A 115343-nucleotide genomic window follows, 5' to 3' on the forward strand; every position below is an offset into this window, starting at 1 on the left:
CGATCGCCTACATTTGTGATGACCCGTAGCCAAAAATGGATAAAGTCGAGCTTAGGGCGTGGCGGTTATTGCTTTTACATCTGATGTTTTATCTGTGTTAGATTTCAAGCGTGTCAATCTGCTTTTACGGATACGTTCGCTGTCTCTAACGCCGCCTGCAAGTTCATATTCATTGCTGTTTTTGCCGTACTTGCAACCAACCCACGTCAGCATTTTGTCTGAAACCTGACTTAAGGTTTTTTCCATCTCATCTAGCTTATTTCTAGAAGAGTCAATCATAGCTATAGCAGCGTTATACTCATCAAGCATATTGTGAAAATTGTCTATTAAGTGAGTCAGGTTTTGCAAGTTGTGAGTATCATCAAAATTGATTTTTGGATCGATAGCTTTCAGTCCGGCAACTCTAAACTCAGCTTTTTCTAAAATCCGGGAATTACGTTTTTTTCGAGTCATAAATTTACACTTTTAAAAGCTTTACAAAGCTATTTTGTCTCAATTAACCTGGATTTTGGTTCAGCAAAAAGCGCATTTTTCGTAGTAAAAGTTTTTATTTACGTCCGTGATTTCTCGGAATTTAATCATCAAAAGTTGATTTTCAGCAAAATAATATTATGTTAAAACCTCGTTTCTAGCCTCTGGCTGGAAATGCACTTCAATTGCGGCTCTGCCGCCAGCAAGAGAGGCGGAGCCTCAAGGATGAGCATTCCCAGTCTCCGACTGGGAACGAGGCAATCTAAAAGCTAGTTCTAGACTTGCTTTCACGTTAAGTTGACACAAATGAGCATTGCTGTGCCCCTACGAATGGTCTGTCTTCTATGTCAACTGCGATCGCTTTAACTTTAAGCCTTAATGTTGTAACCTTAAGCCTTTATGTTCTAGCTCTAAGGCTTAATATTGTAACCTTAAGGCTTAATGTTATAACCTGAAGCCTTAATGTTGTAACTTTAAGGCTTTATGTTCTAGCTCTAAGGCTTTATGCTGTAACTTTAAGAGTCAACATTGTAACATTGATGACCAAAGTTTGTTGGTGAGTGCAACCATCGCTATATAGTGTCTAATCTTATACTTTTTGCAACGGAACCACGAGAACTGGTATCAGCGCAGCAGTTTGCGGCCGCACCGATCGCATCGAACTGGTTGGTGATGAGGTCGGGCATTGGCTTAGTTGTTGTGGTGTCACTCACCGCAGTCTTGCGCGGCGCTCGCATCTCGATCCCCACTGGTGTAAACTCAAACCCAAGCCTCTTTGCCCACTCGATAAAATTCGGCGGCACACACAGATGTATCTCGTGCCCGCGATCGCGCACCTCCAACGCCAAGGCGATCGCTGGTTGCACATCTCCACGCGTACCGACCACTGAAAACAACACTCGCATATTCTCTCCAAGGCAATCTGAAAGATGTCAAATGGTTTTTATAAGGAAACGCGATCGCGCATATTTATAGTAAGCAAATTTAACTAATTTATTTATATATTGTATAGTAAATAATGTTACTAATTTATAACTTATTCAGAATTAGTTGCTATAATTGCTTCTCTTTTACCTAAAATTTTATAGTAACATCTGGATATTTTTAACTAATTCAGATAAACTAATAAATTTGTCCGTAGCATGACCTTCTTTTGTATATGCCCAAAACTTACACTGTAGAAATTGATCACCAAGGCAAAATTCATACCTTGCAAGTTCCTGAAAATGAAACGATCTTATCAGTTGCCGATGCTGCTGGTTTGGAACTGCCGAGTTCTTGCAATGCAGGTGTCTGCACAACTTGCGCCGGTCAAATAAGCGAAGGAACTGTGGATCAAACTGATGGTATGGGCGTTAGTCCAGATTTGCAAAAGCAAGGTTACGTATTGCTTTGTGTTGCCAAACCCCTTTCTGATTTGAAAATTCAGACGGAAAAGGAAGACATAGTTTATCAATTACAATTTGGCAAAGGCAAATAATCAGCGAACAGTTATCAGTATATCGGATGATTTTTCATAACTGAATAACTGTTTGCGGAGATTACCAAACCTGATAAATTACGCAAGTATTTAATTGCAGATAAAATCAGCTATTCTAGAAACTAGAAATTAACAGGAATTACCAAAATGACGACTCATTTTATTACCGCAGAAATTGATTTACAAGAAACTCCCGCAGAGTTACTAGAAGTAATTGAAACAGAGTTAAAGAGACAAGGCGAACCTCTGCGTTGGGCAGTTACTTCTGTGGACGTTGACGAACAAAAAGCTACAGTTGAAGCCGTTGTTACGACAGTTGAGAGTTAGGAGTTAGGAGTTGGGAGTTGAGACGCGATTAACCCAAGTCTTTCCAAGAGTTAGGAGTTCGGAGTTAGGATTTGATGGCTTTTGATTTATAAACTCATTACTCATCACTCATCACTCATCACTCATCACTCAATATGTACACCGCTATCTTAATTGTACCAACTGGCGTTGGGGCTGCCATTGGGGGTTATGCAGGAGATGCTTTGCCTGTTGCCAGAGTTATAGCACAGGTTTGCGATCGCCTAATTACTCACCCCAATGTCCTGAATGGCGCAAGTTTGTATTGGAATCTCCCCAATGCTTTTTATGTTGAAGGTTACGGACTTGACAAATTCGCCTCTGGATGCTGGGGGTTGCGTCCAGTCCGCAGCAACAAAGTAGGTTTGCTTTTAGACCAAGGCATTGAGCCAGAGTTACGACTACGACATATACAAGCCGCCGATGCAGTCAGAGCAACTCTGGGATTAACCTTAACAGATTATGTAATTACGGATGCGCCATTAAATGTAGAATTACGGACTACAGCATCGGGGGCTAGTTGGGGAACAATTGGCAACCCAGATAGCTTGTTACGAGCAGCCGAGATATTAATAAAAAAAGCGGGGGCAGAAGCGATCGCAGTTGTCGCCCGTTTCCCGGATGATATGGACTCAGAAGCAGTACAGAAATATCGTCAAGGTGAAGGGGTAGATTCTTTAGCGGGTGCAGAAGCCGTAATTAGCCATTTGCTAGTGCGAACCTTTCAAATTCCTTGCGCCCATTCACCCGCCCTTTTAAGCGAACCTCCGCAACCAGATTTATCTCCCCGTTCCGCCGCCGAAGAATTAGGTTATACCTTTTTGCCCTGCGTGCTTGTAGGATTAAGTCGTGCCCCACAATTTATAATAGAGAGAGCGATCGCATCACAGCAACGAGATATTTGGGCAGATGAAGTGGATGCTGCGATCGCACCTGCAACTGCCTGTGGTAGCAGTGCCTTACTGAGCTTAAGCCAAAAACGATGCCAAATAATTACAGTAGAAGAAAATAAAACTCTAATAAAAGTTCCTCCGCAACCGTTGGGGATCAAATCTATACAGGTAAACTCATATTTAGAAGCAGTAGGTGTATTGGTAGCACATAAAGCAGGCATCAATCCCTCCGCTCTCCGTCCCAAATTATTACCTTTGCAGTCAGTAATTAAAAGTTAGGAGTTAGGAGTTAGGAGTTAGGAGTTAGGAGTTTGGAGTTTGGAGTTATGCCCAATGCCCAATGCCCAATGCCCAATGCCCAATTCCCAATACCCAATACCCAATGCCCAATGCCCAATGCCCCCTCTCTCTTTAAAAACCTGTGATTGAACAACAAAAGCAAGAGCCAGAAATTCCATACCTAACGCGTATCCAAGTACTTGGGGCGATGGGAGCGACTGCAATCATTTTGTTGATAGTCGCTAAACTTTCGTTATACTTTGGCAACTTTTCGCTATTTTCTTGGGACTTGAATCCAAGAGAAGCGCTATTAGGTGTAGGGTTGGGGTTTGTACTCACCGCGTTAAGTGGCTTAACTTACCGTCTATGGACTGCCTATCGTAAGAGTGCAGATTATTACCTAGAAATCGTACTGAAGCCTTTAGCTTTACCAGATTTAATTTGGCTGGGGTTGCTACCCGGATTGAGTGAAGAATTGTTATTTAGAGGTGTGATACTACCAGCTTTAGGCTCCGATCTGACAGCTGTAATTGTATCCAGTCTTTGCTTTGGCATCTTGCATTTTAGCGGTTCCCAACAATGGCCTTATGTAATTTGGGCAACAATTGTCGGGATGATATTGGCATATAGCGCTCTGCTCACGGGCAACTTGTTAGTGCCGATTGTTGCTCATATTATTACCAATTTGATTTCTAGCTATTTCTGGAAAATACGGCAATTTTCGGCAATTAAAAAATAAATATTTGTTGATCCGCAGAATGTTATCACAATTCATGCTTGGTTTTTGGGCATTGGTTACATTGGATAACATCATAAGTTGACAACTGGTCTAATTTATTGTTGTAGCTGGGCAAAAGTTCCACTTTTTTTACTTTCTAGTTAGAGCAAACTTTGCGCTGCAACGCTTCGATACGTCCATGAGGGCGCAGTGCTGCACCGGACTATTAACCAGGAGACTACAACAATGATGAAAGCTGAAGATATCATGACCAAAGACGTAGTTACCATTCGCGGTTCGGCAACTGTTGCTGAAGCGGTGGGGCTGATGAAGGATAAAGGATTGCGGGCGCTGGTTGTGGATCGTCGCTATGACAATGATGCTTATGGTATTGTCACAGAAACAGATATTGTTTATAAAATAACAGCCTACGGGAAAGATCCAAAGCAAGTGCGGGTTTATGAAATTATGAGCAAGCCCTGCATCGTGGTCAATCCTGATTTGGGTGTGGAATATGTAGCGCGGTTATTTGCTAATACTGGTATTCATCGCGCACCTGTGATTCAAGGCAAGCTGTTGGGGATCATCTCGATTACCGACATTTTGACTAAAAGCGACTTTGTGGAAGCGCCAAAAGCGCTACTGCTGGAGGAGAGAATTCAAAAAGCAATTGAGCAAGCTCGTGCTATTTGCACCGAACAAAGTGCTTATTCTAAAGCCTGTGCAGCTGCCTGGGATGAGGTAGAAGAACTTCAGGCAGAAGCAGCTCATCAAAAAGCTGAGGGTATGATATCAGCGAAAGTTTCTTTTGAAGAATACTGCAAGGAAAACCCCAATGCACCAGAATGTCGAAATTATCACCCGTAATTGAAGTGTGGGGATGAAGGAGAATAATAGACATCTGGTGAAAAAGGAATATAGAAATGTAGCACTGCTATGTTTCTACAAGGGTTATGGATAACGCATATTTAATTTCACCAGATGTTTAATAATTGTTTGTCTACTTCCGCATCCTCCTCAATTCATACCAATTTAAAAAAAAATGCGACAGATACATACGAACATACCTTTGTTCTGTTTAGCTTTCCTAATTTTGAATTTTGAATTTTGAATTTTGAATTTTGAATTGGTATTACCTTCTCGCAACTCGCATCAATAAGAATAAACCTATTCCCAAAAAAAGAAAGTTGGGCAACCAAGCCCCCATAAACGGAGAAAGGACACCTGCTTGTGCCATCGCCCCACTAACAAAGAATATTAAGTAGTACGAAAATATAACTATGACACTAATCCCAAAGCTGGTACCTCTCCCCGTTCGCTGGGGTATGCTTCCCATCGCTGCACCTACCAAGCCAAAAACCACGCATACAAAGGGCAAAGAGATTTTTTGTTGAATCCGCACTTCAAGTTTACGAATTTTTTGGCGATCGCCACCAAGATTTTCCACTTCTAGTTGCTGTAGTGCTTCGGCAATATTCATTTCACCATAATCGCGGCTTTTTTCTGCCAGACTTAATGGCGTGCGCGGTAGTTGCAGTTGTTGCTGTTCAAATCTGACGATGTTACGATAAGAGCGATCGGCTGCGACAAAATAGATCGTGCCGTTGTAAAAATCCCAAACATTTTGAGAAGGATTCCACTGAGCCGATTCTGATACCACAATTTGATTCAGATTTTTGGTTGAGCGATCTATAATTGTCAACCCTTTCATTCGCTTACCATCAAATTGGTCGGCGTAAAATAAGCGTGTCAATATCCGATTTTTAGAGCCATCTGGCTGGACAACATCCTGGTATTCAGGATAGAAAATATTTTGTTGTTTAAAAGTGGGCTTGTCTGATTTAAGCGCTTTATCCAGAGTCATCGCCGCTTGATAATTTGCTGCTGGTGCAATTTCTTCGTTAAACACAAATGTCATTCCTGTGACTACAAGACTTAACATCACAGCAGTTAGCACCATGCGATAGACACTGACACCACAACCACGCAAGGCAATTAGTTCGCTCTCGCTAGAAAGACGACTGTAAGTCATCAAAGTAGCCAGCAGCGTAGACATGGGGAAGGCTAAAACGATAAAGTTGGGAAATTTTAACAAAAAAACTTGAATAGCAATGTCTATAGGTAGCCCAGATTCTACAATTTTTCTGACGAGATCGAATACAGCATCAATAGTGACGCCAATTGATGAAAAAGCTCCGACACCAAAGAAAAACGGCGCTAACAATTCGCTGGCAAGATAGCGATCCATGATCGTAAAAGGCAGCAGCGAATAGAGACTATTAAAATACGTGAGCTTCTTTGATATCATAAGCAATTTTAAAATTTAGATATTGGCAACCCTGGCAAAGCAAAACATCTCTAGTGTATTTAAGATCAAAATTAAATACTTAATGGCTAAAAATAAACTAATAAATTCATGCTGAAAAATCAAAAATCAAAATATCCTGGGAGATTATTAACTAAATAATTGTTAATTTAGACTTGAAAATTATCCCCCAAATAATATTGCCGCACGAGGGGATTGCTGTAGAGTTCGTCAGCAGCGCCAAAAGCAAGAATTTGTCCCTCACGCATGATATAGGCGCGATCGGTGATCGCGAGGGTTTCACGGACATTATGATCTGTAATTAAGATACCCATGCCGCGATCGCGCAGTTGTGCTACGATTTGCTGAATTTCTGAGACTGCGATCGGATCGACTCCGGCAAATGGTTCATCCAAAAGTAAAAATTTTGGCCCTTCTTGTCCAGCAGCTAAAGACCTTGCTAATTCCGTCCGCCGTCGCTCACCACCAGAAAGTTGAATTCCTTTACTCCTAGCTAATTTTTCCAACCGAAACTCCCGCAGTAAAGTTCTGAGTCGCCTTGCCCATTCCCATCGTGGCACATGAGTTTGTTCTAGCACTAACAGAATATTATCCTCTACCGAGAGTTGGCGAAAAACACTGGCTTCTTGTGCTAGATAACCAATACCCAGTCGTGCCCTTTGATGCATTGGCATTCCCGTCACGTCTACATTACCCAGCCAAACTTTTCCTTGATTGGGTTTTTCTAAACCTGTGGCAATGTAAAAAGTCGTCGTTTTACCAGCCCCATTGGGGCCTAGTAAACCAACGATTTCACCCTGAGCAACAGAAAGATTGACACGATTGACAATTACTCGCTTGCCGTAAGATTTGTGAATATTCTCTAAAACAATTTTCACGCTGGAAGCACCCTTTCTTGGTGGTAAATGCTAATTAGAAGGCTTCAAAGGTGGTGTTTTTGGGGCAGGTGTCGCAGTTTGTCCATTATTATCTGATTCCTGCACCATGTAGATAGACTCTACCTGACGGTTGGATTGGGGTAAAGCAACAAATCGCCCTTCATCAATTAAATAGGTTACTTTCTCTGCTCGGATACTGTTACCGCCCTGTTGCAAAATATAGACATTGCCACTGAAATCAATTCGACGTTCTTTACTAAAATACTGTGCTTGGGCAGATGTTGCCTGAAGTTGGCGAGCCGGATACAACATTTGCACATTACCGCGAGCGGTGATTACTTGATTTTTCGCGTCATATTCTTGCACATCAGCGCGGATAGTCAGGGGGCGATTTGCCTGAGATGTTTGTGCAGTAGCGGTTTGCACTTGGATAGGGAAGGCAAAAGCGCCCAAAAGTGTAGCTGGCAGCATTAAAGCTAATCCAAAGCGACGTATCTGGGATAAGGGCAATTGATAGCAGGGCATCATAGCAATTGGGGATTTAGGATTTCAGCTTGCATTCTAATTATCTCAAGTACTTTATCCAGATTATGAAATATACAATCTGGAGTGATTTCTGATAACTACTGGCTGAAATAGTGACGCTACCCCCAACCTCAAGGTTTCAGGTAATTGACATCTGAATGAAAATGACGTAGACACAATACTCTTTTTTTAACAAAGACGCTATGCGTAGCTTGCTTCCACGTAGTAGTACGGGAAGCCCTCGGCTAGATGAATTTTGCCTACCAAGGATTTCGGGTAACACATAATTAATTTCACTCCTATGTCTAATCAGTCGTTAGCACGATTTTAGGCAAAGATAAGACTTGATTTTCGCCCAGATTGCCAGCAGCAATCAAGTCTGGCCCTATTTGCTGTAATGTCGTCAACAACACTGCGCTCTCGCTCAATAGCTCATCTACGTCAATGCCGCTGTAACTAGATGGGTAACGGCGTAGGCGATTGCTGCCTTCTCCCAATAGAATTACAGCACCTCGCCAGTTCCGATTTTCCAAATGATACAGTGCCACAGCAATTTGGAGAATTCCTTGATAAAAGCTTTTTTCCGGTTCGCCAGCTTCAATCCACAAAGCCTCTAAAGTGTCATGACAAGCGTAGAACTGTCCAGAATTGAACTGTTCTACGCCTTGCCAAAACTCTTGGGGGATGATTTCGCTCATCCCATGCTGTCTCGTACTTCTTTGATTGTTTCCAGAGAGATTTCTTGTTTATCTCCAGCAAACTCATTGTCAGAGGTGAGGAACAACATGCAATGGCACTCTTTGCGTTCTCTCATTGGCACACAAGGACAGTTCCAATATGTGGCGTGAATCTCAGCTTCTTTATCTTCGTAATGGCGACAAGGACATAAAGGCGCACCCAGGTCGTCTTTATGTTTGGCTAATCCTTCAATCACAACTGCGGTGACAGAAGGTTCAGAACAGAAGTATGTTCCAGTACGCTTGGCGTATTGTTCGGAAAAATGCCGCATTGCCTCTAGGCTTTTATCGCTGGATTTTGTGTTATGTTCTGATGCGATCATGTCGTTCATAATTTAAATATTTCTTTGCATTGTACCTCAGCCTCATGTGGGGATTACTGGGTGTATTTCCCCAACCTTTTCCCCTCAAATTGTTTTACATTTGCTCAAAGGCTGATATATCCGGTGTCCTGGGATCGGAGAAAATCTTAGAAATCGCAGAAGTTGAACTTGTCAGCGGTCTTTGAAATTATAAAATTTGAATTGATTTATGAATGTAATGTTTTTTGTAGCTGGGGTTGCAGTGGGCGATCGCTTTGCAAAACTATACCAGGGTGTTCCCAATTAATTACCTCTCGTTCTGCTGGTGAGGAAATATTTGGCCATAAAACCCAGCGACTACCTTGAGGAAGAGTAGCAAGGCTCAGGGGGTTTTGAGTCAGCCAAATCAAAGGATAGCTTTTAGGAATTATTGAACTGGTATCTTCTAAGGCTGCGGTTGCTGCTAAGGTTTCTAGAACAAAGCGATCGCCTTTGATTAAATTTGTTGATGCTGTCCACAGTTGCACCTGTAATTCTTGTTGCTGTGCATAAAAGTACAAAGATGCTGCGGCAATTACTGCTTGTTCAAAGTTTTCTTCTTCCCAATTGCTAGCACTGTCAAGGGCAATCACTATTTCTTGTCCACCTGTTACCATTTCTAACTCCCGCACCCTTAATTCGCCATAACGGGCACTAGTCCGCCAGTGAATCAAGCGAGTAGGATCTCCTAGACGGTAGGGACGGAGCGATCGCACCAGCCCCGTTGTCGCTGTTTGCAAGGGTTTACCACGAGGATCGCCCCTTTTGCTCTCTTCTTGTCCCATTTCATCTACTAGGGGGCAGCTAGCCAAGGGTAACACTGTGGGATAAACGATCGCTGTGGCAGCACAATCACGCTGACGGCGACACCAAAACAAACCCAAAGGCGCACCAGAACCAAGTTCGACTGTGTGCCAGCGATAAACACCCCGACGCACAGTCGGGTGGTAATATACCCAACGGTAACTACCTTGGCTAGGAATTGTTTCGATTGCTTTTTGTACTGGTTTCCCTAAGACGAAGGGGAGTATATCTTCAACTTGCAATAAACTTACAGGCTGCTGTGTCTGATTGCAGATTTCTAATTCCACCGTCAACTCGTCGCCTGCTGACACAGGTTGTATGGGACGGCGAGTGATGGATAGACCTGTGAGCGATCGCGGCGGTAAGATGGCTGCTACACCCAAAAGGGCAAAACTAATGCCGCTAATGGCGTAAAGCCAACCAGCCATCGTATTGATACCTGCGCCAAAAAAACAAATAGCGGTTAATCCTAGCACCCAACCGCCGTATGCAGGGGCACTGGCGCGGGTTTCTAACCAATTGGTGATGGGTTTGATGATTTTCATGTTTCTTTTTTAACCCAACACCACCCTAAATTCACAGGGTCTTAGGGTATGTCAAAAAAACCATAATAGTAATATTTATGAAGCCATCTAGAAAAATCTGGAAGACCGCTCTTATGGGTTCCTATCAATGATAATTTTAAGCATTGGGAACCCCTAAAAATCGAAGTTTATGAACGCAGCCGATGACAAAACGATTGTTCGCGAATATTTCAATTCCACAGGGTTTGACCGTTGGAAGCGAATCTACGGCGATGGCGAAGTCAACAAAGTCCAATTAGACATCCGCAATGGACACCAGCAAACTGTGGATACAGTTCTCGGTTGGCTGAAGGCTGATAACAATTTACCAGAGCTATCAATCTGTGATGCTGGGTGTGGTGTCGGTAGTCTCAGCATTCCCCTGGCAGTCGATGGTGCCAAAGTCTATGCCACCGATATTTCGGAAAAAATGGTAGAAGAAGGCAGAGATAGAGCAAAACAAACTTTGGGAAATACCGAAAATCCGACTTTTGCGGTGCAGGATTTAGAATCGTTGAGTGGTAGCTACCATACCGTTATTTGCCTAGATGTTCTCATCCATTACCCTCAAGAAAAAGCCGATGAGATGATATCTCACCTCTGTTCTTTGGCACAGTCGCGGATAATTCTCAGTTTTGCGCCGAAGACCTGCGCCCTGAGTATACTCAAGAAAATTGGCAGTTTCTTTCCTGGGCCAAGTAAAGCCACTCGTGCTTATTTACATCGTGAGGCTGATGTGGTGAAAATCTTAGAAAGCAATGGCTTTTCTTTGCAACGACGGGCAATGACAAAGACTCGCTTCTATTTTTCTCGCCTACTGGAAGCTACACGCAATTAAGGTTAAAATCGCAGCAAAGGTATAATAAACCTCTTGCTGCGATTTGACAATCTCAAACATGAGATATGGTAAATATTACCGTTGACATCAAGCTTTGTTTTTCTCAATATTGGTATTCTGGCAAATCGAAAGGGGAATAATAAAGTGATTAAATATGCTGAACGTTGTATTTTTTCCGAAGAAGAATATCTAGAGGCATTCCATTCAATTTATGAGGGATTAACTCCAGGGCATAAAGCTATCTTGGATAAGTTATATCAGCATTGTTACTTTATGAAAGATAATCGCAGATTACGTACTTGGGAGTTATCTGAAGCTGCTGAATATAATGGTGATTCTCCTGGACAAATTGGTCATTTAGGTGCAGTTTTTGCAAATTTTTTGGAGTAAAAGATGATGAATTTGGTCAACCAGCACTTGCAATAGTTAATTGGTTTGCAGATGAAACGAATGGGTATTGGTACATTGAGCTAATTCCTGAAGCAGCTAGAGCATTTAAGCATTTTCGCCTCGAAACTATCTAATTACAAAGGTTGATAATGTTAGTTAATTTATACAGGAAAAGGTTACAGCTTTATTTTCTAATATTGGGCATTTTTAGTTGCAGTCCGCTACGGCTATATTTTAAACACTAAGTAGACAAAGTAAAAATAAGTTTCTCGGCTCAAAAACTCCATCTGACTGCGAAAACTGCGATAGCGGGTAGTAGGTGTGGGAGACGAATGTGCATCCATTCCTAAGCCTCGTGCCATCAATACGGCTCGCTTCATATGCAATGGATCGCTGACAATAAGAAACTTGGTTAATTGGTGAGCATTCGCTACTTCCAAAGCATTTTTGAGGTTCTGGTGAGTTGTGCGAGATTGAGTCTCAATGAGAATATCAGCAGCTTTTACCTGGTGTGCGATCGCATAATTTTTCCCAACTATAGCTTCAGCTGGTTCATTACTCTCCCCAACTCCGCCAGTAAAAATGATTGTCTTAACAAATCCATTTTTATATAAGTTAATGGCGTGGTTAATTCGCTCTCTGAAAACAGGAGATGGTTCTTCTTTCCAAACTGCCGCTCCTAAAACAATTGCTGCATCTGCCTTGATATTATTATTACTCCTGCCATATAAATAAATACTTGAGGCAGAAGAAGCGATCGCCAGCGACAAGGCAGATATCAAAGCCACTGTCATCAAAATTAACCATTTTTTGGGAATTTTGTAATTGAGCATGGGGCGTTGTGCTATTTTTCATTCTTAGTTTCAATTTGCTCAAGGGCGATCGCAGTCTTTACGGTTTAACCTGGGATTGAATGCTTTAGTGTCGGCGCTTTTCGAGAGATGTTGCGATCGTCTCAAATACCGAGCGTTGTAAGGCTGAAGCTCAGGCTCTATCTAGTTAAACCAATTTTTGAATATCACCATAGGCACGGTAAAATCCGCCACTGGCTGATTCACGTATTTCTTGAACAAGGTAACGCGCACCTTCAATACGAATATCCTTGGGAAACTGAACTTTCCAGTTGTGGTTGTAACCATCAGAAACAACACGAACTCTCAATTTACTTCCTTCTCGAAAGCATTCAACAATAACCCCAGAGCTTGTATTTGTAGTAGTTTCTAGAACAGATGAGGGTGCAACTCCTTCACCTAATGGTGCTTTAATTACTACAGCTTCGGGAACTGTGCCTGTTTGAGCAGAGCCAATCGCAGTTTCACTAGCATCAATGCAAGCCAAATAACCATCTGTTGTCACAATATAAATATGGTTGTTGAAAAACTGCATAGATAAAGCCGAGCCACACCCTGTAGAAAGCTTCCAAAGACGCTTTCCTAGCTCATCAAAGCAGTAAATGGAAGAACTATTATCTCCAGCAAACACATACTTGCCGTTAAGTGCGGTAGCGCAAGAGTAAACTGAGGCATCACATTTGAAAACGGAGCCAACTTCCCCATTTTTATTAAAGCAATAAACTTTATGGTCGCTTGTTCCGGCATAGACTGTTGATGCCTCTTGCCAGCCAAATAATACGTTGCCTTGAGTTTTTTGATGCCATAACATCCGACCTTCAAGGCGATCGTACATAGTCACGCCTTTGCTGTGACCGTGATAAATCCCAGATTGGTCACAACGTACCATCCAGCCGGAATCGCCTTGACTCAGACGAGTCCACTGTGATTCATCATCATGATCGATTGTTGTTACGCCACCATTGGCATCAGAGACGGCTAACAATCCATCTTTGATATCTAACCAAAAAATATCAACATTTTCATCAATTTTATAGCTCAGACGCGGTAGCTTGCCGGTCAGGTCGTAAACATTACCATCATCGCAACCAGCATAAATCCAAATATCATCAGCAACTAAACATTTAACGCCATCAGGAAGCTTAAACCGATTGATTGCTTGACCTTGATGATTTAAAGCAAAAACTTGACCTGCTTGATTCCCAACCCAGCAACGTTTGGCATCAATGAAAATTCCAAAAGCAGCTGAAGATGAAGCAAACTTCCAAATAATCGGAGCTTGTTTTGCGGTGGAAATAGTGCTGCTGACTTGGCGGCGTGTCACAGGACGCTTCTGGCGAACACCCATAACAGCTACTTCATAACCTTTTTTGAGCTTTTCTTTAATTTTTTTACTAGCCTCTGCTTTCGCTTTCTCAGAAGTTGGATAAGCTTTTGTTTGAGTTTGCCCACAGTCGCCAATACGACCGTAACGTATAGTTAATTGGTTATCTTGAACTATCACTTCATAAAACTTGTGAGAGTTTCCACTAGCTTCGGAAAGCTCTAAATATGTCTTTTCTTCTGGGATAACTTCTCTCATAAAATCAATGCCAGTGTTTAAATATACAGATAAAATTGGGATATGCAAATTAGCTATAGAATTAGACTTTGCCCCAATCTATTGTGGGAAGTATCTTGAGTTTTTAGCACTGATCTAGATCACGAGCTAATAAACTTTTTTTAAGTTATTTATAATACTAAAAATTTAATATATTACATATACTACTTAGTTAACACTGACATAACGAGGTTTTGTCGAGCGACACCAAGTCCTATTTTTTGGACTAGAGCATAATATTTCTCAAGAAGCGAGTAAATAGATCGGGACTTATGCAACTGGTACAGAGCGATCGCTATTTTATAGTATTTAAGTACATCAGTGGTGTTACAAGGGTCAGCCAGATACAATTATTACAACCGTTTTTAACGATTATATTCTCTAGGCTATTATTTAGGTGAACAAAATACGTCATTGATGCTGATAGTCTTTGGTATCGTGATTGGTGTAACATTTTTTGAATAGAATTAAGAGATTAACTTGGTATTTTTCTAAGCCTTGGCAGTATAAATATGGAATTTTTTAACAGGATTCCTTTAATGCCTTTAATATTCCTTTTATTGGCTTACATTCTTCTGGGATGGTATCTTGCTGCTAATCATATTATTTGGTTAGTAGGAGCTTTTGTTGTTGCTATGGTTATAGCTGTAGCAAGAAAAAGTTTTTCTTGGTTAGAGCGTTTAATCGAGTTTGGCTCGAAAACTTTAGTTGTTATCTTGTTTTTAAGTATATCAATTGCTTTAGTAGCAACTTGGTCGATATTATTAAGGCTCTTTATGATACCCTTAGCCACTACGCTTTTAGCTGATTTAGAAATGCGCTTTTCTGGCTACAATAAACTAGATTCATTTTGGGTTATAACTGTCCTAGCTGTATTAGGTTTGGTAGTAGGTGAAATAATAGACATTTTACTTTTCCCCAGTAGCAGATACTAAAGAATTAGGGATTAAGAAGCCGATATATTATTTATTAATTAACAACGCACATATATGCATCCCTACTTAAGCGAAACTATGGAGCGATCGCTGTCTTGAGTACAGCAGGGCGTAAATAAAGTATCAATTTTCAATCAATGAAACGTGTACGGTATAAAAATCCGTATAGCAGTACCAGCTTTTTAATCAAACCAGCACGATTACCCCTTATGAGTCAATCATTCTTTAGATGAATATAAATCTCACTAGTGGAAGACGTTTTACCAATTCAGATTTTCTACTGTATTTGTAGAGTGCTGTTGTCTGGCAAAAGAATTTAGAGCGATGCTTACAGTGGTAAGCTACGCAGGGAAGTTAATCTAATGTTACCAGATGAATATAATTTGAAATCTGCTGTATCGCTGGTGACTGTCACATTCTCATCACATTTATTGTTAACCATAGAACTACAGGTAAAACAGTGATTTAAGGTCTTATTGAATCGTAAGTTCCCAAATCTGGAGTACATAAATGATTCCTCTGTTGAACAAAGACTGTAAAACAAAGCTAAAAGTCCCAACTCAACACTATAAGGAAATAATGTGAGTAGACGTAAAAACTACAATTTGCTCGATCAAACAATATCAACTGAACTAGCAACACCCAAACCATCCCTGACATTACCAGACGCAGTGGCTCTAATTGTCGGTATTGTCATCGGAGCGGGGATTTTTGAAACTCCGGCTCTAGTGGCCAGTCAAGCAGGTAGCGATATTGCTGTACTGCTTTTTTGGCTAATGGGTGGTGTGGTATCTCTAGTAGGAGCGTTGTGCTATGCAGAGTTGGCCACTGTCTATCCCGACGTTGGTGGTGCCTACTATTATTTGAAACGTGCATTTGGGCAAAGAGTCGCCTTTTTATTTGCTTGGGCGCGGATGACAGTGATTCAAACTGGTTCCATTGCTCTTTTGGCATTTGTTTTTGGTGATTATGTTTCTCAGATATGGCGGCTAGGCACGTTTTCGTCTTCTATATATGCAGCCATAGCGATCGCACTTTTAACTGCTTTGAACATCGTTGGTTTGCAACAGGGTAAGTGGACACAAAACTTACTGAGTGCTGCGAAAGTTCTAGGTTTGTTGCTGGTAGTCATTATTGGGCTTACCGCCATTCCTAATTCTGCCACTCCTGTAGAATCTGCATCATCGGGAACCTGGGGACTAGCGATGGTGTTTGTGTTGCTATCTTATGGCGGTTGGAATGAAGCGGCTTACATCTCCGCAGAAATTCAAGATGGACGACGTAATATTGTGCGATCGCTAATGTGGAGTATTGGGATCATCACTGTCATTTATCTGCTAATCAATCTGGCTTACCTGCGGGGACTGGGATTAGCAAATATGTCACAGTCAGAAGCAGTAGCCGCAGATTTAATGCGCTCTCTTTGGGGTGAACCGGGAGCTTTGTTTATCAGTGTGCTGATTGCGATCGCGACTTTGGGAGCAACCAACGCCACAATCTTTACTGGAGCGCGTACCAATTACGCACTGGGACAGGATTTTTCGCTATTTGGTTTTATGGGACGCTGGCAACAACGACCTAGCAGCCCTACCTATGCCTTATTCTTGCAAGCAGCGATCGCCTTAGCACTGGTTTTTTTAGGCACGCTCACCCGCAAAGGCTTTGAAACAATGGTGGATTACACTGCCCCGATATTTTGGTTTTTCTTTTTGCTTTCCGGCGTATCACTGCTGGTATTGCGCACACGCGAACCCCACATAGTTCGCCCTTTCCGTGTGCCATTTTATCCTTTCACTCCATTACTATTTTGCGCCGTCTGCACTTACTTGCTGTACTCCAGCTTGGTTTATACAGGTGTGGGAGCGATCGCAGGTGTTTTAGTCGTGGCAGCAGGTATTCCTCTGTTGTTCTGGAATAACTACCGTCAACGTAGGACGTGAGACGAGTGAGCAGAGGAGCAGAGGAGCAGAGGAGAATAATTAATACCAATGCCCAATGCCCAATGCCCAATGCCCAATAACTATTGACAAAGGAGAAAATTCATGGAGTTCAAAAAAATTCTGTTTTTACTGGTTACAAGCGTTAGTATTACCAGTTTAGGAATTGCTGGGTGTACACCGCAACAACAAGATTTGGAAGCCGGAACACAACAGCCTTCTACTTTAACAGGTCAGACCGAAACCGAAACACCAGCGGCGACAACTCCCACAACTCAAGTCCAAGAACGTCCTGGAGATGTTCCTTATGTACCTACACCACAGCCAGTGGTAGATGCAATGTTACAAGTGGCAAAAGTGGGTAAAAATGATGTGCTTTACGATCTTGGTAGTGGTGATGGAAGAATTGTCAATACTGCGGCACAAAAATTTGGTACGCGCGGCATTGGTATAGATATTGACCCCGATCGCATCAAAGAAGCTAATGCTAATGCCCAAAAGGCAGGAGTAAGCGATCGCGTCAAGTTTGTCCAACAAGATTTGTTCAACACTGATTTGAGTCAAGCAACAGTAGTTACACTTTATTTACTGCCAGAGATCAATGCCAAACTTCGTCCCAAGCTGTTGAAAGAACTTAAACCTGGGACTCGCATTGTTTCCCACGCCTTCGATATGGGCGATTGGAAACCACAGCAGACTCTCAATGTAGAGGGTAAAACTGTTTACTATTGGGTAGTCCCTGAACAAGTGCCAGCGAATTTGCGATAGAGATTAATAGCAATTTGTAATTAAAAGGTGTCAGATTCAAGTTAATACCAATTTGAAAAAAGAATACGACAAATAGACCATTTGTAGAGACGCGATTCATCGCGTCTTTACCCAAGATTGAATTGGTATAAGTTTCCATCTCTTGAATCTGTAGCCTCATTTTTGAGCTTTAGCAGCTTAAGCAAGAAATATGATAGGCTTAAAAGGAAAGAATGTTTTAATTACAGGTGGAACATCAGGTATAGTCCATTGCACGAAGTTACCACAGCATACTTTGACCGAGTAATTGCAGTCAATCTCCGGAGTGCTTATCTCTGCGCCCGTGAAACTATTAAACACTCCTTGCCCCCACTAATTGTCTTTAATTTTGAATTGATAATTTTGAATACTTCGACAAGCTCAGTACAAGTTTTGAATTGGAGCGAAGCGACTTGACTGTATATGCTTGACTTTCGGGAATCTTGGTCAGCTTGAGGTTAGGCTGGCGTACTTTCCACAATTAAGCCGATACATACCATTAGTGGAATTCAACGCCTATGATTAGCGCGATCAATAAGAACAGTCAGATGGAAGCAGAAGCCTGGGAATTATTGGAAAATTCTGTAATTTATTACCAAGGAAAACCCATTGGTACTGTAGCCGCCAAAGATGCAAAGGCAGATGCACTCAATTATGACCAGTGCTTCCTCCGCGATTTTGTCCCTTCTGCCTTGGTGTTTCTCATGCATGGCAAAGCAGAGATTGTGCGTAACTTCTTAGTAGAAACACTGAAATTACAAAGTCATGAAAAGCAGATAGATTGCTTTGAACCGGGAGCGGGATTAATGCCTGCCAGTTTCAAGGTTCATTCTAAGGGGAACGAGGAATTTTTGGTCGCTGATTTTGGAGAGCAAGCGATCGCTCGTGTTCCCCCAGTTGATTCTTGTATGTGGTGGATTCTCCTGCTACGAGCTTATGAAAAAGCTACAGGTGATTTTTCCCTGGCGCGTCAGCCAGATTTTCAAGCCGGAATCAAACTAATTTTGGATCTTTGCTTAGTACATCGGTTTTCCATGTACCCAACAATGTTAGTTCCCGATGGCGCGTTTATGATTGACCGTCGGATGGGAGTTTACGAACATCCTTTAGAAATTCAGGTGTTATTCTACGCGTCTTTGAGAGCTGCTAGTGAATTGCTTTTACCAGATGGGGATGGCGATAGCTACCTTAGCAAAGTCAATAGGCGATTGGGATCTTTGAAATATCATATCCGCAACTATTATTGGCTAGACCTAAAGCGATTGGGGGAAATCTATCGTTACAAAGATAACGAATTTGGTAAAGAAATTGTTAATAAATTCAACATCAATTCAGAATCAATTCCTAATTGGTTGACCGAGTGGTTGCCTGAAACTGGAGGATATTTAGCGGGAAATCTGGGGCCGGGACGGATAGATTTCCGCTTTTTTGCTCTAGGAAATCTGATGGCAATTTTAACTTCCTTAGCTAGCGTTAAAGAATCTCAAAGCATTATGAATTTATTCGCCCAACGTTGGCAAGACTTAATCGGCTATATGCCTGTTAAAATTTGCTTTCCCGCAATGGATGGTTTAGAGTGGAGAATTGTTACAGGATGTGACTCTAAAAACAGAGCTTGGTCTTATCACAACGGCGGTAACTGGCCGGTTTTACTCTGGTTATTTACCTCTGCGGCATTGAAAGCCGGTCGAACAGAACTTGCTCAAGCAGCGATCGCTATTGCCGAAAGGCGTTTATTTAGAGATAAATTCCCGGAATACTACGATGGCAACAATGGTCGTTTAATTGGCAAAGAAGCCCGAATTTATCAAACTTGGAGCATTGCCGGATTGCTAGCTGCTAAACAGCTTGTGGAAAATCCAGAGTACTTGGAATTAATCAGTTTTGCAGAGGGTCTTGAAGGCCCAGGCTGTAGCCTGTAGGTAGATTGTAGAGACGGCGATTCATCGCGTCTCTTGCCTGAACCGAAGAGTATTGGGTAGTCAATACCTGGCAAAGTTTGGCCCTAAGAATGATTTAGTGGTGTAATTATACAGGGTGTTTCTGCTAACTAGTACAACTTGGTGTCAATCCAGCTATCATCTCAATTCAGCAGACAATAGGCAGAAAAGTTGTTTTGAGCAGCTGGTTAAAGGCAGACAAACTTTCGGCTGTACTAGCTATACTGACATAACATTACAAGCGGCTAAACTTTTGGTAAGTATAAGTTAGTAAATAGTAGATTTGTACCATAAAAATCCTGAGTAAAAGGTGACAGCGATCGCACAGCCGACTTTTCCATCAGGGAGTACGCCAACGAATGACCCTGCCTCTGAATACTCTTCTCAAATACCCGATAACTGATACACTATAGTTGTAAGAGGTATCTGAAGTGTCATACTTAGTAATATCAACAGATAATCTTTGCATAATTATCACGTTTTAACGTGTATTAACCATGAAAACTACTTCAGATTTAATTCCAGAATTTGAAAAACTATTCAGACAAAAATTACAACTAAATAATTGTAAACTTAGAAAGAAAAGACAAGAGAATAATTATGAAATTATTACTCCAGCTAAAGACATTTTTTTGATGTATTGGTCTGAGTTTCCAGAAGTTAACTTAATATATCAGGCTGTAGGGGTACGCACTCAGCAGACTAGTGTTTATGAACGAGCTATCCGCTCCCACATTAGTTCTAGTTTGAGTAGTATTCAGGAGAATCCTCACTCTGAATCACCATTATTGGTGAAATAGCTGATGCTCAGATAACACAGATAATATTTACTAAGCTCTCGCCAGTTTTGTTATATAACTGACGAGAGTTAATCGCCGAAAATGTGTCGATCGAGAGATAAAAATGCAATCCGAAAAAAATCAAGATCGGCTAGATTATAAAACCTTGTTAGCCAATGCAAAGCAAGCCTTAAAAGTTGAATATCAAAAATCAGCCGCTTTAGCATCCCAATTGAAAGCCATCAAAACTCAGTTAGAACAAGTTATGGCTGAAAACAAAACTCTGAAAGAAAGTGCCTATGAAGATGTAGTTAAGCACTTTGAGGCGCGTACTCAAGCAGCAGAAGCACTGGCGCTAAAAACAGAAGTACGCCAAAAATTCCTGGAAGCCAATGGTTGTAAGGATGATGAGAGCTTCGATGCTCTATGGGATATTATTAAAAATAAGATTCAGATCCAAGACAATGAAGTAAGAATCGTTGCTCAAAATGGCACTCCTAAGTTCACCTTAACAGGCAGCATGATGACTTTGAGAGATTTTATTCAATCCCTCAAACAAGATCCAATTTCGAGAAAATTTTTCTTGAGCTAGAGAGGCAAATTCATGAAGGCCTCTGGCTAAAAATAAACTAAAGATTCTAGTCAAAAGTTATTTATCTTCGTCTCCGTCTCCTGACGACCGTTTGATTTGACTTTGTTAAGCATTCCACTCCAAAGCAATGCACTCTTAATACTTATCAGTTCAGGAAAAAAGGGGAAGGGAAAAGGGAAAGAAAAAACCTTTAACCCTTCCCCTTTTCCATTTTCTCAAAACCCGATTTAGAATCACAAATTCACAAAGCGAAAAGTATTGAATTCACTTCAACATTTCAGATTGCGTACAGTTGTTAACATTGGCGTATATTTTAATTAGCCAATTCAAATTCCAGAGAGATTTAATGATGATACAAAATGATTTTATTGAAAGTTTTTGGTTATCACCTAATGATTTAATAAAATGGTTGTATGACGGCGAGCCTGCAAAAAGTGATTTGCTCAAACTTGTGCAAATATTTTATCAAGATTAAGTAGAGTTCTTCGTTTAATATTTGTTCCGATTAATTATAAATATAACGAGCCAGATGACACCACAAGACGCACGAAAATACGCACCAGCAACCGAGCGTAACCGCGAACCAATTCTAGAAGTACTTTTACAAGTGTTGCCGGAGAGTGGCACTATTTTAGAAATAGCAAGTGGTACTGGTGAACACGCAGTCTTTTTTGCATCCAAGCTCAAAGATTATCTGTGGCTCCCAACCGATGTAAATCCACAATCAAGAGCCAGCATTATTTCATGGACTGAACACAATGTATGTGATAACGTTTATGCACCGCTTGAGCTAGATGCAAAAGAACCAGTTTGGGCTGTGGAAAATGGTGGATTGGATTGGCTGAATACGAAGCCAATTGTGGCCATTGTCAACATCAATATGATTCACATTTCACCTTGGTCAGCCTGTCTGGGGTTGATGGCAGGGGCAGGTCGTATCCTAAAAGCAGGAGGTATCCTCTATTTATATGGCCCCTTCAAACAAGGTGAAGAACATACAGCTGCGAGTAATGCAGCTTTTGACGAATATTTACGCACTGAAAACCCAGAGTGGGGTGTGCGTAACTTGGATGATGTCATAGCAGTAGCTAGGGCACAAAATCTGATATTGCAACAGATTTACCAAATGCCAGCTAATAATCTTTCAGTAGTGTTTCAACGTTCAGGGTAACTGAAAGTTTAGGGTTCAAAACCCTTCATTTGGATGAAGGGTTATTGGTGTAAATCATTGGTCTTTTAAGATGCGATAAATCGCTTCTCTACATCAGGGTTTTGGCCATTGTTTGCGTAAGTCCTGGGTTAATTGAACGCTATCTGAGTAAGCAAGTCTTTACTTTCTTCTTACCGCCGACTGCGAAAACCCTGTTTACCATTAACTTGGTCAAAGAGTACATCGTATTTATCAAACAAAGCGATTCCAGGATTTACAAATACAGTCAGTTCTGATTGTGGCGAGATACTCAAATTCCAGCGATTAAATCCGTCACGGGTTCCTGGTGTCAAGCTGTAATCAAAAATGCCATTAATTCCTACTTTTACAGCATTTGCTGACCCTAATAGTCCGGGTTTGAGTTTACCTGCTGTAGAAGCTGACTTGAATTCAGTTAAACCATTAATAGTTCCAGTATCAGCGATCGCTCTGCTATTACACAAATTTTTCGCAGAACTCCCAGCAAGAGTTAAACAAACTTTGTTCAGTCGAGAATCCCATCTTTTACCGGGTACACCATTAATTTCAGGTTGTTGACTCCAAGAAGCCATTTTGAAACCTGCTTGATTCTCGGCAGTTAAACCGAGAATCAGGCTGCCATTATTATTACTACCACCATTACCAACGACAATAAATCCGTTACTCAGATTGCCTGGTAATTTTCTCAACGGGTTATAGGGAAGTGATTTTTCAAAATAGTTAACACCGATAATTCCCGAAAATGGTACACCACTGTTTGCTGAACACTTAGGTTTGTTGGCGCTACATTGGCGATTAGTAACAACCTGTACGGGAACAGGTTCGGCGGTGGGAATCAAACCAAATCGGACATTAGTGTAAACTAATTCTCCTTCCAGGATAGTACCATCGCTTAATACTTCCTTGAGATTTTGACCTGTTCTTTGGATCGGAGAATTACCTAAAAACTCTTTGGGAACTCTTAACCCTGCTGACCCTGTATCTAATAAAATACGTTTTGGTTGACCATTTGCGATCGCAACTTCCAAAAAATAACCGCGAACACGTTGTCCAAGAGAAGGTTTTGGATATAAAGGTAAGCTTATGGTGTTAAAAGTTGGCTGGCGGGGTGTATTTTGCGAGATATCGCGCAACGCTGAATTTGGGAAAAGAGCCGCAAATGCCGACTGGCGTTGCGCTGCTGGTTCAGGGGCAATATCCCAAAGGCTTTCGTAATAGAAAAAGCCGATACCTAAACCGCGTTGTTGCACTGCTTCTACCTGGGATTTGATTTGTGGAATAGCAACTGGACGATTTCGTAAACCCGCCATAATCCCGATACCAGTTGGAATAATTTGTTGGGTTTCTAAAATTTCTGGGCGGGTAATTTGAGCGATAAAACTTTCCACATCATTACGGTACACCTGCATAACCAACTCATCGACAATACCCAACCGTACCCAGTTTAGCCAGTCTTGCAGTTGCATTTTATAGGCGAAATTATAGTAATTAGGAGCAACTGAAAAAATAGCATTCGGTTTTCTGGCTTTCACGGTTTGGTAAAGGTCTATCATAAAGGCAGTAATTTTATCTGCCCGCCATTTTATCCATGCTTGGGCTTGGGGATTGGGTGGAGGAGGATTGCCAGTTTCTTGAGTATATAGACTAATCGTGTACTTATCGTAACCAAAATCCACAGGTAAACTCGTATGGTCGTCAAATTGAACGCCATCAGCATCGTATTTAGCAATCACTTCCACGACAAGTTCCCTGATAAAATTTTGCACTTCCGGGTGAAAGGGATTTAACCACGCTACTTCACCCGCAGCACTAATTGAAGTTTGAGTCCCATCCCCTTTTTGTGTTAGCCAATCTGGATGCTGCGATGCAAGTTCCGAAGTTAGAGGAACCATAAAACCAAATTCAAACCAGGGTATTGCTAGTAACCCTTGTCTGCGGGCTTGAGTAATAATATCTGCAATTACATCTTGTCCATCTGCTCCCTTGAAGAAAAAGGGTATCCCCTCTTTCTGCATGATCGCACTGGGGTATTGTGTATAACCATCATTCCAAACTACGGGATAAACAGTATTAAAGTTTAACTGCCGCAGTTGGCTCATGGCTGCTTGCACCTGTGAACGATTTCTAAAAACACTAAAATCGTTACCACTTAGCCACACTCCCCGAATTTCCTGACGAGGTTGAGCAGGTAGTTGAGCAACGGCAGGGGCAAAACTGTTTAGTAGCAATACCAGAAAGAATGATATCAGACATAATAATGGCAACAGACGCTTTTTCAAAATCCACGGCGATGTCTGTTGACTCGTTACCTGTAGCTTGCTTAGACCTACTAGTACTCGTCTGTGTACAGGCTTAAATAGTAAGTTAGTTAGAGTTGCATTAATTTCTCTACTTTTTTCCCAAAACTGAGTTGTCATTACTTCTGCTTATTAAATGAGGTTAATTGGTTATATTTAATACCATACAAACGTTAAATTACTACATCAGAAAAACTGATGCAGTAATTTAGCTGCAAGATAGTTGACGCAGTTATAAGGTTAGTGGTGCCAAATAGAAATGTTTCAAATGTAAGCTGTAATTGAGATGTTGTGATGAAATTTATTGTTGTGCCATCCTCAAACCCATGAATTTCCAACCTCACCAAAACACTTTTGATGACAAACTAAGCGCAAGTATTGGGCTGGCCATTGGATTGCTGTTTATTGGGGGTGGTTTTTGGGTACGTAACATAATCGCCCACGAAGGTGCAACGCTAAACGAAACACGCGGTACGGTGGTAGACAGCATCAGTCGTCGCGATCGCAGCAGTACGAACAATAATGATAATGAGCAAAAAGAAACCTATGCGCCAGTTATCGAGTTTTTAGCCAACGGTAAACGCACTCGTTTTACAGGCAATTATGAGTCTTACCGCTCCAGCAACGGTCAAACAGTGGTGATACGTTACAATCCTCAACAACCCATAAGTACTGCGCGTGTGGTGAATCCGTTGGAAGGTTTAGTACCTTGGGGAATGTTTGGTATGGGTGGGTTAGCTGTGGTTTTTAGCGTGAGCGCACTGTTGCCTGTACGCTGGTCTTCAGGTAGATAACTATAAATTAGATATGTTTTGATTTTCGTGCTGACTTTGGCGGCGTTCGGTGTGCGCCAAAATATTTCTCACTGCGGTAACGCAACCACACCCGCAACACTTGCGGAATCTGCTCTTTTTGTTCTTTAGTCAGGGTATTGTAAAGGGCTAAAGCGCGATCGCGTTCGCCCCGACAAGCAGCATTGTTGTGAGCATCCCAATAGCTACGGGCTACTCGAATCCGCCGACAGACTTCTTTAATCAGCGCCTCTCCCGTAAGTGGAATGTCTTGCTTGGTCATACTCAAATGTGATGAATTTCTAATGCCATCCTAGCAAGTCAGATTTATCTGGACACTTCAAATATGTCATTTGGTATATGTGCGCGAACCGCAGTAATGATTAACTTTAAGCATTAGGAAAATGACTGTACTGGTTGAGTTTAAGCTAAAGGGAATCAATAAAAGCCCTTTGACTGACTTTTTGATGGTATTTATCTACAGTCTCACTGCCTGCATTTTTCAGCCTTGAGAGTTTTTAACAAGCTCACTAAGCTGTTATGCTGCCATATTCAGGCAAAATCTCTGGTAGAAATCAACCTGTATTAGGAAGCGGGCAATGCACATTGGATTTCTCAACCCTCAAGGCAATTTTGATTCAAGCAATAGTCACATAACGAAACACCCAGATTTTGGGGGTCAGCTAATTTACGTTAGGCAAGTCGCTATAGCCATAGCTCAAATGGGTCATAAAGTTGATATTATCACCCGTCAAATTATTGACCCGGAGTGGCCAGAGTTTGCCGAAACGATTGACACTTATCCAGGGATCGATAATGTCCGCATTATCCGCTTACCAGCTGGGCCAAAAGAATTTCTTTGTAAAGAGTTGTTATGGCCTCATCTTGTCGCTGATTGGGTACCCAACATCTTGAAATTTTATCAACGAGAAGGTAGCTTACCCGATGCTATGACTGCTCACTACGCTGATGGAGGACTGTGCGGCGTTCTAATTGAAGAGGAGACAGGCATACCTTTTACCTTTACTGCTCATTCTCTCGGCGCTCAAAAGATCGACAAATTGGAAGTCACCCCAGAAAATCTCACAGGGATAGACGAGCAATTTAATTTTAGATATCGCATTTTAGCCGAACGCCTGAGCATGAATCGCTCGGCGGTTAATATCACCAGTACACGACAAGAACGTTTTGAACAGTATTCTCATCAAGTCTATAGTAGTGCAGTGAATGTAGACAACGACAACCGCTTTGCAGTGATTCCACCGGGAGCAGATTTCTCGATTTTTGGTGCAAAAGCGCGTTACGAAAACGAGGAGGCTACTTACGAGTTCATTCAGGAACGATTGGCGCGGGATATTGCAGAAGACCGTCGAGATTTGCCCGTCATCCTAGCATCTAGTCGATTAGAGCTGAAAAAAAACATATTGGGGCTAGTGCAAGCTTTCGCAATCAGTCCAACACTTCAGGAACGAGCTAACTTGGTGCTAATTACAGGGGCGCTGGACAATCCTTTACAAGAAGAGGCTAGCGACGAAATCACTGAAGAAGTATTAGCCCCTATTCGGGAAGCGGTCAAAGAAAACGACTTGTGGGGCAAAATCAGTGCATTTAGCTTGTTACATCAGTCTCAAGAGTCACTAGCAGCAACCTATAGGTTTATGGTTAAACGCCGCTCAGTATTTGCGCTGACCGCACTTTACGAACCCTTTGGGCTTGCTCCCTTAGAAGCAGCAGTAGCAGGTTTACCAGTGGTAGCAACCAAGAACGGTGGCCCTAGCGAGAGCTTGCAACAGGGAGATCGGGAATATGGGGTACTGGTCGATCCAGAAGATCCTGCTGATATTGCACGGGGCTTGGAGCGGTTGCTATGTGATGCTCAGGAGTGGGAGTATTTTGCCCAAGCTGGTCAGGAACGGGTGCTGAAGAAGTACACTTGGGAATCTACTGGTGAAAACTACCTGTCTTTGCTTGAGCAAATTCTGTCTTCACCGGAAACTCGCCCTCGCCCTGAACTCCTTCCTATCCATCCCTACTTCCATAATCCAGAATCGCAGACCGATGTTTCTTTGGAAGAATTGAGCGAACTCTACTTTGGATCTAATCAAAAGGTACTAAAAAATGCGGATTAAATAAAGTGCAAAACTAGGGTTAAAGCAGAAGTTGCTACAGACTGCGCGAAACACCGAAACGTCAAAGCAGAAGTTCTTGCAGGGAAGGCGGAAGTTGCTACAGACTGCGCGAAACACCGAAACGTCAAAGCAGAAGTTCTTGCAGGGAAGGCGGAAGTTCTTACAGGGAAGACGGAAGTTTCTACAGACTGCGCGAAACACCGAAACGTCAAAGCAGAAGTTCTTGCAGGGAAAGCGGAAGCTCCTACAGACTGCGCGAAACACCGAAACGTCAACCCTGGAGCAATATTTTTTGATGGATGCTAAATGTGGAATTTAGGCAGCTATGAGCAGCTAGCAGAAAATCTGCTGACTGCTTCAGAAAACTGCTGGTTTTGTTCCATCAATGCCATGTGTCCACCTGGTTTGAGGGTGACTCTTTCAGAGTAAGGTAATTCTGCTTTCATGCGATCGCTCGCCACAGGTTTTGTCGCTATATCTGAACCGCCGCAAACAACCAACACAGGAACGTTAATAGTTGCAAGTGTGTCTGTTTCGTCGAACTTCAACATTCCCAGTGTGCCACGAGCCAGAACACCAGGCGAACCCAATGCTGATAAGAATGCTGCAAAATTTAGTTGACCGCGTGTTTCAGTACCCGTAAATCCAGATAGTTCGACGGTGATGTACAGCGAACCATTTAAATACGAGAGCCAAGTCATCAACCAAAAAATCGGCCACAGCACGATAGTCAGGTACAACACAGGTTCGAGTAGAGGTTTCTGTAATTTCCGTACCAGATTGCTGAAGATACAAGTTTTTACCGGATTAGTGTAAGTAGTATCTACAAGAATTAAGCCAGCCACGCGACTCCCTAATTGCTCTGGAAACAGGCGACAGAATGTCAGGTTAATCATGCCGCCCATGCTGTGTCCCAACAAGATAACAGGTTTGTCCCCTGCTATGGCGACAACAGCTTCCAAGTCACGGGCATATTTTTCTATAGAGTGATCGTTGTTTTTCGGTTTAGCAGATTTTCCTAACCCTGGTAGATCCCAAACAATTACTCGGAAGCGATCGCTTAGTTGTCGTTTGGCATAATACCATACAGTACTGTTTGGCCCCCAACCGTGTGACAAGATAATTGGTTGACCATCTTCAGGGCCAAAAAACTCTACCTGCAACACACTCCCATCTGGGCGTGACAAGCGCTGCACGCTTTTGCTCCGCATAAACTTCGGTTCCTGTTTTCCAGGACGGCGCAGCAGTGGCAAACTGATAAAACGACCGCCAAAAGACCACAGAAACATTACTAGTCCAGCCACCAAGTAGGGCGTTCCTACAAGTTCTCGTTCATACCACTCATAGAGAATGTAGATTCCCCCGCCAAGCACCCCAACGGACAGCAGTTGAAACAGCCATACAAGTAGAAAATTATGAGGCATGAATATCATGAGCCTAAACCTTGCAATGCTTTGTTAACTGCTTTTAGGTTCATACCATAGTTAGAATCATTCAACTTTCACTCCCAAGAGTGATTTATACAGGGTTATAGGGGGTGATAAAAATGCTGGGTTAGTCGATCAACAGTGTAGATTGGCAAAAATAACTATTAATAAAAAATATTTCCTCTGCCTCCTGCTTTTGATTAATTAACAACTCTTCAGTAAGGGCGTGTTAGTGACAGGTGTATGGGCCTATAGCAGAATGGCACTAAGAAAACGCGAAAGGCTTATTTAACCTCGTTCCCAGTCTGAAGACTGGGAATGTATTCCAAGAGGCTCCGCCTCTCGTCAAGAAAGAAGAGGCAGAGCCTCCCAGAATGCGTTTCCAGTCTTCAAACTGGGAACGAGGCAACACAAGACTTTGGACTTATCTTAGTGCCATTCGCCTATAGCACGCTAGCGCATTCGGATTAGGGATGACGAATTAATATCAAATGCTTACTACTCAGGCAAAATATTAACTGAATCGTTACCAAAATTTTGTTCAAGATAGTGTGGATTGCTTACTCCTACGTGCAAAAGCAGTGCTGTAGCTAATGCACCGATAGCTGCTACTAAGAAGGTAGTTCTATAGTCAATATTCTCTACTATCCATCCACCTAGTAAGGGAGCAAGCATGGTGGCAGGAGCAATAAGGGTATTACCAAGACCAATATAGGCTGGTCGTTGATGTTGGTTGCCAAACTCTAAGGTCATTACCGCAGCAATATTTTGCAGAGCCATCATACCTATTCCTTCTCCTATAAATACCAAGTAAAACCAGTTTGCATTGGGTGCTAAACAAGCAAAAATCGAACTGAATGCACAAGCCACACAACCAATTTGTAAAATTAACTTGCAACCTGTGCGATCGCCTAACCAACCCAAAACCAATCCAGCAATAGTTTGTGTAACCATCAATAGAGTCGTAATTAACCCAACAGAAACTTCTCCCATCCCATATTGATGTATGGCATAGAGTGTATAGAAGGGAAGTGGCATCAGTGCTAACTGTGAGATCATACGTGCGATCGCAAAGCAACGGAAATTCTCATCGCACCGGAGAATTACACCCAGAGTGTCCCAAAATTCACGTCTAGTTTCAAAGGCTGATGATGTGGTGTTTACTGGCTCTCGCGTCCTAGACATAAAAAACCAAGATAAAGCCATTGCCAAACTGGCACACAAAAAACACAGAGCAAAGTTAAATGGTTGAGCAACTTCTTTAAGGACTAAACCAGCGATCGCAGCACCACAAATACTCATCAAATTACCAGATGCTGCTAAAGTACCGTAAAAAATCCCAAGCTTTCTGGAGGGAACAATTTTAGCAATCATGCTTTGCCAAGCAGTGGCGCTAAACCCACCGCCTAGCCCTTGCCAAATGAGTATGGCAAATGTCAAAAGTAAGATAGTTTGGTGATTGAGTTTTAGTTGTAATAAAGCCACCAGTGCTAATCCCAAAAAAGGAAGCTTATGATGAATTGTCAACGACATTACAGTTGGTTTGTAACACTGTAGGCGAGCTACTTTACTAACTGTTAATAGCTGAGGTAATTGCCAGCCTAAGCGTGGAATAGCTGGAATCAGGCCGATAAGCAATGCAGAATCGGTAAGAGTGCTAACAAATAGTGGAATAATCGTGAAAAATGAAGCAAAACCACTCCCAAAACCAAAAAATCCACTTTCAATAACATTGACAGTAAAGTTATGGCGAAGGTCTTTTTGAAGTTCAGAATTAAACATTTTTATAGATATTGCCAGTTTAGTGATTTATTCCCTTTTGGGGAAACTCAGACTGCATTTTGAACAGGTTTATCTTCTTTTTGTAGATACTTAGAAATTACCTAAGTACCTACAAAAATCTGAGTTCCATAAATTGTTCCCAAATGTTGTACTTAAATCACCGTTGAAAAATATTTTTGTAAAATATCCCAATTTTTGATGGTGAGCCTGACTGCAACAGAGTCATGGGTCAGTGACAGGTCTAGGTTAACCTTGAAGTGGTGCGTGATTGGCAAGTGGTGTAGATTATGCCTTCACAAAGCTCACATTTATTAATCAGAGAGATGACTTGACAATAAAATAGCTAAAGCATAGGCGTAGATCGTTGTAGACATCGCCTAAAGTTATTGATATTTGATTTGAAGCTGGACTCTTTGAGTCGAGTTGAAAAAAAACTGGAAGTGTGTCTATTGGTTTGTTGACTTACAGGATTGTCGTGAGTTAATTTTGGGGCAGTGGGTAAATCAGTTATAACTGGAGAGCCATAGCTTGAGACTTTGTGTTGGCTGTAAAGTTTTCAGTGTTCGCTGATTTGGTGTCAACCACCGATAATATATATGTATATACACCAGTCATTTACACAACTGGTAGCTTTGGAGGAGTGGGCGCAGCCATCCAGTTACACGCTTTTCTGTCAGAGATGGGAATACCTACTATTTCAAACATTTTTGCTATTTCTAAAATTGGAGACTCTCTGCATGAAGCAGGTGCTTCACAGGAAGCTGCTTTAACTAAAAGAATCGGTCAATTTTTGGATGAATTATTAAAGTGGTACGAAGAATGATTACAACGCGACAAAGAAAAGAAAAAGAAAACCCTTTCTAATCAAGTCAGCAATCAATTATTAGTTATAACGGACTGATTAATTAACTAAAGTTTTTTATATATGCTTTGGCGATAACTGCCATAGTTTCTTTCAATATTGGAAGCCAAACGCAACCCTTAGTCACCCTTTAAGAGAAACTTGTGTGAAGCTATAAGAGAGTGAAGAATTAAACTCTCTTCTACTAATCAGTTCTAACTTGCCCGAAGAAAAGCCCAAAGGCTTATGTAGCCTCGTTTCGCCTCGTTCCCAGTCTTCAGACTGGGAATGTATTGCCAGAGGCTCTGCCTCTGGTCAAGCCACTGGAGGCGGAGCCTCCCAGGATGGATTCCCAGCCTGGAGGCTCTTAACCAGTCAGGGCAAGGGCTATATTTTAACTTAGTGCCATTCCTAACTTGCCCTTTGTAAATATGCCTTCAATTAGCTACAACCGCACCAACAGCCAGCAGCCACAAAGCATTACCATTGAAGGTTATGTTGTCCGGCCAGGATTACACATTCTCAGTTACGAGCAACTCAAGTTGCTACGAGAGCAAACACAGCATCATTCTCAGCTTGAATCTTTAGTTAGCCAAGGTGTCATTAAGTTGACTGGTTAATAGTCGTCAATTCACTTGCAATTCATCTCATCACCTGCTTATTGAGTAGGTGATGAGATGAATTGCTGTATTAGCTAAGTTCTAAATAGATGAGTTTGAACGTTCTATTTGCTGACGAACGGTATCAATAGAAGCATTAATACCAGCCAGTTTAGACTCTAAATCATCTCGTAGCCAAATCAAGAATTTTAATTTCCGCTCTAAGCTAGCTTTGTGCGAAATGGGTTCGCTTCCATAACATGGATTACCCCAAAAAGGAAACATAGTTTACCTCTGAATTTAGCTTTTGTAACAGTGCAATATATTGCACCACTACATTCTGACGAATAACAATCAGACTGGTGTATGTAACAACCGACCATTATTGTGCGTGCTTAACGAACTTTTGCTAAAAGTGAACAAGTTGAAGTGACGATACCATATTCAAAGGTTCTGGCAATTTGGCATTACAACTCTGCATTTTGCAGTTTAAATGAGATATCAACAGAACAGAACAACCACAAATCGCCAGTTGTTGACCCAAAGCTGTAAAAGAACTCAGCAGACAATTTACAGCGTTTGGTCATCGCTTCTCTACAACTGGCTAGTAATTGACTAGAAAATACATAATAAATGTGCGTAAACTAGTAGTTCGCCAAGTAAACTTGGCGGGGTAAAGGGTAAGGGGGAAAGGGGAAAGGTTTTAAATCCCTTACCATGAGTCCCTTTCTCCAGACCTCACAAGCGCATTTTTGGGTTGGCAGACTACTAAAAAGCTCTCTTAACACGGCTGGTAAAATTGAATGTCAATTACCCGCAAATCAACGTACTTATATCAGTAAATACTTCTAATAATAGATGACTTGGTGAAAGGGAAAGGGATAATGCTGAAAAGGGTAATATTCTAAGACCAATTACTGAGTAGGAAATTCTTTTATGAGAACCAGAAAGCTAGGCAAACAAGGCTTAGAAGTTTCAACTATCGGACTTGGTTGCATGGGAATGTCTGAGTTCTATAGTGGTCGTGATGAAATTGAGGCGATCGCGACAATTCATCGGGCATTAGAACTCGGAGTGAATTTTCTTGATACTGCTGACATGTATGGGCCGTTTACCAACGAACAATTAGTAGGCAGAGCAATAAAAGATCGCCGAGATCGAGTAATTTTAGCAACAAAATTTGGCAATGTCCGTACTGAAGATGGTGGTTTTAAAGGGGTTGATGGCAGACCAGAATATGTCCATCAAGCTTGCGATGCCTCGCTAAAACGTTTGGGGGTGGAAGTAATTGACCTCTATTATCAACATCGAGTAGATCCAACTGTCCCCATTGAAGATACTGTCGGGGCAATGGCAGAGTTAGTCAAGCTAGGAAAAGTTCGTTATTTGGGGCTTTCGGAAGCTGCCCCGGCGACGATTCGCCGAGCTGTAGCAGTTCACCCGATTACTGCACTGCAAACAGAATACTCTCTTTGGAGTCGAGAGCCAGAGGATGAAATTTTACCTACCGTGCGAGAATTAGGAATTGGGTTTGTTCCCTATAGCCCATTAGGAAGAGGATTTTTATCAGGTGCGATCGCTAGCCCTGACGATCTTGCACCTGATGACTATCGAAGAAATTCTCCTCGCTTTCAAGGTGAGAATTTTTATAAAAACCTGCAATTAGTAGAGCAAGTTAAAGCGATCGCCAGCGAAAAAGGAGTAACTTCTAGTCAGCTTGCTTTAGCATGGCTATTAGCTCAAGGAGAAGATATTGTCCCAATCCCTGGTACAAAACGCCGTACTTACTTGGAGGAGAATGTTGCAGCTACCGAAATTATCCTGACTGAACAAGAGTTGAATCGACTGGAAACAGTTGCACCAAAAAATGTGGCAGCTGGCGATCGCTATCCTGATATGAGTACTGTTAACCGTTGATCCCGCTGAGTGCTGGAGTATTTTTCCAAATTCCGCTTTAGATGCACAAGCAGACATTACCGCAGCTTAACAAAGTAATTACCCAAAATTCTGAGAGGAAATGTCAAAAGTAGCGATCGCTATTTTATCGCCTGATTTGGATACTAATTCAATCATCTGGAAACTGCCAGCACGAGATATGTTCAATATCTTTGCTGCCGCATTTACTACAAACTGCATCCATCACAGAGTCTACCCATTCATCGCTACAACTACGACAATGACAGAAAATATTATTGCGGTTAGCCATTTCAATACCTTGATGCCACTGTTGTAGTTGAGAAGAGTCTGGAAAAGCTTCTGACATTTCATCAAACCTCGTTCAGGTCATTGTCATTATGAGCCTAACAAGCCCCGAAGTGAATAACTCAGTATTAATCGCTTTGACTCTTGCCGCATCTATAGTCCTGTCGCCCGTCAGCATTGCTGGTACTGTCCAAGGTTCAACCCATACTATCAAAATGTCTTCATTTAATCTCAATTCTCAAAAATGGCAAAACCGTGTGCTACTAATCTTTGCACCGTCTGTTGATAACCATAACTATCAACAACAAATGCAGGTATTTAACCAGCACCAAAACGATTTTAAAGATCGGGATTTAGTTATGGTTAAAGTTTTGGCAACAGATAAAAGCTATGCCAACGGACAGTTAATAGATGAGTCTTCTGCTGCCAATTTGCGAAATCGCTTTGGGGTTGATAAAGAAAATTTTCGCGTCATTTTGATCGGCAAAGATGGAGGTGTTAAGCGCCAAGAAACTACACCAGTGCAAGCAACAGCAATTTTTGAGCAAATTGACGCTATGCCCATGCGTCAGCGAGAAATGCAAGAACGATAAATTGGTAAAGCAGTTGGTTTTCTTGTTTAACACTAATGCAAGTACAGGTAATTGCTCTTTTGTTATCCCAATCCCTAAGCGCAAACTTCTTAAGCGCCAGAATCCTACAAGTTGAGTAAACTTAAGTGCGAACCTACAAAAGTAGCTGCTTTCAAACCTGAGCTTAATTTTTCAAGTAGATGAGAAGAATCATTAAAAATGCATATACTGCAATTATCAAGCAATGAATTTATTAGCTCCTGGTTTTATGCCTACTAGGAGCTTTTTTATGATCCATTGAATTAAGAGAGTTCATCACGAGAAGTAATAGCGTTCATCCTCAAGGCTATCGATCATTGCTTCTGTTGATAGATTGAATCTCAATATTTGGATTGCTATTGTGTATTTGTCACTAAAAAACGTTTATCAAATAAAAACAATGAATATTCTTGCTTGGATTGTTTTAGGTCTAATTGCTGGTGCGATCGCAAAGGCTATCTACCCTGGTCATCAAGGCGGCGGAATTTTAGCAACAATTTTATTAGGAATCGTTGGTGCTTTTATTGGTGGTAGTTTGGGTGTATTCTTCAGTACAGGAAGCTTTGCTCTAGCGGCTCCCTCTTTGAGTATTCCCGGTATTGCAGTAGCAGTTCTGGGTGCTATTGTTGCAGTCTTCTTGTGGAATGCCTTAACTAGCCGCAGTGCTTTGTAATAAATTAAATTGAATTAACTAATTTAGAACTTACGCATTTTTTGTTTTATCTGTCAATGCGTAAGTTCTGTTTATCAATAATTATTTACAGAATTTGCTGCTTGTTATCCTGATAGCCTCAACATTATCAACCTAAATAATGTTGAGGCTATGATTTTATTTTAGATGCCCTATCTGTCGCAAACATTTTTTGAATTGGTATTAGAAAAGTCGTAAATATCTGCTTTACAGGCTTATAAGGTCTGTGGCAACAACACCAACAGCGTGCTAAATCGCAAATTTTATACTTGCGATCTAACTCAACTTTGTTTGATGCATAGGCGTAGACCATCATAGACATCGCCTAGTAGTTCGCCAAGTGAACTTGGCGGGGTAAAGGGTAAGGGGGAAAGGGAAAAGGTTTTATAATCCCTTACCATGAGTCCCTTTCCCGAATGGCACGAAGACTCATGTGAAATATCGTCAGGGCAGGGTGTTGGGGGTAGGGTGTTGGGTGTAGTGTTAATAAAAATTGAATTTTAGTGCGCCAGACAAAACCAAGTTGTTCGTAATTCCCTACACCCCAAAACCAGTAATACCAAGGGTTAACGCTTATCTTAGTGACATTCGTCCCTTTCCCCTTTCTCCAAACCTCACAAGCGCATTTTTAGGTTGACAGACTACTAGTAGGGTAATTAAACAGTTGGGTTAGCGATCGCAATTTATTCTTTATACGTGTTTTACTTAGATAAAAGTTATATTTTATACTTAATAGTGTCGGGTTCCACACTGTTGTTATTTAATAATTTAATACTAGTAGTGTGTAATATAGATTAAGCTTGCCTCTCACCTATTTGCTATGAGATTTAATGAAGAGGTAGTTGCGATTCATAGTGTACAACTTTGACAACTGTCCACAATACTGTTGCATGTCTCAAGCTCATGGTAATATTATTTTACTGTCAGGGAGATATTATTTATACATCAATTTGTAACCATGCTGAAAGAGCTAGTTAGGTGCGCTACCTTCAAAAAACAAAAAATTATTCAACCTACCCAGGAAATCAACAAAAGCCCTAACGTGCAAAGCACAGAGCTTTTTAAACTCTGCTTATATAAGGTACTAAAGAGCTAACTAAAGCTCTTTTTTAGGAATCATCATAGCCAGCGAGAAAGGCATAAAACCTTCTTAAGATGGCAAAAAATTAGACAAGAGTAAATAGAAAAGTTTTGACGCAATGTCAATAGTTTTTTGTATATGTAAAAATATCAAAAAGCCTAATTTATCTTGCCAATAAGATATTAACATTGTGTGTTTTATTTAGATATTGATTCTCTTTGTGCTTAGTTACCTATATATAAAAGTCCTATTTGATTAGTGAAAACTTAAGCTACCTCGATCAAATCAGGCAAACACTTAAATTTAACAAATAATTTAGGACTGCTAGATCGATCTCGATCTAGTAAAAATTCGATTATTCACAAAGTCACTAAGAGTAACAGGAAAAACATGAATATCATAGTTCGTTTGTTTGGAGCGATCGTTCTCCAGTTATCTGCGTTGGCTGCAATGTCTAGCATGGCAATGTCTGATGACAAGCCCTTTCGCGTCAATACGCAACAGACACCTGCTGTTTATCCACGAAAAACAACACAGCCCTTTCGCGTCAATACCCAGCAGACACCTGCTGTTTATCCACTAAAAACAACACAGAGGATTTGCTCTTTAGATCCCATTGAAGATTTATTACCTCCACCACAAACTAAGACAAGTAATTCTTTGCTTTCTTACCTTGCTGAACAGGGTTTTACACAAAATAAAGAGGGTTCTTGGGTCTGTTATGCGAACGATCCTAAAAAAGAAGGACGTTACTTTACTTTATTTAAGGTCAAACAAGTTAATAGCAGGCTCATAGCAAGTTCTTTCCTAGATGAAGGCAGTCTAATTCAAGGTCAGGAAAATCGTAGCTTAGACTTCTTTATGATGCTGATTGAGCATCATACGAATACTACTCAAGACAACCGTCAAGGTATACGTAGATATCTACAAGCCTTCGTTTCCTTAGTCAAAGAAGGGAAGATTAAACCAACGCGTCGTGGGTATCTTTTCGACCAACCAAACCGGGCATTGGTCTTATATCACACACTCTCATCAGGAAATCTCAAAGGTACGGGAATCACAATCAACATTGATTTACCTAAGAGTTGAATTGGGGAGCAGGAAGTAGGAGAGGCAGGGGAGGCAGGGGAGAATAATAATTTTTGACCAATGACAAATGACAAATGACAAATGACAAATGACCAATCCCCAATTAAATTGATGTCGTCTAGTGGAGGTGCATCTTGCCTAAATCAATTGTTCAAAGAATTGCGATGCCGAAGGTAGTTCGCTTTGCAGCGATCGCATTTTCATCTGTTGCAGTAGTACTCACTACGTGTCAGTCTGCTTTTGCACAACTAAATGTTGGACGCTATGGCATCCAACAAGGATTGGAGTCTGAGTATCTCCAGTACCAAATCAATAACCAGAATTTGAGCCGGATGCGAGTCATTCCTGGATGTGATGTGGGATTTGGTCTGACCTGTAATAAGACTGGATCGGTAATCCAACGATTAGTAGAGTTAAACAATGGGACTAGTTATCAAAACCTTCTGATCCGAGCAGCCGGTGGGGAAAAAAACTTCCAGAATTTCGCTAGCTTCTATGGCAATAATCCTAATCTCTCTGCGGTGCCTTACGCCTCCTTTTGGAGAAACGCATCCCCCGCAATCATGGATGGATCTCAATACCTTCTTGGACAACCTTTTGGTCGCAATCCAGTAGAAGGACTCGGACTTGTAACCAAGCAGTTCTACTGGGCACCATACTCAGGAGTCAATGATTCTGTTAGCCTCCGTAATGGATTACTAGACCTGAAATTGTCATACGGACGACTGCTGTTTGAAGAGGCCTCAAAAATTTCCAATATTCAAGAGCAGATTCAGTCTCTAGGTCTGTCGCCAGAGATGACAAATTTTTATTTAGATAAAATCTCTACAGGCTTGGATGCGTTGAGTTCTGGTAATCAGAATCAACTCCAACAGAAGATTTTTGAAGTCCTATCCTTTCCATACTCCGAAGATGGTGGGGAACTCGGACGCCCTAATAATGCGATTCCAGCGGAATTTAATCAGCTCTTAGGAGAAGATATCGCAGGAGATACTTTGCTGAGTGAAAATCCACTACCGTTGGACGGAGAAACAATAGCTTTTGATGCTTTCCCTGGCTCTACGGGAGATGTCTTAGTACCAGAGAGTTCTGGTTCCTTTCCACTTTGGCCAATAATTGGCGTTGGGGGTCTTGGTTTAATTCTGCTTCTACTACTGAGTGGCGATAGTTCTTCAGCTCAACCATCTGTTTCTTCATCTCAACCACCTGTACCTGTTTCTCCAGAAAATACACCTTTGTCTCTCACCAACAAAGGCGAATGCGATCTGACTCCTAGTGGTAATAGTTCCGATCACACACAGATCGTTGAGATTCCGTGTAATGTTACTCCTCAAACCCCCACGGAAGTGAAGAAGGTAGTGGAGCCATCAACGATCAAAGCGCTTGTATTGATAATTGTTCTACTATGGATAGTCCGTAACAAACACCGAACTTTAAAAATCCGTCATTCGTAATTGTTACATAAAGGGATACATGGCACTAAGAAAAGCCCAAAGGCTTATGTAGCATCGTTTCGCCTCGTTCCCAGTCCTCAGACTGGGAATGTATTGCCAGAGGCTCTGCCTCTGGTCAAGCCACTGGAGGCGGAGCCTCTCAGAACTCGTTCCCAGCCTTCAGGCTGGGAACGAGGATACAATAAGTCTTTGGGCTTTTCTTAGTGCTATTCGTTTTAGAAGGCAGAAACCTAACTACGCTAACCGATGATGAATTGGCATATATCCGCAATCGCCGGATCGGTTTTGTGTTTCAGCAGTTTAATTTACTGGCTCGTTCTACGGCTTTAGAAAACGTGATGTTGCCAATGGTCTATGCAGGTGTTCCTAAATCGGAACGCAGAAAACGCGCAGAGTCAGCTTTAACCCGCGTTGGTTTGGCAGAGCGAATGTTAAACCGTCCTAACCAGATGTCTGGTGGACAGCAACAGCGAGTAGCCATAGCCCGCGCCCTCGTTAATCGCCCTGCACTTGTTCTAGCAGACGAACCCACTGGAGCGTTAGACAGTGAAACATCTCAGGAAGTGATGGATTTGTTGACTGAGTTAAATAGTCAAGGCATCACGATTGTTATCGTTACCCATGAACCAGATGTAGCCGATCAAACTAATCGGATTATTCATGTTAAAGATGGTTTAGCTGAAGGGGTAACAAAGAAGCTACAAACCAGACTGGATAATGTGCATAGCGTATAAAACCTGATGAAAATGGCGTAGTTTATCAGCCCTTTGCGTAGCGTTTAGTTCGGAGAGCGTCCCGTAGAGAAGGAAAGGTATCGCCTGTTAATCTGCGGCCAATTCACCACATTCCACCAATTATCCAAATACTCAGCCCGACGGTTGCGATATTTAAGGTAATAAGCATGTTCCCATAGATCGTTACCCATAATCGGATATGAACCCTCCATAATCGGGTTATCTTGATTTGCTGTGGTAACAATCTGGAGTTGTTTTTGAGGATTGCGTACTAACCAAACCCAACCACTACCGAAACGAGCTGCACCCGCTGCGTTAAACTGTTTTTTAAAGGCATCAAAACTGCCAAAAGTTTGGTTAATTTCTTGAGCGATCGCTCCTGATGGTTGTCCTCCACCTTGGGGACTCATCAGTTGCCAAAAAATCGTGTGGTTGAGATGACCACCAGCGTTATTACGTACCTTTGTCCGAATATCTTCAGGTACGCTGTTCAAATTCACTAGTAAACCTTCAACACTTCTTTTTTGCAAATCTGGATACTGCTTTAATGCATCATTTAAGTTCTTGACGTAGCTAGCATGATGTGCATCATGATGCAATTTCATCGTTTCAGCATCAATCGCTTTTCCGAGTGCCCCATAAGCATAAGGTAATGGTGCTAGTTGTGCGGGAGAAGTACTTAATGACCTATTAGGATAAGCTACAGTGGCAAACGGTCTAGTAGGTGTTGGTGTAGAAGTTTGGGCCTCAGCTATTGGTACTGGTTCGTGATAAATTAGCAGAATTGTCAACACAATTGTTGTGAAGAAAAAAACTATTTTTTTTCGCCAAAATCCGATCATAAATTGTAGCCTCAAAATCAATATTATTGGCTTATAACCCGATCTTAGAGTGTTATTTTGCAGTTATATTAAGCCAAATATTATATATATTACCTTAGTTATCAGTTAATTAAAGCAAAAATAAATCTAGCTAAAATTTTATTTTTTAAACTTATCATTCAAACCTTGTAAAGAATAAATCTCTTGGATTAAGAATAAGAATTATTCATACAACTCCTAACTTTATTATGTATGGGAGTCCCATTTGCCTGTACGAACATCTTGTTTACAGCATAATAGCTAGATTTTATCCACTATTTGAACTAGGCAACACCACTACAAATTTTCTATTATTTATTCAGCTGATTTTTTTTGTTTTTCATCTGTCTGTAAATAGCTGCAATGTTGCGGGCATCATCAATGCCACGATGATGTGTACCTTTTAATTCTATCCCCAACTCATTGAGAGCTTGTGCCATGCCAAATTTTTTAGATACGCCAAGATATTCCGAAAATTCCTCTTTGATATTTATGTGTTCTGAAGTAAAAGGATAAGGGAAATTATGAAACGTGCAATCTTGAATAAATTGCTTTTTGTCATAATTACCCCAAGAACAAAAAATATAGTCAGGAAATAAATTAATCCATTCTTTGAAGCGAGAAATTGCTTCTAAAAATTTTGGCGCTTCGTCAACATCTTGCTGGCGAATACTAGTCAATTCTGTGCAAAAATTTGTCAGTTGCGGATGTCTCACAGGTTGGATGAATTGCTGAAACTCCGAATCAATTTCCCACGTTGTTCGGTTGAGCATCACTGCACCGATTTCAATGATTTCCATTTGGTGACGTGGAATAGTTTTACTGTTACAGCATGTAGCTTCCAAATCAACTATCAGATAATAGTGAGATATTCTAGTATTCATATTAGATTGAGAATAATATTAGTAACTTTTTATACTTATATTTTAAAACTATGAAGTTTGTAGTAATCGCATACATTATACTACAAGAACGTAATGTTTACAGTAGCTTTGCTTTTTTCATTTATTTGAACCACAACCTTCTGTATAGGCTTACAGGTAGCTGTAAGATTACAGAAATTTAGATTGATGAAAAAGGTTTAACCCAACGGAGTTGAATAGCGATATCAAGAGCGATCGCAGCCAGCGCAAACCATAACAAACTTTCTGCCGCCAACACCAAAAAAGGCCAAATTGCGCTGTGGGAATTCCACCCAAATTCTATCTGAGTTAATCCGCGCACCAAGCCAAAGGCTAACACGCCACCAGCTTTGAGTTGGGGATTTCGATCGGAGCGGATGATATAGCGGTAGGTGACACCAAATAGGAAACCAATAAAAGTTGCGATCGCACCACTCACCACCAAGTGCCAGTTAACATCACTTTGCAGACATACAAGTGTCTGAAAATACTTTGCCAGTATGAAAGTATTCAACAGGTTAGCGATCGCAAAAGCCAAACACACAGAGAATCCCCCAACTATTCCAGCCTTGAGGGATTCTATGCGTTCTGCCATTAATTGAGGATCTAAAATTGAGTTCACTCTATATAGAAGTTAAGGATTAGATATTAGGGAAATTTTTCCTTACTCTCCAGTATGATAAATGCTTGAGCAGCTTTGTCATTAATTAAATACCGCTCTCAAGTGGGAATTTTGATGATAAATTCGGTTCCCATACCAGGTTGAGAATTCACTTCTAATATACCTTCGTGTTTTTCTACAATAATTTGGTATGCGATCGACAAGCCAAGTCCAGTACCTTTGCCAACAGTTTTTGTCGTAAACAACGGCTCAAACAAGCGTTTTTTCAGCCGTTCAGGAATACCAATCCCATTGTCAGCAATCCGAATTATAACCAATTGTTGAGAATCTATTTCTGTGATAATTTTAATCTGAGGAATTATATTGCTGATTTTGCCTTCCATTATAGCTTCATCAAGGGCATCAATTGCATTCGCGAGAATGTTCATAAACACTTGATTCATCTGCCCTAGATAACACTTAACCTGTGGTAATTCTCCATAATTTTTAATCACTTCAATGCGGGGACGATCGCTATTAGCATGGAGGCGGTGTTGCAAAATCATTAGGGTACTATCTATTCCTTGATGTAAATCAGCAGATATTTTGGCATCGCTATCCGAGCGACAGAAACTGCGGAGTGAACTAGAAAGGTTGCGAATTCGTTCGCTTCCTATGTGGAGTGAGTTCAAGATTTTTCCCATATCTTCGAGAACAAAGTTTAGATCCAAGTTCTCAATAGTTTTGGTAATTTTGGCTGTTGGGTTTGGATACTCTTGTTCATATAGTAGAAGCAACTCGGTTACTGCTGTAATATATTCTTGCAAGGGTGGAATATTGCTGGAAATAAAGTTGATCGGGTTATTGATTTCATGGCCAATACCAGCGATTAGCTCTCCGAGTGTTGATAGTTTCTCTTGCTGTACTAATTGGACTTGGGCTTTTTGCAAAGCCCTGGTGCGATCGCTAACTTGTTGTTCCAAAGATTCAGTCAATTGTTTGAGTTGTAAATGTACGCGTACTCTTGCAATCACTTCTTCTTGTGCAAATGGTTTCGGGATATAGTCAACTGCGCCAAGGGAAAATCCCTTCGTTTTGCTCTCTGTATCCGCTAAGGCAGTAGTGAAAATAATCGGAATGTTTTGGGTAACAGGATTGGCTTTGAGGCGGCGACAAGTTTCAAATCCGTCAATACCAGGCATTTGTACGTCCAGCAAAATCAATTCTGGTTGATTGCGTTCGACTTGAGCGATCGCACTTTCTCCATCGACTGCAACCCGAAAACGAAAACCCTCACTATTAAGCGCTTCACACAGGAGAGATAAATTTGTGGGATTATCATCCACAATCAAAATAAATTCGGTATCTGAGGTTTTAAGCATGATTAATTAACAATTGAAATTTAACTCAAATTAATTGATATATTCTTGAATAAAAGTTTCCAAACGTTTGAGTTGGAAATTACTAGCAAGCTGGACGATTTGCTGGACAAAAATGCTTAAACGCTCGTCAGATTTAGAAAGTTGCTCGGTCAGTTCCAAAACTTTTTGAATATCACCGTCTTTTGTCAGTTCGAGTAAATCTTGCAAAACCTCTTTGGCAGGATAAATCATCTCATTTGGTCGATCCAAAGCATCTATATTGGTTTTTTTTATTTCATCTACCTTCACGTCAAAAATCCATTCCAGTTGCAAAAACTGTCGTAGCATTTCCAGCAGCGTTTCAGCTTCTACAGGCTTTGGTAGAAATGCATTTGCACCTACATCAATACTTTTGTACTGGTCGGCTGCAAACACACTGGCTGAGGAAGCGATGACAGCAATCTCTTTAAATTGCTCAGATTTACGTAAACGATCGATCAACTCAAATCCATTCAATATAGGCATCACTAAGTCAGTAATAATCAAGTCTGGTTTGTGGGCTAGAGCCTTTTCCCATCCTTCCTGACCCTGACTAGCTTCTACAACAGTAAACCCAACTGGTTCTAGTAAATTTACAATTACCGATCGATTTTCCCATTTGTCATCCGCAATCAAAATGGTGCGGCTTTGTCCTTGATAACCAATAATAGTTCCTTGCTCAACCACTCTAGAAACCTTTGCCCAGTCTTTAGATTCTGGAAATTCTGCCTCAAACCAGAAAGTACTACCTTTGCCAAATTCACTTTGTACCTGAATCTGACCACTCATCAACAAAACAATGTTTTGGCTGATTGCTAATCCCAAACCTGTACCTTCAGATTGTCGTTTTTGATTTCCTACTTGTTCAAAGGGTTGGAAGATTTTCTGCGCTTGTTCAGGGATTATTCCAGCACCAGTATCTATTACCTCAAAACGAATTTTGTAGTTAGTTTTTCCATTGGTGTTTGATTGTTTAGCAATGACCTTAACTTTGAAGGTGACACTACCTTCATTAGTAAATTTAATCGCATTACTAAGCAAGTTAATCAGTACTTGCCGCAAGCGTTTTTCATCAGTATGAATGCCCGTTGGTAAATTAGGATCGAGTTGGACGTGAAATGCAATCACCTTTTGTTCTGCGCGGATGCGAGAAATTTCAGTCACGCTATCTATAAAGGCAGGTAAGTAGAAATCAACAGGATACAATTCTAGTTTCCGGGCTTCTATTTTAGAGAGATCCAGAACATCATTAATTAGGGTTAAAAGATGAGAACCACATTGATAAATGATGCTGACTCCTTTACGTCCTTTCTCACTCAAAGATTCTGTGCGTTGAAGAATTTGTGTATAGCCCAAAATACCGTTAAGAGGTGTGCGTAGTTCATGACTCATATTGGCGAGAAATTCACTCTTAGCTTGGCTGGAGTTTTGAGCAACTTCTTCTGCAAGGCGTAATTCTTTTTCGATGCGCTTGCGCTCGACAATTTCAGTTGAAAGCGCTCGATTGATAACTTCTAACTGGGTTGGACTAGGTAGTGTTAGAGCTTGAGGCATGAGATAAAATAACGCAAATGCCGTATATATCGAAATAATGGCAGTTAGAGCTTTTAAACTACCTGCAACCCAATAATTTGGATGCCAAAGCGTCCAAATATCCATTAAGTGCCCAGTACCGCAAGCAATGATAAAAGCACCAAATAACAAAAAGACGCCATTAAAAGGAAGGTCTTTACGCTTAGAAATAAAGTAAATCAGTAGGAAGGGAATAGAATAATAGGCTAGAGCGATCGTGGCATCAGAAATAATGTGCAGCCAGACTAATCCAGTTTGCCAAAGATAACAATGTCCATGAGGTATAAAACCGTTGGAGTGGAAAGGATAGTTGAAAAATGTCGGCATGATATTAGGGGTTGCTGGATTGGAAATATATACCCATAGCCCTAGTATTCCCAAAAGTATCAAGTCAGAAAGCGCGATCGCTACTTTTTTACATTCGTGTTTATCGTTGCTTTAAGTACTAACGTATCAAGAAAAGTTGGTGTCTTTTTTGTGTAAACGTACTCTGTCGTAAAGATCACACGCAAAAGTTACAATCTGATTGATAAAAAAATCTCAGCCTGCCCAATCCCTGTATGATAAGTATTAGAAACCTTTTGTAATTATTTGAAAAGTGGGACTATGGAGATTTTGACACTAGGTTGGGTAGCGTTGTTAGTTGTGTTTACTTGGTCAATTGCAATGGTAGTGTGGGGACGTAACGGACTATAGAGGCATTGTGGAAAGTCCATTCTTGAGTATTTTGGTTTTATTTGCTGTAGTGCTGCTCGTAGTAGTCACTGGTGGTATTGGTTATTTAACCCTGGCGGATTGGCGCGATCGCCGTCGCCGAGATGAAGAAAAACGCACCACCCGCAGCGCCACTCCCAAGCGGCGATAGTTTTCTGGTAATTGAAAATCTTTTTGTAGGGACGCGATACAATCGCGTCCCTACATTGTTTTTATGACATTCCCAGGAAATAACTGTTACCTTTGCGATCGCAACGGGAATCATGAAATAGAAGACTTTCAATATTTAAAGTCCCACTGGGAATGGAAAACTCCTCTACTACTCAATCCATACAACCAAATTCAGAACGGCAAGAATCTCATTCAGATGTAACATGCTCCTTGCGTCAGAATGAGCAACAAAAAGCCTTATCTGGAGTTATTGCCCGTATTCGGGAGTCTCTAGACATAGAAACTATTTTCAAAATTACAGTCACTGAAGTCCGCCAACTTCTGAAAAGCGATCGGGTTGGCGTGTTTCGTTTTTATCCTGATTTGGCATGGGAAGGAGAATTTATCTATGAAGATGTGGCAACCGAATGGAATTCGGCATTAGCAGCCAAACTGCGCGACCACTGCTTTAGTGAGGAGTTCGCAGGACTTTATCAGCAAGGTCGAATTAGAGCAATAACTGATATTTATCAAGTAAATGCCAGTGATTGCTACATCCAGATTCTGGAAAAATTCCAAGTACGTGCCAGTATAATTGCCCCCTTGATCAAAGGTAAAGATTTATGGGGATTGTTGTGTATTCATCAGTGTGGTAATCCTCGACAATGGGAAGCATCAGAAATTGAGTTTGTGCAATTAATTGCCGAACATCTAGGAGTTGCTTTACAGCAAGCAGATTTCCTCGAACAAGTCAAACTACAATCAACAGAACTAGCACAAGCAAAAGCCAGAGAAAAAGCGGCCCAATGGCAGAAAACTATAGCTATCACCATTGAGAAAATTCGCCAGTCCTTAGACTTGGAAATCATTTTCCACACAACCACCGCAGAACTTAGGCAGCTACTAAATGCCGATCGCGTCGCTATCTATCGGTTCAATCCCGATTGGAGTGGTGAATTCGTGTTTGAATCAGTGGCAGAGGGTTGGGTTTCCCTCATAGAGCAACAGTCGCAACGCCCGGAATTGAAAGATAACGTCAGCGAATGTAGCGCCAAAGATTTAGCTAAACCTCCAGTCGCTGATACCTATTTACAAGATACAGAGGGTGGGAACTTCACTCAGTGTGAAGTGTACCGAATTTGTAATGATATTTACAATTCAGGCTTTAGTGACTGCTACATTAAAATTTTAGAGATATATCAAGCAAAAGCTTATGCGATCGTTGCTATTTACCACGGTCAAAAGCTCTGGGGCTTGCTAGCAGCATACCAAAATGCTGAAACCCGTGATTGGCAAAAAGATGAGGTTTACTTGCTTACCCAAGTTGGCACCCAACTAGGTGTGGCTTTGCAGCAAGCGGAATTTATCCAACAAATGCAGATTCAAGCAGCAGATATCAGCAAAGCTGCTGAAAGGCAAAGAGCGTTAGCGCACACAGTAGAAAAAATTCGTCAGTCTCTTGAAATTGAAGCCATATTTAAAACCACTACTCAAGAAGTTCGTCGGTTATTAGAAGTGGAACGAGTCGCAATTTATCGCTTCTATCCTGATTGGAGTGGGGAATTTGTGGCTGATTCCATCGTTGATGGCTGGACACCAATGGTTAAGCCGCAGCCTGTGACAGAACGCGTTCTTGTGCAAGGAAAACAAGCGGGTAAGTATGCACGTAATGAAGTTTTTGTACCAATTTCTCAGGGTGAAAAGCTGTGGGGATTGCTAGTAGCTTATCAAAACTCCCAGCCCCGTTATTGGCAAGATGAAGAAATCAACTTGCTAGCCCAAGTTGGCGTTCAATTGGGGGTAGCATTACAGCAAGCTGAATCCTTGACACAGATGCAGGTGCAAGCCCAAAAACTGGCTCAAGCCGCCGAACGAGAACGGAAAGCAGCCGAAAGACAAAAGGCCTTAGCTGCAACAGTGGAGAAAATCCGCCACTCTCTTGATATTGACACCATTTTTGCGACCAGTACAGAAGAAGTCCGACGGCTATTGGAAGTTGACCGAGTGACAATCTATCGATTCGGGACTGATTGGAGTGGGAAATTTGTTGCTGAGTCTTTAGCCGAAGGTTGGACATCAGTAAAGGAAATTGTACCTGCAATGTCTACGATGGTCACTGAGCGACTTGCCTTGAGCGAAGTCGAAAGGAGTCGAAGTGCGGGCTACGCCGATGCAAGTAATTACTTGCAAGAAACCCAAGGCGGGGATTTTGCTAATGGTAAAACTCTTGTTATTAAGGATGTTTACAGCACCGATGATTCTTCTATTCCTTATATTGCGCTGATTGAACTCATGGAGGCTAGGGCATATATGATTGTGCCGATTTTTCAGGGTGAGAAACTTTGGGGATTGCTAGCAGCTTATCAAAATATCAAACCCCGTGATTGGCAAGAAGATGAAGTAGATTTGTTGATGCAAATTGGTACTCAGTTAGGCGTAGGGCTTCAGCAAGCGGAATTACTAGAACAAACTCAATGTCAAAAAGAAGAACTGACCCAGACTCTGAAAGAATTACAGGACACTCAGAGCCAGTTAATTCAAAGTGAAAAAATGGCAGGTTTAGGGCAGTTAGTTGCTGGTGTAGCACATGAAATTAATAACCCGATTAGTTTCATTTATGGGAATATCACTTATGTTACTGAACATACCGAAAATTTATTTAAATTACTGCGCCTTTATCAGAAACAGTATCCTAAGACAACAGAAGAAATTAAAAAGCAAGTAGCAGCATTAGATTTAGATTTCATTAATGATGACTTGCCCAAAATTCTGGCTTCAATGAAGATGGGTGCAGAGCGGATCTCTCAATTAGTCTTGTCGTTACGAAGTTTTTCTCGGCTTGACGAATCAGGAATGAAGCCCGTTGACCTTCATGAAGGTATCGACAGTACTTTGCTAATTTTACAACATCGACTGCAACCACAAACTAATTCTTTTGCTATTGAGGTAGTTAAGCAATATGGTGAATTGCCTCCAGTAGTCTGCTATGCAGCCCAGATGAATCAGGTGTTTATGAATATTCTCAACAACGCGATTGATGCACTGGAAAACTCAGCAATTAGTGGCAAAAAAATTGACAATCCTAAAATTTGGATACGTACAGAAGTTATAGAAGAGAATATTGTTCTGATTTGGATTGCTGACAATGGTTGTGGGATTCCAGAGATTGTGCGATCGCGCATTTTTGAACCTTTCTTTACTACCAAACAACCTGGACAAGGTACTGGTTTGGGGTTATCTATTAGTTACCAAATTATTGTGGAAAAACACGGCGGTAATATCAAATGTGTTTCTGAACCTGCTAATGGCTGTGAGTTCTGGATACAAATTCCGATGAAAAGGACAATTAGTTAGGAAAAAATAGGCGATGCATTCTCTATGAGAGGCTACGTCAGAGGACACACAGGAAGGAGAAAAAAGGCGAGCGCACTGTGGAGATTTTTGCAGGCGATCGCTCTTTTTAAAGAACCACTCCAGGCGCAGAGGACAGAGAGGAAGGAGAAAGCGATCGCTCCCCTTGTGGAATACATATCTTATTGCTGCTGTTGCAACCAAGCCACTAAATCAGCTTCAGTGGAAAAATCTAGTAACGCTTCCGCTAAATCCTCTAACTGAGTTAACGATAACCCGCGCAGCCGCTCTTGTAATTCAGCAGTAATTACACCAATTCGCTTTGTTAATAGACGCTGGATTATTTTTAACTCTCCTTGTTGTATCCCTGACTCCATCCAACTGGTGACGATTTGCATAACAACCTCCTGTTGAGTTGGTTCAAATTGAGCAATTTCAGTCTGGAAAATTTCTTCTTCTTGGGCATTTAGTCGCAGATAAGTATCAATAAACCCGGAAATCAATTGTATTCGCGCTGGATCTAGCTGCAAGGTAGCTAGCAGGCGCAGACACTCAGATTTTACTTTGGGCCTGTCTTTTGGCGCTATGTTCATTTTAGCCATGAGCGCACTAGCTACGGGATTTTGCTGTTGCAGATATTCTCGCCAATTCAGATGATTTAACTGGATGACATCATAGTTAAACTGCAAGACAACTTTATTGGAAAATGCTACTTGATGAAAATTTGTTTCAGCCTTTTTGGGGCTATCGTAAGAAAATAAAGCGATAGGATATACTGGCAAGGCGTATTTTTCATACAATCTAGCGAAGTAGCGATACATCCGCAAATCAAAAGCTTCTTGATAATAAGCTTGATGTTCTAGATGTATTAGAAAAAACGATTCTTGCTCTCTAAATCGCGCTTTTACTACTAAGTCAGTTTCATATTTTTCTCCAGCAGTAACATCGGTAAATACCTCTTTGTCAATGAAAGAGATCGTATCCCGTTCCAGATAAGCTGTTATCTCTGGAAAAAATAACTCGATGAACTCCCAGAAGAAGGTTGTTAATAGTTCTTTAAATAAGCGATCGTGGTCTATCATGTCAAATTTATATCATGTTTTGATGGGCGATCGCCTACGCATTGTGGAGATTGGCGATCGCTCTTTTTAACGAACCGCAGAGGCGCAGAGAACACAGAGTCAGAAGGGTGCGATCGCACCGTGGAGATTTGGCGATCGCTCTTTTATAACGAACCACAGAGACACAGAGAACACTGAGGAAGAAAAGGAGCGATCGCTCTTTTTAACGAATCACAGAGGTGCAGAGAACATAGAGGAAGGAGAGGGAGATCGCACAATGGAGATTTTGCAGGCGATCGCTTTTTTTACCAATCTGTTTCAGTACAAATATACTATAATTTATAAACTAACTCTAATAAGGAGAAACTACAATATGTTCGGTAGTGTAAGTCCTAACCATTATTCCTTGGCACTAGCGTATCAAGCGGCTCAAAATGCCGTTAAATTAACTAAAATTCAAGCAGTATGGGAAAAGGGTTTTATTCTTCAAAATTGCGATCCAAGGGTCTGGCGAGAAGATGAATTTGGAAGATTGATAAATAGATATGAGTATGGAAATCGTCAATCTACTCATGGATGGGAAATTGATCACATAATACCAAAATCTCAAGGAGGTAACGATCATATTTCCAACTTGCGTCCGCTACAATGGTACGTCAATCTTATTAGGTAACAAGTTAGGTTGCCTGTGATTATGCTGAACTAAAATAATTATTTACTATATCATCTCAAATAATGACTAAAACACCTAAGTCTGGAAGATGTGTACATTGTCTACAAAATGTGGATAATTTGACGCGGGATCATGTTTTCCCTTCTGCTTGGTATCCAGATACTACTCCAGAAAATTTACAAAGATGGACAATTCCATCGTGTAAAAAATGCAATGAGGAATATGGCAGATTGGAAGAGGATTTACTTTTGAGACTAGGTATGTGTATTGATCCTGAAGATGCAAAGTCAAGCGGAATTACAGATAAAGTACTGCGTTCAATAGATCCAGACTATGCAAATGATAGAACAGAAAAGCAAACAAGAGAAAGAAAAAGAAATAAGATAAAAAAAGAAATAGTTAAATGGGAAGCAATCCCACCTATAGGTTTACATCCAAACTTTGGAGTACAAAACAATGTTTACTATCCAGAATATCTATCTATTCCAATATCAGCCGATAAGTTAGAACGTTTGTGTCATAAGATAGTTCGTGGTATAACTTATTTTGTTGCTCAGACTTTTATAGAAAGCGATTTTGAGATTCAATTTTTTACTATAGATGATAAAGCTGCTCAAACCATATTAAAAAAATATCAAGAACATTTGGAGACATATGATCGTCCAGGTATTAAAGTAGTACGTGCTATGACAAGTGACAATCCAGATGCTGGTTTTTATGCTATAGAAATCTGGGGCAGATTAAAAATGTACGCTGTAATCAAACCAAAGAAACTATCATGCTGAATGCTATAAATAGTTTATGCAGGATAAACACCAAAATTGAAATTTGCAAAACTCCCTTTATTTTTACTAAAAAACTTGCCTTAGGAACATAACATCCCCAAGGCAAGCCAACTCTTTAATTTTTTCTATCTTCGCGCCTTTTGCGCCCTTCGCGGTTCGTTTCTCTTAAAGTTGCTTCACTTCTGAAACCAACTTCGCCACCATATCCTTCGCGCTACCAAAAAGCATTGTAGTTTTATCCTTGTAGAACAACTCATTATCTACACCGGCAAAACCCGTACTCATCCCGCGCTTAATCACAATCGTCTGCTTCGCCCGATCTACTTCCAAAATCGGCATACCATAAATTGGGCTACTTGCATCACTCCGCGCTGCCGGATTTACCACATCATTTGCCCCAATTACCAAAGCCACATCCGCTTGTTCAAACTGGGGATTAATATCATCCATGTCGTACAACTGGGTATAAGCCACATTTGCCTCTGCTAGCAACACATTCATGTGTCCCGGCATTCTCCCAGCAACAGGGTGAATGGCATACTTGACATCAACACCCATTTTTTCTAACTGATCTGACAATTCCCGGACGCTATGTTGCGCTTGGGCAACTGCCATACCATAACCAGGCACAATTACCACAGAACGGGCATAACCCAACATCATCGCCCCTTCTTCGGGATCGATACTGCGGACAGTTTGATCGGTTGCACCACCACCAGCAGCACCACCGCCAGAAGTAGATCCTGTACCAAAAGCGCTGAACAGCACACTGAAGAGAGAGCGGTTCATCGCCTTACACATAATCTCGGTGAGGATTAAGCCAGATGCTCCTACCAAAGCACCAGCGATGATTAACATATTGTTCATCACCACAAAACCAGCAGCAGCCGCCGCCACACCTGACAAGGAGTTCAACAGCGAAATTACCACCGGCATATCGCCGCCACCAATGGGGATGACGAACATTACACCCAGCACTAAGGAAACAGCTACCACTCCCAAGAATATGGGTAAGCTATCTGGTGTGATGATTAAATAGGCACTACCTACCAAATAAGCACCCAGCAGTAAGAGGTTAAATGGTTGCTGGAAAGGAAATGTAATCGGAGAACCGCTAATTAAACCTTGCAATTTAGCAAAGGCTAAAAAACTACCTGTGAAGGTAACGCCACCGATTAACACGTCCAATAGCATGGAAATGTTCACATCTAGAGGTACAGGTGCGCCAGAATCCAATAATCGCCAGAATTCGGCAACGGCGACTAATGCAGAAGCTGCACCACCCAAACCGTTGAGTAAACCCACCATTTGGGGCATTTCCGTCATTTGGACTTTGTAGGCAACGATCGCCCCAATTCCCGATCCAATCGCCAAGCCCAACAATATCATCTCGTAGTTCAACACATTCCGATCTAGCATTGTCGCCACAATTGCTAGCAGCATCCCCACAGATGCAATCACATTACCGTTTCGCGCTGTAGCTGGTGAACCCAGCTTTTTCAAACCAAAAATGAATAAGGATGCAGCGACTAAATATGTCAGCTGAATGCCAGTTGGTAAAAAGTCGCTCACGCCTTAATCTCCTTCTTCTTGAACATTTGCAGCATTCTATCTGTAACTAGAAAGCCACCTACAACATTAACTGTAGCTAGTACTACAGCAATTAAACCGAGAATTACTGACACACTGGTTTCTCTAGCACCTGAAGCCACTATTGCCCCAAGTACCGAAATGCCAGAAATCGCGTTTGAGCCTGACATTAAGGGCGTGTGTAAAGTCGGTGGGATTTTGTTGATGACTTCAAAACCGATAAAAGATGCCAATACAAATACAAACAAAGCAGCAAGTAATGCCTCTGTCATGAAATCAAAACTCCTTTTATAAGTGGGAATTGGGCATGGGGCATTGGGCATTGGTTATTCTCCTTGTTCCCTTGTCCCCTTGTCTCCCTCATCCCTAATTAACCGCCGGTTGTTGAGTATTCAAAGCTTGTAGCGCATCTCGTACTCGTTGATTGCGAATTTCACCTGCGTGGGTAACGCAAGCTGCATCAACGATGTCGTCACCAAAGTCCACCTGTAAAGCTTTGTCTTTAATTAGCAGTTGAATCAACGATGTTACGTTCTTGGCATACAATTGGCTGGCATGAATTGGCATCGATGATGGGAGATTGATCGGGCCGATAATTGTCACACCGTTCCAGACAATATCTTTACCTGGTTCTGTGCAGGCGCAGTTACCACCTTGTTCAGCAGCCAAATCCACAATCACTGAACCTGGTTTCATTTGTGCCACCATTTCTTCTGTAACTAGCCGTGGTGCTTGTCTCCCAGGTACTTGGGCGGTGGTAATTACAACATCAGAATTTTTGATGTGTTCAGCAACAACTTCTTGAGTACGTTGTTTGCTAGCTTCAGAAATTTCCTTGGCGTAACCGCCAGCAGCAACGGTTTCTTCGTCTAATTTGACTTCAACGAATTTTGCCCCTAAGCTTTGCACTTCTTCTTTGACGGCGGGACGGATATCAAAGGCTTCTACTACTGCTCCCAAACGTCTGGCGGTGGCGATCGCTTGCAATCCCGCTACACCAGCGCCCATAATAAATACTTTGGCTGGAGCGATCGTGCCTGCGGCTGTGGTTAACATCGGAAAGTATTTCGGTAAGGCTGCGGCGGCAATTAATACTGCTTTGTAACCGGCTAATGAAGCTTGCGAGGACAAAGCATCCATACTTTGCGCCCTGGTGGTACGGGGGATCATCTCCATACTCAAAGCTGTGACTTTCCGATTTGCTAGTTGCTGCGCCACAACAGGATTTCCCAAGGGATTGAGGAAACTGACTAATACAGCCCCTTCCTTTAACAAATCAACTTCTGAGCGTCCATCTTCTCGTTCTTGCGGTGGACTTACTTTCAGCAGAATATCTGTTTCACCCCATAATTTGGCAGTATCGCTGATTATTGTGGCTCCTGCTGCTTCATAGTCAGGATCGCCAAAAAATGAGCGTTCTCCTGCACCCGCTTCTACCCAAACTTCCAAACCTTGTTTTACCAATCGGGCAACGGTGTCAGGAATTAATGCCACACGACGTTCACAAACTTCAATTTCTTTAGCAACTGCTATTCTCATGAAATCTCCTGAAGATAAATACCTAATCTCTGCCAAGTAAGCGATTGTCCAGATGATGGGTGTCCCGCACTCATAGTACTTAGGCAGGAACATCAGCCATGAATTTTACTTGTAGATTGAACCTTGAATCTTTCCTCTCCCACTCTTTGCTCTCTAGACAAAGCCTCATTTTTTTGTAAAGTTCTGAGCGGAGGTTCCCTCCAATCGGACTTTTTGCTTTGCCGCTCGCAGATGTCATATTTTCAGATATTTGCAAACAGGGTTATGTATTGCACATCCTAAATTGATTCCCAAATTTTGCATCTTTATCTTTAGGTTGTTTTCGGGATTGAGAAATTTTGGTATTCCTTTCTTATAGAGTAATATTGACCGAATTTTGAAAGCTTGATAATTTCCCAATCAAATTTTAATGATTACAACTTCGATTCCAATCCAACTTATTTTAATCAATTTAGCCCAACTTAACTGGCGATCGCTGATGGCATACCTCAATTTTTATAACAAAATTCTCAAATTTAGATACACTTATACATATTTAGAAACACAATCCAACCCCCAACTGTGTTTATATCTAGTTCCAATTTGACCCAATTTAGCCATCAAATCATGGCTACATAAGGGTAATGAAGTAAATGTAATATACGTTTGTTTTTATACTAAGTAACTTTACTGTTGCCTAAACATCAGGCAGGATGGCACTTTTTTTGGAAATTAAACGTCCATTGTCGAGAAGCCAGTAGTAAAGTTTAGTAAAGAATACTAACACACAGTTATTTTTAGATCGCAGATTTATATTTTCGTAGAGGAAGCCCGATTATGCGACGTTTACTTTCTGCTTTAGCCGTGACTAGCTTTTTGGTTACTGGATTACCAGCCTTGACTTGGGCGCAAAGCTTACCTGGATTTACGCTGTTTAGCGGCGTCAAACAAGAAAATCAGCTACCCTTCCGATTAGATTTTGGCGGACAAGCTAATGGTTGGGATCGATACATACTAAAGATTCCAGCTAAAAGAATGAAATTGGCAGTTGGTCAATTTGCCATTACCTACCCTGATTATTACAAAGGAACTTTTGACCAGAAAAAAATTGAAGTCCGAGTCAAAGGCAAAGCAGTTCCGCTTTCTGAGGTGAAATGGGACAAAGAAGGTAAACTGATCAATATTTTTCCTCAAGATCCAGTACCAGCAGGTAGCCCAGTCGAAGTGGTGTTATCTAACGTGAAAAACCCATCCTTCGGTGGAGTTTACTATTTTAACTGTCAAGTGCTTTCCCCTGGCGATGTACCACTACTGCGCTATATGGGAACATGGATTTTGAGCATTACTTAAGAATAGGGAGTAGGGATATGGCCAATCAATGATTCCCAATTTCCTAACAAAGTGATACAATTAGAGATTGTGAGTTTTTATAAAAATCACTTAAGAGGAGAAGAGTATGAAAAGAACACTGGGCGGTACTAGCCGTAAGAGAAAAAGAACCTCTGGTTTTCGCGCCAGGATGCGGACACCAGACGGCAGAAACGTGATTAGCGCCAGAAGAAAAAAGGGCCGTCACCGTCTGAGTGTTTAGGACAGATCGAGCGATAAAGAGCATCTGTGGCTTTGCCCAAAACAAATCGGCTAAAATCCCGCAAGGATTTCCAGGCAGTTTTCCGAGAAGGAATTCGGCGTCATGGCTCTTATTTAACATTGAGAGCCTTAAAGCCCTTATATTCAACGAAACCTTCTTTGGACACTGCCACCCAGACTACACAAGCAACTGACTCAAAGCTCCTTGCTAGCACGCGGATTGGTATTTCAATTAGCACAAAAGTCAGCAAAAGGGCAGTGGTTCGCAACCGAATCAAACGGCAAATTACTGCTGCTTTATACAACTTGCTGCCAAAATTATCACCAGGATGGCGGCTAGTATTCATTGTCAAACCCACAGCAGCAGAATCTAAGTGCGTAAGCCCACAATTTCTGCAAGAATTAGAGCAGTTGTTGGCACAAGCTGAGGTGTTCGATGGGAATTCGTGAAGATGTTTATTATGAAGGTGGCCCCCATGTTGGGGATTTAATTGTCAACCTGCTGATTGGGCTAACCATTGTCGGGCTACCATTAGCAGTCGGGGCAATTGTCAGGGCATTGTGGCTGCGTTTCCGCATCACCGATCGCCGAATTACTGTTACCGGAGGTTGGCAGGGACGCGATCGCACTGACGTAATTTACTCAGAAATTGTCAAAATCGTCAAAGTCCCCCGTGGCATTGGCTTTTGGGGAGATATGGCCATTACCCTAAAAAACGGCAGTCGTCTCGAATTGCGCGCAATTCCCAAGTTTCGGGAAGTCTATGACTACATTAACGAAAGAATTGCTGCAAAAAATCCCGAATTTAGCGGCACTGCCAATAAGTGATGAGCAGGGGGAGCAGGGGAAGAAAAACTATTGGTTATTGCCCAATGCCCAAAGCCCCATGCCCAATGCCCCATTTATAATGTGCGGCTATCCGTAGCGAGAGATAGTCGCCGACAATTCATGATTTAGATAAATTAGATTCAGTTTACAGTACCTCAGGTTGAATTCAGAATAATGGATTTTGGTATCGGCTTTCTCTCGAACAACGTGATGCTGCCAATCATAGATTTCTTCTATGGTATTGTGCCTAGTTACGGATTAGCGATCGTTGCTTTGACCTTGATAGTCCGCTTCGCGCTCTATCCCCTGAGTGCTGGCTCAATTCGCAATATGCGGAAGATGCGAATTGTACAACCTCTGATGCAGAAGCGGATGGCAGAAATTAAAGAGCGCTATAAGGATGAACCGCAAAAGCAGCAGGAGGAAATGGTTAATGTCCAAAAAGAATTTGGCAACCCTTTGGCAGGCTGTTTTCCATTACTAGTGCAAATGCCAGTTTTGTTAGCGCTGTTTGCTACCTTGCGGGGTTCGCCTTTTGCAAGTGCGAACTACAGCGTTAACCTGCAAATTCTTCCCGCAGAACAAATCGAACAAATTCAACCACAAGCCTTTGCTACTGCTCCGCAAAATATTTACATTGCAGATGGGGAACACGTTAAAGTAGCTGCTATTATTCCTAGCGGAAACAAACTAGCAGTAGGAGAACAAACCAAGATACAGTATCAGACTGTTGCAGGTAAACCATTTCAGGTACTCTTAGCAGAACACCCAGAAAATAAGCTGGTTCCTGATTGGAAAGTTACCAAAGGTGAAGATAGGATAAAAATTGATGCCCAAGGCAATGTAGAAGCCTTGCAACCAGGAGAAGTTACTATTCAAGGAACAATTCCTGGATTAGCAGCAGAAAAAGGCTTTCTATTTATTGACGCTTTAGGTAGGGTTGGCGCACAAGATCCAGATGGCACAATCCACTGGGATATCGTTGCCATGATCGTCTTTTTTGGAATCAGCCTTTATGTTAGCCAAATGCTTTCCGGGCAAAATTCCAGCGGTGGCAATCCGCAGCAGGATACAGTTAACAAAATCACCCCCGTCATCTTTTCTGGGATGTTCTTGTTCTTCCCCCTACCAGCTGGGGTGCTGATGTATATGGTGATTGGTAATATTTTCCAAACCGCCCAAACTTATCTTCTCTCCCGCGAACCTCTACCGGAGGAACTACAAAAAATTGTAGAAACCCAGGAAAAAGAAGCAGCAGTCACAGAACAGAAAGCATTACCGTTTGAACCAAAAAGTCCTAAGAAAAAGGCGGCAGGGGGATCATGAGCGACATTCCAATGCAGAGAGGTCAGCAATGGTTAAAAACCCTGCTGGAACTCACTGGAATACCTGCTGAGATTCAGGGTCATTTAGAAACTGCCCAATCTCAAGACGGCGATTCTCCAGAACCAGATAACTACTGGTTGACTATTGACCAAACCAATTTGACATCAGAACAAATCCAGGTGTTAATTGGTGCTGATGGTTCTGTGTTAGATGCGATTCAGTATCTAGCAAATTCGGTTCTAAACCTCAGCCAACCGCCGGAGGAACAAGCCTCTTTCACTATTGAGTTAAATGGCTACCGAGTTAAAAGAGAAGCCGAAATTCGCGCATTAGCAGAAGCAGCAGCCGATGAAGTGCGCTTTTCTGGTAGAGAAGTGGAAATCAAATCTCTTAGTTCTGCTGAACGGCGTCAAGTTCATACCTTCTTAAAGGAATTTGGAGATTTAGAAACCTTCAGTCGCGGTAAAGAGCCACATCGCCATCTGGTTGTTTGTCCCGCTTCGTTGGAAGGAGTTAGGAGTTAGGAGTTAGGAGTTAGGAGTTATGAGTTTGGAGTTAATTGAAAACTCATAACCATATATAATTTCTTTCAAAATTTCTCTTGTTCTTAAGAGATAAAATTAAAGATGTAGTACCAGTATTATTGCTGGTAATGAAGATAAATTTTTAGTGAGGATGTCTCACAAATCCTATGGACGCAATTTATATTCCGCAGCTAACTAAAGCCCCGGAGCGAACAGAGGAAGTTCAAGTTAAGGAATTTCTGCCTGGTCTAGAGACGTTAACACCAGTTCGCGGTCATGTGCGCGTGCAACATCATGGCAATTACCTGGAAGTGTCGGGTCAGGCAGAAACAATTATTACTTGTACCTGCAACCGCTGCTTGCAGCAATACAATCGCCGTTTAGGGCTTGATACGAAAGAAATCATCTGGTTAGACGAAACTGCAAATCAGGCAAATGACTTGCCCTTAGAAAGGGAAGTGGTTATGGAAGATTTGCTGGAAAGCTTACCGCCCGATGGTTATTTTTATCCCAACGAATGGCTGTATGAGCAGATGTGTTTGGCAATACCGCAGCGCCAGTTATGCGATCGCAATTGTCCAGGTATTCCTGTAAGTAGTACTGTTGATAGTCCTGATACTTCTGATAGTCGTGAAACTCCTGTTGATAACCGTTGGGCTTCTCTAGAAGCACTTAAAAAGCAACTTCCGGGGTAGTAATTTGCTAATTCCGTCAGACTGAAGTCTGCACTCACATGAACTAAGCCTGTCTACACAGGCTTATTGTTTTATTAGTGAAAATGTCGATTAACCCCACAATCCCGACATTAATTTAAACGAAATAATTTTTTAGCGTTAATTTTATCTAATAAATTAAAATGCTTGTGTTAAGAAATGACCTACCTTCTTAATATGATTTGACAACTTCAACTGTATTAAAACGAACCTATGAAAGATAGATAACATACTGGTTATAGATTCCTATGTCTAGTTAAGGAAAAAAGTCAAAGATGAAAGAAATATTAAAGGATTTGGAAGGATTGGGTTTTTATTCTTATGAAAATTCAACTTTAGTTCCCATAATTCAAGCATTACAGTTAAATAACAATTCAATTTGGTTAAGAGATGGAAAATATAAAAGATTGAATACATTAGATATAACATCATTTCCAGAAGCAGAGGAACTGATGGATAATGAACCGGACGAAGACGATAACTTTTTGTATTTATACAGACCCTTACCACCACATCGTTGCTTTACTCTAGATAAAGAAGATTTGTATGAATATCCACCAATGATATTTGAAGATATTTACTTATGTAATAGTTTAAGCAGATGTGGCGTTATCATCGAGGATGTAGATGAATATGAGGATTCTGAGGGCAATTCGCATCTAATTACCAATGTATGCGATTTTTTAATTTGCCCTTACGAATTTAGAACGTCATATACTCAAAATTATTTAAAATGGCGGGTTGTTACCGCAAGAATTCTGTTGATGCTTAATCTTATTCTGTCTCAAGCAGATAGTGATGCAAGATTTTATCTACTAAGTGAAGAAGGTAAAGAGGGAGATACTATTGTAGTTTTGATAAATCCACCTATATTTAAGTTTTTTCAATACATTAGCGAATTAGAAAATCAAGATTTACCAAAGCCTATCGAGAAATATTTTGAAAGCATCTTGTTCTAATTTGATAGCGGCGACCTCGCAAAGAAGTTGCGACGAAAAGGCAGATGAAATCCTTAACAGCAATTACTTATAGGCATTAATAAAATATATTGCTCAACGGAAGTGTAGAGGTTAACCCCAGATACAATAGCTGAAGTATCCATAGGTATCTTAATCTTATTCTGTCTCAAGCAGATAATGATGAAAGATTTTATATACTGTTATATGTTGGTTTTTTAGTTGTTAGAAGCGATACAAACCTGAACAATGAGAGAAGAACTAATAACCACACCCAAATATGAACTTCCGTGAAGAGTTTAAACTGCTGTTACGTGCCCGCTACCCCTTGATTTATATTCCTACATACGAGGAAGAACGGGTAGAAGCAGCTATCCGGGAAGAAGCAAGCAACCAGGGTAATCGCCCGGTGTATACTTGGGATTTTGTCGATGGCTACCAGGGAAACCCCAATGATGTTGGGTTTGGGCGACGTAACCCGTTGCAAGCTTTGGAATTTATTGAAAAATTACCAGCTTCCGCACCTGCGGTAATGATTTTACGAGATTATCATCGCTTTTTAGAAGATGTGGCGATCGCCCGCAAACTCCGCAATCTGTCCAGACTTCTCAAATCGCAACCAAAAAATATTGTATTACTGTCGCCGCGCATCGCCATCCCTGATGACTTAACCGAAGTGCTGACAGTCGTCGAGTTTCCCCTACCAGCCGCCTCAGAAATTAAAACTGAGGTAGATCGCTTACTACAAAGTACTGGTAACTCCCTTTCTGGAAAAGTTTTAGATGATTTGGTGCGCTCTTGTCAAGGACTTTCGATGGAACGGATTCGCCGCGTTTTGGCAAAAGCGATCGCAACCCACGGAGAATTGCGACCAGAAGACGTGGAACTGGTTTTGGAGGAAAAGCGCCAAACTATCCGCCAAACCCAAATCCTGGACTTCTACCCCGCCACTGAGCAAATTTCTGATATTGGCGGACTGGATAACTTGAAAGATTGGTTGATTCGGCGGGGAGGTTCATTTACCGATCGAGCGCGACAGTACGGATTACCGCACCCCCGTGGTTTAATGTTGGTGGGTATTCAGGGAACTGGTAAATCGTTAACGGCAAAAGCGATCGCTCATCATTGGCATTTACCCCTGCTACGTTTGGATGTGGGCAGGTTATTTGGTGGTTTGGTGGGTGAATCAGAATCTCGCACTCGCCAAATGATTCAAGTAGCTGAAGCCCTTGCTCCCTGTATTTTATGGATTGATGAAATAGATAAAGCCTTTGCAGGGCTTGGTAGCAAAGGTGATGCCGGAACAGCCAGCCGTGTGTTTGGTACTTTTATTACCTGGCTAGCCGAAAAAAGCTCACCCGTGTTTGTCGTCGCCACCGCCAACGACATTCAAGCTTTACCGCCGGAAATGCTCCGCAAAGGGCGATTTGATGAAATTTTCTTTGTGGGTTTGCCTACTCAAGAAGAGAGAAAAGCAATTTATGATGTTCATTTATCCCGACTGCGCCCCCATAATTTGAAAAGTTATGACATCGACAGGCTAGCTTATGAAACCCCTGATTTTTCTGGGGCTGAGATTGAGCAAACTTTAATTGAAGCGATGCATATTGGATTTAGCCAAAACCGCGATTTTGCTACCGACGACATTTTAGAAGCAGCCAGTCAGATCATACCCTTGGCACGAACTGCCGTAGAGCAAATTCAGCAACTCCAAGAATGGGCTGCTGCTGGGAGAGCGCGTTTAGCATCTAAACACAATCCTTTGAGCGAACGCCTCCGGCGCACTACGTGAACCCAAAAAAATGTAGAGACAGCAGGAGTGCTTACGTCTCTACATTTTTTTGGATAACGCATATTTAATTTCACCAGATGTCTATTCAGCATAGCTACAATAATCAGTTAGTCAAAAGTCAATAATGATGAATTATTATGGACTATTGATTTTTATACTGATGGGTTATTTGCCTCTGAGTTTTCACGTCATGTGGAAAAGCCAATGGAAAACCTAACCCCCTAGCCCCCCTTCCCTACAAGGGAAGGGGGAGAAATCAAAGCCTATCTCCTTCTAGGGGAGAGGTTTGGAGAGGGGTTTTCCAGATCCCGTGAAAAGTCAGATTTGCTTCTCTACTCGTAACCCTTGAGAGCCAGTTAAACACCACTCTCCTCAATGGGGGAAAATACACAGATAACTGGCTCACCTACACCCTTGACTCTTGATAATCAGGTTTTAATTATGTTGTCTGGCTTAACAAAGTTTATACTGGGGTTTTTCTTAGCGATCGCTGTGCTAATAGGTGGCGGTGCTGCAATTGCACTCTATTTTATGAATCGCACCGGCATAGCCCCTGCCAAACCCATTTTTTCTAATGATAGTCCTTCAGTGAAAGCCCAAGCTCCTAAAAAAACTGAGCCTGGAGAAAGTAAGCCCGCTCTTACACCTGGAACATCTACTCAATCGTCTCCAAGCTCAACCTCTACTCCTACAGAATCACCAAAGGCTACCCCATCACCAAAACCATTACCATCGGGAGCTTACCGAGGACGTGTTAATTGGGCTGAAGGCTTGAGTTTGCGATCGCAACCAAATCAAGAAGCTGAAAAAATTGGTGGAGTTGCTTTTAATCAAAAAATTATTATTTTGTCAGAAAGCGAGGATAAAGCTTGGCAAAAGATCCGTTTGGAAGATAGCGAACAAGAAGGTTGGGTGAAAGCAGGTAATACTGAAAAAGTTGATGAACAATAGGCATTGGGCATTGGGCATTGGGCATTGGTTATTCTCCTTGTCCTCTTGTCCCCTTGTTTCCCTCATCCCCAGGACACTTACTTGTAAAGAATCATACGAAAAGTAATTCTTACATATAGTCAGTGGTATACTTTTTTATATTTATTAACTTAAAAAAGCAAGTGAAAACAGGGGTAGCTAGCCATTTAATCAAGCTTGCCTCAGTCTACGAGGCATCCGAAAGCATCAAGGTTGTTCCTATCGTAGTTAATTTTAATTTTTTAAATTGGAAAAAGTTATCGACTTTTGGTGCAATGCGTCTTTTGTCTGTGGCTCTGATTACGGGGCTTATGAGTATTGCTGGAGAAGTTTTAGCACTTCAGAAAATAGGAAGTAATGGGCCTGAAGTTAGCAGTAGCCAGAGATGTTTAAAAAAGTTAGGCTATTTTAACGGCCCAGTCACAGGTAAGTTTGCTAGCTTGACTCAAAATGCTACGATCAAATTCCAGCGAGCCAATAGAATATCGGCTGATGGAGTTATAGGTGTTAGCACTCAACGAGCCTTGCAACGAGCATGTAAAAATAGAAGTTCTAATAGAAATATCGGTGGCGCATCACGTTCGCCAGTTGGTCAATATCCTACTCTTTCTCAAGGCAAAACTGGTGCAGCCGTCACAAGATTACAACAGCGTCTACGGCAGTTAGGCTACTTTAATACTAATCCCACTGGGAATTTTGGACGAATTACTAAAGATGCTGTAATAGCATTCCAGCGAAGTTATCGTATAACTGCTAACGGGATTGTGAATCGACAAACTTGGAACGCACTAATGGGTTCTTCTCCGACTCCAGGAAGATCGAGTCTTTCCACTCAACAAGTCAGAGAACTGCAAGTGCGTTTGCGGCAGCTAGGTTATTTAAATGCTGATGCCACTGGGAATGTTGGCCCAATGACTAGAGAAGCTGTAATTGCATTCCAACGAAATAATGGATTACCTGTTGATGGCATTGCTAATGCCCAAGTTTTGGACTCAGTGCGTAGAGTCTCTACAGGTAGTATTCAACAACCAGGTAGAAATTATCTCACTGTAGGCGATCGCGGAGAAAATGTCAGAGTAGTTCAAGAGCGTTTGGCGCAGTTGGGTTTCTCTAATGCTAATCCTGATGGACTTTTCAACGATTACACCAGACAATCTGTGATTGCATTCCAGCAATATTCTCGAATTAATTCGAGTGGAAATGTAGATTGGCAAACTTGGGAAGCATTGGGGTTAAATGGTTCAACTGGGGGCAATTATACTCAGAATAATGATTATGTATTAGCTGACACTAATCGCTATGCATTACCTCCTGCCAATGACAATGTAGTACCTGTTACTAATGGCAACACATTAGTTGCTAATAATCCTTACAGAGTAATAATTCCCATTTCTAGTAATGATACTCTGAGTAAAGTGCAACAATATATACCCAACGCTGTCGCGGAGCAATCCAATTTAGGGGATTATGTGAATGCTGGAGCATTTAGCGATCGCGCCCAAGCAGAAACGCTAACGAAAAAGCTCCGCTCATTAGGTCTGGATGCACGGGTAAAATACAATTAACTAATTCGTAATTCGTAATTCGTAATTCGTAATTAAATTGACAAGCTCAACTGGGAACCTTCCTGAGTTTTATTCACTTCAATCCTGGCTTGGAAGGCTTCTTTGAGGTGGGGCATGTGGGTGACAGTGAGGATGCAGGCGAAATCAGAAGCGATCGCATTAATCGCGGCAATCAAGCGATCGCATCCTTCGGCATCCTGTGTACCAAAACCCTCATCCACAATCAACAATTGCAACGCCGCCCCTGCCCGTTGCGCTAATAGTTTTGCCAAAGCCAAACGGATAGCAAAGTTAATTCTAAAGGCTTCTCCACCTGAGTAAGTTTCGTAAGCTCGTGTTCCTCTAGAATCGGCGATTAAAATATCTAAGGTGTCTATCAGTTTGGCATTTTTCTTGGTTGATTTAGCACTACGTCCAGCTTTTTGAGTAATAAATTGTACATGAAATTGATTACCACTCAAACGCGAAAGTAGTTGATTTGTTTCGGCTTCCAGTTGTGGCAACACATTCTCAATCATCAGTGCTTGGATACCATTTTTACCAAAAGCTTGCGCTAATTCCTGATAAACCCGATATTCCTGCTTGCAAGCTTGTAATTGCTGCTGCTGTTGTTCATACTGAATTTGCAGCGTTTCTAGTTGATGCGCCAGCTGTTCTAAACGTCCCAACTTGGCTATTTGCTCGTCGAGTTGCCGTCTGCGTATTGCTAATTGCTGCTCTAAAGCTTGAATTTGGGCAGATGGGTTAGCTGTTGCTTGTAGTTGCTGAATAATGCTTTCGATATGGCTGCCAAGTTTTTGCCGCTCCGTTACTCTGGCGCTTCTAGACTCCTCTAATTCTTGCAATCTCGTCTGGAGTTGCGGATACTGCTGCTGGGCTGATAGCAGGTGTTGATACCGCAAATGCCAAGATTGAGCTTTCTTTGCAGCCATCCGCAGATTGTTGTGCTGCTCTGAACTGTAGCCAATTTCAGTAATGTGACGCTCAAGCGCTGCGATTTGTTTAGCACATTCAGAGTCAATCCGATCTTGCTGAATTCTGACTTGTAATTGGTCAATTTGCAATTGAAGTTCTGGTTTTCGGGCTAATAGTTGCGCTTGTCGCTTAGTTGCATCTTTTATTTGCCCTTGTTTAATTTCTGCCCAGCGCCACCGTTCAACTTCGCTCCGGGCAAGGGCGTGGTCTTGTTCATTATAATTAACTTTTTGCAAATATTGGTCTAGCTGTCGGAGTTCGGCTTGTTTATCAGGAGCGTAATCACCAGCTTGGAGCGATCGCTCTAAATGCTGTTTTTCAGCAGCAATTTGTTGTAACTGTTGTTGCACATCAGTTGTCGCTTCTAACTGGGCTGCTAACTGTCCCCGGTGTTCGCGTAAACCATCGTAGCCCGCCAATTGTTGGGATATGTCGCGATATTCCTGCCTGAGTGTCTGAATTTCTTTGTCAGACACAGCCAATTGTTCCCGCACTACCCAAAACTGCCCTTGAGTATCTTCTAACTCACTTTGGGTTTTTTCCACTACCCGACTCCAGTGATGTTCGTCTAAAGGACGCTCGCATAACGGACAAAGTGCTTCAGGATTTTGCAGCATTTGCAATTTCTGCTCTAATTCTCCCAGCAGTTTTTCATAATCCCGTTGGTGAGCTTGCAAACGTTCGATAAAATGCCGCCTTTCTTGCCCTTTTTCTTGGACTCGTTGCAGATAAACCCGCTTTTTCTCCAGTTCCTCAATCTGAATTGCCACATCCATTACCGCTTGTTGCAGTTGCGGTTGGCGACTGTGTTGGCGTTGTAATTGGTTCTCAGTGCTTTGGAGTTGTTCGAGTCGCGCTACTAAACCAGCATGAGTGCGATCGAGTTGGCTTTGTAAAGTTGCTCGTTGTTGCAACAAGGGAGTCACTTGCATTTGCAATTCATCTAAGCGAGTAACATGGTGACGAGCTGCGGCTAGTTGTGACAAAGCGGCTTCGACTTCACCTGATTTAGTTAAAGTTTGTTGAATATCTCGCTCTTGTTGCTGCAAAGCTTCTAGCTGCGCTTGGGCTTGTTGCAGTTGCCGTTCGATTTCGTGAATTTCTTTGGTAAGCTGTTGTTGCTTTTGTTGGCGATTTTGTTGAGCGCGAGTGTACTCTTCAAATTTGACAGCAAAGGCTTCTTCTTGAGATTGGAGACTTTGATATTGGGCGTATCCGGCTTTAATTTCAGCTTCTTGGTGTAATATTTTTTCTAAATCTGCTAGCTGAGAGCCAATTGCTGATTGTTCTTGTTGGAGGCGATCGCAATCTTGGGTAAGATTTTGGTATTGCTGCTTTATAAAGCTAAGTTGTTGTTCCCAATTTTGGCGCTGGTGCTGGACAACTTGCAAACTTTGTAATTGAATATTATCAAAAGCTTGTACCTGTTGCAGTTGGTTGAGTTCGGCTTCTAACTCCACTCTTTGCGCTTGGGTAATCTGGCGTTGTTGCAGCTGAATTTTTATCGATTCCAAAGAACGCTCTAATTCTACTGCCTGGGCTTTGAACTGACGAGAAGATTCCTTTGCCCGTTCTTCCAAATCATCGTACTGATTGAGTTTCAATAACTCCGCTAAAATTTCTTTGCGTTCTGTGGGACGCTTGAGCATGAATTCATCTGCGCGACCTTGACGTAAGTAGGCAGAATTAATAAAGGTATCGTAATCGAGCTTGATGTGTTCTAAAATCAAATCTTGGGTTGCTCTTACCCCTTTGCAAGTGAGTGAGCGAAACCCAGATGGTATTTCTATTTGAAATTCGAGGACACTAGTACCTCCCCGAATTCGGGTACGAATCACCCGATATTTTTGCTGGTTACTTTTGAAAGTAAAATCAACTCGAACTTCTTTCGCACCAGAATAGATGACATCATCTTCAGCAGTGGCGCGGCTTTCACCCCAAATTGCCCAAGTGATTGCTTCTAAAAGAGAAGATTTACCCGCACCATTGGAACCACAAATACAAGCCGTATGCAAACCGCCAAAATCTAAAGTTGCATCACGGTAACTAAGAAAGTTTTTGAGGATAAGTTGTACTGGGATCATTCACGCTATAGCGCCACATCTACTTTTAATCATTAACAGTACAGATGCACTGTTTGTTAGTTTAGCTATCTAAATATCAGGTTTCTAGTTTTGAAGACATCAAATTTACAAAAATTTACAATCATCTGAGTGAATTTTTCTTGTCCCATGAAAAAGTTTTGCTGTCTTCAAAGAAAAATGAAACTCTTCTGGAGGCTTTTCGTTATTTTTTTCTGTTGACTGAGAATAAAACACGAAAAGAAGAGTTGTTCTAAGAGTTGTGGGAGATTATTTCTGCTTGAATTCCCCAAGGTTCTCTATTTTTCAGAAGAAGGGTAGTGGAGAATTCTCTTAGCTGATTACTTTTTGTAGATAATGAATCCTAAAAAATCAAAACCTGCCAACGCAGGTTTCGATTGTGTGTAGTTATCACCACGCGCCAGAAAATATCTGGGCATGGTCTTGATAAAAAATCTAAGTTTACTCAAGTCTTGCTAGAGGATCGCCCCAGCGCCGATCAACAGAAGGTGCACAAAGATGATCGCGATCAGTCTCAAGATATTTAAATGTATTTAAATCACCTTGCCAGAAGCTTTCATCAGCGTATTTAGTGTAGAGTGTATAAACACGTTGATAAACTTCTTCAGCAGTCAAACCTTCAGCGAAAGCGCGATCAATTTCTGAATCACATTCAAAAAATATATCAGCAGTTTTAACAGCAAAAGTAAAGTCTATGTCGTAACCGAAGAAGGCACGACAACCATATTTTACAAAATCCACTCCGAGCAATGCAGCTATTTGACAGGATAAAAAATGAATAATTTTGCCTTGAGATTCTTCTGGGCTGTAGTTTCCTACTGTGAAAATTGGGTTATGATATTCGCCAGTAAAAGTGTCGTAGCTGCCATGTCCCACCCCTGTCAAATACACGACATTAGACTTGCTTGCTGCTAATGCAACATAGATACGGCGAGCCAATTGACCTTGGCAACGTTCAATAACAAAGCCTCTTTCGTCTATACAAGGATAAACTTTCTTTTGCCGATAATTAAATGCGGCTGTAGTAGCAAAATCATGGTTAGAATCAATTGCTATTACAACCGCATTCATTTTAATTTGAATATTCCGGCGCTGAGGCTGATCAATCATTGATAATTCCTTTCAACCTTCCACTTTCTGCTTCCTTAATGAGTCGGTTAATTAAACGTTGTTCTGCCTCAATCAAAATTTGTCCAATTGGTGTTTGTGACTGAATTTCAGCAATTGCCCGCTCTTTAGTGATGACACCAGATCCAATAGTGGCAATTGTCACTTCTGGTTCGCGTTTTATCCTTTCTACGGTAAGCTCAACTCGTTGCTTTGGGGTCAAGCTTGATATAGAAAGGGACTCCTTGCTCTTATCCTTAAGGAAGTCACGCAGAGTAACTTGTTGACCTTTGTAGTCAAAACTTACAGGTGAGTCTAGCTGTTCAATGATTGCTTTCGCTAAAGTAGACATTATTTTACCTCCAAGTTTAAAACTTTAAGGTTTACGAAAATAGGAAGTTAGTTTACGCCCTACAGTATTTTTACAGAAGCGTGTTTGAGTTTAGATTGAATTCAGGATTGCGATGTGGATGATTTGTGCATAAGTTTTTATTATAGAATTAATATTATAGATATTTTTATATGACAGGGCGATCGCTTTCTTGTTCTCCAGAAGGAATCCAAAAAGCAAAAAGAGCTTTAATTCGTTATTCCTTAACTCAACAAGCATTAGCTGAAGATTTAGAAGTAACTCGCCAGCCGATCGGAAAATTCTTTACAGGTAAACCTGTTGACCGCAATCTTTTTGTCCAGATTTGCGACAGGTTAAACCTAGAGTGGGAAGAAATCGTTGCGGAACCAACCAGTGAACCAGAGGTTAATCAAGATAACACCATTGATATTGATGCGGTCGTGCAAGGGGTACGCGAAAAGATAAAACCCCTCATTCAAGAACGTTGCGGCACAATGCGAGTGCTGGATATGACTAAACCCATTGGGTTGAATGACATTTACACCAGCGTAAATATTCTGGAAAAAATCACTGGGCGACAACGACTAGCAATTGATGAATTATTACAACAGTATAAGAGCCAGGATTTTGACCGCTTTGGACTCAATAAAATTCCTGAAAAACGAGTGCCAGGACTGGAAGCGGTTGAGAAATATTCCAAGCTGATGATTTTAGGTAAACCAGGGGCAGGTAAAACTACATTTCTGAAGTATTTAGCGATTCAGTGTATTGGAGGTGAGTTTCAGGCTGAAGGTGTTCCGATTTTTGTCACCCTCAAAAACTTTGCAGAAGCTGCAAACAAACCTGGATTATTACAATACATCACTGAAGAGACGATAAATCCTATCTCTTCCATCCGAGATGTATTAACCTATGGCAAGGCATTAGTTTTACTTGATGGGTTGGATGAGGTTAGAGAAGAGGATAGTAACCGCATCTTAAAAGAAATTCGTGAGTTTTCTGAGCGTTTCCCAAAAAATCAGTTTGTGATGACTTGTCGTATTGCAGCACGGGAGTATACCTTTGAGAAGTTCACAGAGGTGGAAGTTGCTGATTTTGACGATAACCAAATTTCCAACTTTGCCAATAACTGGTTTAAAGATAAAGCTGTAAAACCAGAGATTTTTATCAAACGTCTCGAAGAAAATAACCGCATCAAACAACTTGCTGCAAGTCCTCTGCTGCTGACGTTGCTTTGTTTAGCATTTGAAGAGTCAGGAGATTTCCCTGCAAATCGTTCTGAGTTATATAAAGAAGGACTGGATGCGTTATTGAAAAAATGGGATGCTAAGCGGGGAATTCAACGCGATCAGATTTACAAAAAGCTATCAGTCCAACGCAAAGAAGATTTACTCAGCAAAATTGCATTGACCACTTTTGAGGGGAGTGAATATTTCTTCAAGCAAAAAGTAGCAGAACAATACATTACAGAATACATCCGCAATTTACCTGGTGCTAATACTGACGAAGAAGCATTGCAACTTGACAGTGAGCAAGTTTTGCGTTCAATTGAGCATCATCATGGGCTAGTTGTCGCAAGAGCGAAAAGGATTTATTCATTTTCTCACCTCACATTTCATGAGTATTTGACAGCTAGAGAATTTGTGGTTATGAGACAGTCATCAGAGGAAGCGCAGCAAAATCTTGTTAGCCATATTACTGAGAAACGCTGGCGGGAAGTCTTTTTGCTGGCGGTTGGGATGTCTCCAAGTGCAGATCGGTTATTGCTGTTGATGAAAGACAAAATTGATTTTATAGTGGCTGATGATCCGAGATTGCAGCAGTTTCTTCTATGCGTAAGAGAAAAATCTCTTTTAGTTAAGTTTTATTATAAACCAGCAGCAGTTAGGGCCTTTTACCTCGACCTCGACCTCTCCCTTGACCTCGACCTCGACCTCTCCCGACCTCTGTTTCTATCCCTCTCCCGATCCCTCGACCTCGACCTCGACCTCGACCTCGACTCCCTTTCCCTCGACCTCGACCTCGACCTCGACCTCGACCTCGACCTCGACCTCGACCTCGACCTCGATCTCTCTCTCTCTCGATCTTTCTCTCTCTCCCGATCCCTCGACCTCTCGCGATCCCTGTCGCGATCCCTCTCCCGATCCCTCGACCTCGACCTCGACCCAGAACTCAAGAATTTGCTGCAAAAACTTCGAGACCAATTACCAAACAGACAAGACTGGCAAGAATCTGAGAAGTGGTGGTTAGCTAATGGAAAGGCTTGGTGTAAAGAATTAAGAGAAATAATAATTAAATATCGTAATATCGGTCATGATTGGCAGTTCACCGACAAGGAGAAAGAATTGCTTCAGCAGTATTATGATGCCAATCAATTACTGGTAGATTGCCTAAATAGCGATTGTTATGTTAGCCGGAAAGTTCGACAGCAAATAGAAGATACTTTGCTATTACCGATCGCAAAGATTAAACAGCGTCAGCAGCAATCTTAAATACATACATAGCAGATACTAAATCATTCGTTAAAAAAGCGAAAATATTTCTCCAATCCTAGCAAATCAATCTAGAATAAAAGTAAGAGTTCGCAGTCAGCCTATTCACCTCTATTCAATGGCTGAAGATATGTGGGCATAAATAATAAAACAGCATTCTGGAACCAAATAATACTCATTTTGCGTCTTAATGAGTGTCTCGCTTCTAATTTTAGTAACGCACATTAGCAGAATACAAATTCTGAACAGCGATATCTACGACGGTCTACACCTGCGCGATCGCAAAAACTTCCCATCATAATAAGTACTTGTATACGCCTACAGACAGGTTCAAAAACAGCCAGAAACAAACTCAGTGAATCCTCGTCATTAAATACATCACATACACAAAGGATAACCCTCTTATGACTCGCCTACATCAATGGAAATCTGGAACTGCTGCACTTATGGCAATAGCAGTTACTACAACCGTCATTAGCCCCCTATTGAGCTTGGCTCCTGCTAATGCTCAATACAACATTGGGCAAAACAGAAATGGGCAATACGGAAACGTTACCATTCCTTCTGGAGTTAACCTTCCTGTTACCTACGAAAAAGAGACAATTACTATTGCTCCTGGAGAAAGTAAATCTCTAACCTTGAGAATAGCCAATGACATTATCGACAGAAATAGAAATGTCTTAATTCCTGCTGGTACTAAAGTAAATGGACGGCTAGAATCTGTTGACTTAGATAGTTATTCTAGAGATACAAGAAATGATGATAACCAAGGAAAAGGCGTGCGGTTTGTCGCTCAAGAATTAGAATTTTCTAACGGTCAACGTCAGTCGATTAATGCAACTTCTCGGACATACACCACAACTCAAAGAGTATCACAGAAGCCCAACACTACTCAGGTTTTAACTGACGCAGCTATTGGTGGAGGTGCTGGTCTTTTAGGTTCATTAATTACTGGTAATCGCAAAATTGACGATTTAAAACCTGTTATTGGTGCGGCTGCAGGTGCAGGTGCGAGTGTGCTGTTGCGGAAAAAAGAAGGAAATGCCTTTGTCCTTAGACCTGAACAGGATTTAAGGCTTACATTGAATTCTAACTTGAATTTAGTACCACAATCCCGCTACTAGATTTAACTTCATTTAAGTTGTGAATTTAATCATCCCTGATATGCGATCGCCATTTTAACTAGAGTGTGCGATCGCCTTTATTTTTAACCCTAAAAAATTCTCTTGAACAGCAACTATTCCACCTCTGTATCGTCTTAATCAATATCGATATTTATTGTAATACTTATTTAAAAATTAGCTCTATTGTATTTTGTATCTAAAAGAGTATTCAAAATTATGGAATATCCTGATACTTTTATTAAGTAGTAGCGATCGAGGAGCTTCTTCTTATGGTAATTCAAGGTTTGAATTTAAGCACATATCTTGCAATTCCTGTAGTATTAAGTCTTTTGGTTCCGGGAGACAATATAAAGGTATCTTCAGTTGAAAACGCCAGTCAGGTATCCACTAACAAGGAAGCGAGTCTATCTAGCCGTGAGCTAATCAGCGCGAATTCAACACCGAAAACATACTATGTTAGTGGTAGTGGAAACGACAATAATAGCGGACTTTCTACTTCATCTGCCTTTAAAACAATTCAAAAGGCAGCAGACCTTACCAATCCTGGCGATACAGTATTGATTATGAACGGAGTATACACAAATACAGGCAAAGCTGGGAGTGTAGTAAATATTATACGTTCTGGAACTGCAAATGCATGGATTAGGTATAAAGCATATCCTGGGCATTTTCCAAAAATTCAGCACAATACATGGAATGGGATCACGATTTCAAATAAAGCTTCATATATCGAGGTCAACGGGCTAGAGGTTATGGGAAACAATGCCAATATAACCCTTGATTACGCGATGAGTGAGAAGACTAACAAACAAAACCCACTGACCAATGGAAACTGTATCAACGTTGATGGTCGAAGCAATGGTCATGTTCATCACATCCGTATTTTGAACAATAAAGTGCATGATTGTGGAGGAGCAGGTATTTCAGCAATTCAAGCAGACTATGTGACAATAGATAATAATGTGGTATTTAATAATGCCTGGTACAGCGTTTATGGTTGCAGTGGCATTTCGATGTTGAATAATTGGAATTCTGATAACAACCAGGGATACAAGATGTTTGTTACCAACAACAAGACTTACAACAATCGTATGTACATCCCTTGGATTGCAGTTGGAAAGATTACAGACGGTAATGGCATTATTATCGATAGTACAAGAAATCAAGACAACTCAAAATTGGGTGTATATAAAGGACGTACTTTAGTTAAAAACAATCTTGCATTTAATAATGGTGGCTCAGGGATTCATACATTTTTTAGCGACCATGTTGATATTGTAAATAACACAGCTTTTTTAAATAATCAGAGTCCAGAAATTAATGGGGGGCAAATATTTGCTCATACCTCATCCGATGTCAGAATTCTCAGGAACATTCTCTATGCTTTTCCTGACAAAAATATTAATAACAACACTAAAAACAAAAACGTTGTTTATGATTATAATATCTATCTCAATAGCTCTAAGATAACTGCTAAGGGGCCTCACGATATTGTTGCAGACTCAGAGTTTTTAAGTAAGCATCCCACTCTCGAAAAAATCTCTGACGATTGGAAATCACTAGAGAAACAAAATCCGCCAACGCGGACTGTTATACAGGCTAATTCAGCAGGTTTTGTTTGCGATCCAGTGAATTATCCTTTGCAAGGCAAACAGATCGTAGTGGGATGCTCCTCGCTATCTTCAACTCAAACTGCTTTTTCTGATGTTTCATCTAACTATTGGGCGGCACAATTTATTCAACAATTGTCTGGGCAAGGTGTAATTGCCGGATTTCCCGATGGTAGTTTCCGCCCAGAAGAACCGGTGACACGCGCTCAATTTGCCGCAATGATCGACAAAGCTTTCCCAAAAGCCCAGCAACGGCAGGCAATCAATTTTACTGATGTGCCTAGCAACTATTGGGCATCCAGTGCGATTGGGCAAGCTTATACTATTGGTTTCTTATCTGGTTATCCTGGAAATCGCTTTGAGCCTAATCAAGCTATTCCCCGCGAACAGGTTTTAGTTTCCCTCGCTAACGGTCTGAAATATAGTCCCAGTGGCAATACCGAAAGCACTCTGAAATACTTCAACGATGCCTCTAACATCACTAGCTATGCCCGTAGCCCGATCGCCGCAGCAGCCCAAAAGCAAATTGTGGTGAACTATCCAAATGTAAAGTTACTGAATCCAACTGCAACAGCTACTCGCGCCCAGGTAGCAGCTTTTATCTACCAAGCATTGGTTAGTTCTAATCAAGCCTCAGCAATTAACTCGCCTTATGTTGTGTTAAGACTTAGCAATTAACTCGCCCTATATAATGATTGTCGGGTCTACTACTTCAACACCTGTATAAGTCACAATTAGAATCTGTTGATTTAGATAGTTATTTAATAGGCGATCGCTACTTTAACTAGAGTGTGCGATCGCCTATACTTTTAACCATAAAATTTTCTACTCCACAGCAACTATTCTTTCTCTAGATCGTCTCACTCCGTATCTATATTTTTGGAAATCTGCTAATAGAGAATAGTGTGATGATATTACTTCTATTAGCTAGTTCGTTTGGCATAGATGTCTTAATGAATTTAATGATGACTGCATGACTAAAGTAATGGTTTTGACAAAAAGCAGAAAAATTAGGAACCTTGTACTTTAGTAAATGTCTAACTAATTAACAGTAAAAAAAATAATAAAACTGGAGCAAAAAAATAATGTTTAACTTAAATCGTTGGCAATCTAGAACAGCTGCACTCATGGCTTTGAGCGTCACAGTCGGTACTGTAGCGCCTTTCATTACAGCTTCACCATCTTTAGCTCAAACGACTTTTTCTGATGTTTCATCTAACTATTGGGCAGCACAATTTATTCAACAATTATCTCAGCGAGGTGTAATTGCCGGATTTCCTGATGGTAGTTTCCGCCCTGAAGAACCGGTGACACGCGCTCAATTTGCCGCGATGGTTAACAAAGCTTTCCAAAAAGCCCAGCAACGACCAGCAATCAATTTTGCTGATGTACCTAGCAACTATTGGGCATCCAGCGCGATCCAGCAAGCTTATACCATTGGTTTCTTATCAGGTTATCCCGGTAATCGCTTTGAGCCTAATCAAGCTATTCCCCGCGAACAGGTTTTAGTTTCCCTTGCTAACGGTTTGGAATATAGCCCCAGTGGCAATACCGAAAGCACTCTGCAATACTTCAACGATGCCTCTAACATCGCTAGCTATGCCCGTAGCCCGATCGCCGCAGCAACTGAAAGGAAAATTGTGGTGAACTATCCGAATGTGAACTTCCTGAATCCAACCGCAACTGCCACTCGTGCCCAAGTAGCAGCTTTTATCTACCAAGCATTAGTTAGTTCTAATCAAGCCTCAGCAATTAACTCACCCTATGTTGTGGCTGTCGGATCTACTACCCCAACACCTGCATCAGTGACAATTGCCCAAGGGACTACTATTCCTGTGAAGTATGACAAGGCAGAAAAAATTCTCGTTACAAAGGATGAAACATCGCCCTTGACATTGACAGTATCCCAAAACGTGGTAACGCAAGACGGAGCTGTAGTGATTCCTGCTGGTAGTCAAGTTGTTGGTCAACTCAAACCTGCTACAGGCGGTTCTCAATTCGTTGCTGAAAAACTGGTTTTGACCAGTGGTCAAGAGTATCAGCTGAACGCTACTTCTGACGTGATTACCAAAACTGAAACCGTCAAGAAGGGTACTAGTCTTGGTTCAATTATCAAGAATACTGTATTGGGCGCAGGTGCGGCAACTGCGGTATCTGCTGTCACAGGCGATCGCGCCATTGCCACAGAAGAAGTCTTAGGTGGTGCTGGTATCGGTGCGTTGGTTGGTCTGTTCTTCGGCAAGAATAGTGTTGACTTAATCGCCATTGACCCAAATACCGATTTACAAATGACCATCAATCAAAACTTATTGGTTTCATTAAGATAGTCATTAGTACATCTAAAGCCGAATTGTAAGAATAGCGTAAATACTAAATATAGTATTTACGCTAGTTTTTTTATCAAACTAGAAACTTTTAGAAAATTGCTGAAACTAAATTTAAGTTAAGCAAATTTTTACGCTGTTTTTTATTAATTCAACGTGAGTTCGACGAGTGCTATTTTGACCTCTCCCCCAGCCCCTCTCCTACCAGGAGAGGGGAGCAAAAACCCTCCTTACTCGTTACTCCTCCCTTGCCTTTTAGGAGAGGGAGGCAGGGAGGGAAGGTTCATCGAACTCCTAAGAAAACGCAGTTTTCTTTCGCCCTTACCGTAGGTGCGCTTTCGTTGGAGACTCACGTTAATTTATGAGAGTGATAATAGCGCTTTAGAGGTGAGACAAGACTAATTTTATAGGTATTTTAAAAAAAAATAATTTCAATGATTGGTACTTTCAGTAGACTGAAAAGTTTTGATTGAGGAAAGAATAAGGATTTCAGGCGACTTTGTTGGAGTTTTCCATCACGACCATAAGCGTAGACACTGCATCGGCTTGTCGTAAACATCGCTCTATTGTTTTTTATTCCATCCTTAAAAGAAGTCTAAGTCAAGCCGTTCGTAATCGTTCGATGTCTCGCATCGGTGGCGCACCGAATAGGCGGGAATATTCCCGGCTGAACTGTGAGGGACTTTCGTACCCGACCTGATAAGCAGCAGAGGTTGCATCACAATCTTCCGTCAGCATCAGGCGACGGGCTTCCAACAGTCTTAACTGCTTTTGATATTGAAGTGGACTCATTGAGGTCACTTGCTTGAAGTGCTGATGAAACGACGAAGTAGACATTCTTACCTGCTTTGCTAAATCCTCGACTCGCATCGGCTGTGTAAACTTAGACTTGATGCGTTTGATCGCTTCAGCAATTCGCTGCATACTGCTGCCAGATGTAGCAATTTGACGCACGGCTTCACTTTGTTCCCCGATCAGCAGACGGTAGTAGAGTTCCCGAATCATCATCGGTGCCAGCATAGGAATATCCTGTGGCGTATCTAAAAGCTTAGTGAGGCGAAGGGCACAGTCAAGCAACGTGGGATCGGCGTTGCTGACAAATAAGCCTCGGACGGAGTTCTCTTTCTTCGCTGAACTAAAGTTCATTTGAGCAGCCATTTCACAAAGTTGCATTGGGTCTAGGGTCAGCTTTAATCCCAAATACGGCCGATCGCTTGTCGCCTCAACAATACACCCACCGATGGGGAGATCGACTGAGACAACAAGACATTGCCCGATCTCATAGGGATAAGTTTCCTCTCCCAGCACTATGTTTTTCTTGCCTTGAACGAGAATGGCCAGACGCGGTTCATAATCCTGGTAGATGATGGCAGATGACGCATTCGATCGCGAAAAGCTCAATGGTGCGATCGCAGTTGGATAGACAAGGTTGTTATTGGGTTCGGTGTGCCGCTCCACTAATGCCGCCAGCGCTTCGCATCGATCTGCAACTACCTCAGAATTGGGGATAACGAAAGTCATGGTAAAGCCTCGACTCATTCAATGCCCTACACGATTATAGAATGTCTTCAAGCAATCCATGCTGGAGAATTAGGCAAGGATCGAAGAGTTTTAGGCATTGGAAACTCTGAATCGAATTCGTAGGATGAAAGCATCTCAAGCAAGACCTTAAAGAGTCCGAACAACGATGCCGCATTTGTTTCCTGAAATTAAAAACTTCTTGGAGGAAATGGCAATCCGTCCAAACAAACTTTGAAAAGTTTTACGCCTTTGAACTCTTCAATAACAACTGAAGCAATAAGCAGGAGAACCTATTTATGCAAAATACTCCCCAACAAATGCAAGCAATGGCTGTGGACGAGTTCGGTCATGCTGACAAGCTGACTTTGCACACCTTAGCCGTGCCTATGGTAGATGCAGGCGAAGTTTTGATTCGCATCGAGACTGCCGGAGTTGGCATCTGGGACGCAATGGAGCGTGAAGGCGATCTGGTGTATAACGAAGTCCACTTTCCGCGCGTGCTGGGCGGCGAATGTGCAGGCACGATCGTTGCCATTGGCGACAGCGTTGAGCGTTTTGCTATTGGCGATCGCGTTTACGCCCAGAGCTTCATGAATGACAAGGGCGGTAGCTATGCCCAATACGTCATCGTATCTGAAAAAACGATCGCGCCGATACCCGATGGTCTCGATATGGTGATGGCAGGCGGACTACCCATTGCTGGTATCACAGCGCTAAACAATTTGCTGGCACTGGGGATAGGCAGCGAAACCAAATTAATGCTGTGGGGCGCGAGCGGCGGTGTCGGTCACGTGGCGCTGCAACTGGCTAAACGTATGGGGGCAAACGTTTTCGCGATCGCATCGGGTGCAGACGGCGTAGAGCTGTCCAAGCAATTGGGTGCCGATGAAGCAGTGGACGGACACAGCGACGACATTGCCCAACGCGCCCGCGCTTTTGCACCCGATGGTTTCGATGCGGCGCTGGTGCTGGTGGGCGGCGACAAGGTTCAATCCACGCTGAGTTTGGTGCGCCAGGGTGGGATCGTCTCCTTTCCTAACGGCGTGATGCCCGAACCCAAAGCGCCCGACGGTGTGGAACTCAAGAAGGCAAATGGCTTCGCCGACCCGATGTTGTTAGACGAACTTAACCGATTGATCGGTATCGGTGAGTTTCAAGTTCACATCGCGCAGACATTTGCGCTGTCAGAGGCGGCACAAGCGCAGGATGCGATGAAACAGCACTATCTGGGCAAAATCGTGTTGCGCGTGAGCGGCGAATAAGCGCTGATTGAATTTTCAGGTTTTACAACAACTTTACTCTCAACAAACTCTGACATCTTTACAGAAAAAATACTTATGAATCTCACGGACAACACTATCCTCATCACTGGCGGCACAAGCGGCATCGGTCGTGGGCTTGCCGAGGCTTTCTATCAACGCGGTAATCAAGTGATCGTCGCAGGTCGCCGTCAACATCTTCTCGACGAAATCACTGCCGCTCACTCCGGCATGCACGGGATTCAACTTGACGTTCAAGACCCGGCAGACATCGAAGCCTTTGCGTCCCGCATTCGAGAGCAGTTCCCTAAACTCAATGTTCTAATCAACAATGCCGGAATTGCTAAGACGGAAGACCTCACCTCAGCTCCGATCGATTTCTTTGCGATCCAGTCTATGATTCAGACTAATGTTGTTGGTGTACTTCACCTCACGGCGGCACTCCTCCCGACTCTCAAACAGCAACCGCATTCAACGATTATCACCACCACCTCTGGCTTGGCTTTCGTTCCCATCAGTCCATATCCGACTTATTGCGCGAGCAAGGCTTTTCTGCACTCTTGGTTGCAGTCGCTCCGCGTTCAGCTTCAAGAAACCTCCGTGGAGGTTCTTGAACTTGCCCCACCCTACGTACAGACGGAACTTGGCGGGGCTAGTCAGGCGACCGATCCTGCCGCAATGCCACTGGCTGACTTTATTGCTGAAGTGATGCAGATTCTCAGCACTCCCAACCCGCCCCACGGCGAAATCCTTGTTAATCGTGTCAAAGCACTACGATTTGCTGAAAGGAACGGTGAGTATGAGCAAATATTCGCAAGCCGCAACGAACAATGACAAGCGTTAAGAATCTATCGATCGCCAAGAGAGGGCTGCGATCGCACGCAGCGACATCAATGAGAAATGGACTCTACAAAATTGCTTTCGTTAAATCACTAAAAAATTCTTGGAGAAAGTAGCAATATGTCTGAGCAAACGAACCTTGGTGGGAATTTTACGCTGCCGAACACTTCAATAACAGTGAAGCGCATAGGTTATGGTGCCATGCAACTCGCGGGCCCGAATGTAATGGGTGCGCCGCGAGATGTGGATGCAGCCGTTGCTGTTTTGCGCGAAGCGATCGCACTTGGCATTAATCATATCGATACCAGCGACTTCTATGGGCCTCACATCACGAATCAAATTATCCGACAAGCACTGCATCCCTACCCGGAAGATTTGGTAATTGTCACCAAGGTCGGGGCGCGTCGTCCTGAAGATGGCTCGTGGGTTCCCGCGATGTCGCCGCAGGAACTAACCGAAGCGATTCACGACAACCTGCGTAATCTCGGACTCGATGCGATCGATGTTGTCAATCTCCGCTTGATGGGTGACGTTCATGGGCCATCGGAGGGTTCTCTTGCAGAGCCGCTAACGACCTTAGCCGAACTTAAGGAGCAGGGATTAATTCGTCACCTCGGTTTGAGCAATGTCACACCTACGCAGTTGGCAGAGGCGCAAACGATCGCAGAAATCGTCTGCGTGCAGAATCAGTACAACGTAGCGCACCGGGAAGATGACGCTTTCATTGACGACCTCGCAAAGCAGGGAATTGCTTATGTGCCGTTCTTCCCGCTGGGTGGGTTCAATCCGTTGCAATCGTCAGCCCTCGATGCTGTCGCAGCATCACTTGGAGCTACACCGATGCAGGTCGCCTTGGCATGGCTGCTTCAGAGATCGCCGAACATCCTGTTAATTCCCGGAACGTCATCCATTAGTCATCTGCACGAAAACACCAAAGCGGCAGACCTGCAACTTTCACCGCAAACGATCGCACATCTCGACGCGATCGCTACAACTGCGGTTCAGTGAAAACATTATTGTCCAAGGCTAAAAACTAATTCTCAACTTCCGGCAACCAAATAATAAATGTAGTTCCTGGCGCATTGGGTGAAGTGAATTTAGAGTTGATTGCAGGGCTGAAAACCTCAATTTCACCCTGCATTTGCTCTATTAATTGTTTAGCGATCGCTAACCCCAAACCTGTACCTGGGATTTCTGTTTGCGCTTGTACTCCGCGATAATGCCGTTCTCCAAGATGTTCTAAATCTTGGGGTGGAATGCCGGGCCCGTTATCACTAATAACTATTCCCTGAAAATTAGCTTTTTCTTGCCCCGCCTGAATCAAAATTTTGCCACCAGTGGGAGTGTATTTCAAAGCATTATCAATAATATTAGTTAACACCTCTCGTAATGCTTTGACATTGGCACGTACTAGGGATGAATTCTCTTGAATTTCAGTTATTAGTTTTAGCTTTCGCTCTTGGGCGATCGCTTTGGCTGATATTAATAATGGTTCTAATATATCTGCTAGGGAGCAGTCAACTGCTTTATCTCCCGTTCCTGGTAATAATAACGGAGGTTTAGCATCTTTTTGGATAGTTGCTTCTACAAATACTTCTTCAGGGAGATGTAGTGGTGCTAAATCTGCCTCTGTCAAATCAATTACTTGATCGAATTGTTGCAGCAATTCTTGGAGGCGATCGCTTTCTCTGACAATACTATTTGCCACATCCCGGTTAACATCTGCTGGTCGTAGTCGTTTCAATAGGAGTTTGCCAAAAGTCCGTAACGCCGTTAATGGGTTCCGAAACTGATGCAACAAATTATCCAGCAAATCTCGCTGTTTTTCTTGGAGAATTTGTTGCTCGCGCAACTGTTGCTCAAACCATGCTCGCCGCTGATCTAAAATACAAGCGATCGCTAATGTTTGGGCTATCCGTTGAATCTGACTTTGTTCGTGTTCATTCCATACCCGATCTTTCCTACCTGTCACTAATAACCCCATCATCACACCCTCATAAATCAAAGGCAAAACAATTTGGTTGCCACTAAGTAGGTATTCCTCTTTGAGATCGGGTTGAGACGTATCTGGTATCTCAGACTCCCGTGATGAAGTTGGAGATTCTGAACCTGCTGTCAATAACCTTCCCTGTTGATTGGGTAATATAAACGCCTTTCCAAGTTGAAGTTGCTTGTATGCCGTCGCTTCAATAGTTTCCTCTCCTGGCAGCAATAATGCTGTTTCCGGGTAAATCACCACAGGAATCAGTTTGGCATCGCCAGAAGGAGTATCTACCAATTCTTGTGTTAAGTACACAATACTTAAAGTTGCTCCTAGCCCTTGGGTTAGTAGCGCTATTTGCTCTCGACACAAAGCAAGAAAATCAGAACTGGCAGACATTAACATTTTTTAGCTTTTGCTCAAGATTATAGATTTTGAGGCATGATGTAAGAGAGGATACTTAATTTTTACCTCACTCATTTCATCAAGCTTAACTAAAATCTTCAAAAGAGATGGTTTGTACTAAGGAATTATATTCTTAGGTGATTTTATTTTCTTGATGTTTCAAAGATATTAACTTTCTTATATTAAAAGGTTAAAAACTATTGATATTCTGAACTAGAACCTATATAATGACGACGGATTTTGTAGCTATCACTACAATCTATAGCTTGAAAGAGGAGGACAGTATATTGGCAAGGAGACGCAAAAGGAAGAGTCGTCGTCGTCAGGAAGGACGGCGTATTTTGGAACACGTGCCTCAATATAGCATCGAAAGTGGCGAAGAAAAGCCAGTAACAGCAGCGAGAAGATTCATTCAAGCTGAAGGGATTTTGCCACCAGCGTTGCTACTTGTAAAGCGAAATGAACACACTACAGATCGTTATTTCTGGGCAGAAAAGGGACTGTTTGGTGCTCAATACGTAGAGGAAAACCATTTCTTGTTTCCTAGTTTGAGGGTGTTGGAACCTTCACCAGGTCAAGAACCTCTTGCTTTAGCTAGTCGTTGAACCATAGATGGTCATCTTGGGCATTGAATGTGGCTCCTGACTATTATTAACTGGCAAAATTGCTAAGTTTATGCAAAATTTAATTTTTTTTTAGTTTGTAGCTGATTTGCCAGGAAATCTAGTCCAGGTAGTTGGAAAGTGAAGCTGTTTCAAACCACGCTAGATTGCATGGATTGATACTAATTTGATGATGCAAAAGGGAGTGAGTATAGAGCCAAGTGCGTCTAAAAAGAAGAGTGAAGTTGCGCTCTTATGCCGTAGATGGTTAAAGCTTGCTCTGTCAATGAATTTAAGTTAATGAATTTAAATTTTTTCCCCACGACTTTGGTCATGGGGAAAACTGACAAAGCAGCAGTCTTGATTTTCTCCTGACTACTTTCCATTGCCTGCATAGTAGGTTAGGTCAGAAGTCTGCATATCATAGTTAAGAGATGGTCGCAACAATCAACAATTATTTCCCAGGCTTGAGCTGTAGAGTCCTCTGCAACTCGCTGAGTTCATCTCGATGGGCAACTACAGCAATCTTACTTGAGGAGGTTTGTTCGCTCTGAGTTGTTTCTACTTTGAGCGATACCTTCTCAAGTCTTCCAGATTTTTTCCAATAAAATAGACCACTTAAAGGCGACAGCAGTACCATCGCCAGAACAAGGGTACTCAGGCTAGGAAAAAGCAGGGATGTCACCAGAGATAGACAAACAATGCCAGTCGCTGCTAGGAAAGTTAGAAATATGGCTAAGAACCAGCTGGGACGAACATTACCTTCAAAAATTACCTGATTTTGTTCTCGGTCTACCGTTGCCACTCGGTAAGACCGCGATCGAAAATACTCTTTTAATTGAGACATTAAAACAGCTTCATCTTGCTCAGATACTAGGTGGGCTATTTCTGTGCGGTCTTTAGTCGAGGCACGAATAAAGAAAAACAGCCCAACCGATAACAACAAGGTTAGCAGGAAGGTAGATGGCAGAATAGCAGTATCCATAACTAATTGTTAGTGTTTGACTGGAGGAGACTTATTCATTATCAATGATTCGTTACTTTTTCCTCCCGTTGATGTAGTCAAGCCATTGAAAAGCTAAATCCTGAGCTTGAACTTGCCATTCAGGAGAAACTTGGTACATCCGCCTGGGGCGCCCCCGTCCTTCGAGTTTCTTCCAATATCCAGTGATTGCCTTTTGGTCTTCTAGAAATTTGATTGCACTATAAAGTACGGTATCTGAAAGCCGATAGACGGGATACTCAGTTTCTAATTGCTCAATCAACTCGGTTCCGTAGGATTCACCTTGTAATAAAACAGACAGTATGTAACAAACTGCTAGTTCTTGACAAAGGTAAGTTGGCGGAGGATTCTCAAAAAATTGATATATATCCTCAAGTTTCATGGTTAGTGAATGGCTAAAAAAAATGCCTTAGGGTAAAGTCTACAATCCTTGTAGCTAGTATACAGTGCTACTACTACGCGAGTAATACATATAAAGCTACTTAGACTAGATATCTATTGCGTAAACATCAAACAATTACCCACGCCTGTGAAGTTGTGGGGCGAGTTTGCGAGTTTTAGGGGCACAAAACAATGTACCCCCACTCAAGCTCGATACGGTGTGGTGAGGAGCGAACAGACAGTGAGAGACTCAGTATCTTGGTGTTAACTGATGCCGAGCTGCTTAAGCAATAAAATGCCATCGAAGAAATTTTACAGGTAAAATGCTATTTTGTCTGTAAAGCTTAATAAACACTTTGTTTTACAGTGATTTTCCCAATGCAAATTCTAAAATCTTAAGCTAAGGGATATATCTGAGATCGAACTGCTACGTCGGTAGACATACTTAAACAGTAACCATTTCTGATTTCCTCGATCGCAGAATTTCTTGTCTTATTTGACAAGTGTGATAGTAAATTTATCAAAGAAGGCGCTAAACTCCCTTCGTCCTCTCCTCTTCGCCTTCCTTTATCAAGCACCCAGCATATTAGCGATCGCTATGTCACAAACTCCCGATGCCCCATCATCTTCCTCAACTCTTAGGGCAATTGCCCAAACTTTTCGCCTTACAGGTTGGATTAGCTTCTGGATTCAGCTAGTACTAGGCGTTGTTTCTAGCATAATTGTGCTGCTGTTCGCCATCTTTAATCAAAGAACTGGCAGTCCTAGTAATAATCCTGGGACTGGCTTTGGCGTATTTTTAGCAATTTGTGGACTGGTTGTTTTAGGTGGGGGGATTTATTTAGCTTACCGTTACACGAGAATTGGCAAGCAATTGGAATCCTCCAATCCCAGCAACCGCCCTCGGAAAAGCGAGACTGTGCAAGTATTACGCTTAGGTGTGTGGGTGAATTTAGGAGGAACGCTAGTGACTCTTTTGGGAGCGCAAGCGATCGTTGGAACACTGGTAGCACGATCCATATCTCCGCAAGCGATAACTACCCAATTTTTTGACCCTACCCGGATTATTAGCGGTCTAGATATGCTTGTAGTACAGGCAAACACCAACACTGTCTCAGCCCACTTTGCAGGGCTGGTGGCGTCACTTTGGTTACTCAATCGCATTAACCGACCGTAGAAAAGGGAGTCAGAAGAAAAGGTAATAGTCAAAAATCAGCAATTCTTTTGACTTCTTTTCTCCTCTTTTTCAAAAGTTGTATGGCAATAATTCAAATATGTTGATTGTACTTTTCCGAAATTATTAAATTACTGTGTGAAGAATAATACCAGTTTCTTACGTTAGCACCCATCTAAAGAGTGATATTAGAACCGTTATCAAGGTGAATTAATTTTTATTGAAGGTCTGACACTATGGAAAAACTAGAAATATGGAAGTTTGGTATACAAGTACTTTTTAGCACATTGATGATTGGATTATGTAGTTCCCTAATCTTTTTGGAACGCGATAATAGCCAAAACCAGGCAGTTTACTGGAGTGGTTTATCAGGCGTACTTGCCTACTGGCTAGCCTCACCTGCAAACACTCAGGAATCTAGAAAATCAGAATAATACTAAATTTAAATGGTTGCTTTTCTGCTCACACAAAGCCAAAATCAGTATATGCTGATGTGTTGGCAGGTAGATAATAGGCTAAAAACTGAGAAAAATCTGTGCTGGATATCAAGCAAATACGGGAAAATCCCCAATTAGTTCAAGAACGATTGAATAGTCGTAGTGGTAAATACGACATCGAACCGATATTACTGTTAGATCGGAAACAACGGGAACTTGAGGGGACGCGCAGTCAACTCCAAGCTCGGAGCAACGAAATTGGTAAAATTGTCGGTCAGAAGATTAAATCTGGGATCAATCCTCAAGACCCAGAAATTCAAGCTTTGCGGGATGAAGGTAACTCTCTTAAAGCGACGTTGAGTCAACTCGAACCCCAAGAAAAAGACCTCAAAGCTGAAATTTACCAACTTGTGTTGGCACTTCCGAATTTACCAAGTGACTCTACACCCCTTGGAAAGAATGAGGAAGATAACGTAGAAGTACGCCGTTGGGGTGATGAGTACATTCCTCAAAATCCGAATATTCTCCCTCACTGGGAAATTGGCGAAAAGCTGGGTATTCTCAATGTTGAACGAGCTGTAAAAGTTGCCCAAAGTCGCTTTGTGACATTAATAGGCGCTGGTGCAGGATTGGAGAGGGCATTAATTCAATTTATGCTGTCTCTCCATACTCAAGCTGGGTATGTGGAAGTCAGTCCGCCGCTGTTAGTTAATACTGAGTCTTTGACGGCGACCGGTCAGTTACCCAAGTTTGCGGAAGAAAGCTTTAAATGCGCTGATGATGACTTATGGCTGATTCCGACAGCTGAAGTTCCAGTTACAAATCTTTATCGGGGTGAAATTCTCGCTGCTGAAGATTTGCCTATTTACCACTGTGCCTTTACTCCCTGTTTTCGCCGCGAAGCTGGTAGTTATGGGCGCGATATGCGGGGATTAATTCGCCTGCATCAATTTAACAAAGTAGAAATGGTGAAGTTTGTCGAACCCAGTACGTCTTTTGATGAACTGGAAAAATTGGTAGGGAATGCAGAAGCAATTTTACAGGCGTTGCGATTGCCTTACCGAGTAGTAAATTTAAGTACTGGGGATTTAGGATTTGCCTCTACCAAAACTTATGATTTAGAGGTTTGGTTGCCCTCTTCTGGAAAATACCGTGAAATTTCTAGCTGTTCCAATACTATAGATTTTCAGGCACGACGGGCTGATATTCGTTTCAAAGAGACGGGGAAGAAAGGTACTCAGTTTGTACATACCCTCAATGGTTCGGGTTTGGCGGTGGGAAGGACGATGGCAGCAATTTTGGAGAATTATCAACAACCTGATGGGACGGTGAGGATACCAGAAGTATTGCAACCTTACTTGGGACGTGAAGTTTTGTAATTTGTCATTGGTTATTGGTCATTTGTCATTTGTCTTTTACCAATGAGCTATGCCCCATACCCCATTCCCAATGCCCAATTAGAATAGAGATAACTATAGCTTAATATCTTCACTAATTTACTCTATGTCAGTTTTAGCAGCGATCGCAGTCTTGGCTGTTTTGATCTTGGTACACGAGTTGGGGCATTTTGTTGCAGCACGTTCTCAAGGCATTCTCGTTAACCGTTTTTCTTTGGGTTTTGGCCCGGTTCTTTTGAAGTACCAAGGTTCACAAACCGAATATGCTGTCCGCGCCTTTCCTTTGGGCGGTTTTGTGGGCTTTCCCGATGATGACCCCGATAGCGATGTTCCACCCAATGACCCAAATCTGCTGCGTAACCGTCCAGTTTTAGACCGGGCAATTGTCATCAGTGCTGGAGTAATCGCCAATTTAATATTTGCCTACTTGGTGTTGGCTCTGCAATTGGGTATTGTCGGCATTCCCAAGGAATTAACCTATCAAGCTGGTGTAGTTGTCCAGCCTGTTAATCAAGAATCTGTTGCCTACCAAGCAGGAATTCGGGAAGGAGATATTATTCTGGCTGTTAACGGTCAGGAACTCCTAGCTTCTGATAAATCAACTCCTTTGCTGACTAAAGAAATTCAAACTCATCCCAATCAGCAAATCGAACTGAAAATTCAACGTGAAAACCAACAACAAACCCTGAAATTAACTCCGAAATTGGGAGCCGATGGCAAAGGCGTAGTTGGTGTGGCACTCAGTCCAAATGCTACAGCAATTTATCGCCGTCCTAATAGTCCTTTTGAAATTTTTGGTCTTGCTGCTAATAGATTTCAACAATTATTTGTTGGTACACTAAGCGGTTTTGGTCAGTTAATTACTAACTTTCAACAAACTGCTGGGCAAGTTTCTGGGCCAGTTAATATTGTCAAAATTGGTGCGAAATTAGCTGAGGACAATACTGTAAATCTGTTGTCTTTTGCGGCAATTATCAGCATTAACTTGGCTATTATCAATATTTTGCCTTTACCAGCTTTGGATGGCGGACAACTCGCTTTCCTGCTAATTGAAGGTTTACGCGGTAAGCCTGTACCCGCCCGCATTCAAGAAAGTGTAATGCAAACCGGTTTGGTGTTACTCTTAGGGTTAGGAATTTTTCTGATCGTCAAAGAAACTACCCAATTAACTAGCCAATTGGAATGGGTACAAAAATTGTTCCAGTAAGCATTACCTGCAAATCGTTATCTAAAAAGCAACGGGCGATAGAAATTTTAGCTCGGCTGAAGCGTCTTTATCCAGATGCTACTTGCTCTTTGAACTACTCAACGCCAGTACAATTGTTGGTGGCAACGATTCTCTCTGCTCAGTGTACTGATGAGCGGGTGAATAAAGTAACACCAGCTTTATTTGCTCGGTTTCCTGATGCAGAAAGTTTAGCGATCGCTGATTTGGTAGAATTAGAAAGTTTGGTGCGTTCAACAGGGTTTTATCGCAATAAAGCCAAGAACATTCAAGCCGCCTGTCGGATGATTGTCACTGAGTTTAACTCTGTTGTCCCCAACCAAATGGAGCAATTATTAAAGCTTCCAGGTGTGGCGCGCAAGACAGCAAATGTAGTCCTAGCTCATGGTTATGGGATTAATGCTGGCGTGACAGTAGATACTCACGTTAAGCGCCTGTGCGAACGCTTGGGTTTAACTGAACATACAGACCCCATTCGGATTGAGCAAGATTTAATGGGTTTATTGCCTCAGCCTGATTGGGAAAATTGGTCAATTCGGCTGGTTTATCACGGTCGTGCTATTTGTAAAGCCCGCTCTCCCGTCTGCGTTGCTTGCGAGCTTGCCGATTTATGTCCGGCTGCAAATAAGCCAGTGGTTGTAGGATAAGCGACACAAGTAACCCCAGAATTGATGGAGAGACTGTAGAATGGAAAACGGTGTCTTCAAATAAGTTAGAGAATATATGGCAAAAAAGAGCATGATTGAGCGCGAGAAAAAGCGCACCAAGTTGATCGAAAAGTATGCTGACAAGCGGGAAACTCTTTTAGAAGAGTTCAGAAGTGCAGCATCTCCTTTGGATAAACTAGAAATCCACCGGAAGATTCAACAGCTACCCCGGAATAGTGCGCCCACCCGCCACCGCAACCGTTGCTGGTTGACTGGTCGTTCTAGAGGAGTTTACCGCGATTTTGGGTTGTCTCGGAACGTACTACGAGAATGGGCGCATGAAGGTCTTTTACCTGGAGTTGTTAAGTCTAGTTGGTAAAAAGTTATGAGTGATGAGTTATGAGTGATGAGTTATTAATTGAGACAAACCTAACTCCTAACTTCTAACTCCTAACTCTTATTGCCCACAACACTTATCAATTCCCAGACTTTCTAAGAGTAGATCGCTGACGGCGTTGGCGATCGCAAACTCTCCGTAGAAGCTATTGGAAAAATCATAGGACTGCATCTCTGTGACAATGGCAATTACCAGAGAACCAAGGTCATTTTCTCCTTCCATCCGTTGACGCACAAAAATCTGTGCGGCTCGTTGGGCAATATTTTGGTTTACTGCTTCGGGGATAAATTCTGTATCTAGCCACCGTTGTAAGCGTTCTCGTAACCATTCACCTTCGAGTAGGGGGTTTTCGGGCGGTGGTAGGGTGATGGGTGGAATTGGTTGAGTCATCTTTTTTTAAACGCAGAGGGACGCAAGGGGAAACGCAGAGGAACGCTGAGGTTGATTTTTTAGCATCAAATTGCGTTTCTAGGAGTGTTTTTTTATATTTATTTATGCAATATGATATCGCGGCTATTGTTGAGGGCTATGCACAAGGCTATTTTCTCATGGCTGATGAGCGCGATCGCCTGAGTTGGTACGGAAGTCGCGATCGAACTTTTATTCCTTTGGATGAACGGTTTCGTTATCCCAAGTCTTTGCAGCGTGTTCTGAATCAAGAGCGGTTTACTGTGGCGATTAATCGGGACTTCCAAGCTGTGGTGGCTGGCTGTGCTGATAGAGAGACAACCTGGATTTCACCGGAATTAGAAAAGATTTACTGGCTACTTTACCAGAGTGGCTATGCTTATAGTTTTGAAACTTGGCAAGGTGACGAATTAGCTGGAGGAATTTTAGGGATTGTGATTGGTGGGGCTTTTATTGGCGAGTCGATGTTTTACCGCATTCCCGAAGGCTCAAAGGTGGCGATGGTTAAATTGGTGGAAAGATTGCGCCAGAGGAAATTTGTATTTTTTGATGCCCAAATGATGAATCCCCATTTGGAAAGGTTTGGCGCTTATCGGGTTGGGGATGAAGAATATCAATCTTTACTTCAGCAAGCGTTGCAACGTACTTGTAATTTAGTATAAATAATGACAAAACTATTAATATTAAATAAGTAGTTCGATTGATGGTTTCCATTGTTATCAAACATGGATGGTTTCATCAGATTCTTGGGGAATGTGCCCAGCATGGTGGGTTTGTTTTTATTGCGCTATTAGGTGACTTGGGTAGCGAACTAGAAATTATCTCATATCAGAGGGTTGGAGAAGATCCAATGTTTCCTCTTTCAGACTACATTGAGGGACAACCTCCAAGTATTTTACAGAGATGCCAGGATCTATTTGGAGAATCAGCTAATGCAGTGTGGGTACGGGCTAGAATTCCAGCCATATTTGGTTCTAATATTTTGATCAGCTTGTCTATTCCAGACTACAAGTATGCACTCATAGAGCAAATGTTCATGGCTTGTGAGCTAGGGTCAAATGGAGACTGGATAGCATACCCATTTATCTGTGAAGATTACAATCTTCGTGCTGGACTACGTTTTAATCCAGATGGTTCATCAACTGAGATTTATGAACGTATTGCCAAGGCATTTTGGAAACTGTTGCTTCTTGAACCTAAACGTGTTTGTGCATTCCGCGATGGCTACCTACACTATAACGAGATGGATGACGAGGAATGGTATAATGTGGTATTCAAGCACGGTCGATTCAGCATTGAAATAATAGCTCCTGTATTCTTTTAAAAGAAAAGCTGGATGTGATTGTTACTGATGTAATAATGCTGGAAATGAAGGTATTGCCATAAAAATCTTTCAATCATTACAATAGCGATCGCGCCCATTTTGTTTGGCATCGTACAGTGCTTTATCTGCTGAAGCAATGAGTGTGTCTGGCCTGATGTTCCAAATAGGTATGCGAGAGGTAATTCCTAAACTAACGGTGATAATATTTTTGACATCAGACTGTACATGGGGAATAGCCAGAGCATGAATTGCTTGCTGAATACTTTGCCCTACTTTAATCGCTCCCGCTAAGTCAGTATTGGGCAAGAGTACCAAAAATTCTTCTCCACCGTAACGCGCTACTAAATCGGCAGGACGATGAATTGTTTGTTGCACTGTTTGCGCTATCCTCATTAGACAATCATCGCCAGCAAGATGACCATAGTAATCGTTGTAAAGTTTGAATTTATCAACATCAAACATAATCAGTGACAAGGGTTGTTGTTCTCGTGCAAGGCGTCTCCATTCTGCTTTAAGTCGTGCATCAAAGCAACGACGGTTAGCCACCTGAGTCAAGCCATCTAAATTTGCCAGTTGTTCTAGTTTCTGATTTGCATCTTGGAGAGCCAATTCAATTTGTTTTCGTCCAGTGATGTCGCATATGGTAATAGCAAAACCATCATCTAGTTTGACTGCAACAAAGTGATACCAGCAAGAATTACCTAATGGATGATAAAAATCTCGCTTGAAAGCTTCCCCTGTTTTGACAAGATTAACGAAGTGATTAAAGAGTTCTGGTTCTAGATGAGCTAAGAGTTTTTTGAGTACTAATTTGCCGATTATCTCTTCACATTTGCTTCCGAAAGCTTTAGCAATAACAGGATTGATAACTAAGCAACGAAAATCTTCAATGTCTCCAGTTACAGGGTTGCGGACAGCTTGCATAGCGGCAATACCATCTAGCGAACTATTCAAAATACTGGCTAGCATTGCCCTAGACTGATACAGTATTTCTTCTGTTTCCCTACGCTTAATATTTTCTTGTTCTAGAAGCCGTTGCTGGCGTTGAATGGTTAACTGATTTTCTAGACGCGCTACAACTTCTTCCATCTGAAAGGGTTTAGTGATGTAGTCTATGCCCCCTGACTCAAAGGCTATCACTTTATCGAAGACATCATCTAAAGCACTAATAAAAATAACGGGAATGGTGCGTAGAACTTCATCGGCTTTCAGAGTTCTACAAACTTGATAGCCATCCATTTCTGGCATTTTAATATCTAAAAGAATGATGTCTGGTCGCTTTGCCTTTATTGTTTTTAGTGCCATCCGTCCACTTGTGACACTGCGAACAGTATAGCCGAGTTTGACCAGAGAATCACTTAATAAATGTAAATTTTTGGGATTGTCATCTACTAGGAGAATATTACCTTTATTTTCTTTATCAGAATTAAGATTCATTGCTTCTCAGGGGTTCGGCTAAATCAACTAATTCCTCAAATTCAAATTGACGAGCAAGTTTTGTTAAAGATTGAATTAAAAAAGTTTCTGTTTTAGGAATATCTCTAATTAATTCTATGACACGATTAGTATTTGCTTCTAATGCAGCTTCATAGAATTGATTAATCCATTCTTGAGACATACAAATTAAATTTTGGGATGTTAAAGTATTTTTTTCTGTATATTCCAAATTTGAAGAATTATTTTCAGCAAATATATATTTGACACCAAGATGTTTGGCTAGTGTGTCAAAAATTGTATGTTCTGCAAAAGGTTTGCGGAGAAAGTCATCACATCCGGCTGAAAGAACGATCGCTTTTTCTTCTTCTAAAACACTTGCTGTCAGAGCAATTATAGCTGTAGCATTCCCTTTGGTAGTGGACTTGATATATTTTGTAGCTTCGTAACCGTCCATGACAGGCATTCGCATATCCATCCAAATCAGGTGGGGTTCCCATTCATTCCAAATAGCGATCGCTTCTTTGCCATTACTAGCTTCTTTCATCTCAAACCCTAACGGTTGTAAGAGTTTAATTAATAATTGGCGATTAATAGGTTTATCATCTACTATTAATAGTTTATATATAGGTTGTCCTGGTGCAAGTTCTAATACTTTTGGATGTACTTCTAAAGTATTGTTATTGGTTGGTTGACCTAACTTTGCTTGAATATAAAATTTAAAAGTTGTCCCGACTCCTAATTTACTTTCAACAGAAATATCTCCTCCCATTAACTGAATAAACTTGTGACTAATTGCTAAACCTAAACCCGTTCCTTCTTGAGATTCTTTTCCAGCTTGTGCTTGAGAAAAAGCATTAAAAAGTTTGGGTAATTCTGCGGCTGCAATTCCCACTCCTGTATCACAGACTTCAAAATCAAGAGTTAAAATATCTGTAATTTCTTCACTAGTATTATTTACTGTTAAACTAATTGTTCCTTTTTGAGTAAACTTAATGGCATTAGTAATCAAATTAATTAATACTTGCCGGAGTTTTAACTCATCTGTGCAAATATAACATGGGACATTTTCACTACGTTGAAATATTAAATTTAAGCCTTGATTGCTTGCCTGTAAATGTAGCATATCTTCTAAGTCATCTAGCAAGCGATATAAATCGAAATCTCTAGGATTAAGAGTAGTTTTACCCGCCTCTATTTTTGATAAATCGAGAATATTATTGATGAGCGTTAGTAAATAATCACCACTGTGATAAATGATCCCGGCATTTTCATAATGCTCGGCAGGCAAGTTTTTCGCGCGTAACATTAACTGAGAAAAACCTAGAATAGCATTGAGGGGCGATCGCAACTCATGACTCATATTCGCAATAAATAAACTTTTAGCTTGATTTGCGACTTCGGCTTTGTCTTTAGCAATGGCTAACTCTGCTGTTCTCTCCTGTACCCGTTGTTCTAAAGTTTCCAAAGATGTTTGTAACTGAAGTGCCATGTTGTTAAACGATTTTGACAGTTGACCTATTTCGTCTTTTGATTTATTTTTGGCACGGATATCTAAGTTACCCGCGGTAAACTGGAAAACTATATTGGTAAGGTGAATTATTGGCTTTGTTAGCACTTGTCCAATAGCAAAAGCGATGATTGTCACTACTCCAGCGATAAATGCAAATAGAAAAATTGTGTTACGAATTTGCTTTTCTACAGGTGCTAAAGCAACGGCAAGGGGTCGGGCAAACAACACAGACCAAGGTTTATATTGCAAACGAGCGATCGCAATTAGATTAACGCGATCGCCTGTTGCTGACAAGGATGCAATTAAATACGACTGTTTATTATCCAATGCTTGTTTAAGTTTGGATTCATTAGTTGCCAATTCTTTGAAAGAAGAATTAGGCAAACGACCTTCCTGTTGCAGTTGAGTTACAACATCATCAGGTAGAGGCACAATTGATTTAAAAAGCAGTTCCGGTGCAGTGCTATGTGCGAGATAAATATTATTGTCATCTAAAAGAATCGCAAAAGATTTTTCCCCAGCCCGTTCGGTTTGTCGAGTTACTAACTGCTGAACAACAGTCGCATTATATGAAACACGCAATATACCCAATATATCTCCCTTGGCATTGCGAACCGGACTACTAAAAAAGAGGGTAATAAGATTGGGAATTGTCGGCGATCGCTTCATGCTAGAAACAAAGGAGAAACCAGTTTGTAGCGGTTTTTTAAAATAATCTTGAACTGATTCGTCTTTGCCAATATTCAATGTACGTGTATCCAATACATTTTTACCGTTTAAGTCGAGCAAAGCATAAGAGAGAATATTGAGCATATCTTTGCGACTGAGACGCATTAATGTTTCTGTCGCCAATTGCATTTCGGGGCTGCCGTCTCGCTGTTTTGGAGTTAGGCTGAGGTAGCGTGCCAAACCTGGTAAAATCGCCTCTACACGCACGGCATTGAGATTTCCATCAATAAAGGCATCTATTCTGTTAGCGGTTTCGTTAGCCGCCGCAGATAGGGCTTGTCGGGCGTTGTCAGTTAGTGCTTTTTCAGTTGTCTGTTTGTTGATAAATGCCAATAACAGCAATGGAATCAAAGCAACAACGAGAAACGAGGCGATCAACTTTGTACGGATACCGCCCAAAAAAGAGTGCTGCATAGCTTCAAACTAGGGGGGATTCAAGAAGGAAGAATTGAACAAACTTTTTAGCTCAGGAATACGCGTAATGTTTCCAGAGCGAATAAAAAAGTCTGCATATATCTTGGCAGTTTTGTCAATGGACTTAGGGTTATTAGATTGAAAATATTTTTGATTTTCACCTAAATCAGTTAGGTTTATTCCCTCTAGAGAGAGAGTATTTATCGGAATTTTTAACGCTTTGCTGACGATCGCTTTTCCTTCTTCAACATTTGCTTTCCAGTAGGTCGAAGCTTGCAGCCATCCCTGCACAAATGCACGAATGTCTTCGGGGCGATCGCGGATTGTCTCACCACGAAAGATAATCAAATCTAAAATAAAGCCAGGGGTTTGTTTGCTAGTAAATAGGATATTTCCCCCTAATTTTATCGTTTCAGAGAGATAGGGTTGCCAAGTGTGTCCGGCTTGAATAGTATTATTTTTCAGGCGTTGAGGAATTTCTGAAGCCTCTAATTGAACTAAGTTCACATCATCACTAGTTAAATTGGCAGTTTTCAACATTTCAGTCACGAAAACTTCGCTAAAACCGCCTAGATTTGCACCCAGCTTTTTCCCTTTCAAGTCAGCTACGGTTTTAATTTTTGATTGGGCTACTACCACATCTGCTCCTATTGATTCATCTATAACGATCGCGCCTTGTATATCTGGATTTGCGGCACTCAAGATGATAAAATTTCCCAAGGACGACGTAATCCCATCATACTTACCCGCATTGAAGTTTGCTTGTTCCAATTGGGCGTATTGTGTATGAATTAGTTCCACATCTACCCCTTGGGCTTTGAAGAATCCTTTTTTTTGAGCAATGATGCCTGGAAGCTCTCCAACAAAAGATCCAAATATCACTTTCAATGGAGGGCGTTTTACTTCAGTTGGTACTGAAGTATTACAAGCAAGTAGTAAACAGGCAGTAATGAGAAAAATACTAATGTATCTGAGTAGTTTAAGCATAGAATTTTTGATGTTTTTTAATTATTGTTAATCAAAGATTCTGCTAAATAAACTAATTGTTCAAATTAAATTGCCGTGCAAATTTCGTCAGTGATTATATTAAACGAGTTTTGGTTGTTGGAATTGCTTCAAGATTTAGAAATTCTGACCGCAAGGGCAGCTTGAGAATTTCATTCACAGGTATTGAGCCGCCTTAACAAGGGATTATGCTTCAAATCAATGAAAAAGGCTGTAATTGCAAAGAGAGCGATCGCTCTTTTCCACTGTTATATTAGTCTTTAAATAATCCCGTACCCAATCACAACTGTATTTCAGTAGGTTGAGATGGAGAATTTCTTCTAAATCCCACAGAATTACAAGTTGGTCATCTCCGCCAGAGGCAAGGGTTTTACCATCAGGGCTAAAGGCAACACTGCTCACATTAGAAGTATGTCCATTCAGGGTGACGAGTAAAGTACCATCAATTTTCCAGACTTTGATCGTATTGTCAAAACTTGCGGCTGCTAGCATTTGACCATCTGGACTGAATGCTACCCTGGTTAAGCCAATACTTTTACCATCAAAGCTCCTCACCAGAGTGCCATCACGTTTCCAAAGTCGCAGACTACCATCCCCACCTGTAGAGGCAATCAATTGACTATTCGGGCTAATGGCAACCCCAAAAACTTCACTCTTATGCCCTTCTAAGGTGCGATCGGGTTTTTCTAACAGGCGATCGCTATTTTTTGAAGTCCACAGTTTGATAGTGCCATCAGCACTAGCAGAGGCGATAAACTGCCCATCTGGACTATAAACAATGTCCCAAATTCGCCCTGTATGCGCCTGAATAATTTGCTGGAGTTGAAACTCTCCATTGGAGCCGCGTTGCCAGAGTCTCAGCTTGTAATCAAAACCCACAGTCACTAATCGGTTGCCATCAGGACTGTAGCTAACACCCAAAAGACCGATACCTGGCCCTTCCAGAATGGTTCGCTGATTGCTGTCTAGTTGCCACAGTCTTACAACACCCTTAGAACCAACGATCGCTAAAGTTCGACCATCGGGGCTAAAGTCAAGACTAAGCATTCGAGAATCTTCTTCAACAATGGTTTTGGCGAGAGAACCATCGCGTCTCCAGAGTTTGACTTCTTTGCCAGCAACGGAAGCTAGCCGTTGCCCATCAGGGCTAAATGCCACCCGCCAGACCATTTCTTGATGGCCATTGAGTAGCTTTATTAAGGGTGAGTGGACTCTCCAGAGTTTGATGGTATTGTCGTGACTGGCAGAGGCGAGAGTTTCTCCATCAGGACTGAAGGCGATGGTTTGAATATTTGAGGTATGCCCCTGCAAAGTTCTTAATAAAGTACCATCTATTCGCCAGAGTTTAACGGTTTTATCAGAACCGCCGGAAGCAATAGTCTGCCCATCAGGGCTAAAGGCTACACCCAATACTTCAGCAGTATGCCCTTTAAAAGTTCTCAGGAGAGTGCCTTCTCGATTCCACAGTCGCACCATCTTATCTGCACCGCCAGACACTAAAGTTTGTCCATCGGGGCTAAAAGCAACACTCCAAATAGTTGCGTTTCCAGCTGTGAATGTTTTGAGTAGCGTTCCATCCAATCGCCAAAGCTGATTCTTGCCGCCTACCATAGAAGAAGCGAGAGTTTGACCATCGGGGCTGAAGGCAATTCCCCACACACCACGCTGATGTTTAAGAGTTCTGATTAAAGTGCCATTTAGTTGCCAAAGCTTGACGCTAAAATCGCCACTGGCAGAAGCGATCGTTTGTCCATCTGGGCTAAAGGCAACTCGCCACACCGCAGATTTGTGCCCTTTGAAGATGGTTGACAATTTACCATCGATCGTCCAGAGACGGATAGTGCCATCAATGCCGGCAGCGACTATCCGGCGGCTATCCGGGCTGAAGCGGACGCTTTGTATGGTTGCAGTATGTGGTAGCGTTCTCACCAGTGTTCCATCCCGCTTCCATAGCTTGACTGTGCGATCGATGCTAGATGAGACAATCCACTGGCCATCAGAGCTAAAATCAACGCCTAAGACAATCCCTTGATGCCCCGACAAGTGATTGAATTCATCAGCACCGTAGACAGCTTGTTCTAATACTTTACGGGTTTGGAGATCCAGAGCATTGGCATCTGCCAAATTTTGCAGATCGAGCCGTTGAAATTCCTGTCTGGCTCGGATTGCTTGTACCAGTGCATCTAAGCGTTGATTGGAATTAAAACTTCCATTGGAAGCAGATGCGATCGCTCGTACCTCACTCAGTGATGCTTGTCGATCGGCGTAGAGTGTTGTGAACCCCAAGACAATAACTGCTAGTAAGGCTAAACTTACTCCTAATAGGAGTCGTCGCTGAAGCCGAGCGCTCTTTTGTTCGCTTGCCAATCGCGCTTCAGTTTCTTTGAGTCGTTCTACTTCCATTTTTTGCTGGACTTCTCGACGTTCCAATTCTTGGCTAGCTGCTAAAAATCGATAGTCCAAATCACTGAGACTTTTACGCTGAGTCCAGTCCAAAACCTCTTGTAAGGCATTACCCCGCAGCAAGCGTGACTCATCTTGAAAGCTCGATGCTACCCAAGCATTGAATGGCTGTGAATAAGGGCGCAAATTGTCTAACTGCTTTAACACCCATTCAGTATTGAAAATATGTCGGTAGATGGGATTTTTAATTCTAAGATAGCCGTTGTACTTCTCGACCAATCCTGATAGTAAAAGGTCTGTCTGTTCTCGGCTATCATCGGTAGCCACGGGAGATAAAAAAGGACGCAAAGACTGGGAACGCCAAGAGTCGCTAGTGTCTTCATTATTTGCGTCCTCCCATCCCCATTTCCCCTCGTCCTCTATTTCCTGGGTTTGCAATACCTGCTGATAAAGACTCAGCAACCGTCCACTTTGTTGTTGGTTGAAAAGTAAGCGATCGCGAATCGTGCGCAGGTGTTCGGGTTCATCTTGTGATTCCCAGTGTTGGATAATCTGCGATCGCACCAATTCTTCTACCCAATAGGCCTCAGTTTTTGGGAGTAGGAAAATTTTCCGCTCTGATGTCTTTAAGGCAGTTTGGAGAATTAATTGACAGAGTTTTTGAGTGAGAAACGGTTGTCCCCCTGTCCAATAGATCACCTCTTGCAGCACAACTTCTGGTCGCTCAATTGCTCCTTTTAACCCATTTAGCAATGGGCTAGCTTCATGCAATCGAAAGCCGTATAACTCAATAGCTGTCCCAATGTTAAAAGGTGTCCGACGTTTGTCAGCAATTAAATCAGATGGACTGGCGACTCCAAACAATGCAAATCCCAGGCGTTGAAAATTTGGGTCGTGTGCTTGCTGATTGTAGCAATGACGAATCCAGGCAAAAAAGTCACTGACCGGAAAATTCAAACTCAGCAAACTATCAATTTCATCAATTAAAATGAAAATGCCTTTAGCTTCGCCGCCTTCTTCAGAATCGCTCTTAACATTTGGCAGCAATATTTCTTCAACAAACTGGTGTAGCTTTTGTACAGGAGAAAGACCTGTTTGCATATTCCACCATTGCTTAAAGTTGACGTGTTCCGCCAGATTTAACCCGTAGAATATGCTGACAATGATTCCTTTATACCATTGTGCTGATGTGGTATCCTCGCTACCCAATTGCGTCACGTCTAAGTAAACACATTTATAGCCTTCTGACTTGAGACGACGACTTATTCGCTGTAGTAGGGATGATTTACCCATTTGGCGAGAGTTGAAGACGTAGCAAAAATCGCCACCTTTTAAACTGGTATAAAGTTTTTCGTCTGCTTGACGCACAACATAAGTGGGATCGTCACTGTGGAGGCTACCGCCAACTTGGTATCTCATGTGCAAAGTGTGATTAGAAAAGGGGGAAATAAAGAAGGAGTCAGAATTCTGAATTCAGGATTTAGAATACTATATCCATGCCACACTATCCCGTCCGTGAAGTGTCTTGTAGAGTAAAACGGTGAGGAATGGGTATGGAGTAGATGCGAGCGCAGATGGAAAAACGACGGCGCAATGGTTTGCCTTTCGCCAAGATTATGATTTACTGATTTTAAATTGGATGTTGACCAAAGTCAGTAGGTTGATTAAATCCGCCAAATTTCTGAAAGCAATCTCGTCTTTGTCTAACCATCGCTAACCTTGACCCGGAAAACATGGCAGATTACTTGAATAAGTACCAAAAGTCTGATAGGAAAACCATACTAATGAGAATTTGGACTATTACTGCTGTGCTAGCTGTTTTTTGGCTAATATCTGGGGTCATCGGTTCTAAGCCAATCAACGCTACTTCTGTTTTGGTAGAAAATGCCATATCATCTCTGCCGTCAACGAATGCAAAACAGATTACTGTCAGTAACACCGAGTTTGGTCTGAAGAGAGTTGACTCCAAAGGAAACGTTACCATTTTCCAGACAAAAAGAGTGCCACTTCAGGAAGGAAATACCTACGGGTGGCGGATTCAACTCAAAAACTACCAAGGTGAAGTGAAATGGCGTGAAGTCTTGTATTTACCAAAACCTCCAGAAACTTGGGGTACAGATAATGGTGAAGATTTTTCAATATCAGCAGACGGCAAGACATCTGTAACACGACGCACGCAGTCGGCTTCAGAAGGTGTAATTGAGAATTTTTGGACGATCGCCCCTGGCGATCCAGTTGGTAAGCATAGAATAGAAGTCTATATTGATAACCGTTTGATCGGTACTTTCCAGTTTGAAGTTATTCCAGTTAAGTAGAGATGAAGGGCATTGGGCATGGGGCGTTAGGAGTTATGAGTTATGAGTTATGAGTTATGAGTAATGAGTGCTGAGTTAGGAGTTATTCTCCCTCTGCTCCCCTGCTCCCCTGCTCCCCTGCTCCCCTGCTCCCCATCCTCCCCTGAAGCTGAGGAGTATCTTAGAGATAGAAGTTTGATTCTTGTTAGGTGGCGATCGTGAATACAGAGGAATTTCTGCGATTGATCGAAAAGCAGCGCCCATGCCCTGAGACACTACCAAAAGGGCTGCAAGCAATGTGGTATGACAACAAAGGTGATTGGAACAAAGCTCATGAAATAGTTACAGATGCCAGCGATGCTGACAGTGCCTGGGTTCATGCTTACCTGCACCGCAAAGAAGGCGATTTGAACAATGCCCATTTCTGGTATCAACGCAGTGGTCAACCAGTATTTTCAGGAGAACTAAGCCAGGAATGGGAACAAATAACTTCTATATTGCTAAAGAAGGTGAACGCGACGCATGAATGCTGAAGAATTAAAAAGGCGTTTTGCCGCAGGAGAAAGATATTTTCCAGCCGTCAACTTGAGTCGGGATAAGCTGATTGGAGCCGATTTGCCGGGAATTAATTTATGGGGATCTGACTTGAGTGGAGCTAACTTAGCTAAAGCTAAACTCTGGGGAGCAGATTTGAGTAGAACTAATTTAGCCAAAGCGAATTTGACCAGAGCTAATTTGAGCGGTGCCAATCTGAATGAAGCAAATCTTCGGGGAGCAAAACTCAACTATGCCAAGTTGTATGGAGCTAATCTGACTGGCGCTTACTATGATGAAAGTACGCGGTTTTCTAGAGGTTTTGACCCTATCAGTAAAAATATGCGGAAGGTGTGAAGGGGATTGGGGGCAGAGGGGCAGGGGAGAAATCAATTCAAAATTCAAAATTCAAAATTCACGCATTCAAACATTGTAGAACTTCTGCCTCCTGGCTCCTCTTTCCCCATGCCCAATGCCCAATCTCCTTTAAATAACTGATACATGTTGATGTGAACCATCCATAGACGATATCAACATTTGTTCAAAGACTTTGGAAAGAGCAGTTTGAAAACGCTGACGATGCTTGATTTTGAAAAAAGGTCGAACTATTTCTGCGTAGGCATAGCCTGCCTTAGTCATCGCACTGTTGACTTCTCTATTATCAATAACTCGAATTGCCCGCAGAGTTCCTAGCTGGATTTCTTTTTTTACCATCAACTCAGAAATTCCAGTTGCGCCTACTCCATTTTCAATTGCGGCTTTTGCCATCTCACCACTGGCGAACACTAAAATTACATTCAGTTCGCTGAGGTTGATCCCCCAATTTTGCAACGCTTCTTCAAACCTTTGTTGGGTTCCAGATTCTGGCACCCGCATCACCCAAGGAGTTTGAGTTAATTGGCTTAAATCAATTTCTCCCCACTCAAACCAAGGGTGTTTTTGACCAACTACAATTTGTAAGCGATCGCTCGCTACTATTTCGTACTCCAGAGTATTCTGAAGCGCTGGCTTCACATCACCTTCCACCAAACCTAAATCAAACTGTCCCATCGCTGTACCGACACAAATCGTTTCTGCATTGGCAAGGGTACAGTCAATCTGGATACCAGGATATTGGCTCTTAAACTCACTAATTTTACTTGGTAGCCAGTAGTTACCAATTGTCAGACTCGACCCTAATTTCAATTCACCCCGTTGCAGATTGTTCAATTCTCGCAACCCCCTTTCTGTCAAGGAAACTTGATCGAGAATTTTCTGCGCTTCCACTTGCAGTAATTTACCCGCTTCAGCAATTTCGATATGGCGACCAATCCGATGGAATAGTTTCACTCCGTATTCTTGCTCTAAGTTGTGGATCGCTGCACTGACAGCAGGTTGTGTAATATAAAGCTCCTCTGCTGCGCGAGTGAAGTGTAAGTTCTGCGCCACAGCCAGAAATATTTTTAGCTGCTCAAGCGTCATTCCTGCCATTGGTCGTATCCCTAAGACTTGGTGTCAAAATTTTAATCACTTTCATTTATCATTTTGACAAATAAAAGCATTTGATTCTATCGGTTAGTTTGACTAAAGTATAAATCAAAGCTTTTTACTTAGTCATTTGTCATTGGTCATTGGTCATTTGTCATTTGTCCTTTGTAAGTGACCAATGCCCCATGCCTAATTACCAAGCACGAACATAAGGACATCCACAAATGAACGATTTAGTAACTGCAATTACCACAGGGATTACCGCATTCACTGCCACCAACATCGATGATATTGTCATTCTGACGTTGTTTTTTTCACAAATAAGTAAAACGTTTCGCAGTCGTCACATCCTTGCTGGTCAGTATCTCGGTTTTGCAGCATTGATCGTTGCTAGCCTTCCCGGTTTCTTCGGTGGACTAATCATACCGCAGGACTGGATTAGACTACTAGGTTTTATGCCAATAATCATTGGTGTGAGCAGTTTACTAAAACGCGAAGAGGATTCATCTGAGGAAGCTGAAGAAGAAACCGAGCCGTCTTGTCCCTCTATAGTTAGGAGTTTTATTTCTCCACAAACTTGCAATGTAGCCGCGATCGCCTTTGCTAATGGCAGTGATAATATTAGCGTCTATGTGCCCTTGTTTGCCAACTCAGAATTAGACAGTCTGCTGGTGATTATAGGTGTATTCTTTACTCTAGTGAGTGTATGGTGTTATACCGCTTACAAGTTAACCTACTTGCCTGCGATCGCCAACTTTTTAACTGAAAATGGCAATACTTTTGTCCCTTGTATCTTGATTGGTTTGGGCGTATTTATTGTCACCGAAAATGTTACTTGGACTCTTTTATCTGTAGTTTCTAGTTATATATTTTCATTAGTTTTAGGTTTCAATACTCAGCCGTCAAGTGAAAAACAAGAAAAATTAAGTGTCTAATAAAGAGGTGCATCATCAATTTTCTGAGCAAAACAAATTCTCAACGGCAAAATATCTTACCCATCAACAGGAATCAAAACATGAAAATCTGGAAATCTCTGCTAATTGTCTTAATGATTGTCGCTAATCTAGCCTTTGCTCAACCTTCTTTTGCTGATAGACCAAAATTTAGCAAAAACCCTGATTATATCGAAGTCACTAAAGCTCTTAAGCAACTCTCTCAGACAAAAGATGCCCAAACTCAAGTTGAAGGTCTGACACCAGAAGAAATTCAAAAAAGAACCGAGGAATTAACACTGCAAAAATATGCTTTAGAGACGGGAATCAATTGGGGTCAATGCAACAACCAAACAGGTAATACCATAGCGGTATACGGTAAAAGACCAAATGATGAAGAAGATGAAGATGCCGTATACGAGAATGGTCTATATTTTCTAGCTGATGGTCAATCCACTAAAAATAACTGGGATTGTGATGGCATCTATCTACCGAATGATGTCCAGGTAGAAAATTTCACCTCTAGTCCTAATGGACAAGGTGAAGAATTGACAGGAGCGGCGGCTCTGAAGATCCTTGATGGAACTCAGCTGGTAATTAAGAGGAATCCAGATACTGCTGCGATTGAATTGAATGTCCCGACTGTAAAAGTTGTTAACAGCAAAAAGGCTAACTGGTTTATCCCAGATATATCGCAGGATCTAATAAATACACGAGTTCCTAATGCGCCTAGCAATCAGTCTTGAAATAGAACTGCATAGTCTATTTTTGAATGATTGTTCTGAATTTAAATAGGGTGACAGCCAAAATCAGAGAAGAACAGGACAAACACTGGTGAAACATCTCTCTGATCTTGGCTCTTTTTTTTTGAATTTATCTATCCTCAATTTTAGGCTTGTTTTATTTTGATATCTGCATTAAAATTAATTTTGGAAAAAATGTACAATCACAACAGGCATATTTCAGTAGCGCAACTATTGTGCTGGGTGCAAGTCATCTGGAAAGAGATTTTCTACTACCTTCGCATTTTTTTGATCGGAGCCGCTTTGGGGATAAGGGTGTTATTGATGCAGTTAAAATTGAAACCTACAGAAGAAGAAAAAGATAAAAAAAAGCCAGGACGACTGAATCCGTCTAGAATCCGAGATCACTTGGCAAATGAGCGTACCTACCTCGCTTGGATGCGGACAGGAATCGCTCTTTTAGGTTTTGGTGTCGTCATTGTGCGTCTGCGTGCCTTCCATGTACCTTTAGTACCCCGTCCTGGCAACGGCTGGAAGTTAGGTTTAGTCTTCTCGCTGGTGGGTTTAATCACGGTGTGGCTGTCAACAGTACATTATTTTGCTGTCCGTCGTGATATCGAAGAAGATACTTACGAACCAACAGACCGATGGGTGTTGCTGTTCAGTCTCGCTGTGATGATTCTCGGAACTGGGGTAATCTATTTTGTTTTTACAACTTCTTTAGATCCAATGAGTCCAGTTATCCCTGAGTAATAGTATTTTTAAAACCGCACTTTGTATAACTCGAATAATTCCCCTGATTTATGCGTTACGACTTTAGCACCAGCGGCCTTAATTGTTTTTTCCCACTTAGCCAAAGGCTCTAAAAACACCTCAGCCCCTAAATAGGTTTCTAGAACTGCCCAATCTTCCGCTAAAGGCTGTTCTGGATTGAGAACGTCAAATACAAAATGTCCACCTGGTTTTAACACCCGCTTGACTTCTAGTAGTACGGCATCCCAATATTCGAGGGGAAAATAGCAGCTAAATCCGGTGGCGATCGCTAAATCAAATTGCTCTGATGGGTAGTTTAACTGATGAGCTGCTCCCAACTCAACCCCTTTGAACAGCTTAGAATTCAACTGCGGCCCGCGAGAATTCAGGGTATCGCGTGCCACATTACTGATTTCTTGCCCATGAAAAAACGCTTGCCAATCCCGCCAAGGATAGATTAAAAAGCTGATCCCACAGCCAATATCTATACAGTGTTGATTTTTTTGAGGTTTAGCAATTTCCCAAAAAGGGGAAGCAATTCTTCCTGAGAAACTCCCAGCAATCCACTCGCTAAATATCGGCATCGCCTGTACTTCTGCTGGGAGTTCAAAGGTTTCACGTTGATATTCTCGGTTAAAGCGATAGGCTATTTGGGCTAATCTTTCGTCCCAGTTGGTTGATTTGGGTGAACTAAAGAGATTTTGAAACTGAGAATCGGACTTTTTAGACATTTAGGTTTTTGCTACTCTTTCTAAGAATTGTAGTCAAATTTGCCAAGCGATCGCTTACAGCGGGTGGGTGCGCCATCGTACCCCCATTCAATCTCCTGCTATTTGTTCAAAGTCATGAGTATTAATGACTAATGACTAATAGACCTCTTGCAAAAATCCTTAAATCACCCCTCCCCAACCCTCCCCTTATAAAGGGGAGGGGGCAAGATTTTAAGTTTCCCCCCTTTATAAGGTGGGATTGATTAAGGGGGATCTATTCGACTTATGTAAGAGGTCTAATGACCAATGACAAATGACCAATGACTAATGACAAATGACAAATGACTAATGACTCCTACTCAACTTTTTCATACCAGATACCTACTTTCTCAAAAGCACCATAAGCAAGCTTCAGAAAATTCACTATTCTCTGTTTTCCAATTATCCCAAATTCTTTATATTCTCTAGCCTCTGCAAAAGTCAGGCGATTTTGGTCAATTATGTTTCTTTCTCTGTATGCTAACTTCGGAAAATCTATAACTTTTATCTGATATTTATTTACTATGTTCTGATAGTTGGAGTCTGACTCTAGATGCTCCCAATCATCACACAGCCCTAAATTCCTCACCAGAATATGAGGGATTTTATCACCGTAAGTATTCACTGACTGAGCAAACAGGTTGATGCTGTCGTATCCTCCTGTCGATACAAACCATTTGCAAAACAGAACTCCCTGCGAACTTCCTAATTCAAGTAATTGATTAGATTCAATCCACCCTTGTACTGCTCTATGCGATTGTGCAGATAAATTCACAATTACTGGCTTCTCTATTGCCCACTCAAATATTCTATCTGCTTTATTTGCCTGTCTTTCATTCTCACTAAACACTGCATATTTACATATCTCCTTATATACCCCTGCGACATCTGGATTTGATCTATCTGTCTCCACTGGTACAAATGGGATTCTCTTATCCAGACAATACTGAATCATTGTCCTGGCAAAGAGAGATTTTCCTACCCCGCCTTTTTCACCATCTACAAAATGAATCGTCGGCATTACAGCCACCTCTAATAGTTATTAAAGTCTGATATATCTTTCCCAAACTAAGAACTTTTTGGCCATTGCCCCCAAGTATTTTGGTGGTTTTATGAGAAAGTATAGCCGTGATTTGGATATATTCCAACAGTCTCATTTTACACAGGCGAAGTCCGTCTGCGCGGACTAAGACAAAACAAGAGGCTTAAGCCCCTTGTTGTAAGTTGATTGAGAACTAAAAACCGAAAATTTAGGTTTTCAGACATTCTTTACAACAAGAATTAGGAATTTTTAGAAGAAATTGCCTTGGGATGTTGTTTAAAATAAGCCTGGAGTTACTTGCAGATTAACACTATGGCAGAAATTCAGTTGGCGATCACGGGAGAAGATGCGATCGCAGCAACAGAGGCGCTTTTGGCAATTCCTGGTATATCTGGTAACTATGCAGTGAGTTCAGATGCACCGGAAAGAGAAGGAGTAACAGCAACAGTTGCTACCATCGTTGGTATTGTTGGGGGTGCGATCGCCATTGCTGAACAAATCCGCAAGTGGTATCAAGAGTATAAAGCTAAACAGTCTGGTAAAAGAATTGAAAAGGTGTTGATTGTCGGGCGCAATGGCAGGCGACTTCTTTTAGAGGATGCAACCCTGGAAGAGATTCGCCAAATTTTAGAATCGTAGAGACGGAATTGGGGGTGGTAGACTTGGGGTAAATACTGAAGTCTCAAGATTGAGAACGTGCAAACCCTCCACCTCGACCTCAAACAAGTTGATGAGAATTACGTAGAGCTACGTTACTTTATTGATAATCCAAACAAGTACGAAAAGCGATCGCTCTGTTTAACAGAAGTCGCCGACTTGATTAAGTTGGCTGAGAGAGATTATTACGTTTCGTTTTTCCCAGAGGATTATACGGTAACTGGACGGCGGTTGTATAACTGGTTGGATGGGAGCGATCGCTGGCTGCAACCCTTGCTAGATAAGTATCGGCGTGAGGGGATTGTGTTAGCGATCGCCGTAACAGAAAAGCTCGCCCATCTGCCTTGGGAAGTGCTGCACGATGGCAATAGTTTTTTAGTGCAGCGTGTCCCGGCTATTGTCCCGGTGCAGTGGGTGTCGGATAGCGCGGTAAAAAAATCGACCATTGACGGGGAACCAGAAAACCGGGCGCTGCAAGTTTTGTTTATGGCGACTTCGCCGTTGAATGTCGAGCCTGTGCTGGATTTTGAGGGGGAGGAAGCACGGATTTTGGAGGCGACAAAGCGGCAACCTTTAGCGCTAACGGTGGAAGAAAGCGGCTGTTTGTCGGAGTTGGGTTATTTAGTCGATGGTTACGACAGGGATTATTTTGATGTTTTACACCTGACGGGTCATGCTACTTTACAAGATGGGCAACCCCGCTTTATTACAGAAACGGCAACAGGTGAAGCTTTCTATGCCAGTGCTAGGGATATTGCCCAAGAATTACAATTTCGATTGCCTAAACTCATCTTCCTCTCTGGTTGTCGCACTGGGCAAGCTGGCAATGGCGGTTCTGTGCCGTCAATGGCTGAAGAATTGCTGAAATCGGGTGCAAAAGCGGTTTTGGGTTGGGGTCAAAATGTTTTAGATCCGGATGCTACAGCCGCAGCAGCCGCATTATATGAGGAATTATCACCCGGAAAGCAAATCATTGAGGCTGTTGCTTGTACTTATCAAACATTAATTAAGAACAAAGCGCGGGATTGGCATTTATTGCGGCTGTATGCAGCAGACAATTTACCGAGTTCATTAGTCACACCTTTGCGGACTCGTGGACGTAAACCAGCACCACCGCCTTCTGTTACTACCCAATTGTTTGCGGGTAAAGTCGAAGTCCCGACGCGAGAGAGTTTTGTTGGTCGTCGTCGTCAATTGCAAAATTGTTTAAGAGTGCTGACACAATCAAGGGATGAAGTTGGGGTGTTGATTCATGGCATGGGCGGTTTGGGTAAAAGTAGTTTAGCAGCTAGGCTGTGTGACAGACTGCCGAATTTTCAGCATGTTGTCTGGGTGGGGCGAATCGATGAAGCTAGTTTGGTGAGTCGCTTGGCGGAAAAGTTGGATGACAATGAACAACGCAAAAGCCTACAAAATTACGATGAAGAATTGAAATATCGACTGAAGCGAGTTTTTAAAGATTTACATGAGGAAGGAAAGCCGATTTTGTTAGTGCTGGATGACTTTGAAGTGAATTTGGAAACCCGCAATGAGAGTTATGTGCTGCAATCAGAAGCAGCAGAGGTAATGAAAGCTGTAGTTTGGGCAATTAGAGAGAATTTCACTTCCCACCGCATTATTATTACCTGTCGTTACGATTTTGAATTTACTCAGTTGCAGCATTTCCAAAAGCAGCCATTGGATGCACTGCAAGGCGCAGATTTGCAAAAAAAGTTTAGTCGCCTCACAGCCTTTAGTGCTAAATCTCAGGTGGATGAGGCTTTAAAATCACAAGCGCAGAAGTTGGCGGATGGTAATCCCCGCTTGCTGGAATGGTTGGATAAGATTCTACAAAATAAAACTGTTGATGTGGCGGCAATTTTAAATCGGTTAGCAGCAGATCCGGTGGAGTTGCGAGAGCAAGTTTTGGCAGAGGCGTTGCTGGCACAGATGGATACAACCATGCGGGAGATGTTGTCACGGGGTTTGGTGTTTGAGTTGCCAGTACCGAGGGAAGCTTTAACCGCAGTTTGTGAGAATATCCACAATTTGGAACATTATATTAGTCGGGCGGTGGCGTTGGGACTGTTGGAAATGAGTCACGATCAAGCGTTACGAGTACCACGCATTTTGCCCCTAGCACTTGCATTAATAAAAGAAACTAATTTGTTATATAAAAATGCTGCAAATGAGTTGTACAGACTTTGGTGGCAAAAAGTAGAAGTGTTAACAGAAGAACAGAAAATAGAAATCTATCGTTTAGCACTTTTAGGAAAAGAAGAAAACATTACTGTAGAAATTGGAAGATTGTTAGCCCAATTTTGGAACAGTAAATATAAGTATAAAAAGACTGTTGTAGTATGTAAGGATATATTGAAATTAGTTAAAAATTATCAAATTATGTATTATCTAGCTAAAGCTGAAGAAGGCTTAGGACATACTAGTGAAGCTATAGACTGTTATACAAAAGCTTTACAACTATGCCCTCTAGAAGACGAAAAAACACGCTTAGAAATATTTCAAACTGGTATCAATTTTTATGCTAGAAAAGGGCCATTAGAGGAAGATATATTAAATGAATATAGCCGAGTCTACTTTGGTATTCTTCAAATTCAACAGGAGAATTCTAATATAAGACCTGCATTAGCAGAAGTTTTTTCTCTAACAATGACATTTGAGCTTCGAGCAGGTATTGCTATACGAGAAAACCAGATAGAACTTGCCGAATTTCTCTATAAATGCTGCCTTTATTTCTACGATAAAGTTTGTGAAATTCCGACTAAAATTCAAACGGGCGAATACAGTAGCGTAAATGGTTTGTGTGGTTCAAAAGCTAGGATATTATGCCATTTAGGTACTATTAACCTAAATCAGGGAAAAACCAATGAGTGTAGAGAGTTATATTTACAGGCAGCACAACTATTTGACTATGCCGGGGATGATCATAACAGAGCAGTAACTTTAGCAGCAATAGGAACAGGTTGGCTGCGGCAAGGGGACACTGTTATGGCCTTGAACTATTTACATGAGGCTTCAGCTATCATGCAACTGCTTGTTATCCCAGAGTTAGAGGTTGTTAACAAGTTAATTGCTGAAGCACAAAGTGAGCAAGAAAAAAATAGTTAGAAAGTTAACTCAAAGCCAATACAGAAAAAATCAACGAAGAGTCTTTGAACTCCATTAATGAGTCTTTGATACTCGTTCCCCAGTTTTTTAGGCTTGTGCCTTGGTTGTCGGAGATTGCGATCGCCATAATTTACCCCGAAGCACATTCTAAACTAAAGAATCTGGATTTACACCAAGCGCTCTGAGACGTTCTGCTAGCATTTGCAGGATATTCTTTGCCTTCACGGAACACGCAAACATACTTAAATAGTAAACTTCTGAGTAAAAGGCTCATTTAAATGAGCCTTTTACTAGAGAAAAGAGATATTAGCCTAAATCGAAAAGCAAGATTTCGCCGCCGATGTTGGTGCTAATTTCTAGCTGTTCTTCGCCGTTGATTTGCACACCATCGCCTGCTCTGAGTTCTTCACCATTTAAGTTAACTATGCCTTGGGCTATTTGTAACCAGGCATAACGACCAGGTTTAACTTGATAATTAACAACATCACCATCCTCTAAAACAGATGTGTATAAATCAACATCTTGGTGAATTGTCACAGCACCATCGCGCCCATCCCTAGCAGCAATTAAGCGGAGTTTACCGCGCTTTTCTTCGATAGGAAAAGCTTTTTGTTCATATCTTGGCGTTATTCCTTCTCGATCGGGAAGAATCCAGATTTGTAGTAAATGGAGTGGTTCAGTTGGTGAAGGATTAAATTCACTGTGGCTGATTCCAGTTCCAGCGCTCATAATTTGGGCATCACCAGGGCGAATTACCGAGCCAGTACCCAAGCTGTCTTTATGCTCTACAGCACCTTCTAAGACATAAGTGAGGATTTCCATGTCACGATGACTGTGGGTAGGGAATCCAGCACCAGGGGCGATGCGATCGTCGTTAATTACCCGCAGAGAGCGAAATCCCATACGGTTGGGATCGTAAAAACTACCGAAGGAAAATGTGTGATAGCTATCGAGCCAGCCCATTTTTGCATGACCACGGGCATTGCGATCGTGAATTAAGTGGGTAATTGTATTTTGAGACATAGATTTACCTCGCTGTTAATTAGTTGGTAAGCTTAAAAAAACCAAATCTTGTTGTTAGCGATCGCTAATCAAATATGGTTAAGTAAATGTGTAGCGCTTTATCGAATATAATTTTTAGTTTTGAACTTTTTTTACCTAGTTTTGAACTATTTAAATAGTAAAGCATATACATATAAAAAGAAAAGTACGCACTTAAAAGTGACGTACTTACCAAAAAGATACTATTAGATTTGAAAAAGCGGATTCTCAAAAGTGCTTATCTAAAAGCAGGAACTTTTTGAGGTTGAGTAGCACCCGCTTTGCCATTTTCTCCTTTGATTTCTGCTATTTGCAAATGAGCTTCTAAGAACCAGAGTCGTTTGTCAATGGTGCGAGAAATTTCGGTGTAAAGGTCAGCAGTATCGAGGTCGCCTAATTCATCAGTTTTATCGATCGCTTCCCGGAGATGTTTACCATAGGATGCATAACGATCTGACAAGGCTGTTACATGGTCTTTACCATCCAAAATATCTAAGGGATATTCTGGCAAAATTGAATTACTAGCTGCGGCGCGGGCTGTTCCAAAAGCGTATCCGCCTAAAGCTGTAACGCGTTCAGCGACCATATCGATGTATCCTTCTAATTCCCCAGCAAGTTCATCAAATAATAGGTGTAGCTGGTAAAAGTCAGTTCCTTTAACGTTCCAGTGCGCTTGCTTTGCTTGGGTTTTCAAATCCGAAGTAGCTGCCAAGGTTTGGTTGAGAAGTACCACGATTTGCACTCGCGCTTCGGCGGGAATATCAATACGGGTAGGGTACAAACGTGATGCAATGGTGTTGTCGCTCATGATTCTACGTTGTTAATGCCTTTTACATCTAACTCTACAGAATTGTTTGGCTTGGCGAAACTCTCTGACGACCGATTGAATTAATGCCTGAATATGTTAAACTTTATGACTATTAGTCAAATACGGTGGTTTTTTATAGTATTAAAAGTACCACCAAAAAGGCGATCGCGAATTATGTCATTGTGCAAAAAGTCATGGGGAAAACCCAATTCAATTTGACTGATTTCATCTAACCGTTGCAGATGTTCTGGCGAAAGTGTGACTTCTATTGAAGCTAAGTTATCTTGAAACTGCGTTAATTTACGTGCGCCAATAATCGGAATAATCACACCACTTTGAGCGCGTAACCAAGCTAATGCTACCTGTGAAGGTGTATGGCCAATTTCTGTTGCAACTTGACTAACAACTTCAGCGATCGCTAAATTCTTTTCAGAAATACCTCCGCCTAAAGTTTCGAGTCGCCCTTGTTCAGCGCCTCCTTGAGAAGACCGATTATATTTACCTGTTAACACACCACCACCCAAAGGCGACCACGGTGTTACTGCTAAATCGAAGGCTTTAGCTAGCGGTAGCAAATCTCGTTCTGGTGTTCGCTGAATCAAACTATACTCAATTTGCAGGGCGACAAACTGCGTCCATCCTTGATAATGGGCGATGGTATTTGCTTGGGAAACGATCCAAGCGGGTGTGTCAGAAATGCCGATGTAAAGTACTTTACCTTGACGCACTACATCATCAAGCGATCGCAAGACTTCTTCAATTGGTGTTGTGAAATCCCAAGCGTGCAACCAGAATAAATCAATGTAATCGGTATTCAGCCGTTTCAGACTACCTTCCAAAGACTGAATTAAATTCTTGCGATGGTTTCCACTGGCGTTAGGGTCACCCTTTTGATCGTTCATCCGCAAGGGAAAGGAATATTTTGTCGCAACTACAAAGCGTTCGCGTTCTTTAGCAATCAACTCGCCAACAATTTTTTCACTGCTACCATCGGTATAACCGTTGGCGGTGTCAATGAAATTTCCGCCTGCTTCTGCATAGCTATCAAAGATTTTCCGACTTTCGTCAACAGATGCACCCCAACCCCAATCTTCACCAAAGGTCATGGTTCCCAAGGAGAGTTCAGAGACTCTTAACCCGCTTTTACCCAAGAGTTTGTATCTCATGAATATTTTCTCATTAATGAAAAAACTATGGCATTTACCATTCCAAGGGCATGATAACTGGAAATCGGGGACGATGTTTGAAGACAAACCGTTTAGTATTT

Annotated in this window: 108 protein-coding genes and 2 pseudogenes (1 of these 110 running past the window's edge); 66 read left to right on the plus strand and 44 right to left on the minus strand. The window is 41.8% G+C overall.

Translation table 11 applies throughout. The features are described 5' to 3' along the window. Window positions 1-51 precede the first annotated feature (51 nt). Both RMY64_RS06355 and RMY64_RS06360 read right to left on the minus strand, forming a co-directional pair. Window positions 52-453 carry a hypothetical protein gene (locus RMY64_RS06355; RefSeq protein WP_322682972.1) on the minus strand — a complete coding sequence of 134 codons (402 nt, stop codon included), beginning with the start codon at window positions 451-453 and terminating at the stop codon, window positions 52-54. Window positions 454-1043: 590 nt separating this feature from the next. Continuing rightward, window positions 1044-1370, minus strand: coding sequence for a glycosyltransferase (locus RMY64_RS06360; protein ID WP_322699625.1), 327 nt, complete (start codon window positions 1368-1370; stop codon window positions 1044-1046). Window positions 1371-1630: 260 nt separating this feature from the next. Here RMY64_RS06360 and RMY64_RS06365 point away from each other — a divergent pair, with 260 nt between their 5' ends. The 5 genes from RMY64_RS06365 to RMY64_RS06385 all read left to right on the plus strand — a co-directional run bounded on the left by RMY64_RS06365 (window position 1631) and on the right by RMY64_RS06385 (window position 5053). Continuing rightward, the gene (locus RMY64_RS06365; RefSeq protein ID WP_322670901.1) at window positions 1631-1951 is read left to right on the plus strand and encodes a 2Fe-2S iron-sulfur cluster-binding protein; all 321 of its coding nucleotides are present in this window, start codon (window positions 1631-1633) and stop codon (window positions 1949-1951) included. A 147-nt stretch (window positions 1952-2098) separates the two neighbouring features. Continuing rightward, complete coding sequence (locus RMY64_RS06370) at window positions 2099-2278, plus strand: hypothetical protein (protein WP_322690957.1); 180 nt, start codon at window positions 2099-2101, stop codon at window positions 2276-2278. Between the two features lie 134 nt (window positions 2279-2412). Then, window positions 2413-3468 carry a DUF3326 domain-containing protein gene (locus tag RMY64_RS06375; protein ID WP_322699626.1) on the plus strand — a complete coding sequence of 352 codons (1056 nt, stop codon included), beginning with the start codon at window positions 2413-2415 and terminating at the stop codon, window positions 3466-3468. 142 nt (window positions 3469-3610) lie between these two features. After that, the gene (locus RMY64_RS06380) at window positions 3611-4207 is read left to right on the plus strand and encodes a CPBP family intramembrane glutamic endopeptidase (RefSeq protein WP_322670904.1); all 597 of its coding nucleotides are present in this window, start codon (window positions 3611-3613) and stop codon (window positions 4205-4207) included. A gap of 225 nt (window positions 4208-4432) precedes the next feature. Then, window positions 4433-5053: a CP12 domain-containing protein gene (locus tag RMY64_RS06385; protein ID WP_322670905.1), complete on the plus strand. Its 621-nt coding sequence runs from the start codon at window positions 4433-4435 to the stop codon at window positions 5051-5053. A gap of 265 nt (window positions 5054-5318) precedes the next feature. Here the strand turns inward: RMY64_RS06385 and RMY64_RS06390 are convergent, their stop codons facing one another. From RMY64_RS06390 to RMY64_RS06415, 6 genes are all read right to left on the minus strand, one after another. Next, window positions 5319-6434, minus strand: coding sequence for an LptF/LptG family permease (locus RMY64_RS06390; protein ID WP_322670906.1), 1116 nt, complete (start codon window positions 6432-6434; stop codon window positions 5319-5321). A gap of 227 nt (window positions 6435-6661) precedes the next feature. Then, window positions 6662-7390 (minus strand): LPS export ABC transporter ATP-binding protein, encoded by a 729-nt coding sequence (gene lptB, locus RMY64_RS06395; RefSeq protein WP_322670907.1) that lies wholly within the window; start codon window positions 7388-7390, stop codon window positions 6662-6664. 30 nt (window positions 7391-7420) lie between these two features. After that, a complete protein-coding gene (locus tag RMY64_RS06400) occupies window positions 7421-7918 on the minus strand; it encodes an LptA/OstA family protein (RefSeq protein ID WP_322699627.1) in 498 nt (165 codons plus the stop codon). Between the two features lie 302 nt (window positions 7919-8220). Further along, window positions 8221-8613, minus strand: a complete 393-nt coding sequence (locus RMY64_RS06405) for a DUF309 domain-containing protein (RefSeq protein ID WP_322670909.1) — start codon at window positions 8611-8613, stop codon at window positions 8221-8223. After that, entirely contained in the window at window positions 8610-8975 is a 366-nt protein-coding gene (locus RMY64_RS06410; RefSeq protein WP_292854015.1) for a ferredoxin thioredoxin reductase catalytic beta subunit, read from the minus strand. Before RMY64_RS06410 ends, RMY64_RS06405 begins: the two co-directional genes overlap by 4 nt. A gap of 206 nt (window positions 8976-9181) precedes the next feature. Further along, window positions 9182-10342: a DUF58 domain-containing protein gene (locus RMY64_RS06415; RefSeq protein ID WP_322699628.1), complete on the minus strand. Its 1161-nt coding sequence runs from the start codon at window positions 10340-10342 to the stop codon at window positions 9182-9184. A 169-nt stretch (window positions 10343-10511) separates the two neighbouring features. On the opposite strand from RMY64_RS06415, the gene bchM reads away from it, so the two are divergent. Then, entirely contained in the window at window positions 10512-11198 is a 687-nt protein-coding gene (bchM, locus tag RMY64_RS06420; protein WP_289797917.1) for a magnesium protoporphyrin IX methyltransferase, read from the plus strand. 144 nt (window positions 11199-11342) lie between these two features. Then, entirely contained in the window at window positions 11343-11588 is a 246-nt protein-coding gene (locus tag RMY64_RS06425; protein WP_322682981.1) for a hypothetical protein, read from the plus strand. 227 nt (window positions 11589-11815) lie between these two features. Here RMY64_RS06425 and RMY64_RS06430 read toward each other — a convergent pair whose 3' ends face one another. Further along, window positions 11816-12421: a YdcF family protein gene (locus tag RMY64_RS06430; RefSeq protein ID WP_322670912.1), complete on the minus strand. Its 606-nt coding sequence runs from the start codon at window positions 12419-12421 to the stop codon at window positions 11816-11818. A 166-nt stretch (window positions 12422-12587) separates the two neighbouring features. Beyond that, window positions 12588-14009 carry a WGR domain-containing protein gene (locus tag RMY64_RS06435; protein WP_322670999.1) on the minus strand — a complete coding sequence of 474 codons (1422 nt, stop codon included), beginning with the start codon at window positions 14007-14009 and terminating at the stop codon, window positions 12588-12590. Between the two features lie 542 nt (window positions 14010-14551). Between RMY64_RS06435 and RMY64_RS06440 the strand changes: the two genes are divergently transcribed. The 7 genes from RMY64_RS06440 (at window position 14552) to RMY64_RS06475 (ending at window position 22179) form a co-directional block, all read left to right on the plus strand. Next, window positions 14552-14974 carry a hypothetical protein gene (locus tag RMY64_RS06440; RefSeq protein ID WP_416211803.1) on the plus strand — a complete coding sequence of 141 codons (423 nt, stop codon included), beginning with the start codon at window positions 14552-14554 and terminating at the stop codon, window positions 14972-14974. Between the two features lie 581 nt (window positions 14975-15555). Then, window positions 15556-16914 carry an APC family permease gene (locus RMY64_RS06445; protein WP_322670913.1) on the plus strand — a complete coding sequence of 453 codons (1359 nt, stop codon included), beginning with the start codon at window positions 15556-15558 and terminating at the stop codon, window positions 16912-16914. A 102-nt stretch (window positions 16915-17016) separates the two neighbouring features. After that, a complete protein-coding gene (locus tag RMY64_RS06450; protein ID WP_322699629.1) occupies window positions 17017-17679 on the plus strand; it encodes a class I SAM-dependent methyltransferase in 663 nt (220 codons plus the stop codon). 536 nt (window positions 17680-18215) lie between these two features. After that, a complete protein-coding gene (locus RMY64_RS06460) occupies window positions 18216-19619 on the plus strand; it encodes a glycoside hydrolase 100 family protein (protein ID WP_322699630.1) in 1404 nt (467 codons plus the stop codon). Between the two features lie 515 nt (window positions 19620-20134). After that, window positions 20135-20437 carry a hypothetical protein gene (locus RMY64_RS06465; RefSeq protein ID WP_292810531.1) on the plus strand — a complete coding sequence of 101 codons (303 nt, stop codon included), beginning with the start codon at window positions 20135-20137 and terminating at the stop codon, window positions 20435-20437. A gap of 103 nt (window positions 20438-20540) precedes the next feature. Continuing rightward, entirely contained in the window at window positions 20541-21008 is a 468-nt protein-coding gene (locus RMY64_RS06470; protein ID WP_322690949.1) for a hypothetical protein, read from the plus strand. 529 nt (window positions 21009-21537) lie between these two features. Continuing rightward, window positions 21538-22179: a DUF938 domain-containing protein gene (locus RMY64_RS06475; RefSeq protein ID WP_322670917.1), complete on the plus strand. Its 642-nt coding sequence runs from the start codon at window positions 21538-21540 to the stop codon at window positions 22177-22179. Window positions 22180-22349: 170 nt separating this feature from the next. On the opposite strand, the gene RMY64_RS06480 is transcribed toward RMY64_RS06475, so the two are convergent. After that, window positions 22350-24614, minus strand: a complete 2265-nt coding sequence (locus RMY64_RS06480; RefSeq protein WP_322699631.1) for a family 10 glycosylhydrolase — start codon at window positions 24612-24614, stop codon at window positions 22350-22352. A 206-nt stretch (window positions 24615-24820) separates the two neighbouring features. Between RMY64_RS06480 and RMY64_RS06485 the strand changes: the two genes are divergently transcribed. After that, a complete protein-coding gene (locus tag RMY64_RS06485) occupies window positions 24821-25288 on the plus strand; it encodes a DUF3592 domain-containing protein (RefSeq protein WP_322699632.1) in 468 nt (155 codons plus the stop codon). Window positions 25289-25295: 7 nt separating this feature from the next. Here the strand turns inward: RMY64_RS06485 and RMY64_RS06490 are convergent, their stop codons facing one another. After that, window positions 25296-25568, minus strand: a complete 273-nt coding sequence (locus RMY64_RS06490; protein ID WP_322699633.1) for a Precorrin-3B methylase — start codon at window positions 25566-25568, stop codon at window positions 25296-25298. Between the two features lie 316 nt (window positions 25569-25884). On the opposite strand from RMY64_RS06490, the gene RMY64_RS06495 reads away from it, so the two are divergent. Beyond that, the gene (locus tag RMY64_RS06495; protein WP_322699634.1) at window positions 25885-27414 is read left to right on the plus strand and encodes a glycosyltransferase; all 1530 of its coding nucleotides are present in this window, start codon (window positions 25885-25887) and stop codon (window positions 27412-27414) included. 323 nt (window positions 27415-27737) lie between these two features. Here the strand turns inward: RMY64_RS06495 and RMY64_RS06500 are convergent, their stop codons facing one another. Both RMY64_RS06500 and RMY64_RS06505 read right to left on the minus strand, forming a co-directional pair. Then, entirely contained in the window at window positions 27738-28838 is a 1101-nt protein-coding gene (locus RMY64_RS06500; protein ID WP_322699635.1) for an alpha/beta hydrolase, read from the minus strand. A gap of 501 nt (window positions 28839-29339) precedes the next feature. Next, window positions 29340-30623, minus strand: a complete 1284-nt coding sequence (locus RMY64_RS06505) for an MFS transporter (RefSeq protein WP_322699636.1) — start codon at window positions 30621-30623, stop codon at window positions 29340-29342. A gap of 541 nt (window positions 30624-31164) precedes the next feature. Between RMY64_RS06505 and RMY64_RS06510 the strand changes: the two genes are divergently transcribed. Next, window positions 31165-31446, plus strand: coding sequence for a hypothetical protein (locus tag RMY64_RS06510; RefSeq protein WP_322699637.1), 282 nt, complete (start codon window positions 31165-31167; stop codon window positions 31444-31446). A 449-nt stretch (window positions 31447-31895) separates the two neighbouring features. After that, entirely contained in the window at window positions 31896-32084 is a 189-nt protein-coding gene (locus tag RMY64_RS06515) for a hypothetical protein (protein WP_322670925.1), read from the plus strand. Window positions 32085-32165: 81 nt separating this feature from the next. Here RMY64_RS06515 and RMY64_RS06520 read toward each other — a convergent pair whose 3' ends face one another. Next, the gene (locus tag RMY64_RS06520) at window positions 32166-32348 is read right to left on the minus strand and encodes a hypothetical protein (RefSeq protein ID WP_322699638.1); all 183 of its coding nucleotides are present in this window, start codon (window positions 32346-32348) and stop codon (window positions 32166-32168) included. A gap of 651 nt (window positions 32349-32999) precedes the next feature. Between RMY64_RS06520 and RMY64_RS06525 the strand changes: the two genes are divergently transcribed. Then, the gene (locus tag RMY64_RS06525; RefSeq protein WP_322699639.1) at window positions 33000-33980 is read left to right on the plus strand and encodes an aldo/keto reductase; all 981 of its coding nucleotides are present in this window, start codon (window positions 33000-33002) and stop codon (window positions 33978-33980) included. A gap of 148 nt (window positions 33981-34128) precedes the next feature. Here RMY64_RS06525 and RMY64_RS06530 read toward each other — a convergent pair whose 3' ends face one another. Then, window positions 34129-34326: a hypothetical protein gene (locus RMY64_RS06530; protein ID WP_322670928.1), complete on the minus strand. Its 198-nt coding sequence runs from the start codon at window positions 34324-34326 to the stop codon at window positions 34129-34131. Between the two features lie 31 nt (window positions 34327-34357). Here RMY64_RS06530 and RMY64_RS06535 point away from each other — a divergent pair, with 31 nt between their 5' ends. The 5 genes and pseudogenes from RMY64_RS06535 to RMY64_RS06555 form a co-directional block, all read left to right on the plus strand. Next, on the plus strand, window positions 34358-34858 hold the full coding sequence (locus RMY64_RS06535) for a DUF4174 domain-containing protein (RefSeq protein WP_322699640.1): 501 nt from the start codon (window positions 34358-34360) through the stop codon (window positions 34856-34858). A 418-nt stretch (window positions 34859-35276) separates the two neighbouring features. After that, entirely contained in the window at window positions 35277-35549 is a 273-nt protein-coding gene (locus tag RMY64_RS06540) for a GlsB/YeaQ/YmgE family stress response membrane protein (RefSeq protein ID WP_104909288.1), read from the plus strand. 1489 nt (window positions 35550-37038) lie between these two features. Beyond that, window positions 37039-37737: a hypothetical protein gene (locus RMY64_RS06545; protein ID WP_322670930.1), complete on the plus strand. Its 699-nt coding sequence runs from the start codon at window positions 37039-37041 to the stop codon at window positions 37735-37737. A 134-nt stretch (window positions 37738-37871) separates the two neighbouring features. Then, window positions 37872-39191: a hypothetical protein gene (locus RMY64_RS06550; RefSeq protein ID WP_322682995.1), complete on the plus strand. Its 1320-nt coding sequence runs from the start codon at window positions 37872-37874 to the stop codon at window positions 39189-39191. Window positions 39192-39400: 209 nt separating this feature from the next. Then, window positions 39401-39925: pseudogene (locus RMY64_RS06555) on the plus strand (ABC transporter ATP-binding protein); the annotation flags it as partial. Window positions 39926-39969: 44 nt separating this feature from the next. On the opposite strand, the gene RMY64_RS06560 reads toward RMY64_RS06555, so the two are convergent. The 5 genes from RMY64_RS06560 to RMY64_RS06580 all read right to left on the minus strand — a co-directional run bounded on the left by RMY64_RS06560 (window position 39970) and on the right by RMY64_RS06580 (window position 45587). Further along, window positions 39970-40767, minus strand: a complete 798-nt coding sequence (locus tag RMY64_RS06560; RefSeq protein ID WP_322670932.1) for a superoxide dismutase — start codon at window positions 40765-40767, stop codon at window positions 39970-39972. Window positions 40768-41096: 329 nt separating this feature from the next. Continuing rightward, window positions 41097-41669 (minus strand): 3'-5' exonuclease, encoded by a 573-nt coding sequence (locus RMY64_RS06565; protein ID WP_322670933.1) that lies wholly within the window; start codon window positions 41667-41669, stop codon window positions 41097-41099. A 178-nt stretch (window positions 41670-41847) separates the two neighbouring features. Beyond that, window positions 41848-42282 carry a hypothetical protein gene (locus RMY64_RS06570; RefSeq protein ID WP_322671001.1) on the minus strand — a complete coding sequence of 145 codons (435 nt, stop codon included), beginning with the start codon at window positions 42280-42282 and terminating at the stop codon, window positions 41848-41850. A gap of 125 nt (window positions 42283-42407) precedes the next feature. Next, entirely contained in the window at window positions 42408-43670 is a 1263-nt protein-coding gene (locus tag RMY64_RS06575; protein WP_322670934.1) for a sensor histidine kinase, read from the minus strand. Window positions 43671-43700: 30 nt separating this feature from the next. Next, window positions 43701-45587: an ATP-binding protein gene (locus RMY64_RS06580; protein ID WP_322670935.1), complete on the minus strand. Its 1887-nt coding sequence runs from the start codon at window positions 45585-45587 to the stop codon at window positions 43701-43703. A 279-nt stretch (window positions 45588-45866) separates the two neighbouring features. Here RMY64_RS06580 and petN point away from each other — a divergent pair, with 279 nt between their 5' ends. From petN to RMY64_RS06595, 3 genes are all read left to right on the plus strand, one after another. Then, window positions 45867-45956 (plus strand): cytochrome b6-f complex subunit PetN, encoded by a 90-nt coding sequence (gene petN / locus RMY64_RS06585; RefSeq protein ID WP_017322509.1) that lies wholly within the window; start codon window positions 45867-45869, stop codon window positions 45954-45956. A gap of 7 nt (window positions 45957-45963) precedes the next feature. Then, window positions 45964-46125, plus strand: a complete 162-nt coding sequence (locus RMY64_RS06590) for a hypothetical protein (protein WP_322670936.1) — start codon at window positions 45964-45966, stop codon at window positions 46123-46125. A gap of 152 nt (window positions 46126-46277) precedes the next feature. Further along, window positions 46278-49478 carry a GAF domain-containing protein gene (locus tag RMY64_RS06595; protein ID WP_322699641.1) on the plus strand — a complete coding sequence of 1067 codons (3201 nt, stop codon included), beginning with the start codon at window positions 46278-46280 and terminating at the stop codon, window positions 49476-49478. 32 nt (window positions 49479-49510) lie between these two features. Here RMY64_RS06595 and RMY64_RS06600 read toward each other — a convergent pair whose 3' ends face one another. After that, on the minus strand, window positions 49511-49654 hold the full coding sequence (locus RMY64_RS06600) for a hypothetical protein (RefSeq protein WP_322670938.1): 144 nt from the start codon (window positions 49652-49654) through the stop codon (window positions 49511-49513). A 3-nt stretch (window positions 49655-49657) separates the two neighbouring features. After that, complete coding sequence (locus RMY64_RS06605; RefSeq protein WP_322670939.1) at window positions 49658-50557, minus strand: DUF4351 domain-containing protein; 900 nt, start codon at window positions 50555-50557, stop codon at window positions 49658-49660. Here RMY64_RS06605 and RMY64_RS06610 point away from each other — a divergent pair. The 3 genes from RMY64_RS06610 to RMY64_RS06620 all read left to right on the plus strand — a co-directional run bounded on the left by RMY64_RS06610 (window position 50546) and on the right by RMY64_RS06620 (window position 51994). Then, a complete protein-coding gene (locus RMY64_RS06610) occupies window positions 50546-50734 on the plus strand; it encodes a hypothetical protein (RefSeq protein WP_322670940.1) in 189 nt (62 codons plus the stop codon). The genes RMY64_RS06605 and RMY64_RS06610 overlap by 12 nt on opposite strands. Before the next feature lie 175 nt (window positions 50735-50909). Continuing rightward, the gene (locus RMY64_RS06615; RefSeq protein WP_322670941.1) at window positions 50910-51209 is read left to right on the plus strand and encodes an HNH endonuclease signature motif containing protein; all 300 of its coding nucleotides are present in this window, start codon (window positions 50910-50912) and stop codon (window positions 51207-51209) included. Window positions 51210-51271: 62 nt separating this feature from the next. Further along, window positions 51272-51994 carry a hypothetical protein gene (locus RMY64_RS06620; RefSeq protein ID WP_322699642.1) on the plus strand — a complete coding sequence of 241 codons (723 nt, stop codon included), beginning with the start codon at window positions 51272-51274 and terminating at the stop codon, window positions 51992-51994. 165 nt (window positions 51995-52159) lie between these two features. Here the strand turns inward: RMY64_RS06620 and RMY64_RS06625 are convergent, their stop codons facing one another. The 3 genes from RMY64_RS06625 to RMY64_RS06635 form a co-directional block, all read right to left on the minus strand. Beyond that, window positions 52160-53566, minus strand: coding sequence for an NAD(P)(+) transhydrogenase (Re/Si-specific) subunit beta (locus RMY64_RS06625; protein ID WP_322670943.1), 1407 nt, complete (start codon window positions 53564-53566; stop codon window positions 52160-52162). After that, entirely contained in the window at window positions 53563-53856 is a 294-nt protein-coding gene (locus RMY64_RS06630; RefSeq protein ID WP_109009004.1) for an NAD(P) transhydrogenase subunit alpha, read from the minus strand. The genes RMY64_RS06625 and RMY64_RS06630 overlap by 4 nt, the downstream gene beginning before the upstream one ends. 94 nt (window positions 53857-53950) lie before the next feature. Then, window positions 53951-55123, minus strand: a complete 1173-nt coding sequence (locus tag RMY64_RS06635; protein ID WP_322670944.1) for a Re/Si-specific NAD(P)(+) transhydrogenase subunit alpha — start codon at window positions 55121-55123, stop codon at window positions 53951-53953. Window positions 55124-55939: 816 nt separating this feature from the next. Between RMY64_RS06635 and RMY64_RS06640 the strand changes: the two genes are divergently transcribed. The 11 genes from RMY64_RS06640 to RMY64_RS06690 all read left to right on the plus strand — a co-directional run bounded on the left by RMY64_RS06640 (window position 55940) and on the right by RMY64_RS06690 (window position 65366). Then, window positions 55940-56452, plus strand: coding sequence for a DUF2808 domain-containing protein (locus RMY64_RS06640; RefSeq protein WP_322670945.1), 513 nt, complete (start codon window positions 55940-55942; stop codon window positions 56450-56452). 106 nt (window positions 56453-56558) lie between these two features. Beyond that, window positions 56559-56693 (plus strand): 50S ribosomal protein L34, encoded by a 135-nt coding sequence (gene rpmH / locus RMY64_RS06645; protein WP_099102484.1) that lies wholly within the window; start codon window positions 56559-56561, stop codon window positions 56691-56693. A 26-nt stretch (window positions 56694-56719) separates the two neighbouring features. Further along, window positions 56720-57142, plus strand: a complete 423-nt coding sequence (gene rnpA / locus RMY64_RS06650) for a ribonuclease P protein component (protein WP_322670946.1) — start codon at window positions 56720-56722, stop codon at window positions 57140-57142. Then, entirely contained in the window at window positions 57129-57521 is a 393-nt protein-coding gene (locus RMY64_RS06655) for a PH domain-containing protein (RefSeq protein WP_322670947.1), read from the plus strand. The genes rnpA and RMY64_RS06655 overlap by 14 nt, the downstream gene beginning before the upstream one ends. Window positions 57522-57695: 174 nt before the next feature. Continuing rightward, window positions 57696-58847 (plus strand): membrane protein insertase YidC, encoded by a 1152-nt coding sequence (yidC, locus tag RMY64_RS06660; protein WP_322670948.1) that lies wholly within the window; start codon window positions 57696-57698, stop codon window positions 58845-58847. Continuing rightward, window positions 58844-59371, plus strand: a complete 528-nt coding sequence (locus RMY64_RS06665) for a protein jag (RefSeq protein ID WP_322670949.1) — start codon at window positions 58844-58846, stop codon at window positions 59369-59371. Before yidC ends, RMY64_RS06665 begins: the two co-directional genes overlap by 4 nt. Window positions 59372-59538: 167 nt before the next feature. Next, window positions 59539-60066, plus strand: a complete 528-nt coding sequence (locus RMY64_RS06670; RefSeq protein WP_322670950.1) for a DUF177 domain-containing protein — start codon at window positions 59539-59541, stop codon at window positions 60064-60066. 293 nt (window positions 60067-60359) lie between these two features. Further along, window positions 60360-61043, plus strand: coding sequence for a hypothetical protein (locus RMY64_RS06675; RefSeq protein WP_322670951.1), 684 nt, complete (start codon window positions 60360-60362; stop codon window positions 61041-61043). 277 nt (window positions 61044-61320) lie between these two features. After that, the gene (locus tag RMY64_RS06680; RefSeq protein WP_322670952.1) at window positions 61321-62832 is read left to right on the plus strand and encodes an AAA family ATPase; all 1512 of its coding nucleotides are present in this window, start codon (window positions 61321-61323) and stop codon (window positions 62830-62832) included. A 441-nt stretch (window positions 62833-63273) separates the two neighbouring features. Further along, a complete protein-coding gene (locus tag RMY64_RS06685) occupies window positions 63274-63783 on the plus strand; it encodes an SH3 domain-containing protein (RefSeq protein WP_322688653.1) in 510 nt (169 codons plus the stop codon). A 161-nt stretch (window positions 63784-63944) separates the two neighbouring features. Further along, window positions 63945-65366: a peptidoglycan-binding protein gene (locus RMY64_RS06690; protein ID WP_322688585.1), complete on the plus strand. Its 1422-nt coding sequence runs from the start codon at window positions 63945-63947 to the stop codon at window positions 65364-65366. Between the two features lie 32 nt (window positions 65367-65398). Here the strand turns inward: RMY64_RS06690 and RMY64_RS06695 are convergent, their stop codons facing one another. The 3 genes from RMY64_RS06695 to RMY64_RS06705 all read right to left on the minus strand — a co-directional run bounded on the left by RMY64_RS06695 (window position 65399) and on the right by RMY64_RS06705 (window position 69902). Then, window positions 65399-68425 carry an SMC family ATPase gene (locus tag RMY64_RS06695; protein WP_322699643.1) on the minus strand — a complete coding sequence of 1009 codons (3027 nt, stop codon included), beginning with the start codon at window positions 68423-68425 and terminating at the stop codon, window positions 65399-65401. 459 nt (window positions 68426-68884) lie between these two features. After that, on the minus strand, window positions 68885-69553 hold the full coding sequence (locus tag RMY64_RS06700; RefSeq protein WP_322699644.1) for a hypothetical protein: 669 nt from the start codon (window positions 69551-69553) through the stop codon (window positions 68885-68887). Continuing rightward, window positions 69546-69902 (minus strand): hypothetical protein, encoded by a 357-nt coding sequence (locus RMY64_RS06705; RefSeq protein ID WP_322699645.1) that lies wholly within the window; start codon window positions 69900-69902, stop codon window positions 69546-69548. The genes RMY64_RS06700 and RMY64_RS06705 overlap by 8 nt, the downstream gene beginning before the upstream one ends. Window positions 69903-70072: 170 nt before the next feature. Here RMY64_RS06705 and RMY64_RS06710 point away from each other — a divergent pair, with 170 nt between their 5' ends. From RMY64_RS06710 to RMY64_RS06725, 4 genes and pseudogenes are all read left to right on the plus strand, one after another. Then, the gene (locus tag RMY64_RS06710; protein WP_322699646.1) at window positions 70073-72394 is read left to right on the plus strand and encodes an NACHT domain-containing NTPase; all 2322 of its coding nucleotides are present in this window, start codon (window positions 70073-70075) and stop codon (window positions 72392-72394) included. A gap of 404 nt (window positions 72395-72798) precedes the next feature. Further along, window positions 72799-73518, plus strand: coding sequence for a conjugal transfer protein TrbI (locus RMY64_RS06715; protein ID WP_322699647.1), 720 nt, complete (start codon window positions 72799-72801; stop codon window positions 73516-73518). A 1640-nt stretch (window positions 73519-75158) separates the two neighbouring features. Then, window positions 75159-75788: pseudogene (locus tag RMY64_RS06720) on the plus strand (S-layer homology domain-containing protein); the annotation flags it as partial. A gap of 425 nt (window positions 75789-76213) precedes the next feature. After that, the gene (locus RMY64_RS06725) at window positions 76214-77455 is read left to right on the plus strand and encodes an S-layer homology domain-containing protein (protein ID WP_322699648.1); all 1242 of its coding nucleotides are present in this window, start codon (window positions 76214-76216) and stop codon (window positions 77453-77455) included. A 597-nt stretch (window positions 77456-78052) separates the two neighbouring features. Here RMY64_RS06725 and RMY64_RS06730 read toward each other — a convergent pair. Then, window positions 78053-78973 (minus strand): AraC family transcriptional regulator, encoded by a 921-nt coding sequence (locus RMY64_RS06730; protein WP_322670961.1) that lies wholly within the window; start codon window positions 78971-78973, stop codon window positions 78053-78055. Window positions 78974-79269: 296 nt separating this feature from the next. Here RMY64_RS06730 and RMY64_RS06735 point away from each other — a divergent pair, with 296 nt between their 5' ends. The 3 genes from RMY64_RS06735 (at window position 79270) to RMY64_RS06745 (ending at window position 82080) form a co-directional block, all read left to right on the plus strand. Continuing rightward, on the plus strand, window positions 79270-80235 hold the full coding sequence (locus tag RMY64_RS06735) for an NADP-dependent oxidoreductase (protein ID WP_322699649.1): 966 nt from the start codon (window positions 79270-79272) through the stop codon (window positions 80233-80235). Between the two features lie 75 nt (window positions 80236-80310). Further along, window positions 80311-81066 (plus strand): SDR family oxidoreductase, encoded by a 756-nt coding sequence (locus tag RMY64_RS06740; RefSeq protein WP_322699650.1) that lies wholly within the window; start codon window positions 80311-80313, stop codon window positions 81064-81066. Between the two features lie 126 nt (window positions 81067-81192). Next, complete coding sequence (locus tag RMY64_RS06745) at window positions 81193-82080, plus strand: aldo/keto reductase family oxidoreductase (protein WP_322699651.1); 888 nt, start codon at window positions 81193-81195, stop codon at window positions 82078-82080. A gap of 25 nt (window positions 82081-82105) precedes the next feature. On the opposite strand, the gene RMY64_RS06750 is transcribed toward RMY64_RS06745, so the two are convergent. Next, entirely contained in the window at window positions 82106-83458 is a 1353-nt protein-coding gene (locus RMY64_RS06750) for an ATP-binding protein (protein WP_322670965.1), read from the minus strand. 287 nt (window positions 83459-83745) lie between these two features. Here RMY64_RS06750 and RMY64_RS06755 point away from each other — a divergent pair, with 287 nt between their 5' ends. Beyond that, window positions 83746-84063 (plus strand): DUF3155 domain-containing protein, encoded by a 318-nt coding sequence (locus RMY64_RS06755; RefSeq protein WP_041566316.1) that lies wholly within the window; start codon window positions 83746-83748, stop codon window positions 84061-84063. Window positions 84064-84514: 451 nt separating this feature from the next. Here the strand turns inward: RMY64_RS06755 and RMY64_RS06760 are convergent, their stop codons facing one another. Beyond that, window positions 84515-85045, minus strand: coding sequence for a cofactor assembly of complex C subunit B (locus tag RMY64_RS06760; protein ID WP_322683019.1), 531 nt, complete (start codon window positions 85043-85045; stop codon window positions 84515-84517). A gap of 52 nt (window positions 85046-85097) precedes the next feature. Beyond that, window positions 85098-85445 carry a PadR family transcriptional regulator gene (locus tag RMY64_RS06765; protein WP_289798053.1) on the minus strand — a complete coding sequence of 116 codons (348 nt, stop codon included), beginning with the start codon at window positions 85443-85445 and terminating at the stop codon, window positions 85098-85100. A 597-nt stretch (window positions 85446-86042) separates the two neighbouring features. Between RMY64_RS06765 and RMY64_RS06770 the strand changes: the two genes are divergently transcribed. From RMY64_RS06770 to rpsN, 6 genes are all read left to right on the plus strand, one after another. Next, the gene (locus tag RMY64_RS06770; RefSeq protein WP_292730500.1) at window positions 86043-86621 is read left to right on the plus strand and encodes a DUF3611 family protein; all 579 of its coding nucleotides are present in this window, start codon (window positions 86043-86045) and stop codon (window positions 86619-86621) included. Window positions 86622-86854: 233 nt separating this feature from the next. After that, window positions 86855-87052, plus strand: a complete 198-nt coding sequence (locus RMY64_RS06775) for a hypothetical protein (protein WP_322699652.1) — start codon at window positions 86855-86857, stop codon at window positions 87050-87052. A gap of 101 nt (window positions 87053-87153) precedes the next feature. After that, a complete protein-coding gene (gene serS / locus RMY64_RS06780; protein ID WP_322699653.1) occupies window positions 87154-88434 on the plus strand; it encodes a serine--tRNA ligase in 1281 nt (426 codons plus the stop codon). Between the two features lie 124 nt (window positions 88435-88558). Then, window positions 88559-89659: an RIP metalloprotease RseP gene (rseP, locus tag RMY64_RS06785; RefSeq protein ID WP_322670968.1), complete on the plus strand. Its 1101-nt coding sequence runs from the start codon at window positions 88559-88561 to the stop codon at window positions 89657-89659. After that, a complete protein-coding gene (nth, locus tag RMY64_RS06790; RefSeq protein WP_322670969.1) occupies window positions 89635-90324 on the plus strand; it encodes an endonuclease III in 690 nt (229 codons plus the stop codon). The genes rseP and nth overlap by 25 nt, the downstream gene beginning before the upstream one ends. 76 nt (window positions 90325-90400) lie before the next feature. Continuing rightward, entirely contained in the window at window positions 90401-90703 is a 303-nt protein-coding gene (gene rpsN, locus RMY64_RS06795; RefSeq protein WP_322670970.1) for a 30S ribosomal protein S14, read from the plus strand. A 78-nt stretch (window positions 90704-90781) separates the two neighbouring features. Here rpsN and RMY64_RS06800 read toward each other — a convergent pair whose 3' ends face one another. After that, complete coding sequence (locus tag RMY64_RS06800) at window positions 90782-91111, minus strand: hypothetical protein (RefSeq protein WP_012410384.1); 330 nt, start codon at window positions 91109-91111, stop codon at window positions 90782-90784. A gap of 104 nt (window positions 91112-91215) precedes the next feature. On the opposite strand from RMY64_RS06800, the gene aat reads away from it, so the two are divergent. Together aat and RMY64_RS06810 are read left to right on the plus strand one after the other, a co-directional pair. Beyond that, window positions 91216-91791 carry a leucyl/phenylalanyl-tRNA--protein transferase gene (gene aat, locus RMY64_RS06805; protein ID WP_322670971.1) on the plus strand — a complete coding sequence of 192 codons (576 nt, stop codon included), beginning with the start codon at window positions 91216-91218 and terminating at the stop codon, window positions 91789-91791. A gap of 41 nt (window positions 91792-91832) precedes the next feature. After that, window positions 91833-92453 (plus strand): hypothetical protein, encoded by a 621-nt coding sequence (locus tag RMY64_RS06810; RefSeq protein WP_322683022.1) that lies wholly within the window; start codon window positions 91833-91835, stop codon window positions 92451-92453. Between the two features lie 69 nt (window positions 92454-92522). On the opposite strand, the gene RMY64_RS06815 is transcribed toward RMY64_RS06810, so the two are convergent. The 4 genes from RMY64_RS06815 to RMY64_RS06830 form a co-directional block, all read right to left on the minus strand. Continuing rightward, window positions 92523-93890 carry a diguanylate cyclase domain-containing protein gene (locus tag RMY64_RS06815; RefSeq protein ID WP_322683023.1) on the minus strand — a complete coding sequence of 456 codons (1368 nt, stop codon included), beginning with the start codon at window positions 93888-93890 and terminating at the stop codon, window positions 92523-92525. Next, entirely contained in the window at window positions 93880-96543 is a 2664-nt protein-coding gene (locus tag RMY64_RS06820) for a hybrid sensor histidine kinase/response regulator (protein WP_322683024.1), read from the minus strand. Before RMY64_RS06820 ends, RMY64_RS06815 begins: the two co-directional genes overlap by 11 nt. Before the next feature lie 9 nt (window positions 96544-96552). Next, a complete protein-coding gene (locus tag RMY64_RS06825) occupies window positions 96553-97530 on the minus strand; it encodes an ABC transporter substrate-binding protein (RefSeq protein ID WP_322683025.1) in 978 nt (325 codons plus the stop codon). A gap of 216 nt (window positions 97531-97746) precedes the next feature. Next, window positions 97747-101370, minus strand: coding sequence for an AAA-like domain-containing protein (locus RMY64_RS06830; protein WP_322699654.1), 3624 nt, complete (start codon window positions 101368-101370; stop codon window positions 97747-97749). 365 nt (window positions 101371-101735) lie between these two features. On the opposite strand from RMY64_RS06830, the gene RMY64_RS06835 reads away from it, so the two are divergent. The 3 genes from RMY64_RS06835 to RMY64_RS06845 all read left to right on the plus strand — a co-directional run bounded on the left by RMY64_RS06835 (window position 101736) and on the right by RMY64_RS06845 (window position 103136). Then, window positions 101736-102266 carry a hypothetical protein gene (locus RMY64_RS06835; RefSeq protein ID WP_322670977.1) on the plus strand — a complete coding sequence of 177 codons (531 nt, stop codon included), beginning with the start codon at window positions 101736-101738 and terminating at the stop codon, window positions 102264-102266. A 197-nt stretch (window positions 102267-102463) separates the two neighbouring features. Next, on the plus strand, window positions 102464-102778 hold the full coding sequence (locus RMY64_RS06840) for a hypothetical protein (RefSeq protein WP_322670978.1): 315 nt from the start codon (window positions 102464-102466) through the stop codon (window positions 102776-102778). After that, window positions 102768-103136, plus strand: coding sequence for a pentapeptide repeat-containing protein (locus RMY64_RS06845; RefSeq protein ID WP_322670979.1), 369 nt, complete (start codon window positions 102768-102770; stop codon window positions 103134-103136). The genes RMY64_RS06840 and RMY64_RS06845 overlap by 11 nt, the downstream gene beginning before the upstream one ends. A 129-nt stretch (window positions 103137-103265) precedes the next feature. Here RMY64_RS06845 and RMY64_RS06850 read toward each other — a convergent pair whose 3' ends face one another. Further along, entirely contained in the window at window positions 103266-104249 is a 984-nt protein-coding gene (locus RMY64_RS06850; protein WP_322670980.1) for a LysR substrate-binding domain-containing protein, read from the minus strand. 221 nt (window positions 104250-104470) lie between these two features. On the opposite strand from RMY64_RS06850, the gene RMY64_RS06855 reads away from it, so the two are divergent. The 3 genes from RMY64_RS06855 to RMY64_RS06865 all read left to right on the plus strand — a co-directional run bounded on the left by RMY64_RS06855 (window position 104471) and on the right by RMY64_RS06865 (window position 106674). Further along, window positions 104471-105181 carry a cadmium resistance transporter gene (locus RMY64_RS06855; protein ID WP_322683028.1) on the plus strand — a complete coding sequence of 237 codons (711 nt, stop codon included), beginning with the start codon at window positions 104471-104473 and terminating at the stop codon, window positions 105179-105181. Between the two features lie 80 nt (window positions 105182-105261). Further along, complete coding sequence (locus RMY64_RS06860) at window positions 105262-105924, plus strand: hypothetical protein (RefSeq protein ID WP_322670982.1); 663 nt, start codon at window positions 105262-105264, stop codon at window positions 105922-105924. 321 nt (window positions 105925-106245) lie between these two features. Further along, window positions 106246-106674: a DUF202 domain-containing protein gene (locus RMY64_RS06865; protein ID WP_322661105.1), complete on the plus strand. Its 429-nt coding sequence runs from the start codon at window positions 106246-106248 to the stop codon at window positions 106672-106674. A gap of 8 nt (window positions 106675-106682) precedes the next feature. Here RMY64_RS06865 and RMY64_RS06870 read toward each other — a convergent pair whose 3' ends face one another. Together RMY64_RS06870 and RMY64_RS06875 are read right to left on the minus strand one after the other, a co-directional pair. Then, on the minus strand, window positions 106683-107405 hold the full coding sequence (locus tag RMY64_RS06870; protein ID WP_322670983.1) for a class I SAM-dependent methyltransferase: 723 nt from the start codon (window positions 107403-107405) through the stop codon (window positions 106683-106685). A 334-nt stretch (window positions 107406-107739) separates the two neighbouring features. Further along, a complete protein-coding gene (locus tag RMY64_RS06875) occupies window positions 107740-108444 on the minus strand; it encodes a mobilization protein (protein WP_322670984.1) in 705 nt (234 codons plus the stop codon). Window positions 108445-108777: 333 nt separating this feature from the next. Between RMY64_RS06875 and RMY64_RS06880 the strand changes: the two genes are divergently transcribed. Then, window positions 108778-109104 (plus strand): hypothetical protein, encoded by a 327-nt coding sequence (locus RMY64_RS06880; protein ID WP_322670985.1) that lies wholly within the window; start codon window positions 108778-108780, stop codon window positions 109102-109104. Between the two features lie 57 nt (window positions 109105-109161). After that, a complete protein-coding gene (locus RMY64_RS06885) occupies window positions 109162-112227 on the plus strand; it encodes a CHAT domain-containing protein (protein WP_322699655.1) in 3066 nt (1021 codons plus the stop codon). A 306-nt stretch (window positions 112228-112533) separates the two neighbouring features. On the opposite strand, the gene RMY64_RS06890 is transcribed toward RMY64_RS06885, so the two are convergent. The 3 genes from RMY64_RS06890 to RMY64_RS06900 all read right to left on the minus strand — a co-directional run bounded on the left by RMY64_RS06890 (window position 112534) and on the right by RMY64_RS06900 (window position 115242). Then, complete coding sequence (locus RMY64_RS06890) at window positions 112534-113250, minus strand: pirin family protein (RefSeq protein ID WP_322699656.1); 717 nt, start codon at window positions 113248-113250, stop codon at window positions 112534-112536. Window positions 113251-113506: 256 nt separating this feature from the next. Continuing rightward, window positions 113507-114076, minus strand: coding sequence for a DNA starvation/stationary phase protection protein Dps (gene dps, locus RMY64_RS06895; protein WP_322683030.1), 570 nt, complete (start codon window positions 114074-114076; stop codon window positions 113507-113509). A gap of 116 nt (window positions 114077-114192) precedes the next feature. Then, a complete protein-coding gene (locus RMY64_RS06900; RefSeq protein WP_322699657.1) occupies window positions 114193-115242 on the minus strand; it encodes an aldo/keto reductase in 1050 nt (349 codons plus the stop codon). Between the two features lie 16 nt (window positions 115243-115258). Between RMY64_RS06900 and RMY64_RS06905 the strand changes: the two genes are divergently transcribed. Next, a protein-coding gene (locus RMY64_RS06905; protein ID WP_322699658.1) for a hypothetical protein crosses the window boundary here: on the plus strand, window positions 115259-115343 show its 5' portion. It continues 77 nt past the right edge of the window; the window shows 85 of its 162 coding nt (coding positions 1-85); it begins with the start codon at window positions 115259-115261; its stop codon lies off the right edge, out of view.

Source organism: Nostoc sp. DedQUE08 (genome assembly GCF_034530895.1).
Classification (GTDB): Bacteria; Cyanobacteriota; Cyanobacteriia; order Cyanobacteriales; family Nostocaceae; genus Nostoc.

Bases quoted from the DNA above. Each gene is read 5' to 3' on its own strand.
- RMY64_RS06460 (WP_322699630.1), top strand. From the start codon at position 18,216: ATGATTAGCGCGATCAATAAGAACAGTCAGATGGAAGCAGAAGCCTGG.
- RMY64_RS06835 (WP_322670977.1), top strand. From the start codon at position 101,736: ATGAGAATTTGGACTATTACTGCTGTGCTAGCTGTTTTTTGGCTAATA.
- RMY64_RS06440 (WP_416211803.1), top strand. From the start codon at position 14,552: ATGGAATTTTTTAACAGGATTCCTTTAATGCCTTTAATATTCCTTTTA.
- RMY64_RS06825 (WP_322683025.1), bottom strand. From the start codon at position 97,530: ATGCTTAAACTACTCAGATACATTAGTATTTTTCTCATTACTGCCTGT.
- RMY64_RS06890 (WP_322699656.1), bottom strand. From the start codon at position 113,250: ATGTCTCAAAATACAATTACCCACTTAATTCACGATCGCAATGCCCGT.
- RMY64_RS06710 (WP_322699646.1), top strand. From the start codon at position 70,073: ATGACAGGGCGATCGCTTTCTTGTTCTCCAGAAGGAATCCAAAAAGCA.
- RMY64_RS06525 (WP_322699639.1), top strand. From the start codon at position 33,000: ATGAGAACCAGAAAGCTAGGCAAACAAGGCTTAGAAGTTTCAACTATC.
- rpmH (WP_099102484.1), top strand. From the start codon at position 56,559: ATGAAAAGAACACTGGGCGGTACTAGCCGTAAGAGAAAAAGAACCTCT.
- dps (WP_322683030.1), bottom strand. From the start codon at position 114,076: ATGAGCGACAACACCATTGCATCACGTTTGTACCCTACCCGTATTGAT.
- RMY64_RS06775 (WP_322699652.1), top strand. From the start codon at position 86,855: ATGGAAAAACTAGAAATATGGAAGTTTGGTATACAAGTACTTTTTAGC.
- RMY64_RS06700 (WP_322699644.1), bottom strand. From the start codon at position 69,553: ATGATTGATCAGCCTCAGCGCCGGAATATTCAAATTAAAATGAATGCG.
- RMY64_RS06770 (WP_292730500.1), top strand. From the start codon at position 86,043: ATGTCACAAACTCCCGATGCCCCATCATCTTCCTCAACTCTTAGGGCA.
- RMY64_RS06355 (WP_322682972.1), bottom strand. From the start codon at position 453: ATGACTCGAAAAAAACGTAATTCCCGGATTTTAGAAAAAGCTGAGTTT.
- RMY64_RS06760 (WP_322683019.1), bottom strand. From the start codon at position 85,045: ATGGATACTGCTATTCTGCCATCTACCTTCCTGCTAACCTTGTTGTTA.
- RMY64_RS06545 (WP_322670930.1), top strand. From the start codon at position 37,039: ATGAATATCATAGTTCGTTTGTTTGGAGCGATCGTTCTCCAGTTATCT.
- RMY64_RS06800 (WP_012410384.1), bottom strand. From the start codon at position 91,111: ATGACTCAACCAATTCCACCCATCACCCTACCACCGCCCGAAAACCCC.
- RMY64_RS06465 (WP_292810531.1), top strand. From the start codon at position 20,135: ATGAAAACTACTTCAGATTTAATTCCAGAATTTGAAAAACTATTCAGA.
- RMY64_RS06675 (WP_322670951.1), top strand. From the start codon at position 60,360: ATGAAAGAAATATTAAAGGATTTGGAAGGATTGGGTTTTTATTCTTAT.
- RMY64_RS06620 (WP_322699642.1), top strand. From the start codon at position 51,272: ATGACTAAAACACCTAAGTCTGGAAGATGTGTACATTGTCTACAAAAT.
- yidC (WP_322670948.1), top strand. From the start codon at position 57,696: ATGGATTTTGGTATCGGCTTTCTCTCGAACAACGTGATGCTGCCAATC.
- RMY64_RS06705 (WP_322699645.1), bottom strand. From the start codon at position 69,902: ATGTCTACTTTAGCGAAAGCAATCATTGAACAGCTAGACTCACCTGTA.
- RMY64_RS06875 (WP_322670984.1), bottom strand. From the start codon at position 108,444: ATGCCGACGATTCATTTTGTAGATGGTGAAAAAGGCGGGGTAGGAAAA.
- RMY64_RS06880 (WP_322670985.1), top strand. From the start codon at position 108,778: ATGGCAGAAATTCAGTTGGCGATCACGGGAGAAGATGCGATCGCAGCA.
- RMY64_RS06865 (WP_322661105.1), top strand. From the start codon at position 106,246: ATGCAGTTAAAATTGAAACCTACAGAAGAAGAAAAAGATAAAAAAAAG.
- RMY64_RS06605 (WP_322670939.1), bottom strand. From the start codon at position 50,557: ATGATAGACCACGATCGCTTATTTAAAGAACTATTAACAACCTTCTTC.
- RMY64_RS06390 (WP_322670906.1), bottom strand. From the start codon at position 6,434: ATGGATCGCTATCTTGCCAGCGAATTGTTAGCGCCGTTTTTCTTTGGT.
- RMY64_RS06820 (WP_322683024.1), bottom strand. From the start codon at position 96,543: ATGCAGCACTCTTTTTTGGGCGGTATCCGTACAAAGTTGATCGCCTCG.
- RMY64_RS06735 (WP_322699649.1), top strand. From the start codon at position 79,270: ATGCAAAATACTCCCCAACAAATGCAAGCAATGGCTGTGGACGAGTTC.
- RMY64_RS06430 (WP_322670912.1), bottom strand. From the start codon at position 12,421: ATGCTCAATTACAAAATTCCCAAAAAATGGTTAATTTTGATGACAGTG.
- RMY64_RS06615 (WP_322670941.1), top strand. From the start codon at position 50,910: ATGTTCGGTAGTGTAAGTCCTAACCATTATTCCTTGGCACTAGCGTAT.
- rpsN (WP_322670970.1), top strand. From the start codon at position 90,401: ATGGCAAAAAAGAGCATGATTGAGCGCGAGAAAAAGCGCACCAAGTTG.
- RMY64_RS06475 (WP_322670917.1), top strand. From the start codon at position 21,538: ATGACACCACAAGACGCACGAAAATACGCACCAGCAACCGAGCGTAAC.
- RMY64_RS06765 (WP_289798053.1), bottom strand. From the start codon at position 85,445: ATGAAACTTGAGGATATATATCAATTTTTTGAGAATCCTCCGCCAACT.
- RMY64_RS06830 (WP_322699654.1), bottom strand. From the start codon at position 101,370: ATGAGATACCAAGTTGGCGGTAGCCTCCACAGTGACGATCCCACTTAT.
- RMY64_RS06505 (WP_322699636.1), bottom strand. From the start codon at position 30,623: ATGTTTAATTCTGAACTTCAAAAAGACCTTCGCCATAACTTTACTGTC.
- RMY64_RS06630 (WP_109009004.1), bottom strand. From the start codon at position 53,856: ATGACAGAGGCATTACTTGCTGCTTTGTTTGTATTTGTATTGGCATCT.
- RMY64_RS06670 (WP_322670950.1), top strand. From the start codon at position 59,539: ATGGACGCAATTTATATTCCGCAGCTAACTAAAGCCCCGGAGCGAACA.
- RMY64_RS06415 (WP_322699628.1), bottom strand. From the start codon at position 10,342: ATGAAAATCATCAAACCCATCACCAATTGGTTAGAAACCCGCGCCAGT.
- RMY64_RS06520 (WP_322699638.1), bottom strand. From the start codon at position 32,348: ATGTTTCCTTTTTGGGGTAATCCATGTTATGGAAGCGAACCCATTTCG.
- RMY64_RS06450 (WP_322699629.1), top strand. From the start codon at position 17,017: ATGGAGTTCAAAAAAATTCTGTTTTTACTGGTTACAAGCGTTAGTATT.
- RMY64_RS06695 (WP_322699643.1), bottom strand. From the start codon at position 68,425: ATGATCCCAGTACAACTTATCCTCAAAAACTTTCTTAGTTACCGTGAT.
- RMY64_RS06540 (WP_104909288.1), top strand. From the start codon at position 35,277: ATGAATATTCTTGCTTGGATTGTTTTAGGTCTAATTGCTGGTGCGATC.
- RMY64_RS06530 (WP_322670928.1), bottom strand. From the start codon at position 34,326: ATGTCAGAAGCTTTTCCAGACTCTTCTCAACTACAACAGTGGCATCAA.
- RMY64_RS06725 (WP_322699648.1), top strand. From the start codon at position 76,214: ATGTTTAACTTAAATCGTTGGCAATCTAGAACAGCTGCACTCATGGCT.
- RMY64_RS06490 (WP_322699633.1), bottom strand. From the start codon at position 25,568: ATGACCAAGCAAGACATTCCACTTACGGGAGAGGCGCTGATTAAAGAA.
- RMY64_RS06870 (WP_322670983.1), bottom strand. From the start codon at position 107,405: ATGTCTAAAAAGTCCGATTCTCAGTTTCAAAATCTCTTTAGTTCACCC.
- RMY64_RS06715 (WP_322699647.1), top strand. From the start codon at position 72,799: ATGACTCGCCTACATCAATGGAAATCTGGAACTGCTGCACTTATGGCA.
- RMY64_RS06370 (WP_322690957.1), top strand. From the start codon at position 2,099: ATGACGACTCATTTTATTACCGCAGAAATTGATTTACAAGAAACTCCC.
- RMY64_RS06495 (WP_322699634.1), top strand. From the start codon at position 25,885: ATGCACATTGGATTTCTCAACCCTCAAGGCAATTTTGATTCAAGCAAT.
- RMY64_RS06740 (WP_322699650.1), top strand. From the start codon at position 80,311: ATGAATCTCACGGACAACACTATCCTCATCACTGGCGGCACAAGCGGC.
- RMY64_RS06565 (WP_322670933.1), bottom strand. From the start codon at position 41,669: ATGAATACTAGAATATCTCACTATTATCTGATAGTTGATTTGGAAGCT.
- RMY64_RS06680 (WP_322670952.1), top strand. From the start codon at position 61,321: ATGAACTTCCGTGAAGAGTTTAAACTGCTGTTACGTGCCCGCTACCCC.
- RMY64_RS06560 (WP_322670932.1), bottom strand. From the start codon at position 40,767: ATGATCGGATTTTGGCGAAAAAAAATAGTTTTTTTCTTCACAACAATT.
- RMY64_RS06750 (WP_322670965.1), bottom strand. From the start codon at position 83,458: ATGTTAATGTCTGCCAGTTCTGATTTTCTTGCTTTGTGTCGAGAGCAA.
- RMY64_RS06570 (WP_322671001.1), bottom strand. From the start codon at position 42,282: ATGGCAGAACGCATAGAATCCCTCAAGGCTGGAATAGTTGGGGGATTC.
- RMY64_RS06410 (WP_292854015.1), bottom strand. From the start codon at position 8,975: ATGATCGCATCAGAACATAACACAAAATCCAGCGATAAAAGCCTAGAG.
- nth (WP_322670969.1), top strand. From the start codon at position 89,635: ATGGGTACAAAAATTGTTCCAGTAAGCATTACCTGCAAATCGTTATCT.
- rseP (WP_322670968.1), top strand. From the start codon at position 88,559: ATGTCAGTTTTAGCAGCGATCGCAGTCTTGGCTGTTTTGATCTTGGTA.
- RMY64_RS06400 (WP_322699627.1), bottom strand. From the start codon at position 7,918: ATGATGCCCTGCTATCAATTGCCCTTATCCCAGATACGTCGCTTTGGA.
- RMY64_RS06575 (WP_322670934.1), bottom strand. From the start codon at position 43,670: ATGCTTAAAACCTCAGATACCGAATTTATTTTGATTGTGGATGATAAT.
- RMY64_RS06600 (WP_322670938.1), bottom strand. From the start codon at position 49,654: ATGTATTCCACAAGGGGAGCGATCGCTTTCTCCTTCCTCTCTGTCCTC.
- RMY64_RS06850 (WP_322670980.1), bottom strand. From the start codon at position 104,249: ATGGCAGGAATGACGCTTGAGCAGCTAAAAATATTTCTGGCTGTGGCG.
- RMY64_RS06855 (WP_322683028.1), top strand. From the start codon at position 104,471: ATGAACGATTTAGTAACTGCAATTACCACAGGGATTACCGCATTCACT.
- RMY64_RS06860 (WP_322670982.1), top strand. From the start codon at position 105,262: ATGAAAATCTGGAAATCTCTGCTAATTGTCTTAATGATTGTCGCTAAT.
- RMY64_RS06845 (WP_322670979.1), top strand. From the start codon at position 102,768: ATGAATGCTGAAGAATTAAAAAGGCGTTTTGCCGCAGGAGAAAGATAT.
- RMY64_RS06640 (WP_322670945.1), top strand. From the start codon at position 55,940: ATGCGACGTTTACTTTCTGCTTTAGCCGTGACTAGCTTTTTGGTTACT.
- RMY64_RS06900 (WP_322699657.1), bottom strand. From the start codon at position 115,242: ATGAGATACAAACTCTTGGGTAAAAGCGGGTTAAGAGTCTCTGAACTC.
- RMY64_RS06665 (WP_322670949.1), top strand. From the start codon at position 58,844: ATGAGCGACATTCCAATGCAGAGAGGTCAGCAATGGTTAAAAACCCTG.
- RMY64_RS06655 (WP_322670947.1), top strand. From the start codon at position 57,129: ATGGGAATTCGTGAAGATGTTTATTATGAAGGTGGCCCCCATGTTGGG.
- RMY64_RS06815 (WP_322683023.1), bottom strand. From the start codon at position 93,890: ATGAATCTTAATTCTGATAAAGAAAATAAAGGTAATATTCTCCTAGTA.
- RMY64_RS06580 (WP_322670935.1), bottom strand. From the start codon at position 45,587: ATGCCGACATTTTTCAACTATCCTTTCCACTCCAACGGTTTTATACCT.
- RMY64_RS06535 (WP_322699640.1), top strand. From the start codon at position 34,358: ATGAGCCTAACAAGCCCCGAAGTGAATAACTCAGTATTAATCGCTTTG.
- RMY64_RS06635 (WP_322670944.1), bottom strand. From the start codon at position 55,123: ATGAGAATAGCAGTTGCTAAAGAAATTGAAGTTTGTGAACGTCGTGTG.
- RMY64_RS06480 (WP_322699631.1), bottom strand. From the start codon at position 24,614: ATGACAACTCAGTTTTGGGAAAAAAGTAGAGAAATTAATGCAACTCTA.
- petN (WP_017322509.1), top strand. From the start codon at position 45,867: ATGGAGATTTTGACACTAGGTTGGGTAGCGTTGTTAGTTGTGTTTACT.
- bchM (WP_289797917.1), top strand. From the start codon at position 10,512: ATGAACGCAGCCGATGACAAAACGATTGTTCGCGAATATTTCAATTCC.
- RMY64_RS06745 (WP_322699651.1), top strand. From the start codon at position 81,193: ATGTCTGAGCAAACGAACCTTGGTGGGAATTTTACGCTGCCGAACACT.
- RMY64_RS06405 (WP_322670909.1), bottom strand. From the start codon at position 8,613: ATGAGCGAAATCATCCCCCAAGAGTTTTGGCAAGGCGTAGAACAGTTC.
- RMY64_RS06385 (WP_322670905.1), top strand. From the start codon at position 4,433: ATGATGAAAGCTGAAGATATCATGACCAAAGACGTAGTTACCATTCGC.
- aat (WP_322670971.1), top strand. From the start codon at position 91,216: ATGCAATATGATATCGCGGCTATTGTTGAGGGCTATGCACAAGGCTAT.
- RMY64_RS06375 (WP_322699626.1), top strand. From the start codon at position 2,413: ATGTACACCGCTATCTTAATTGTACCAACTGGCGTTGGGGCTGCCATT.
- RMY64_RS06730 (WP_322670961.1), bottom strand. From the start codon at position 78,973: ATGACTTTCGTTATCCCCAATTCTGAGGTAGTTGCAGATCGATGCGAA.
- RMY64_RS06810 (WP_322683022.1), top strand. From the start codon at position 91,833: ATGGTTTCCATTGTTATCAAACATGGATGGTTTCATCAGATTCTTGGG.
- RMY64_RS06595 (WP_322699641.1), top strand. From the start codon at position 46,278: ATGGAAAACTCCTCTACTACTCAATCCATACAACCAAATTCAGAACGG.
- RMY64_RS06500 (WP_322699635.1), bottom strand. From the start codon at position 28,838: ATGCCTCATAATTTTCTACTTGTATGGCTGTTTCAACTGCTGTCCGTT.
- RMY64_RS06485 (WP_322699632.1), top strand. From the start codon at position 24,821: ATGAATTTCCAACCTCACCAAAACACTTTTGATGACAAACTAAGCGCA.
- RMY64_RS06685 (WP_322688653.1), top strand. From the start codon at position 63,274: ATGTTGTCTGGCTTAACAAAGTTTATACTGGGGTTTTTCTTAGCGATC.
- RMY64_RS06515 (WP_322670925.1), top strand. From the start codon at position 31,896: ATGCCTTCAATTAGCTACAACCGCACCAACAGCCAGCAGCCACAAAGC.
- RMY64_RS06470 (WP_322690949.1), top strand. From the start codon at position 20,541: ATGCAATCCGAAAAAAATCAAGATCGGCTAGATTATAAAACCTTGTTA.
- RMY64_RS06365 (WP_322670901.1), top strand. From the start codon at position 1,631: ATGCCCAAAACTTACACTGTAGAAATTGATCACCAAGGCAAAATTCAT.